The sequence below is a fragment of the Nocardioides sp. GCM10028917 genome (genome assembly GCF_042666175.1).
In the GTDB taxonomy this organism is placed as follows: domain Bacteria; phylum Actinomycetota; class Actinomycetes; order Propionibacteriales; family Nocardioidaceae; genus Nocardioides.
The window spans coordinates 1-101,135 of sequence record NZ_JBHTFL010000002.1 but is presented as its reverse complement, the minus strand read 5'-3'; the positions used below and the strand labels follow the sequence as shown (position 1 = coordinate 101,135).

At 71.8% G+C, this 101,135-nt stretch carries 104 protein-coding genes and 1 pseudogene; 34 read left to right on the top strand and 71 right to left on the bottom strand.

The genetic code is table 11. From position 1 onward, the window contains the following. Window positions 1-449: 449 nt before the first annotated feature. From ACFQW6_RS03460 to ACFQW6_RS03450, 3 genes are all read right to left on the bottom strand, one after another. Window positions 450-1,196, bottom strand: coding sequence for a tyrosine-protein phosphatase (locus tag ACFQW6_RS03460; protein WP_378541315.1), 747 nt, complete (start codon window positions 1,194-1,196; stop codon window positions 450-452). Continuing rightward, window positions 1,193-2,203: a MerR family transcriptional regulator gene (locus tag ACFQW6_RS03455; protein ID WP_378541313.1), complete on the bottom strand. Its 1,011-nt coding sequence runs from the start codon at window positions 2,201-2,203 to the stop codon at window positions 1,193-1,195. Before ACFQW6_RS03455 ends, ACFQW6_RS03460 begins: the two co-directional genes overlap by 4 nt. Window positions 2,204-2,277: 74 nt before the next feature. Further along, entirely contained in the window at window positions 2,278-2,877 is a 600-nt protein-coding gene (locus tag ACFQW6_RS03450; RefSeq protein ID WP_378541311.1) for a hypothetical protein, read from the bottom strand. Between the two features lie 9 nt (window positions 2,878-2,886). Between ACFQW6_RS03450 and ACFQW6_RS03445 the strand changes: the two genes are divergently transcribed. Then, window positions 2,887-3,066, top strand: a complete 180-nt coding sequence (locus tag ACFQW6_RS03445) for a hypothetical protein (protein WP_378541309.1) — start codon at window positions 2,887-2,889, stop codon at window positions 3,064-3,066. 66 nt (window positions 3,067-3,132) lie between these two features. Then, window positions 3,133-4,428, top strand: coding sequence for an alpha/beta hydrolase fold domain-containing protein (locus tag ACFQW6_RS03440; RefSeq protein ID WP_378541307.1), 1,296 nt, complete (start codon window positions 3,133-3,135; stop codon window positions 4,426-4,428). On the opposite strand, the gene ACFQW6_RS03435 is transcribed toward ACFQW6_RS03440, so the two are convergent. Further along, window positions 4,425-4,763, bottom strand: coding sequence for a VOC family protein (locus ACFQW6_RS03435; RefSeq protein WP_378541305.1), 339 nt, complete (start codon window positions 4,761-4,763; stop codon window positions 4,425-4,427). The two genes, ACFQW6_RS03440 and ACFQW6_RS03435, sit on opposite strands and share 4 nt — an antisense overlap. Window positions 4,764-4,871: 108 nt before the next feature. Here ACFQW6_RS03435 and ACFQW6_RS03430 point away from each other — a divergent pair, with 108 nt between their 5' ends. Further along, on the top strand, window positions 4,872-5,519 hold the full coding sequence (locus ACFQW6_RS03430) for a class I SAM-dependent methyltransferase (protein ID WP_378541323.1): 648 nt from the start codon (window positions 4,872-4,874) through the stop codon (window positions 5,517-5,519). On the opposite strand, the gene ACFQW6_RS03425 is transcribed toward ACFQW6_RS03430, so the two are convergent. The 6 genes from ACFQW6_RS03425 to ACFQW6_RS03400 form a co-directional block, all read right to left on the bottom strand. Next, window positions 5,478-6,599, bottom strand: a complete 1,122-nt coding sequence (locus ACFQW6_RS03425) for a prenyltransferase (RefSeq protein WP_378541303.1) — start codon at window positions 6,597-6,599, stop codon at window positions 5,478-5,480. The two genes, ACFQW6_RS03430 and ACFQW6_RS03425, sit on opposite strands and share 42 nt — an antisense overlap. Further along, entirely contained in the window at window positions 6,596-7,345 is a 750-nt protein-coding gene (locus ACFQW6_RS03420; RefSeq protein WP_378541301.1) for a class I SAM-dependent methyltransferase, read from the bottom strand. Before ACFQW6_RS03420 ends, ACFQW6_RS03425 begins: the two co-directional genes overlap by 4 nt. Next, entirely contained in the window at window positions 7,332-8,609 is a 1,278-nt protein-coding gene (locus tag ACFQW6_RS03415; protein ID WP_378541299.1) for a glycosyltransferase family 4 protein, read from the bottom strand. The genes ACFQW6_RS03420 and ACFQW6_RS03415 overlap by 14 nt, the downstream gene beginning before the upstream one ends. A 50-nt stretch (window positions 8,610-8,659) precedes the next feature. Beyond that, on the bottom strand, window positions 8,660-9,631 hold the full coding sequence (locus ACFQW6_RS03410; RefSeq protein ID WP_378541297.1) for an NAD(P)/FAD-dependent oxidoreductase: 972 nt from the start codon (window positions 9,629-9,631) through the stop codon (window positions 8,660-8,662). Window positions 9,632-9,705: 74 nt separating this feature from the next. After that, window positions 9,706-10,245, bottom strand: coding sequence for a hypothetical protein (locus ACFQW6_RS03405; protein ID WP_378541295.1), 540 nt, complete (start codon window positions 10,243-10,245; stop codon window positions 9,706-9,708). Beyond that, window positions 10,242-10,736, bottom strand: a complete 495-nt coding sequence (locus ACFQW6_RS03400) for a hypothetical protein (RefSeq protein ID WP_378541293.1) — start codon at window positions 10,734-10,736, stop codon at window positions 10,242-10,244. The genes ACFQW6_RS03405 and ACFQW6_RS03400 overlap by 4 nt, the downstream gene beginning before the upstream one ends. A 67-nt stretch (window positions 10,737-10,803) precedes the next feature. On the opposite strand from ACFQW6_RS03400, the gene ACFQW6_RS03395 reads away from it, so the two are divergent. Then, the gene (locus tag ACFQW6_RS03395; RefSeq protein WP_378541291.1) at window positions 10,804-11,463 is read left to right on the top strand and encodes an ion channel; all 660 of its coding nucleotides are present in this window, start codon (window positions 10,804-10,806) and stop codon (window positions 11,461-11,463) included. On the opposite strand, the gene ACFQW6_RS03390 is transcribed toward ACFQW6_RS03395, so the two are convergent. Further along, window positions 11,438-11,827: an MmcQ/YjbR family DNA-binding protein gene (locus ACFQW6_RS03390; RefSeq protein ID WP_378541289.1), complete on the bottom strand. Its 390-nt coding sequence runs from the start codon at window positions 11,825-11,827 to the stop codon at window positions 11,438-11,440. The genes ACFQW6_RS03395 and ACFQW6_RS03390 overlap by 26 nt on opposite strands. 13 nt (window positions 11,828-11,840) lie before the next feature. Then, a complete protein-coding gene (locus ACFQW6_RS03385; protein WP_378541287.1) occupies window positions 11,841-12,398 on the bottom strand; it encodes a hemerythrin domain-containing protein in 558 nt (185 codons plus the stop codon). A gap of 77 nt (window positions 12,399-12,475) precedes the next feature. Here ACFQW6_RS03385 and ACFQW6_RS03380 point away from each other — a divergent pair, with 77 nt between their 5' ends. Further along, window positions 12,476-13,021, top strand: coding sequence for a DUF1707 domain-containing protein (locus ACFQW6_RS03380; RefSeq protein ID WP_378541285.1), 546 nt, complete (start codon window positions 12,476-12,478; stop codon window positions 13,019-13,021). A 21-nt stretch (window positions 13,022-13,042) separates the two neighbouring features. On the opposite strand, the gene uvrB is transcribed toward ACFQW6_RS03380, so the two are convergent. Next, complete coding sequence (gene uvrB, locus ACFQW6_RS03375; RefSeq protein WP_378541283.1) at window positions 13,043-15,172, bottom strand: excinuclease ABC subunit UvrB; 2,130 nt, start codon at window positions 15,170-15,172, stop codon at window positions 13,043-13,045. Between the two features lie 171 nt (window positions 15,173-15,343). Here uvrB and ACFQW6_RS03370 point away from each other — a divergent pair, with 171 nt between their 5' ends. The 4 genes from ACFQW6_RS03370 (at window position 15,344) to ACFQW6_RS03355 (ending at window position 21,791) form a co-directional block, all read left to right on the top strand. Then, complete coding sequence (locus ACFQW6_RS03370) at window positions 15,344-16,150, top strand: hypothetical protein (RefSeq protein WP_378541281.1); 807 nt, start codon at window positions 15,344-15,346, stop codon at window positions 16,148-16,150. Between the two features lie 76 nt (window positions 16,151-16,226). Further along, a complete protein-coding gene (locus tag ACFQW6_RS03365; protein WP_378541321.1) occupies window positions 16,227-17,429 on the top strand; it encodes a phosphatidylserine/phosphatidylglycerophosphate/cardiolipin synthase family protein in 1,203 nt (400 codons plus the stop codon). A gap of 152 nt (window positions 17,430-17,581) precedes the next feature. Beyond that, window positions 17,582-21,019, top strand: a complete 3,438-nt coding sequence (locus ACFQW6_RS03360) for a VWA domain-containing protein (RefSeq protein ID WP_378541279.1) — start codon at window positions 17,582-17,584, stop codon at window positions 21,017-21,019. 7 nt (window positions 21,020-21,026) lie between these two features. After that, a complete protein-coding gene (locus ACFQW6_RS03355; protein WP_378541277.1) occupies window positions 21,027-21,791 on the top strand; it encodes a hypothetical protein in 765 nt (254 codons plus the stop codon). On the opposite strand, the gene ACFQW6_RS03350 is transcribed toward ACFQW6_RS03355, so the two are convergent. From ACFQW6_RS03350 to ACFQW6_RS03340, 3 genes are all read right to left on the bottom strand, one after another. Further along, window positions 21,777-22,628, bottom strand: a complete 852-nt coding sequence (locus ACFQW6_RS03350) for a hypothetical protein (protein WP_378541275.1) — start codon at window positions 22,626-22,628, stop codon at window positions 21,777-21,779. The genes ACFQW6_RS03355 and ACFQW6_RS03350 overlap by 15 nt on opposite strands. Next, a complete protein-coding gene (locus tag ACFQW6_RS03345; protein WP_378541273.1) occupies window positions 22,625-24,295 on the bottom strand; it encodes an FAD-dependent oxidoreductase in 1,671 nt (556 codons plus the stop codon). The genes ACFQW6_RS03350 and ACFQW6_RS03345 overlap by 4 nt, the downstream gene beginning before the upstream one ends. Window positions 24,296-24,399: 104 nt before the next feature. Further along, window positions 24,400-25,335 carry a DNA-3-methyladenine glycosylase family protein gene (locus ACFQW6_RS03340; RefSeq protein WP_378541272.1) on the bottom strand — a complete coding sequence of 312 codons (936 nt, stop codon included), beginning with the start codon at window positions 25,333-25,335 and terminating at the stop codon, window positions 24,400-24,402. Between the two features lie 41 nt (window positions 25,336-25,376). On the opposite strand from ACFQW6_RS03340, the gene kynA reads away from it, so the two are divergent. Next, window positions 25,377-26,243 carry a tryptophan 2,3-dioxygenase gene (gene kynA, locus ACFQW6_RS03335; protein ID WP_378541270.1) on the top strand — a complete coding sequence of 289 codons (867 nt, stop codon included), beginning with the start codon at window positions 25,377-25,379 and terminating at the stop codon, window positions 26,241-26,243. 477 nt (window positions 26,244-26,720) lie between these two features. On the opposite strand, the gene ACFQW6_RS03330 is transcribed toward kynA, so the two are convergent. The 3 genes from ACFQW6_RS03330 to ACFQW6_RS03320 form a co-directional block, all read right to left on the bottom strand. Beyond that, the gene (locus ACFQW6_RS03330) at window positions 26,721-27,530 is read right to left on the bottom strand and encodes a transglycosylase family protein (RefSeq protein ID WP_378541268.1); all 810 of its coding nucleotides are present in this window, start codon (window positions 27,528-27,530) and stop codon (window positions 26,721-26,723) included. Window positions 27,531-27,818: 288 nt separating this feature from the next. Continuing rightward, entirely contained in the window at window positions 27,819-28,265 is a 447-nt protein-coding gene (locus ACFQW6_RS03325; RefSeq protein ID WP_378541266.1) for a hypothetical protein, read from the bottom strand. Between the two features lie 160 nt (window positions 28,266-28,425). Beyond that, window positions 28,426-29,100 carry a hypothetical protein gene (locus tag ACFQW6_RS03320; RefSeq protein WP_378541264.1) on the bottom strand — a complete coding sequence of 225 codons (675 nt, stop codon included), beginning with the start codon at window positions 29,098-29,100 and terminating at the stop codon, window positions 28,426-28,428. 107 nt (window positions 29,101-29,207) lie between these two features. Between ACFQW6_RS03320 and ACFQW6_RS03315 the strand changes: the two genes are divergently transcribed. From ACFQW6_RS03315 to ACFQW6_RS03305, 3 genes are all read left to right on the top strand, one after another. Further along, the gene (locus ACFQW6_RS03315; protein ID WP_378541262.1) at window positions 29,208-31,241 is read left to right on the top strand and encodes a sensor histidine kinase; all 2,034 of its coding nucleotides are present in this window, start codon (window positions 29,208-29,210) and stop codon (window positions 31,239-31,241) included. 130 nt (window positions 31,242-31,371) lie between these two features. Then, window positions 31,372-31,875, top strand: a complete 504-nt coding sequence (locus tag ACFQW6_RS03310) for a DNA-binding response regulator (protein ID WP_378541260.1) — start codon at window positions 31,372-31,374, stop codon at window positions 31,873-31,875. Window positions 31,876-31,923: 48 nt separating this feature from the next. Further along, window positions 31,924-32,997, top strand: coding sequence for an App1 family protein (locus tag ACFQW6_RS03305; protein WP_378541258.1), 1,074 nt, complete (start codon window positions 31,924-31,926; stop codon window positions 32,995-32,997). A 29-nt stretch (window positions 32,998-33,026) separates the two neighbouring features. Here the strand turns inward: ACFQW6_RS03305 and ACFQW6_RS03300 are convergent, their stop codons facing one another. The 3 genes from ACFQW6_RS03300 to ACFQW6_RS03290 form a co-directional block, all read right to left on the bottom strand. Next, the gene (locus ACFQW6_RS03300; RefSeq protein WP_378541256.1) at window positions 33,027-34,175 is read right to left on the bottom strand and encodes a hypothetical protein; all 1,149 of its coding nucleotides are present in this window, start codon (window positions 34,173-34,175) and stop codon (window positions 33,027-33,029) included. A gap of 138 nt (window positions 34,176-34,313) precedes the next feature. Continuing rightward, window positions 34,314-34,925 carry a hypothetical protein gene (locus ACFQW6_RS03295; protein WP_378541254.1) on the bottom strand — a complete coding sequence of 204 codons (612 nt, stop codon included), beginning with the start codon at window positions 34,923-34,925 and terminating at the stop codon, window positions 34,314-34,316. Beyond that, on the bottom strand, window positions 34,922-35,548 hold the full coding sequence (locus ACFQW6_RS03290; protein ID WP_378541252.1) for an FMN-binding negative transcriptional regulator: 627 nt from the start codon (window positions 35,546-35,548) through the stop codon (window positions 34,922-34,924). The genes ACFQW6_RS03295 and ACFQW6_RS03290 overlap by 4 nt, the downstream gene beginning before the upstream one ends. Window positions 35,549-35,608: 60 nt before the next feature. Here ACFQW6_RS03290 and ACFQW6_RS03285 point away from each other — a divergent pair, with 60 nt between their 5' ends. Further along, complete coding sequence (locus ACFQW6_RS03285) at window positions 35,609-37,138, top strand: ATP-dependent DNA ligase (RefSeq protein WP_378541250.1); 1,530 nt, start codon at window positions 35,609-35,611, stop codon at window positions 37,136-37,138. Window positions 37,139-37,153: 15 nt separating this feature from the next. On the opposite strand, the gene ACFQW6_RS03280 is transcribed toward ACFQW6_RS03285, so the two are convergent. Beyond that, on the bottom strand, window positions 37,154-38,011 hold the full coding sequence (locus ACFQW6_RS03280; protein WP_378541248.1) for a serine protease: 858 nt from the start codon (window positions 38,009-38,011) through the stop codon (window positions 37,154-37,156). Window positions 38,012-38,065: 54 nt separating this feature from the next. Here ACFQW6_RS03280 and ACFQW6_RS03275 point away from each other — a divergent pair, with 54 nt between their 5' ends. Then, window positions 38,066-38,794, top strand: a complete 729-nt coding sequence (locus tag ACFQW6_RS03275) for a TetR/AcrR family transcriptional regulator (protein ID WP_378541246.1) — start codon at window positions 38,066-38,068, stop codon at window positions 38,792-38,794. On the opposite strand, the gene ACFQW6_RS03270 is transcribed toward ACFQW6_RS03275, so the two are convergent. From ACFQW6_RS03270 to ACFQW6_RS03255, 4 genes are all read right to left on the bottom strand, one after another. After that, window positions 38,791-39,603, bottom strand: a complete 813-nt coding sequence (locus tag ACFQW6_RS03270; RefSeq protein ID WP_378541244.1) for a DUF1206 domain-containing protein — start codon at window positions 39,601-39,603, stop codon at window positions 38,791-38,793. The two genes, ACFQW6_RS03275 and ACFQW6_RS03270, sit on opposite strands and share 4 nt — an antisense overlap. A 99-nt stretch (window positions 39,604-39,702) precedes the next feature. After that, the gene (nusB, locus tag ACFQW6_RS03265; RefSeq protein WP_378541242.1) at window positions 39,703-40,113 is read right to left on the bottom strand and encodes a transcription antitermination factor NusB; all 411 of its coding nucleotides are present in this window, start codon (window positions 40,111-40,113) and stop codon (window positions 39,703-39,705) included. Between the two features lie 6 nt (window positions 40,114-40,119). Then, on the bottom strand, window positions 40,120-40,683 hold the full coding sequence (efp, locus tag ACFQW6_RS03260; protein WP_191197287.1) for an elongation factor P: 564 nt from the start codon (window positions 40,681-40,683) through the stop codon (window positions 40,120-40,122). A 75-nt stretch (window positions 40,684-40,758) separates the two neighbouring features. After that, complete coding sequence (locus ACFQW6_RS03255; RefSeq protein WP_378541240.1) at window positions 40,759-41,574, bottom strand: aminoglycoside phosphotransferase family protein; 816 nt, start codon at window positions 41,572-41,574, stop codon at window positions 40,759-40,761. 34 nt (window positions 41,575-41,608) lie between these two features. Between ACFQW6_RS03255 and ACFQW6_RS03250 the strand changes: the two genes are divergently transcribed. The 7 genes and pseudogenes from ACFQW6_RS03250 to ACFQW6_RS03220 all read left to right on the top strand — a co-directional run bounded on the left by ACFQW6_RS03250 (window position 41,609) and on the right by ACFQW6_RS03220 (window position 48,981). Further along, window positions 41,609-42,259: an SDR family oxidoreductase gene (locus ACFQW6_RS03250; protein WP_378541237.1), complete on the top strand. Its 651-nt coding sequence runs from the start codon at window positions 41,609-41,611 to the stop codon at window positions 42,257-42,259. Between the two features lie 81 nt (window positions 42,260-42,340). Further along, a complete protein-coding gene (locus ACFQW6_RS03245; protein WP_378541234.1) occupies window positions 42,341-42,490 on the top strand; it encodes a gamma-glutamylcyclotransferase family protein in 150 nt (49 codons plus the stop codon). A gap of 70 nt (window positions 42,491-42,560) precedes the next feature. Beyond that, window positions 42,561-43,943 carry an HNH endonuclease signature motif containing protein gene (locus ACFQW6_RS03240; protein ID WP_378541231.1) on the top strand — a complete coding sequence of 461 codons (1,383 nt, stop codon included), beginning with the start codon at window positions 42,561-42,563 and terminating at the stop codon, window positions 43,941-43,943. A gap of 287 nt (window positions 43,944-44,230) precedes the next feature. Continuing rightward, window positions 44,231-44,350: pseudogene (locus ACFQW6_RS03235) on the top strand (hypothetical protein); the annotation flags it as partial. Between the two features lie 492 nt (window positions 44,351-44,842). Beyond that, the gene (locus ACFQW6_RS03230; protein ID WP_378541228.1) at window positions 44,843-45,646 is read left to right on the top strand and encodes a hypothetical protein; all 804 of its coding nucleotides are present in this window, start codon (window positions 44,843-44,845) and stop codon (window positions 45,644-45,646) included. Between the two features lie 51 nt (window positions 45,647-45,697). Beyond that, entirely contained in the window at window positions 45,698-47,452 is a 1,755-nt protein-coding gene (locus ACFQW6_RS03225; protein ID WP_378541225.1) for a SulP family inorganic anion transporter, read from the top strand. Beyond that, window positions 47,449-48,981, top strand: coding sequence for a Ppx/GppA family phosphatase (locus ACFQW6_RS03220; RefSeq protein ID WP_378541222.1), 1,533 nt, complete (start codon window positions 47,449-47,451; stop codon window positions 48,979-48,981). The genes ACFQW6_RS03225 and ACFQW6_RS03220 overlap by 4 nt, the downstream gene beginning before the upstream one ends. A gap of 21 nt (window positions 48,982-49,002) precedes the next feature. Here the strand turns inward: ACFQW6_RS03220 and ACFQW6_RS03215 are convergent, their stop codons facing one another. From ACFQW6_RS03215 to ACFQW6_RS03200, 4 genes are all read right to left on the bottom strand, one after another. Then, window positions 49,003-49,338 carry a hypothetical protein gene (locus tag ACFQW6_RS03215; protein ID WP_378541220.1) on the bottom strand — a complete coding sequence of 112 codons (336 nt, stop codon included), beginning with the start codon at window positions 49,336-49,338 and terminating at the stop codon, window positions 49,003-49,005. Then, a complete protein-coding gene (locus ACFQW6_RS03210; RefSeq protein WP_204811145.1) occupies window positions 49,335-49,523 on the bottom strand; it encodes a hypothetical protein in 189 nt (62 codons plus the stop codon). The genes ACFQW6_RS03215 and ACFQW6_RS03210 overlap by 4 nt, the downstream gene beginning before the upstream one ends. Window positions 49,524-49,644: 121 nt before the next feature. Then, on the bottom strand, window positions 49,645-50,517 hold the full coding sequence (locus ACFQW6_RS03205) for an NAD(P)H-hydrate dehydratase (protein ID WP_378541218.1): 873 nt from the start codon (window positions 50,515-50,517) through the stop codon (window positions 49,645-49,647). Next, window positions 50,510-51,319 carry a histidine phosphatase family protein gene (locus ACFQW6_RS03200; protein ID WP_378541216.1) on the bottom strand — a complete coding sequence of 270 codons (810 nt, stop codon included), beginning with the start codon at window positions 51,317-51,319 and terminating at the stop codon, window positions 50,510-50,512. Before ACFQW6_RS03200 ends, ACFQW6_RS03205 begins: the two co-directional genes overlap by 8 nt. Window positions 51,320-51,387: 68 nt before the next feature. Here ACFQW6_RS03200 and ACFQW6_RS03195 point away from each other — a divergent pair, with 68 nt between their 5' ends. Both ACFQW6_RS03195 and ACFQW6_RS03190 read left to right on the top strand, forming a co-directional pair. Further along, complete coding sequence (locus ACFQW6_RS03195) at window positions 51,388-52,959, top strand: DNA polymerase ligase N-terminal domain-containing protein (protein ID WP_378541213.1); 1,572 nt, start codon at window positions 51,388-51,390, stop codon at window positions 52,957-52,959. 39 nt (window positions 52,960-52,998) lie between these two features. Next, window positions 52,999-53,550, top strand: coding sequence for a GNAT family N-acetyltransferase (locus ACFQW6_RS03190; RefSeq protein ID WP_378541210.1), 552 nt, complete (start codon window positions 52,999-53,001; stop codon window positions 53,548-53,550). A 140-nt stretch (window positions 53,551-53,690) separates the two neighbouring features. Here ACFQW6_RS03190 and ACFQW6_RS03185 read toward each other — a convergent pair whose 3' ends face one another. Then, on the bottom strand, window positions 53,691-54,530 hold the full coding sequence (locus tag ACFQW6_RS03185) for a PhzF family phenazine biosynthesis protein (RefSeq protein WP_378541208.1): 840 nt from the start codon (window positions 54,528-54,530) through the stop codon (window positions 53,691-53,693). Window positions 54,531-54,567: 37 nt separating this feature from the next. Continuing rightward, complete coding sequence (locus ACFQW6_RS03180; RefSeq protein WP_378541205.1) at window positions 54,568-54,846, bottom strand: hypothetical protein; 279 nt, start codon at window positions 54,844-54,846, stop codon at window positions 54,568-54,570. Between the two features lie 83 nt (window positions 54,847-54,929). Here ACFQW6_RS03180 and ACFQW6_RS03175 point away from each other — a divergent pair, with 83 nt between their 5' ends. Together ACFQW6_RS03175 and ACFQW6_RS03170 are read left to right on the top strand one after the other, a co-directional pair. Beyond that, window positions 54,930-55,355, top strand: a complete 426-nt coding sequence (locus ACFQW6_RS03175) for a hypothetical protein (protein WP_378541202.1) — start codon at window positions 54,930-54,932, stop codon at window positions 55,353-55,355. 13 nt (window positions 55,356-55,368) lie between these two features. After that, window positions 55,369-56,148 carry a helix-turn-helix domain-containing protein gene (locus ACFQW6_RS03170; protein WP_378541200.1) on the top strand — a complete coding sequence of 260 codons (780 nt, stop codon included), beginning with the start codon at window positions 55,369-55,371 and terminating at the stop codon, window positions 56,146-56,148. Here the strand turns inward: ACFQW6_RS03170 and ACFQW6_RS03165 are convergent. The 24 genes from ACFQW6_RS03165 to ACFQW6_RS03050 all read right to left on the bottom strand — a co-directional run bounded on the left by ACFQW6_RS03165 (window position 56,103) and on the right by ACFQW6_RS03050 (window position 82,044). Beyond that, window positions 56,103-56,588, bottom strand: a complete 486-nt coding sequence (locus tag ACFQW6_RS03165) for a DUF3995 domain-containing protein (protein ID WP_378541198.1) — start codon at window positions 56,586-56,588, stop codon at window positions 56,103-56,105. The two genes, ACFQW6_RS03170 and ACFQW6_RS03165, sit on opposite strands and share 46 nt — an antisense overlap. Continuing rightward, window positions 56,585-57,022, bottom strand: a complete 438-nt coding sequence (locus tag ACFQW6_RS03160; RefSeq protein WP_378541195.1) for a type II 3-dehydroquinate dehydratase — start codon at window positions 57,020-57,022, stop codon at window positions 56,585-56,587. The genes ACFQW6_RS03165 and ACFQW6_RS03160 overlap by 4 nt, the downstream gene beginning before the upstream one ends. After that, complete coding sequence (locus ACFQW6_RS03155) at window positions 57,019-57,807, bottom strand: DUF402 domain-containing protein (RefSeq protein ID WP_378541192.1); 789 nt, start codon at window positions 57,805-57,807, stop codon at window positions 57,019-57,021. Before ACFQW6_RS03155 ends, ACFQW6_RS03160 begins: the two co-directional genes overlap by 4 nt. Continuing rightward, window positions 57,804-59,006, bottom strand: a complete 1,203-nt coding sequence (aroB, locus tag ACFQW6_RS03150; protein WP_378541190.1) for a 3-dehydroquinate synthase — start codon at window positions 59,004-59,006, stop codon at window positions 57,804-57,806. The genes ACFQW6_RS03155 and aroB overlap by 4 nt, the downstream gene beginning before the upstream one ends. Then, complete coding sequence (locus tag ACFQW6_RS03145) at window positions 59,003-59,503, bottom strand: shikimate kinase (RefSeq protein ID WP_378541187.1); 501 nt, start codon at window positions 59,501-59,503, stop codon at window positions 59,003-59,005. Before ACFQW6_RS03145 ends, aroB begins: the two co-directional genes overlap by 4 nt. A 7-nt stretch (window positions 59,504-59,510) precedes the next feature. Continuing rightward, window positions 59,511-60,689: a chorismate synthase gene (gene aroC, locus ACFQW6_RS03140; protein ID WP_378541185.1), complete on the bottom strand. Its 1,179-nt coding sequence runs from the start codon at window positions 60,687-60,689 to the stop codon at window positions 59,511-59,513. Window positions 60,690-60,701: 12 nt separating this feature from the next. Then, window positions 60,702-61,448, bottom strand: a complete 747-nt coding sequence (locus ACFQW6_RS03135; protein WP_378541183.1) for a prepilin peptidase — start codon at window positions 61,446-61,448, stop codon at window positions 60,702-60,704. An 8-nt stretch (window positions 61,449-61,456) separates the two neighbouring features. After that, a complete protein-coding gene (locus tag ACFQW6_RS03130) occupies window positions 61,457-62,287 on the bottom strand; it encodes a shikimate dehydrogenase (RefSeq protein ID WP_378541181.1) in 831 nt (276 codons plus the stop codon). A gap of 34 nt (window positions 62,288-62,321) precedes the next feature. Next, window positions 62,322-63,503, bottom strand: coding sequence for an endolytic transglycosylase MltG (mltG, locus tag ACFQW6_RS03125; protein WP_378541179.1), 1,182 nt, complete (start codon window positions 63,501-63,503; stop codon window positions 62,322-62,324). Then, a complete protein-coding gene (gene ruvX, locus ACFQW6_RS03120; RefSeq protein ID WP_378541176.1) occupies window positions 63,496-63,963 on the bottom strand; it encodes a Holliday junction resolvase RuvX in 468 nt (155 codons plus the stop codon). The genes mltG and ruvX overlap by 8 nt, the downstream gene beginning before the upstream one ends. Before the next feature lie 2 nt (window positions 63,964-63,965). Continuing rightward, window positions 63,966-66,665, bottom strand: a complete 2,700-nt coding sequence (gene alaS / locus ACFQW6_RS03115; protein ID WP_378541173.1) for an alanine--tRNA ligase — start codon at window positions 66,663-66,665, stop codon at window positions 63,966-63,968. Beyond that, window positions 66,665-66,937 (bottom strand): DUF6167 family protein, encoded by a 273-nt coding sequence (locus ACFQW6_RS03110; protein WP_378541170.1) that lies wholly within the window; start codon window positions 66,935-66,937, stop codon window positions 66,665-66,667. Before ACFQW6_RS03110 ends, alaS begins: the two co-directional genes overlap by 1 nt. After that, window positions 66,937-67,455: a hypothetical protein gene (locus ACFQW6_RS03105; protein WP_378541167.1), complete on the bottom strand. Its 519-nt coding sequence runs from the start codon at window positions 67,453-67,455 to the stop codon at window positions 66,937-66,939. Before ACFQW6_RS03105 ends, ACFQW6_RS03110 begins: the two co-directional genes overlap by 1 nt. Window positions 67,456-67,484: 29 nt before the next feature. Further along, window positions 67,485-69,155, bottom strand: a complete 1,671-nt coding sequence (locus tag ACFQW6_RS03100) for an alpha-amylase family protein (protein ID WP_378541165.1) — start codon at window positions 69,153-69,155, stop codon at window positions 67,485-67,487. Window positions 69,156-69,187: 32 nt separating this feature from the next. Continuing rightward, window positions 69,188-70,144, bottom strand: a complete 957-nt coding sequence (locus ACFQW6_RS03095; RefSeq protein ID WP_378541162.1) for a TIGR03885 family FMN-dependent LLM class oxidoreductase — start codon at window positions 70,142-70,144, stop codon at window positions 69,188-69,190. 18 nt (window positions 70,145-70,162) lie between these two features. Then, entirely contained in the window at window positions 70,163-71,542 is a 1,380-nt protein-coding gene (locus ACFQW6_RS03090) for a replication-associated recombination protein A (protein WP_378541159.1), read from the bottom strand. A gap of 35 nt (window positions 71,543-71,577) precedes the next feature. Further along, window positions 71,578-72,906 carry an ABC transporter ATP-binding protein gene (locus tag ACFQW6_RS03085; protein WP_378541156.1) on the bottom strand — a complete coding sequence of 443 codons (1,329 nt, stop codon included), beginning with the start codon at window positions 72,904-72,906 and terminating at the stop codon, window positions 71,578-71,580. Continuing rightward, window positions 72,903-73,994: an ABC transporter ATP-binding protein gene (locus ACFQW6_RS03080; protein WP_378541319.1), complete on the bottom strand. Its 1,092-nt coding sequence runs from the start codon at window positions 73,992-73,994 to the stop codon at window positions 72,903-72,905. Before ACFQW6_RS03080 ends, ACFQW6_RS03085 begins: the two co-directional genes overlap by 4 nt. A 2-nt stretch (window positions 73,995-73,996) precedes the next feature. Beyond that, window positions 73,997-75,007 (bottom strand): ABC transporter permease, encoded by a 1,011-nt coding sequence (locus tag ACFQW6_RS03075; protein WP_378541153.1) that lies wholly within the window; start codon window positions 75,005-75,007, stop codon window positions 73,997-73,999. Window positions 75,008-75,137: 130 nt separating this feature from the next. After that, window positions 75,138-76,916 (bottom strand): ABC transporter substrate-binding protein, encoded by a 1,779-nt coding sequence (locus ACFQW6_RS03070; protein ID WP_378541150.1) that lies wholly within the window; start codon window positions 76,914-76,916, stop codon window positions 75,138-75,140. A 68-nt stretch (window positions 76,917-76,984) separates the two neighbouring features. Continuing rightward, window positions 76,985-78,019, bottom strand: coding sequence for an ABC transporter permease (locus tag ACFQW6_RS03065; protein ID WP_378541147.1), 1,035 nt, complete (start codon window positions 78,017-78,019; stop codon window positions 76,985-76,987). A 169-nt stretch (window positions 78,020-78,188) separates the two neighbouring features. Continuing rightward, window positions 78,189-79,982, bottom strand: a complete 1,794-nt coding sequence (aspS, locus tag ACFQW6_RS03060) for an aspartate--tRNA ligase (RefSeq protein ID WP_378541145.1) — start codon at window positions 79,980-79,982, stop codon at window positions 78,189-78,191. Then, a complete protein-coding gene (gene hisS, locus ACFQW6_RS03055) occupies window positions 79,979-81,349 on the bottom strand; it encodes a histidine--tRNA ligase (RefSeq protein WP_378541142.1) in 1,371 nt (456 codons plus the stop codon). The genes aspS and hisS overlap by 4 nt, the downstream gene beginning before the upstream one ends. Then, complete coding sequence (locus tag ACFQW6_RS03050) at window positions 81,346-82,044, bottom strand: MBL fold metallo-hydrolase (protein WP_378541317.1); 699 nt, start codon at window positions 82,042-82,044, stop codon at window positions 81,346-81,348. Before ACFQW6_RS03050 ends, hisS begins: the two co-directional genes overlap by 4 nt. Window positions 82,045-82,148: 104 nt before the next feature. On the opposite strand from ACFQW6_RS03050, the gene ACFQW6_RS03045 reads away from it, so the two are divergent. Then, on the top strand, window positions 82,149-83,414 hold the full coding sequence (locus tag ACFQW6_RS03045; RefSeq protein ID WP_378541140.1) for a DUF349 domain-containing protein: 1,266 nt from the start codon (window positions 82,149-82,151) through the stop codon (window positions 83,412-83,414). 324 nt (window positions 83,415-83,738) lie between these two features. Here ACFQW6_RS03045 and ACFQW6_RS03040 read toward each other — a convergent pair whose 3' ends face one another. From ACFQW6_RS03040 to pdxT, 8 genes are all read right to left on the bottom strand, one after another. Continuing rightward, window positions 83,739-86,027: a RelA/SpoT family protein gene (locus ACFQW6_RS03040; protein ID WP_378541137.1), complete on the bottom strand. Its 2,289-nt coding sequence runs from the start codon at window positions 86,025-86,027 to the stop codon at window positions 83,739-83,741. 56 nt (window positions 86,028-86,083) lie between these two features. Continuing rightward, window positions 86,084-86,632 (bottom strand): adenine phosphoribosyltransferase, encoded by a 549-nt coding sequence (locus ACFQW6_RS03035; protein ID WP_378541135.1) that lies wholly within the window; start codon window positions 86,630-86,632, stop codon window positions 86,084-86,086. Then, a complete protein-coding gene (gene yajC / locus ACFQW6_RS03030; protein ID WP_378541132.1) occupies window positions 86,625-86,921 on the bottom strand; it encodes a preprotein translocase subunit YajC in 297 nt (98 codons plus the stop codon). Before yajC ends, ACFQW6_RS03035 begins: the two co-directional genes overlap by 8 nt. Before the next feature lie 67 nt (window positions 86,922-86,988). Next, on the bottom strand, window positions 86,989-88,086 hold the full coding sequence (ruvB, locus tag ACFQW6_RS03025; RefSeq protein ID WP_378541130.1) for a Holliday junction branch migration DNA helicase RuvB: 1,098 nt from the start codon (window positions 88,084-88,086) through the stop codon (window positions 86,989-86,991). Between the two features lie 16 nt (window positions 88,087-88,102). Beyond that, window positions 88,103-88,705: a Holliday junction branch migration protein RuvA gene (gene ruvA / locus ACFQW6_RS03020; protein ID WP_378541127.1), complete on the bottom strand. Its 603-nt coding sequence runs from the start codon at window positions 88,703-88,705 to the stop codon at window positions 88,103-88,105. Beyond that, window positions 88,702-89,259 carry a crossover junction endodeoxyribonuclease RuvC gene (ruvC, locus tag ACFQW6_RS03015; RefSeq protein WP_378541124.1) on the bottom strand — a complete coding sequence of 186 codons (558 nt, stop codon included), beginning with the start codon at window positions 89,257-89,259 and terminating at the stop codon, window positions 88,702-88,704. The genes ruvA and ruvC overlap by 4 nt, the downstream gene beginning before the upstream one ends. 103 nt (window positions 89,260-89,362) lie before the next feature. Then, window positions 89,363-90,148 carry a YebC/PmpR family DNA-binding transcriptional regulator gene (locus ACFQW6_RS03010; protein WP_378541123.1) on the bottom strand — a complete coding sequence of 262 codons (786 nt, stop codon included), beginning with the start codon at window positions 90,146-90,148 and terminating at the stop codon, window positions 89,363-89,365. A gap of 34 nt (window positions 90,149-90,182) precedes the next feature. Then, window positions 90,183-90,779, bottom strand: a complete 597-nt coding sequence (gene pdxT / locus ACFQW6_RS03005; protein ID WP_378541120.1) for a pyridoxal 5'-phosphate synthase glutaminase subunit PdxT — start codon at window positions 90,777-90,779, stop codon at window positions 90,183-90,185. 44 nt (window positions 90,780-90,823) lie between these two features. Here pdxT and ACFQW6_RS03000 point away from each other — a divergent pair, with 44 nt between their 5' ends. From ACFQW6_RS03000 to ACFQW6_RS02990, 3 genes are read left to right on the top strand one after another with little or no spacing between them, the layout of a single operon-like run. After that, on the top strand, window positions 90,824-92,002 hold the full coding sequence (locus tag ACFQW6_RS03000; protein ID WP_378541117.1) for a serine hydrolase domain-containing protein: 1,179 nt from the start codon (window positions 90,824-90,826) through the stop codon (window positions 92,000-92,002). 39 nt (window positions 92,003-92,041) lie between these two features. Further along, window positions 92,042-92,923, top strand: coding sequence for a helix-turn-helix domain-containing protein (locus ACFQW6_RS02995; protein WP_378541115.1), 882 nt, complete (start codon window positions 92,042-92,044; stop codon window positions 92,921-92,923). After that, window positions 92,920-93,318, top strand: a complete 399-nt coding sequence (locus tag ACFQW6_RS02990) for a VOC family protein (RefSeq protein ID WP_378541112.1) — start codon at window positions 92,920-92,922, stop codon at window positions 93,316-93,318. Before ACFQW6_RS02995 ends, ACFQW6_RS02990 begins: the two co-directional genes overlap by 4 nt. Window positions 93,319-93,336: 18 nt before the next feature. On the opposite strand, the gene pdxS is transcribed toward ACFQW6_RS02990, so the two are convergent. The 3 genes from pdxS to ACFQW6_RS02975 all read right to left on the bottom strand — a co-directional run bounded on the left by pdxS (window position 93,337) and on the right by ACFQW6_RS02975 (window position 95,731). After that, entirely contained in the window at window positions 93,337-94,257 is a 921-nt protein-coding gene (pdxS, locus tag ACFQW6_RS02985; RefSeq protein WP_378541109.1) for a pyridoxal 5'-phosphate synthase lyase subunit PdxS, read from the bottom strand. Window positions 94,258-94,321: 64 nt separating this feature from the next. Continuing rightward, window positions 94,322-94,945 (bottom strand): phosphatidylinositol phosphate synthase, encoded by a 624-nt coding sequence (gene pgsA, locus ACFQW6_RS02980; RefSeq protein ID WP_378541107.1) that lies wholly within the window; start codon window positions 94,943-94,945, stop codon window positions 94,322-94,324. A gap of 9 nt (window positions 94,946-94,954) precedes the next feature. After that, complete coding sequence (locus ACFQW6_RS02975) at window positions 94,955-95,731, bottom strand: inositol monophosphatase family protein (RefSeq protein ID WP_378541104.1); 777 nt, start codon at window positions 95,729-95,731, stop codon at window positions 94,955-94,957. Window positions 95,732-95,800: 69 nt separating this feature from the next. Between ACFQW6_RS02975 and ACFQW6_RS02970 the strand changes: the two genes are divergently transcribed. Beyond that, complete coding sequence (locus tag ACFQW6_RS02970) at window positions 95,801-95,935, top strand: hypothetical protein (protein WP_378541101.1); 135 nt, start codon at window positions 95,801-95,803, stop codon at window positions 95,933-95,935. Then, entirely contained in the window at window positions 95,932-97,074 is a 1,143-nt protein-coding gene (locus tag ACFQW6_RS02965) for a N(5)-(carboxyethyl)ornithine synthase (RefSeq protein WP_378541098.1), read from the top strand. The genes ACFQW6_RS02970 and ACFQW6_RS02965 overlap by 4 nt, the downstream gene beginning before the upstream one ends. On the opposite strand, the gene ACFQW6_RS02960 is transcribed toward ACFQW6_RS02965, so the two are convergent. Beyond that, entirely contained in the window at window positions 97,059-97,568 is a 510-nt protein-coding gene (locus ACFQW6_RS02960) for an HIT family protein (RefSeq protein WP_378541095.1), read from the bottom strand. The genes ACFQW6_RS02965 and ACFQW6_RS02960 overlap by 16 nt on opposite strands. Before the next feature lie 23 nt (window positions 97,569-97,591). Here ACFQW6_RS02960 and ACFQW6_RS02955 point away from each other — a divergent pair, with 23 nt between their 5' ends. Further along, window positions 97,592-98,086, top strand: a complete 495-nt coding sequence (locus ACFQW6_RS02955; RefSeq protein WP_378541093.1) for a GNAT family N-acetyltransferase — start codon at window positions 97,592-97,594, stop codon at window positions 98,084-98,086. Here ACFQW6_RS02955 and ACFQW6_RS02950 read toward each other — a convergent pair. Next, the gene (locus ACFQW6_RS02950; RefSeq protein ID WP_378541090.1) at window positions 98,064-99,416 is read right to left on the bottom strand and encodes a hypothetical protein; all 1,353 of its coding nucleotides are present in this window, start codon (window positions 99,414-99,416) and stop codon (window positions 98,064-98,066) included. The two genes, ACFQW6_RS02955 and ACFQW6_RS02950, sit on opposite strands and share 23 nt — an antisense overlap. Before the next feature lie 101 nt (window positions 99,417-99,517). Between ACFQW6_RS02950 and ACFQW6_RS02945 the strand changes: the two genes are divergently transcribed. Then, window positions 99,518-100,270, top strand: coding sequence for a class I SAM-dependent methyltransferase (locus ACFQW6_RS02945; protein WP_378541088.1), 753 nt, complete (start codon window positions 99,518-99,520; stop codon window positions 100,268-100,270). A 36-nt stretch (window positions 100,271-100,306) separates the two neighbouring features. Here the strand turns inward: ACFQW6_RS02945 and ACFQW6_RS02940 are convergent, their stop codons facing one another. Continuing rightward, window positions 100,307-100,819: a Gmad2 immunoglobulin-like domain-containing protein gene (locus ACFQW6_RS02940; protein WP_378541085.1), complete on the bottom strand. Its 513-nt coding sequence runs from the start codon at window positions 100,817-100,819 to the stop codon at window positions 100,307-100,309. Window positions 100,820-101,135: the final 316 nt, after the last annotated feature.

Here is a 101,135-nt window from a genome sequence, read left to right as displayed (position 1 = left end):
AGGAGATACTGTCCCAGACCACGAACACATCCGGTGTTGCGTGACTACCTAGATTCCGCCGCACGTGCGTGTTTCCGTGGTGCGCCCGACCGGCCCGGGGTAGCGACGTCGACCACGTCATCCCGTACGACCCGGATGCCGAAGCCGAAGGCAGACCACAACCCGGCCCCACCCGGACCGACAACCTCGCCGCCCTGTGCCGGTTCCACCACCGCCTCAAGACCCACACCGCCTGGCGCTACCACGTCACCGGACGAGGGTGCTTCGAGTGGACCTCGCCTCACGGCCACCGCTACCGACGAGATCCATCAGGGACCAGCCGGATCGAGCCACCCGACCGACCATGACCCCGTCCCACACCCCGCCGGCCACCATCAGGCGGGGCCACAGGCGTGCGTTGGCGACACGTTCGGTGGCGTTTGCCGGGCTCACCCGGCGCAAGGCCGGGCTCACCCGACGAGCAGCACCTCGAGCCGACGCCTCGTGTCCGCGTCGACGCCGGCTGCGATGAGGTAGCCCTGTGCGTCGAAGGTGTGGACCCAGTCGAGCAGGACCGGACGGCGATCGTCCAACGCGGCGTCGAGCTCGTCCCCGGTCCACCCTTCGTCGGCGGCCGGCACCCAGCGGCCGGTGACCTGGTCGAAGGACAGCCCGTGGCCCCGGTGCTCTGCAGCGCCACGGAAGCCTGCCTCGTAGTTCGCGACGATCGCCTCGGGAGTGGCGCCGGCAAGCAGGAGCAGGAGCGAGCCGATCATGCCCGTGCGGTCGCGTCCCCCGGCACAGTGGATGAGGACGGGGGAGGCCGCCAGCGCGACCGCCTCGAGCACACGCACGATCTTCTGCGGGTACATCTGCATGTTGATGGTCCAGGAGCACGGATGGTCGAGCCACGGCCCGCACCGCCGCAAGAAGTCGGCGTCGCTCGGGTCCTCCGTGGGGGCATGGACGAAGGTGATTCCGGCCGTGGCATCGGCGTCCAGACCCGGGTGGGCACCGGTCCGCCCGTGTTCCATCTCGTTTCGCAGGTCCACCACGGTCGCGACCCCGGCCTTGCGCGCGTCGTCCCATCCGCGTGCTGTCATCCACTCCCGGGCGGCCGACCGGTAGACCCTCCCAGGCCTGGTCTCGCCGCCGCCGACGAGCGCCGACCCACCCAGGTCGGCCAGGTTGCGCGCTCCGTCCCACGTCGCCCTCACGTCAGGTCGACCACGACGATCGTGTGGTTGTCGGGCTCGCCTGAGGCCGCCACCACGTCCCCGACCTCATCGGCGACCTGCTGCGCCGGCACCGGCGACACCAGCAACGACGCCAGGTCCTCGACGTGCGAGTGGACGCCGTCGGTGGTGAGGACCAGGCGGTCCCCGGGCTGGAGGCGCACCTCGAGGTCGTCGGTGACGACGCCCGGCACGAGGGCCCGGTTGAGCAGGCTGCGGTGCGGGTGCGAACGGGCCTCGTCCGCCGTGAGCTGGCCGCACTCGAGGAGGGCCGCCACGACCGTGTGATCGTGGGTGACCTGACGGACCTCGTGGCCGCGCACCAGCCAGAGGCGTCCGTCGCCCACATGCGTCACCGACGCCGTGGCGCCCGCGATCGTCACGGCGGTCAATGTCGTGCCCGACGTCGGCGCCTCCGGGAGCGAGTCGGCGATCTCCGCCGCCACCTCCGCGACGGCGGCCTCGATCCCGCCTGACTCGAACGCTGCCAGCACGGCGGTGGCAAGGTCTGCACGCTCGCCGAACCCGTCGGCGACAGCCACGAGCCCGGGCGTGGCGATCAGGGCATCCTGCTGCTGGGCCCTGCCGCCCGTCCGGTGACTGGTGCCGATCTCTGCACGAAACGTGTCGGTGGATGTGGTCATGGATGGTTCCTCGCTCTCCAGCTCTTCGACGAGGACGGCGACGATGTCGCGACGGCTGGATGTGTCGTGCTCCACCTGGAGCCAGTAGGCCTCGACCAGCCGCGCCGCCACCGCGGGAGGCGCGTCGAGGACCTCCTCGATCCGAGCGAGCGGCATCCCGACCAGTCGGAGCGTCGCGACCAAGCGTGCCTGGCCGAGCTGCTCGGGCGCGTAGCGGCGGTAGCCCGAGCTCGGGTCGACCTCGGCCGGCCGCAGCAGCCCGAGGTCGTCGTACAGCCGCAACGCCTTCGGCGTCAGGCCCGACGCTCGCGCGAAGTCGCCGATCGTCAGGAGCTCCGTGGTCATCGTCCCCATCCTCCCCGGTGTCCGTCACCGGTGCGACGACCCTGCGGCTTCCTGTGGGGGCAAGGTCAAGCCAGTCACCGGGCAGCACGCCGGAACAGCTCCACGAGCAGGTTGGCGTAGCCGACGGTGTCGTCGATCGCGCGGTGCGTGTGCTCCACGCCGCCGAACCACGCGCTCGGGAGGGTGTCGACGTCCACGAGCCCGACGGACTCGCCCGTCACCGCCGCCGCATAGCTCCGCAGGCACAGGCCACCGCCGACGAACAGCCGGTCCTCCTCGTGGTGGCCCTGCCTGATTCCGTACGGGGTGAAGCGGCGCAGGTAGTGGTCCATCCAGATGCCGTCGAGCGCCAGGGGGAAGGCCGCGAACATGCGCGGCCAGGGCAGGTCCTGCAGCCACGAGACGTAGCGCTCCATCACCTGGACGACGGGTTCGGGGTCGCGGGTCGCCGCCTCCCACGCGCCCGGCTGGGTGTCGAACCACGCCATCGTGGCGCCGTCCGGAGTAGTGCCGGGCACTGGCTCCAGGACCGCCTCGAACCGACCGTGCTCGACGCCGTCGGCCGTCACGGCGACCGACGCGAACGAGCGCATCGAGTTGGTGCCCGGCCACGGGCCGTCGAGCTCGACGTCCGTCACGACGTAGGTCCAGGGGTCCGCAGCGGGAGAGTCCACCCCGCGATCATGCCGGGGACCATCCGGTGGGGAATCGCAGACGCGCAGGTGGGTACGGCGACGTCGTCCGTCCGGCGCCACTGGAGGTACCCGTTGTTCTTCTTCTTCAGCAACCGTCTGGGCTGCATGGGGTCCTTGCTGATCTCACTGGTCGCGACGGCGATCCTGATCGCGATCTTCGTCCTCTGACCCCGGCTCACGACCACCCGCGTCCCGCACGGGCGGGCGGCCCGGCCGGTGGTACCGGTGAGTAACATGGTGTCCGTGAGCTTCCTGTCCCGTCAGTCAGTGATCGCCGCCCTCACCGCCAACTCCTTGCGCCCCCCGCGCGGGCAGCGTGCCGGCGTGCCGTCCTTCGCCGCCGGCTGGCTCTTCGGCGAGACCGCGCCGCAGATGCTCGCCCTGACCGCCCTCGACGCCGCCGCCCACCTCACGAAGGGCCGCCGGTCCGGCCTGCGCGCCAAGGCGGGCCTCGCCCTCGCCGGGGCCAACGCACTCGGCCTGGCCCACATGGTGCGACAGAGCCGCCGCGCCGTCGGGGTCCTCGACGACGCCCTCGTGGAGGGGCTCGGCGTCGACTACGTCGAGCAGCTCGACGCGGCTCCCGACCCGGCCGACCTGGCGACGCCGTGGCGCAGCCTGGCCCGGCCGTTCGACTTCCGGGACGACGCGGTCCGGGTGATCCGCAACCTGCCGTACTCCGAGGCCGGACGCCGCGGTCACCTCGACATCTACCTGCCGGCCGGCGACGACGCCATCAAGGACGCCCCCGTGCTCCTCCAGGTGCACGGCGGCGCCTGGAGCCTCGGCGCCAAGGAGCACCAGGGCCGGCCCCTGATGAACCGGATGGCCGCCAAGGGGTGGGTCTGCGTGGCGATCAACTACCGCCTCGCACCCCGCAATCCGTGGCCCGCGCACATCGTCGACGTCAAGCGCGCCATCGCCTGGGTCAGGGAGAACATCGCCGACCACGGCGGTGACCCCGACTACCTCGTGATCACCGGCGGGTCGGCCGGGGGCCACCTCGCCGCACTGGCGGCGCTGACCCCCGGCGACCCGCAGTTCCAGCCGGGCTTCGAGGACGCCGACACCTCCGTGCAGGCGGCGGTGCCGTTCTACGGGGTCTACGACTTCGCAGGGTCGACCGGCCTCGCCAACGCCATCGGCATGCGCGACGCCTTCCTCGGCCCCCGGGTCATCCAGACGACCTGGACGGACGCGCCCGACGTGTACGAGGCCGCCTCCCCCATCCTGCGCATCACGCCCGACGCACCGGACTTCTTCGTCATCCACGGCGAGCTCGACAGCCTCGTGGCCGTCGACCAGGCGCGGCTGTTCGTCGCCGAGCTGCGACGCACGTCGGAGAAGTCGGTGGTGTACGCCGAGCTGCCGGGCACCCAGCACGCCTTCGACGTCTTCCACTCCATCCGCAGCGCCCACGCGGTGCGGGCCGTCGACCGCTACCTGACGTGGCACTGGAACACCTGGCGCCACGGCCTCGAGGCCGACAGCGGCGTCGACCCCACAGAGGTCGACGGCGCCGCCAGCTAGCCCTGGGTGATGAAGCCGACCTGGTTCCCGGCCGGGTCGGTCAGCAGCGCCAGCGACGTCCCGCCGCCGACCTCAGTCACGGGACGTACGACGGTCCCGCCCGCCGCCTCGACCTCGGCCACCTTGGCGGCGAGGTCGTCGGTGGCCCAGTAGACGACCGGACCTGTCATCTGGTCCCGCTCGCCGTGGGGGTTCAGCCCGATCTCCTGCCCGTCGAGGTTGAACCCGACGTAGTAGGGGGTCTCGGTGTGCGGCTCGACGCCCCATGCCGTGCGGTAGAACGCCGTCGCGGTCTCGAGGTCGGCGGCGGGGATGACGATCGTGTGGTTGCTCATGTCTGCTCCTGGTGAGATGGATGGTGAGATGGATGGCGAGATGCATGCCTTCACCCACCTGACGCGTGCCAGGACGCAGGTGTGACCGCACTAGGGTCGTCTCCCGTGATGCCCGCCGACCTGCTCGCCCATGCCCGCGCCGCGAAGGGCTTCATGCCCGAGGACGAGGGGGCGCTGCTGCACCGCTGGGCCCGCGAGCGACTCCCGCTCGGTACGGCCCTCGAGGTCGGCACCTACTGCGGCAAGTCGGCCGTCTGGCTGGGTGGCGCCGCCCGCGAGGTCGGCGGCACCGTCGTCACCGTCGACCACCACCGCGGCTCCGAGGAGAACCAGGCGGGCTGGGAGCACCACGACGACAGCCTCGTCGACCACGACCTCGGCCTCATGGACACGCTCCCGACCTTCCGCCGCACCATCGCGGCCGCAGGCCTCGAGGAGCAGGTGGTGGCGGTCGTCGGCCGCTCGGAGACGGTCGGCGCGTGGTGGCGCACCCCCCTCTCGCTGCTCTTCATCGACGGCGGCCACGGGGTCGAGCCCGCCCGCACCGACTTCCGCACCTGGCCGCGATGGGTGATGGCGGGCGGCGTGCTCGTCATCCACGACGTCTTCCCCGACCCCGCGGACGGCGGTCGCCCGCCCTACGAGGACATCTACCTCCCCGCGCTGGCGAGCGGCGCCTTCACCGAGGTCGAGGCGGTCGGGTCGATGCGGGTGCTATGCCGTACGTCGGGCGACGCCGGCGACCCGCTCGGCTGACGCGTCGGACGACGGGCACCCGCACTCCAGCCCGATCTCCGCGAAGTCCGGCGCCAGCGTCGTGCCGCGCATGATGTCGGCGCCGGGAGTCCCGTCGCTGAGCGCGTCCACGGCCAGGACCACGGCCGCTGCCGTGTAGGTCGTCTGCTCGGCGGGCCAGTTCACGTCGTCGGGGAACACATAACCGGTCCAGTAGGACCCTTCCGCGGTGCGCAGGTGCTGCATGTCGGCGAGCAGCTGGAGCGCCCGGGTACGGTCGCCGACGGCGTCGAGGGCGAGCACGAGCTCGCAGGTCTCCGCGCCCGTCACCCACGGGTTCTCGGCGACGCACCGGATCCCCAGGCCCGGCTCGACGAAGGTGTCCCACCGCTCCGCGAGCAGCGCGTGCGCCTCGGGCCCGCGCACCGCTCCGCCGAGCACCGGGTAGTACCAGTCCATCGAGAACGTCGACTTGTCCAGGAAGAGGTCGCGGTGCTCGCGCAGGGCGTGGCCGAGGCGGCCGCCCGCGAGCTCCCACTCGACCTGCGGCTCGCCCACCAGCTCCGCGAGCGCCACGCCCGCGCGCAGCGAGTGGTAGATGCTCGACGACCCGGCGAGCAGGGCGTCCTCGTTGACCGGACCCGGCCGGCCGTCGTGCCACTCCTGCGACCACGCGATGCCGCCGAACGGCAGCTGCATCGAGACCACGAAGTCGAGCGCGCGCCGCACCGTCGGCCACATCAGGCGGACGAACGCCTCGTCACGCTCCACCAGCCAGTGGTGCCACGCAGCGACGGCGACGTACGCCGACATGTTGGTCTCGCCGGAGTGGTCCTCCACCTCGCCGACCACGATCTTCATCGGCCAGGAGCCGTCGGCCCGCTGCGTGTCGCGCGCCCAGGCGAAGCCTCGCTCGGCCGCCTCCCGCTGGTCGCCGACGACCAGCGCCATCGCCGCCTCGAGGTGGTTCCAGACGTCGGTGTGCTCGCCGGGCGTCCACGGGATCGCACCGGACGGCTCCTGCATCGCCGCGATGGTGGCAGCCGTCTGCTCGACCTGCGCGCGGGTGAGGATCGTCTCGACGGCGGGGAGTCCGCTCACGCCGCCTCCGGCTTGCGGAAGTAGAGGACCATGCTCTTCCCGATGAGCGGGTCGAGCACCTTTCCGGCGTACTGCAGCGCCTTGGGGTTCTTCACGATCTCCCACACCAGCAGCTTGTGGTACGCCTTGGCGAGCGGGTGGTCGTCGTTGGTGACGCCGACGGCGCACTTGATCCACCAGTAGGGCGTGTGCAGGCCGTGGGCGTGGTCGCGACCGGTGAAGACCATCGCGTCGCCGGGCGTGCCGTCGTTGGCCCGTCCGGCCTTGGTGACCTTGTCGACGAGCTCCTGGGCCGTGTAGATCCGGATGTGGCCGCCCTCGGCGTTGTGGTAGTCCTCGGACAGCTTCCAGTTGACGACCTCGGGCAGCCAGCGCGGCACGGAGATCGCCAGCGTGCCGCCCGGGCGCAGGACCCGCACGAGCTCCTTGATCGCGTCGACGTCGGCGTGGATGTGCTCCAGCACCTCGGCGGCCACGACCCGGTCGAACTCCCCGTCGGCGAACGGGAGGGCGAGGGCGTCGCCCTCCTTCACGTCGGCCTCGGCACCCGCCGGCACCTCGCCGGCCTCGCGCATCGCGGCGAACCACTCGCGCACGGTGGCGAGCTCGTCGGCGTCCTGGTCGAACGCGATGACGTCGGCACCGCGCTTGTACATCTCGAACGCATGACGTCCCGCACCGCAGCCCATGTCGAGCACGCGGTCACCCGGGCGCAGGCCCAGCCGGTCGAAGTCAACGGTCAGCACGGTGGCTCTCCTCCTGCTCACGCCGGCCCTGCTCGGTCCGGAAGTCGGCGATGGTCTCCTCGTAGGCGGCGGCGGTGGCTTCGGCGACCGCGCGCCAGCTGAACAGCTCCTCGACGCGGGCCCGGCCGGCCGCGCCCATCGCCGTACGACGCTCCGGGTCGTCGAGCAGCGCCGCGATGGCCTGCTCGAGCTCGCCCACGTCGCCGGGGGTGACCAGGTCGGCGCAGACGCCGTCCGGTCCGACGACCTCCGGGATGGCCCCGGCTCGCGACACCACCAACGGGGTCGCGCAGGCCATCAGCTCCGCGGTCGGGAGCGAGAAGCCCTCGTAGAGCGAGGGCACGCAGGCGAGCTCGGCGGAGCCCATCACCTCGACGAGCTCGGCGTCGCTGACGCCGTTGACGAAGGTCACCTTGTCGGCGATCCCGAGCTGGTCGACGAGCTGCTCGGTGCGCCCGCCGGGCTCCGGCCGGGTCACGAGCACGAGTGACACGTCGCGCTCGACGGCGAGCTTGGCGAAGGCCTCGAGCAGCGTGGCGATGCCCTTCATCGGGGCGTCGGCGCTGGCCATGGCCAGGATCCGGCCGGGGACACGGGGGCTGGTCGGCGGGACGAAGACGTCGTCGACCCCGAGCAGGACGGTCTTCATCCGTGCCGGGTCGACCCCGAAGTCCCGCGCCACGTCGCGGCGCGAGGACTCCGATGGCACGAGCACCGTGCGGTAGCGCCTGGCCACCTTCGTCTGCATCCGCAGGAAGCCGTACCAGCGACGCAGGGTGAGCCGCTTGCGCCACGTCGGCGCGGTCTGGAGGTCGATCCGGCGGTCCATCGTGATGGGGTGGTGGATCGTCGCGACCACCGGGAGGCCGTACGACTCCAGCTCCATGATCCCGGTGCCGAGCACCTGGTTGTCGTGGGCGATGTCGAAGTCGCCGGCGCGCTCCTTCATCAGTCGATCGATGCGCGAGCTGAAGGTCTTCGGCTCGGGGAACCCGGCCGTGCACATGGTGAGGAACTCCTCGACGTCGATCCGGTCGCGGAACTCGCGCAGCCGCGGCACGCGGAACGGGTCGGGCTCGCGGTAGAGGTCGAGGCTCGGCACCTTGGTGAGCACGACGCCTTCGTCGAGGTCGGGGTAGGGCTGGCCCGAGAACACCTCCACCTCGTGGCCGAGACGGACCAGCTCGCGGGTCAGGTGGCGGATGTAGACGCCCTGTCCCCCGCAGTGGGGCTTGCTCCGGTAGGACAGCATGGCGATGCGCACCGGGCCATTATGCCTACCGACGGGTAGCCCACCCGCAGCCGGATGGGCGCTCATGCCTCGCTGGAGTGACCGGGGAAGACGTGGGCCGAGGGGTCAAGCACCACTGCCACGTTGTTCACGGCGGTGGCCGCCTCCCCGAAGCCGACGGCGATGAGCCGGACCTTGCCGGGGTAGTCGGTGATGTCGCCCGCGGCGAAGACCCGCGCGAGATTCGTACGCATCGAGGAGTCCACGACGACGTGGCGCTTCTGCGTCTCGAGACCCCACTGCTGGATCGCACCGAGGTCCGCGATGAAGCCGAGGGCAGCGACGAGCGCCTGTGCCTTCAAGGTCTGCGGCTCCTCGCCGTCGACGCTCACCACGACCTCCTCGAGGTGGGCGTCGCCGCGCAGCTCGGTCACCTGGGCGTTGGTGATGATCTCGACGCTGGAGTCCTTGACCGCGGCGACGGTGCGCTCGTGGGCGCGGAACGCGTCGCGGCGGTGGACGAGCGTGACCGAGGCGGCGATCGGCTCGAGGTGCTGGGCCCAGTCGAACGCGCTGTCGCCTCCCCCGACGATGACCACGTCCTTGCCTGCGTACGGCGCGAAGCTGGGCACGAAGAACTCCATCCCCCGCCCGACCCACCCCTCGCCGGCCGGCAGCGGCCGCGGGCTGAACTTCCCGATGCCCGAGGTGATGAGGACGCCGCCGGCCGTGACGCGGGTGCCGTCGTCGAGGGTCACGACGACCTGGTCGTCGCCGTGCTCGAGCGTGGTGGCCGTCCGGTCCAGCAGGTACGTCGGATCGGCGGTGGCGGCCTGCGCCACCAGCCCCTCCACGAGGTCGCGGCCCTTCACGCTGGGGAAGCCCGCCACGTCGAGGATCGCCTTCTCGGGGTACATCGCGGTGATCTGGCCGCCGAGCTCGGGCAGGGAGTCGACCACCGCGACGCTCAGGCCCCGGAAGCCGGCGTAGTAGGCGGAGAACAATCCCGTCGGCCCCGCGCCGATGATCAGCAGGTCGGTCGTCACGTCGTCCACGTCGCGGATCCTTCCGTCGGGGCGTCCCTGCCACAAGGGCCGGTCCGCGGCTGTCCTTCCGTGCGGGGTCGTGGTCAGAGGGCGTCGAGCTCGCTGACCTTCCAGCCGCCGTCCACTCGCTGCACCGTCACCAGGACGCGGTCCAGGTCGATCGTAGGACGGTCGAGGTCGTCACCCGACGTGCGCCGGTTGACGAACACCAGCACCCGCGCGGACGTCGGCGACGCCGTCACCAGTGCCGTGTCCACGACCTGGGCGCTGACGACCCTGCGGTCGCCGCGGCTCGACGTCGAGACGCCGGCCATCGTGCGGTCGTAGCGGTCGCGCATCGCCGGGGTCATCAGCCTGCGGGCGGCGGCCTTGTCGTAGGTCAGCGACCTCCAGGAGTAGCTGTAGGCCGCGCGTGCGCCCTCCGCGGCACCCACTCGCGCTGACTCCTTCACCACGGACGACGCCACCACGGCGTCCGCCGAGTCCGCACTGCTGACGTCGACGCCGGAGTCGTCACCGGCGTCACGCACCACCCACACCAGCGCAACGGCAGCCACGACGACCAGCGCTGCGAGCGCCACGATCCACCGCTGCGTGGTCATCCCACCGGTCACGTTCGTCACCTCACGAACTGAAGGTCGCTCGTGAGCCAGCGGTCGTCCTCGCGGACGAGCCGCAGGCGCAGCCGGTAGTAGCGGACCTGACCGTCGTCGCCCGTGCTCGCGTTGGTCACCGTGCTGTTGGCCGCGACCAGGACCGTGGCCGAGTCGTCGTCCTGGTCGCCCACCCCGAGCGCGACGACCTCGGGCGTCGAGGTCGCCTCCGTGCGGACCGCCTCGCTGGTCAGCGTCCTGCGCTGGGAGGCGTACTGCTTCGCGAAGCCGCCCGTCGCTCCGCTGAGCACCGCGTCGATCAGCGGGTCCATGCCGCGGTGGTCGACCGTGAGGAAGGCCAGCGCCTCCGCCCGCGCCGCGCCGGCGACGTCCCGCTGGGCGGCCGTGAGGCCGGCGTCGACGTCGTCCTGCCCGGTGACGACCACCCCGATCGCGACCAGCAGCGCGACGAGCACGACGGCGAGGCCACCGGCCACCCATCGCACCGCTCGCTCGCCCACGGGGCGAACCTAGCCCAGCCGAAGGGTTGCAGCGCCTGTGACCCGCGCGTACCTAGACTGCGTCGTCGTGAGCACACGACTCGACCAGGTGACGACGCACCCGTCAGCGATGCTGCTCGGCGCCCAGCTGCTGCAGGTGCTTGCCTGGCCGTTCCTCGGCGGCTCGAAGCTCGGCGGCGCGTTCCTCGGCATCATCGGGATGCTGGCGGTCGGGTCCGCGGTGCTCGCGGTCCGGCGTACGCCCCACGTGAGCCGCGTGGTGTTCTTCCTCGGCGCCCCGACGATCGTCTTCACGCTGCTCGAGGCGATCTTCCCCACCACCGACCCGATCGTGCTGGTCTCCGGCCTGCTGCACGCGCCGTTCTACTTCTACGTCTCCTACGCGATGCTGCGGTACCTGTTCCACGACGACGAAGTCACCACCGACGAGTACTTCGCGACCGGCGCGGCCTTCACCGTCGTCGCCTGGGGGTTCGCCTACGTCTTCGTGGTCGTGCAGATCGTGTGGCCGGACTCGTTCATCAACGCCGAGGGCTACGGACGCCCGTGGTTCGAGCTGCTCTACCTGTCGTTCTCCACACTCACCAGCGTCGGGCTGTCCGACATCGTGGCGGTCGGCGAGCAGGCCCGGTCGGTCGTGATGGTCGAGATGATGGTCGGGGTGTTCTACATCGCGATGGTCGTGGCCCGCATGGTCGGGCTCACGATGATGCGCCACCGCCGCTGACGGCCTCCCAGCCGTCGGGCCGGTCGCGCTTCGGCAGCCGCGAGACGACCAGCCGGTACGACTCCTCCACCGCCTCCACCAGCTCCTCGTCCGGGATCGCGCCGGCCAGGGCGAGGTCGTTCCACCCCGACCTGCCGATGTACGCCATCACGCTGGCGTCGTCGGGGTAGCGATCGAGCCACTCGTCGGCGACCTCGCGCGTCGTGCCGGCCTTGACCCCGACGGTCGTCGCGCCGAGGAACGCGAAGATCTTGCCGCGCTCCCCCGGCCCGACCTTGTAGACCGGGTGCTCGTGGTCCCAGGGGTTGTCCGGCCACGCCCCGGGAAGCCCGGCACACAGCGCCCCCACCTGCGTCACGTCCACGCGGGCACCTTCGTCAGTCGTCGTCCTCGTCGTCGTCGAGGAGGCCTTCCTTCTCGGCCTCCTGCACGATCCGGCGGACGTTGTCGATCCTGCCGCAGTCGGCGTCGAGCTGCGCGTTGCGCTCGGTCGCGAAGGCCTCGCCCAGCTCGACGCGCACCTTCTCGCTGACCTCCTCGCGCGCCGGGTTGAGGATCGTCAGCTCCTCCTCGGTGAGGTGGTGGTTGAGCGCGGTCGCCAGCTCCTCAACGGCGTCGTCGAAGGCCTGCGTGTCCGTGCTCTTGAGCTCGAGCACCTTGAGCATCGCCTCGTGCCCCTCGGCGTGCTCCTCCTCGCCGTGCTCGGCCTCGTGCTCGGTGATCGCATTCTTGTTGTGGAGCTTGGGGTAGACGTGCTTCTCCTCCGCCTCCGCGTGCGCGACGTGGAGGGCAGAGAGCGCCTTGCGGACGGCGTCGCGGTCCGACGTGCTGTCGCGGAGCTGTCGCATGAGGCCCTCGAAGCGGCGGTGGTCCTCGAGGATCAGATCGATGACGTCACCGGAGACGGGGCGGCCGAGGTCGATGGGAGTGCTCATGACGCGAACCTAGCGAGCGCCGCCCGACCGGACCAGCGCCCACCTCCGGACGGGTGGGTCGTGCCTATGCTGGCGCCATGTCCGCCGGCACCTGGGAGCGTTTCGAGCACGACCCCCGCTCCGCACAGGCAGCCCGCCTCCGCGCGTCCGACCGAGACCGCGAGCTGGCGATCGAGGTGCTGGGACAGGCGTACGCCGACGGTCGGCTCGACCACGCCGAGTACGACGCTCGCTCCACTGCGGCCACGACCGCCAAGGTGCTCGCCGACCTCGTCCCGCAGCTCGAGGACCTCGTCCCCGACACGCCGTGCGCGTCCCTGGAGCCCGGCACCAGCGGCTTCGTGGCTCGGCCGGACCTTCACGGGCAGGCGGTGCGGATGTGGGCCAAGGACCGCCGCGAGGCCCTGACCGGGCTGGTCGGGATCACGGTCATCACCTGCACCATCTGGGCCGTGACGATGTGGGGCGGCTTCCCGTGGCCGCTGTTCCCCATGCTCGCGGCCGCGGTCAACTTGCTGCGCATCCAGATGCAGGAGCAGGACATCGTCGAGAGCCACGAGCGCCACCTGCTCAAGCGGGAGAAGAAGGCGATCGAGAAGCGGCGCAAGGACGCCGGCGACTAGCCCGACCGCGCACGCCGCTCATCACTTCGTCGCTTCCATCATCTGGCGGAGCTCCTTCTTGAGGTCGCCGATCTCGTCGCGGAGGCGGGCCGCCACCTCGAACTGCAGGTCGGCGGCCGCCTGCTTCATCTGGTCCGTGAGGGCCTGGATGAGCTCGGCCAGGTCGGTGGACGGGATCCCGGCGGTGTCGGGCGCCTCGGCGTGGATCTTCGACAGCGCGGGAGTCGGCGACTTGCCGGCCTTCACCCCACCGGCGCGCCCCTTCTGGCCGACGTCGGCCCACGTCTTGAGGAGCGCTTCGGTGTTCTCGTCCTCGCGGGCGAGCATCTCGGTGATGTCGGCGATCTTCTTCCGCAGCGGCTGCGGGTCGATCCCACGCTCGGTGTTGTAGGCGACCTGGATCGCCCGGCGACGGTTGGTCTCCTCGATGGCGTTCTCCATGGAGGGCGTGATCTTGTCGGCGTACATGTGGACCTGGCCGGACACGTTGCGGGCCGCTCGGCCGATGGTCTGGATGAGCGACTTGTCGGAGCGCAGGAAGCCCTCCTTGTCGGCGTCGAGGATCGCCACCAGCGACACCTCCGGCAGGTCGAGGCCCTCGCGGAGCAGGTTGATGCCGACGAGGACGTCGTACTCGCCCATGCGCAGCTCCCGCAGCAGCTCGATGCGCCGGAGCGTGTCGACCTCGGAGTGGAGGTAGCGGGTGCGGATGTTGGCGTCGAGGAGGTAGTCGGTGAGGTCCTCGGACATCTTCTTGGTCAACGTGGTGACCAGGACGCGCTCGTTCTTGTCGGCACGGGTGCGGATCTCGTGGATCAGGTCGTCGATCTGGCCCTTGGTCGGCTTGACCACGACCTCGGGGTCGACGAGTCCGGTCGGGCGGATGATCTGCTGCACCGTGTTGTCGACGCCGCCGACCCGATCCAGCTCGTAGTTGCCCGGGGTGGCCGAGAGGTAGACCGTCTGGCCGATCCGGTCGACGAACTCGTCCCAGCGCAGCGGACGGTTGTCCATGGCGCTCGGCAGCCGGAACCCGTGGTCGACGAGGTTGCGCTTGCGCGACATGTCGCCCTCGTACATGCCGCCGATCTGCGGGACCGCGACGTGGGACTCGTCGACGACGAGCACGAAGTCCTCGGGGAAGTAGTCGAGCAGGGTGTTGGGCGCGCTGCCGGGCCTGCGGCCGTCCATGTGCATCGAGTAGTTCTCGATGCCGGAGCACGAGCCGACCTGGCGCATCATCTCGACGTCGTAGGTCGTGCGCATCCGCAGCCGCTGCGCCTCGAGCAGCTTGCCCTGCTTCTCGAAGGTGGCGAGCTGGTCGTCGAGCTCGAGCTCGATGCCCTTGATCGCCCGCTCCATCCGCTCCGGCCCGGCGACGTAGTGGGTGGCCGGGAAGACGTGGAGCTCGGTGTCCTCGGAGATCACCTCGCCGGTGATCGGGTGGAGCGTCATCAGCCGCTCGACCTCGTCGCCGAAGAACTCGATGCGGATCGCGAGCTCCTCGTAGACCGGGAAGATCTCGAGGGTGTCCCCGCGCACGCGGAACGTGCCACGGGTGAAGGACATGTCGTTGCGGGTGTACTGGATCTCCACGAGCCGCCGCAGGACCGAGTCGCGGTCGTGCTCCTCGCCGACCTTGAGCCGCAGCATCCGGTCGACGTACTCCTGCGGGGTGCCGAGGCCGTAGATGCACGACACCGTCGAGACCACGATCGTGTCGCGGCGGGTGAGCAGGCTGTTGGTCGCGCTGTGGCGGAGCCGCTCGACCTCCTCGTTGATCGAGGAGTCCTTCTCGATGTAGGTGTCGGTCTGGGGGACGTAGGCCTCGGGCTGGTAGTAGTCGTAGTAGGAGACGAAGTACTCCACCGCGTTGTCCGGGAAGAGCTGGCGCAGCTCGTTGGCGAACTGCGCGGCGAGGGTCTTGTTGGGCTGGAGCACGAGGACGGGACGCTGCAGCTGCTCGGCCACCCACGCCACGGTGGCCGTCTTGCCGGTGCCGGTCGCGCCGAGGAGCACGACGTCCTTCTCACCGCCCTGGATGCGGCCGACGATCTCCTTGATCGCGGCCGGTTGGTCGCCTGAGGGCTCGTAGTCTGACACCACCTTGAAGGGGGCCACCCGGCGCTGGAGATCGGTGACTGGACGCATGCGTCGAGCGTACGCGGAGCCACCGACAGTGGCCCCGGGCCCGCTGGTCGTGACCCACCAGCGAGCGGCGCGTCGGACGACCACAACGCGTGAACACGGTTGGGCGACCCGCTCGGACGAGGCAGCGGCGCCGACTTCTGGTCGTCCGACGCGCCGTCCTACGCTCGCACCGTGCCCCACCCGTCACAGCCGCCGGACCGCGTGCTCGACCTGTTCGCCGCCGAGGGCGTCCTGGAGCCCCTCCCGGGCGGCCGCGGCACGAGCTGGCGAGCCGGTGACCTCGTCCTCTCCCCGGGACACGCCTCCTCCGAGGCCTGGCTGGCGCCGATCCAGGCGCGGCTGGCGGTGCGGCTCGACGAGCGGTCGCCGCGCGCGGTCCGGCTGGCGCTGCCGGTGCCCGCCCGCGACGGCGAGGTCGTCGTTGACGGCTGGGCGGCCACCCGCTTCGAGCCGGGGACGACACAGTGCCGGGACCTCGCGACCTTGAGGGCGACCGGCCACCTCCTGCACGCCCACCTCGCCACCGCCGTGCCCGAGCGACCCGCCGGTCTCGACGCGCGCACCGACCGCTGGGCCGCGGCCGAGCGCCAGGCGTACGACGCCGACGCGGCCGTCGCGGCGGCAGCGGAGCGCCCCGAGCCGGGCCTGGCTGCACTCGTCGACGGGCTCGTGTCCGGGCTGGACGACAGTGACCTGGGCCGCGAGCACCTGGTGCACGCCGACCTCGCTGGCAACGTGCTGCTCGACGCCGCCGGCACCCCGTTCGTCATCGACCTCTCCCCCGCCTGGCGCTCGCCGCTGTGGGCCGAGGCGGTCTGCGTCCTCGACGCGGTGCTGTGGCTCGGCGCACCGAGCACCGCACTGGACGGCTGGCGCACCGGGGTCGAGCGACAGGCGATGCTCCGGGCCGCGTTGTTCCGGGTGCTGTCCGACGAGCCGTGCGACGTCGCCCGCTACGCGGCCCTCGACCTGACCTGAGCCCCGTGCTGGGATCCCTCGCTAGATTGACCCCGTGACCGTCGCCCGCACGCTGACCGCCGTCCGGCGCGCCCTGATGGGACTCGTCGGTCTTCAGCTCACGGTCGCCGTGGCGCTCTCGCTCGTCGACTCCTACCGCCGGCGCGGCAAGCGGCCCAAGCCGTTCCCGGTGACCGGTCCGGGCACCGTGCCGGTGGGCGACGGCGAGATCACCACGTACACCTTCGGCCGCGACCTCTACGACGACATGCTCGCCGCCATCGACGGCGCGAAGAAGCAGATCCTCTTCGAGACCTACATCTGGAAGGGCGACGAGATCGGGTGGAAGTTCAAGACCGCCCTCGCCGCCGCCGCCGACCGCGGGGTCGACGTGCACTGCATCTACGACGGCTTCGCCAACATGGTCGTCTCCCCGGCGTTCAAGCGCTTCCCGCCGTCGCTGAAGGTGCTGCGCTACCCCGTCTGGACGGCGGGCTTCCGCGTCTGGGACCTGCGCCGCTACGGCCGCAACCACCGCAAGATGCTCGTCGTGGACGAGGAGGTCGCGTTCCTCGGCGGCTACAACATCGGCTCGGCCTACGCCACCGAGTGGCGCGACACCCACGTCCGGATCACCGGGCCCGGCGTGTGGGACATGAAGCGTGCCTTCGCCGACTTCTGGAACCTCAACCGCCACCACCGGCTGCGGCGCAACGACCGGCCGCTGCTGATCGAGACGGCGTCCGAGTGGGACCCCCAGATCCGGGTCCACAAGAACATCCCGCGGCAGTGGAACTTCCCCATCCGCAGCATGTACCTCGAGGCGATCGCCCGCGCGACCCGCAACATCTGGCTGACCACGGCCTACTTCCTGCCCGACCAGGACTTCGTGGACGCGCTCGCCGAAGCAGCGCGGCGCGGCGTCGACGTACGCATCCTGCTGCCGCTGAAGTCGAACCACATCGTGGCCGACTGGATCTCGCGCGGCTACTACGGCCAGCTGCTCACCGCCGGCGCGCGGATCCTGCGGTTCAAGGACGCGATGGTGCACGCCAAGACCGCCACCATCGACGGCAGCTGGTCGACCGTCGGCACCGCCAACATCGACCGCCTCAGCCTGCAGGGCAACTACGAGATCAACCTCGAGGTCATCGACCCGGCCTTCGCCGCGGTGATGGAGGAGGTCTTCACCAACGACCAGTCCAATTGCCTCGAGCTGACGTTGTCGGAGTGGGAGGCGCGCGACCTCAACCGGAAGTTCACCGAGAGCTTCCTCGCCCCCCTGCGCCCGCTGCTCTGAGGCCGGTCCGGTGCGTCGGGCACGCTGAGGTCTAGACAGCAGAGGCGATCTTCCGGGAGAGCCTTGTGCGCCCGACGGCGCCGAACCTACGTTTCCCGCACCGTAGGGGGCCGACGGGGGACTCCTGCACCTGTGCAGTTCGGAGTCCGCCCATGGCTCAGACGTTGCTTGCCTCGCGTCGCTCGTCCACCCTCTCGAGCATCCTGGCGATGCTCGTCTCCATGGCCGTGGTGCTGGCCGGCACCGGCTCGGTCACCGCGTCCGCCGCGCCGGCGACGCCCACGGAGCCCACGTACGTCACGGAGCTGAGCCCCGGCTCCGGGGTGCAGGCCAGGTTCGCCGCCCTCGAGGAGTTCTCCCGGGTCCAGGCCCGGCTCACGACGGGTGGCGTGGTGCAGAGCCTCGAGAAGGCCGACAGCCACCTCCAACGAGCGTTGCCGCACCAGAGCGGGGACAGGGGGCTCGACGTCCGCCTGTTCGACGCCGACTCGGCCATGATCGGCCAGCTCAACGTCCTGTCCTCCGCGCAGGCGCAGTCACGTGACGCCATCGGCGCCGGGATCGCCGAGGCGGACCGCATCGCGGCCGTCACCGAGCTCGACACGTTCCTCGCGCTGCCGGTGTCGGCCGTCGGCGGCGAGGGCGCGCGCAACGCGGTCGTCGCTGCGTTCGACAAGGAGTACCGCCAGGTGCTCGAGCACGTGCGCAACAAGAGCTACGCGCAGGCGAGCACGAAGGCTGGGCGGGCTTGGCAGGTGGCCTACACCGCGGTCACCGACTACTGGGCGCAGTCCGACCCGGACGGCGACCTGATCCCCCGCGACCGGGAGATCTCCGCCGGCACCGATCCCGACAAGGCCGACACCGACGGCGACGGGCTCACCGACGCCGTCGAGCTGCTCAACACGTTCACGGACCCCACCCGCCCGTCCACCTACGACGGCATCGCCGACCAGGACGTGGACGTCGACGACGACGGCCTCACCAGCGCCCAGGAGCAGCGGGCCGGCACCGACCCGATCGAGCCCGACACCGACGGTGACGGCCTGCTCGACGGCCGCGAGCTCCAGGACGGCTTCAGCGACCCCTCGGACGAGGACACCGACGACGACGAGCTGCTCGACGACAGCGAGCTGCGGCTCGGGACCGACCCGCGCAAGCCCGACACCGACGGCGACGGCGTCACTGACGGCAAAGAGGTCTACACCTCGACCGTCGAGCGACCGGGCGCGGGGCTGTCGGTCCACCTCACGGGCGTCGGTGACGTGGCCCGGACCGCCGTGACCACCGTCGAGACGTCGCAACCGCTCTACGCCGACATGCCGGGCCGCCTGTCTGCCGCCGTCGACGTGTCCGCCACTGGCGACTTCGAGACCGCCGCCGTGAGCTTCTCCTTCGACCCGGCCGCGGTGCCAGGCGGCAACGTGGACGGCCTGGCCGTGGGCTACTACGACGACGAGGCCGGCTCGATCGTCCCGCTGCCGACCACGGTCAGCAACGGGGTGGCGACCGCGACCACCGACCACTTCACGACGTTCGTGCTCTTCTACGTCCCCAACTGGAACAGCGTCTTCGAGCTCTGGGACCCCACCGACCCGGGCACCGGCGAGCCGGGCGGCGCCGAGTTCGTGGACGTGATGCTCACCCTGGACTCGTCGGGGTCCATGTCGTGGAACGACCCCGAGGGCCTGCGCCGGGAGGCCGGGAAGCGCTTCGTGGACGGCCTGATCGAGGGCGACCGGGTCGGCGTCGTCGACTTCGACTCCTGGGCGACGCTGGCCCAGCCCCTGACCCGCGACTTCGCGACCGCGAAGGGAGCGATCGACGCGATCGACGACAGCGGCGGCACGGACATCGGTGCTGGCGTGTCGGTGGCCAACCGCGAGCTGATCGACAACGGCGACCCCGACCACCTCAAGGCGCAGATCCTGCTGACCGACGGCGAAGGACCGTACTCCCCCAGCCTGACCCAGCAGGCGGTCGACAACGACATCGCGATCTACACGATCGGGCTCGGGCAGTCGGTCGACGACTCGTTGCTGCGGCAGATCGCCGAGGCGACCGGAGGCCAGTACTTCGCCGTCGCAGACGCGGAGGACCTGCCCGAGGTCTTCGACCGCATCGGCGGCGACATCGACGAGGGCGCGGACACCGACGGCGACGGCCTGCTGGACGGCGACGAGGTCCGCGGCGTCGTCACCGGCACCGGCCTCACCGTCATGACCGACCCGTTCGACGAGGACACGGACGACGACGGGCTGTGGGACGGCGACGAGCTGACCTTCGAGCGCGACTGGGGAATCCCCTATCCGGCGTTCTTCTACCGGATGGTGAGCGACCCCCATCAAGGTGACTCCGACGGCGACGGCCTCTCGGACGCCGAGGAGGTCGACGCCGGGGGCGACGCGATGCGCAGCGACGTCGACGGTGATGGTGTCGACGACGGCGAGGAGTACGTCCGCGGATGGGACCTCCTCGCGAGCAACGGGGACGGCGACCGCTTCGACGACTCCGAGGAGCTCGAGGGCGACACTGATCCCTTCACCTACGACCCCTCGCTCGGCGACCGGACGCGGGCCTTCGTCGCCGGCGCGCTCCTCGGCGAGATCGGCTACTGGATCGCGGACCGCGGCCTGACGCCGACCATCAAGGTGCTCGACCCGCCGGGACCCATCCCGCCGACCCTGGTGCCCGGCATCAACGCGGTCGACCCGTGCAACATCCCGTTCGCCGACTGCCAGGACCTGATCGCGTTCGAGCCGTTCCTCGCCGACCAGCCGGAGTACCTCGCCGGCATGATCACGCTGGGCCTCATTCCCTTCGTGGACATCGTCGTCGCGGTGCGCGACACGATCGGCGCGGCGATGCGCGGCGAGTGGGGCTGGGCCATCTTCGAGGTCGCTGCCGGCGCCCTGGGCTTCTTCGTCCCCGTGGCGGGCGACATCCCGGGCATCGTGAAGGACGCAGGCAAGTGGGTGGCGCGCACGGCGAAGGCGGACGAGCTCATCGTGTGGCTCGCCAAGGCGTCGAAGGACAGCAAGGCGTTCGAGGTCCTCTTCATCCCGGTCCTGCGGGTCCTGAAGCCGGGCACCTATTCGAGCCTCAGCGGGAAGATGTCCGACAGCTCGATCCGGCGGCTCGCGCGCGGTGGCCAGAACCTCGACCACATCAAGGCGCTCATCGACGACGCCGCCGTGGAGATCGCGTCGACCGGTGGCAAGTGGTTCGACGAGACCGCCACGCGTGGCTACTGGGGCCGCGAGGCCGAGGACTTCGTGCGCGGTGCGAGCGGAGGCAAGGCCAAGCGGTTCACTGCGCCGGTCAACGGTGGGAAGTTCCGCATCGTCGACGACTTCGTCGACGATGCCGGCACCGTCCGGGTGAACGAGGTGAAGACCGGCGACGGGCGGCTCGACTCGCGAGCGCAGACGCAGATCGACAAGGACGCCTACCTGGTCAACAACGGCGACGTGGACGACTACACGTGGAACTTCTTCCCCAGCGGTCGGTCCGACCGGGTCGGCCCCGACGCCGACCTGCTGGCGGAGCTGAAGGCGAAGGGGATCGCGGTGAAGGTGTGGCTGCCATGATGACGCCATGCTGATCGGGGACCCGGCGTCGCCGGAGCGGGCGCGGGACTTCTGCACCCGGTGGCCGGGCCTCCTCAGGGACCGCTTGGCGTGGTTCGTGTCGGAGGTCGGCGCCGGTGCGCCGGGACCCGACGCCCTCGACGGCCTCGTCGTCACGGTCGTCGACCGGATCGGCGAGCAGAGGACGGTCGATCCCGTCCCCGAGTGGTACGACGCGTCGCTGGCGTCGGCCGGGTGGTCGGCGTACGGCGCCGCCCTCGCCGAGGGCCTGATGGCGTACGTCGGGGAGATCTACGCCATGCGCCTCGGCCGACCGCTCCCCTGGGTGCTGGACGAGGACCCGAAGAGCGCCTACCACCTCAAGCCGGTGGTGGACGTCGAGGGAATCGCTCCCCCGTGGCGGCAGGTGATCGGCACGGTGCGGCAGGTGCAGTCGGGCACCGACCCGGCTCGGCTGCGCAGCGTCGTGGAGCACAGCCTGGCCCAGGTCCCCGTCCCGGGACCGACGCGTCCCGAGCAGGCGGTGGACCTCGTCGAGGTCACCGCAGTCGACGGTGGGCGCTGGCAGGTGTCCTTCCCCGAGGACATCGACGCCCGTCTCGGCCTCGCTGCGTACGCCGACCTCGAGGACGCGCTCGCCCGCGTCGACGGCGTGACCGGTGCCGTCATGGAGGACCGCGACCGCGCCCTGCTCAGCACGGGCGAGGGCGTCGACCGGGCCGACCTCGAGCGCCGGCTGACCCGGGCGGTCAACGCGCTACTCGACGGGTAGCCGGGGACTCCGGAGGGCGAGGATCCAGGCCGACACGACCGCGATCCACGCCAGGCCGGCGACGTACGCCGCCGCCTGCCAGCCCGACCAGTCGAGCGCGTCGCCGTACCGGAGCAGTGCGATGGCCTCGAGCACGACGAACGCCGCCCCGGTGAGCCCCACGGGCCGCACCGACTCCCGGTCGTCGACCAGCCGGGCGTGGGCCGAGGCCCAGCCGAGCCCGACCAGCCACGCACCGATGGCGCGGGCGGTGAGCGGCGTCAGGGGCCACGCCCACGCGTCGGCGGCCCACTCGGGCGCCAGCAGCAGCGCGACACCCGTGGCGAGCAGCAGCGCAGCGAGGCCGACCAGCAGCCACCGCAGGCCCGCCGGCAGGCGTACGACGTCCACGACCATCGTGCCGCCGGCGCGCGCCTGCAGCACCAGGCCGACGACCATCGCGACCGGCACCCCGGCGTAGATCGCCAGCCAGCCCCAGGTGATCGCCCGAGCGCTCGCGGCGTGCTCGGCGCCGAGGTGGAACTTGTCGAGGTGGATGAGCGTGACGACCAGCGTGAGGACCGTGAAGACCAGCACGGTCCACACGGTGAGGCGGGCGCGGCCCCACGTGCGTGAGCGCGCGCCCGCGACCTCCAGGACGGCGCTGGACCAGTACGCCGCGCCGAGGAACACCGCCGTCATCGGCACGTCGATGGTCCACGAGAACCACTCCGCGGTCCGGGTCGGGAAGACCGTCAGCTGGAAGCCGGCGAGGAATACGAGCACCGCCGCGACGACCAGGAGCACCCGCATGCCGCGGGTGACCGGCGCGCCGGTCCCGGCTCGGTGCCGGCTCATGCGGTCGGTGTCGTCTGCGGGTGCGCCGCGAGGTAGCCGTGCAGCGTGGCGATGACCGTCGCGCCGTCCCCGACGGCTGTCGCGACCCGCTTGATCGACCCGGCGCGCACGTCGCCGACGGCGAAGACGCCGGACAGGCTCGTCTCGAGCGGCAGGCGCCCCTCCCCGCCGGTCACGACGAACCCGGCCGCGTCGCGCTCGATCTCCGCGGGCAGCCACTGCGTGCGGGGCACCGAGCCGATGAGCACGAAGAGGCCGCCGGCCGGGACCTCCTCGCCCCCACCGGGACCACCGTGCTGCTCACCCAGGGTGAGCGCGGCCAGGCACCCGTCCTCCTCGCGCCCGTCCAGCACCGCCGTGCCGTAGCGGATGCCGACGTTGCGCGTGGCGTCGAGCTGCGCGATGAGGTACTCCGACATGCTCGCCGCGAGCGACGCACCCCGCACCAGCAGCGTCACGTGGCGGGCGTAGCGCGCCAGGTGGAGAGCCGCCTGGCCGGCCGAGTTGCCGCCGCCGATCACGTAGACCTCCGTCCCGGCCATCGACGGCGCCTCGGCGACGGCCGCGCCGTAGAAGACCCCTCGTCCGACGAGGCCCTCGAGCGCGGGCACCCCGAGGCGGCGGTAGTCGACGCCGGTGGCGATGACGACGCTGCGGCTGCGGATGACGCTGCCGTCGGACATCGACACCGTCCGCAGGTCGCCGTCCGTCCCGAGCTCCTGCACCTCGCGCAGGAACGAGTAATCGCTGCCGAAGGACCACGCCTGCTGGAACGACCGGTAGGCCAGGTGCGCGCCGCTGACGCCGCGCGAGAAGCCGGGATAGTTGCGGATGAGCGAGGACGTGCCGGCCTGCCCGCCCACCGCGGCCTGCTCGACCACCATCGTCGAGAGCCCCTCGGAGGAGGCGTACACCGCCGCCGCCAGGCCGCTCGGGCCCGCGCCCACCACGACGACGTCGTAGACGTGGTCCGGCGACAGGGGGCTCATCAGCCCGAACGCATCGGCGATCTCGAGGTCGGTGGGAGCGACGAGCGTCGTGGGCGGGTTGGTGAAGGCGAGCTGGAGCACGGGAAGCTCGGGGTCGGTGAGGCCGAGCCCGGCCAGCAGGCGGTTGGCGGACTCGGTGCCGACCTGGTGGAAGCCGACGGGGATGTGGTTGCGTCCGAACTGGTCGCGCAGCGCATGGGTGCGCTCGTCGCGCTGCTCGCCGATCATCCGCACCGCCTCGAAGCCGATGCCCTGGGCGAGGTGCCAGTCGTCCAGCGTGTCGGTGATCGCGCCGTGGAACTCCTCGTCGCGCCGGCGCTCGGGTCGCAGGAGGACCAGCTCGGCGTGCCCGTGGGCGACCGCGGCGAAGACGTCTCCGGTGCTGGCGAAGTCGCCCCAGATGGCGGCGACCGCCCGCTTGGCCGACGGGTGCAGCGAGTAGGCGCGGCGCAGGAAGTCGAGGCCGCCGCGGTCGTCGGGGCCGTAGCAGGCGATCACGAGCGCCACCTGCCGTCCCCACCGGCGGAGCCCTTCGAGCACCGCGCGGGCGTGCTCGTAGCTCGCGCAGACGACCACCTCGTAGTCGCCTCCGTACCTGCGCCGCAGCTCCGACCCCAGCACGTCCCTCGACGTATCGTCGGTGGTTGCGAGCAGCAGGACGGGATCGACGTCGCCCATGGCGGCCCTCCCTCAAGCCTTCACATCGGCCTCGACGCTACTCCGGGCCCACCGCGGGCGGCGACACCATTTCTGGGGGTCTGGACCGGGACGCCCGCGGACGGTCAGCGGGTCGGGAGGTGCGTCGGGACGCTCATCCGTGGGCCGCGCCGTGGCCGGGACCGACCACCGGCCATGGCCATGGCGGCGGCGCGACCGCGCTGCGGGCGGTAGGGCTCGAGCAGCTCACCCATCTCCGCGTCGGTGATGTCGTGGCCGACGAGCGCCCAGCCGACCCAGTTGGCGAGGTGGTAGTCGCCGAAGCTGACTGCGTCGGGGTCGCCCAGCGCCCGCTGGCGCACCTCGGCGCTCGTCCACACGCCGATGCCCCGGACCGACCGGAGCCGGCGGTCGGCCTCGTCGGCGGACACCTCGGCCGCCCGCTCGAGGGACGACGCCAGCTGGCAGGCAGTGACCATCGTGCGCGACTGGGCGGGCTGTACGCCGAGGCGCAGCCACTCCCACGACGGGATCGCGGCGATCGTCTCGGGGGTCGGCTGCAGCATCAGCCGCAGCGGCGCGACGGGGCCGGGCGCGGGCTCGCCGTGGCGTCGTACGAGCTCGCGGAACGAGCCGAACGCCTGCTTGCCGGTGACCTTCTGCTCGAGGATCGAGGGCACGAGCGACTCCATCACCAGCCCGGTGCGCCCGATGCGCCAGTGCCGGTGGGTGCGCCAACCGGCCGCGACCTCGGGGTGGTGGTGCGGCTCGAAGCCGGACGGGTCGTCATCGGCGCCCAGCAGCGCCGGCATCCGGTCGAGCGCCCACTCCGCTCCGGGCCCCCAGGCTCGGCCGAGGACCTCACCGGCCGACGCCCGCGGCTCCACGCACAACGACGCCGGCCCCTCCGGCGTGCGCATGGCGCGCCAGGTCCGGCCGGACTCCTCGTGGCGCTGCGTCGGGTCGCCCGCCCCCCGGCGCTGCGGGCGGAGCACCTGCGCCGGCGCGCACGGCCAGTCGGGCGCCCAGGTGCGGGTGCGCTCGGCAGTCGTGGGGGCCATGGGTGCGACGGTAGACGAGGACACCGACTACCTTGCACCTCATGGCACAGGGAGCGGGCGACACACCGAACCGGCGCGACCTCGAGGAGGGCATCCAGCGCGACTTCTCGCAGTCGATGTCCTACGGCGACTACCTGCGACTCGACGTGCTCCTGTCGGCCCAGCAGCCGCTGTCCGACCCGCAGCAGCACGACGAGCTGCTCTTCATCATCCAGCACCAGACGAGCGAGCTCTGGCTCAAGCTGTTGATCCACGAGCTGCGCTCCGCGCGCGCGCTGCTGCGGACCGACGACCTCTCGCCCGCGCTCAAGCGACTGGCACGGGTCAAGCACATCCAGCACACGCTCACCGACCAGTGGTCGGTGCTCGCCACGCTGACGCCCTCGGAGTACGCCGAGATCCGACCGTTCCTCGCGACCAGCTCGGGCTTCCAGTCCGCGCAGTACCGCGAGGTCGAGTTCCTGCTCGGCAACAAGAACGCCGACATGGTGAAGGTCTTCTCCCACGACGACGCCGCCCGCACCGCGCTGGACGAGCTGCTGCACGAGCCGTCGCTGTACGACGAGTTCCTGGCCTACCTCGCACGTCAGGGGTACGCCGTCCCGCAGCGGCTGCTCGACCGCGACTGGACGCAGCCGCACACCACCGACGCCGAGCTCGTCGACCTCTTCGCGTCCGTGTACTCCGCCCCCGCCGAGCACTGGGGCGTCTACGAGACCTGCGAGGAGCTCGTCGACGTCGAGGACGCCTTCCAGCAGTGGCGCTTCCGCCACCTCCAGGTCGTGCAGCGGGTCATCGGTCACAAGACCGGCACGGGCGGGTCGTCGGGCGTCGACTTCCTGCGCCGCGCGCTCGACCTGACGTTCTTCCCCGAGCTGTACCAGGTGCGCACCCGCATCGGGGAGTAGACGCCTCGTCGGCGGACGTGGCTCGCCCGGGTGCGCGACCACAGTTTCCTTGATCTGCTGCCGCCCGGGTGCGGCTGCGACATTCGCTCGTCGGGCCACTGCCTCGCCCTCGGGCGAGTACAAGGGAGCCCTCCACATCTTCTGGAAGGAGTCGATTTGCGACGTCCGTGCGACCTTGGCAGACGCCGGAGTGGAGGGCCGCTTACGAATCCCTCGTCACTCCGGTGCATCGACGTGCCGTGAAGACCTGATCAGCCTGTTGGGGAACCAGTTGCATTCACATCTGCGGGATCGAGGTGGATTCCGTTCCCCAGCGCACACCCCTGCAGCGGGCTTTCACTCACCTGGGCCGACGTCCTGTAGGGAGTAGGCGCGGGTGGGGAACGATCGGGCTGCCGATCAACTCGATCGACAGCCCGACGGTTCCCCAGCTGAATCGACGTCAGCTCAGGTGGCGTTACTCACCCGGTGTCAAGCTCAGAGCAGGCGCCCGCAGTTCGGCCACGGCGAGCGGCCGCGCTGCTTGTAGAGCAGCTTCGCGCGATAGGTCTGCTCACCGGCGGAGGCGTTCGTGGGGATGCCGGAGCCGCCCACGCTGCGCCACGTGCCCAGGTCGAACTGGTAGAGCCCGTAGTAGCCGGCCGGGTTGACCGCGCGCGGGTTGCCGCCGGACTCGCAGTTGGCGAGCGCGCCCCAGTTGAGGCCGTCGGCCCCGGTGACGGCGTAGGGCTGGCGACCGACGAGCACGCGGCGCGGGCGCGGGTCCTTGACGACCTTGCGCTTGACCACGCGGTACTTCACCGGCTCGCCGTTGTGGAGGGTCTTCACGGCGACGACCTTCCGGACGCCGGGGCGACCCTCGCGCACGACCTTGCGGCGGCCGGGCTCGAGCTTGGTCGTCGGGACCTCGACGGTGCCGGCACGCACGCGCTCACGCTTGGACTTGCGCTCCTTGACGACATCGGTCAGGCGTACGACGTCGCCCTGGCGCAGGCGCTTGCGGGGACCGCTGACCTCGCGGCCGTCGCGGACGACGTCGACGAGGTCGTTGCCGTCGACGGGGACGCCCTGCGTCTCGAGGAGCTCACCGGGCCACGCGCGCGGAACGGTCGCCACGTCGACGGGCGGCTGGTCGGCCACCTTGAGGCGTACGGCGACGGCGTCGCGGCTCGTCTCCTGCGCGACGGCGCTGCTGGGCACCAGGGTCAGGGCGAGGGCGGCTGCGGCGGCGCCGGCGGCGGCACCTCGCAGGCGGGCGGACAGGGCGGGTGTGGTGGTGGCACGCACGTGCTTCGGACCTCACGGGTTGTGCGCCTCCGGGGGCGCTCGGACGCGACACCGTCGAGTCAGGCGTCGAGGCCGCGGCGGGCAACACCTCGCGATGGGAGGCGCCCCGTTCGCGACGGGGACCCTGGCCTGCGGCTCTTCCACCAGAACACGATTGCCCGGTCATGTCGAATCCCGGGCAGGGCGGGGCCCGCGCCCGCACGCCTGCCCTGAGCGTGCCGGGACGCCAGGATCCGACCGGTCCGCGTGAGGCAACTCACGGGGCCGGCCGGGTCGTGGCGTACGTCCTCAGGGGTCGTCCGCGCGTGCGTAGTCGTCCAGGGACGAGGCCCACATCCGGGCGACGAGACGTCCCATCGGCCCCCGGTGCATCAGCGTCAGCAGCAGCTTCTGCCACGAGCGGGCTCCTGGGTTCTGCCACTCGACCTCCAGCCGACTCCCCCCGTCCGCCGTGGGCGCGATCCGCACGGTGCCGTCGCCCGTGCCGCCGTAGCTGCTCTCCTCGACCCTCGTCCGGATGACGGCCGGATCGGACCAGTCGTAGCGGGCGACCACCCAGAACGGGGACCGGGGCGTGGCCTCCCGCGCGACCGCCCAGTCCTCGCCGAGCTCGCGCACCTCGAACCTCTTGGGGTCGAGCGTGCGGTGCCAGATCTCCAGACGACGCTCGGTGAAGTCGGTGAAGGCGGCCCGCACCTGCTCCGGGGACGCCTGCGTGATCACCTCGAACCTCATCACTCACACACCCGCCACCCGCACCCCGTGCCGACTCGTGACCGACCGGAACGCCTCGATCGACTCCTCGACAAGTCGGTCGGGCGGCACCGAGCCCGCGAAGTCGGCGAAGAACCGTCCTGCGCCCAGTCGTCTCCTCCTCGTGCAGTTCTGTCGGTGCTCATGACATGGCTCCTTCCGGTGCGCGACGGACGAGGCCGACGAGCCCGGCCGCGACCAACCAGACACCGGCGAGCCCGGCGACTGGGAACAGTGGGTCGAAGGTGTCGACGAAGGCGATGGTGGCGGTGGCCAGCGCGAACGCGAGGCCGCCGAGCACCCCGAACGGCATGACGATCTTGTTGCCGAGGGCTCGGGTACGGCCGCCGACGACCGCCAGCGCCGCGATCATCAGTCCCCAGGCGGGGTTCACGATCGTCTCCACACCCATGAACGCGGCGACGAGCGGCGTCGTGTGGCCGTGCTCGACGTCGGCGGCCTGGGTGGCGGCGAACAGGTGGACCACGGCCCCGAGCGTCGCGACGACCGCGACGACGGCACCGATCGACAGGGTCCTGCCGAGGCGGTCGTGCACGGCCGGGTCCCGCCGGAGCGCGAGGAGACCGGCGGCGACGCACGCGAAGCCCAGCAGGGCCACGAGGTGGGCCGGGTACCAGGCCGAGTCGACGAGCATCGAGTGCAGCTGCTCTGTCTTGTCCCCCTCGTCGCTGCCCTGCGGGTGCAGGGGGCCGCCGGCGAAGAACGCGACGCCACCGACGACCAGGAACAGGAAGCCGGTGCGGGCGACGCGCGGCGTGGTGGTGGCAGTGGGGCGGGTGCGGCTCGCGGTGGTCATGCCTTCACGGTCCACCGTGTCGCGGTGCCGCACATCCGGGCGCACCCGGGAGCGTTTCGAGGGTCAACCCTGGTACGCCGACGCGCGAGCCGTGCCAACATCGATGGATGAGCCCGGCCCTCGCTGCCGACCAGGTGGGGTACGACGACCCGCGCTCGCTCGCGGGCGAGGTCGTCGTCGGCAGCCTGGGCCTGCTCGTCCTCGGCCTCGTCGCCTACGGCGCGACCCTCGACTTCCACGTCGGCAACCGCCACAACGCGCTCCTCGCCCTCACCTTCGCCGGCGTCGGGCTCTACGTGCTCTGGGCGCGGCCCGGGCAACGCATGGGTCTCCTCTTCGTCCTGCTCGGGGTCGCGGACGCCGCCATGTACTTCGGCCGCCAGGCCGGGCTGCACAGCCCGGCCCTCCCGGGAGGAGCGTGGCTCGCCTGGGTGTCGATCTGGCTCGTGCCGCTGGTCATGGCGGCCGCCGGCGTCGGCATCATGGTCTTCCCGACGGGCGAGCACCTGTCGTGGCGGTGGCGCGCCGCGTCGCGCACGATGGTCGGGGTCGCGTCCCTGATCGCGCTTGCGTCGGCACTGTGGCCGATCGAGGACGACTGGAGCCACAGCCGCCTCGTGTTCCCCTTCGACCTCGGCGGCGATGACGTCGCCCGGGCGGTCGTCTGGCCGGTGATGCTCAGCTCCTACCTCGGCTTCCAGGTCCTGTGGGCTGCGGCGGTCGTCACCCGGCTGCGCCGGGCCGACAGGGTCGAGGTACGCCAGCTGCGGTGGTTCGTGTTCGCCGTGGCCGTCTCCGCGCTGCTCATGCTCACCGGGCAGCTTGTCTGGGACACGCCGCTCCTCGGGCTGCTCAGCCTCCCGCTCGTGCCTCTGGCGGCGGGCGTGGCGATCGTGCGGTACCGCCTCTTCGACATCGACCCGATCATCAACAAGGCGCTGGTCGGTGGTGCGATGGTCCTGCTGGTCTCCGGCGGCTACGTCGCGCTGGTCGTCGGGGTGGGCGCCCTGATCCCCGTGTCGGACCGAGTGCTGGCCCTCGCCGCGACAGCCGCCGTGGCGGTGGTCTTCGAGCCGGTGAGACGACGTGCCCAAGGCTTGGCCGATCGGCTCGTCTACGGCCGGCGCGCGACGCCGTACGAGACGCTGTCGCGCCTGTCCGCCCAGCTGTCCCGCAACGACGAGGGACTGCTGGAGGGACTGGCGGCGACGATCGCCGGGGGCGTCGGCGCGTGCGAGGTGGTGGTCTGGCTCGGCGGCGCGGAGCACATGACGGCCGTCGCCGCGTGGCCGACCCCAGCCCCCGCGGGCGCCAGCTCGCTCGCCGAGCTGGGCGGCCGGCGGGAGCTGGTGCGGCCGGTGTCGCGCGACGGCGTCGTGCAGGGAGCGCTGGCGCTGACGATGGCGCCCGGCGAGGCGATGTCCCCGGCCAAGGACCAGCTCCTCGAAGACCTGGTGGCCCAGACCGGTCTGGTCATCGACCACCGTGCCCGCCTCGAGGAGGTGGCCCGGCAGGCGGCCGAGCTGCAGGCAGCCGCCCGACGGATCGTCGCGGCCGAGGACTCCGCACGACGCCGGATCGAGCGAGACCTCCACGACGGCGCGCAGCAGCGGCTGGTGTCCCTGGGAATGGAGCTCGGGGCGCTCGTCGAGCGCGCTGCGGCGTCGGGCGACCCTGACCTGGTGCTCCGCGCGGAGCACGCCCGCACCCAGCTGCTCGAGGCGACCGCGGAGCTGCGCGAGATGGCGCGCGGGGTGCACCCGGCGGTGCTCACCCAGGACGGCCTCGAGGCCGCGCTGGCCAACCTCGCCGACCGCTCGTCCCTGCCCGTCCGGTTGCACCTGACCCTCGACCGGAGGCCGCCGGCGGAGGTCGAGGCGACGACGTACTTCCTCGTCAGCGAGGCGCTCACCAACGCCGCGCGTCACGCGGGTGCCCACGTCGTCGACGTCGGCGTGTCGCTCGACCGGGATCGCCTCACCGTCGAGGTGCGCGACGACGGCACCGGTGGTGCGAGGCTCGCCCCCGACCGGGGCCTGCAGGGCCTCGCCGACCGGCTCTCGGCGCTGGACGCTCGCCTGGAGGTGGTCAGCCCGCCGGGCGGAGGAACCACGGTCAGGGCGGTGCTGCCGTGCGAGTGATCCTCGCCGACGACTCCGTGCTCCTGCGCGAGGGGTTGGCGAGGATCCTCACCGACTCGGGCTTCGAGGTCGTCGGACAGGCGGGTGACGCGCCGTCGCTCGTGACCTGGTCCGGCAGCAGCCGCCGGACGTGGTCGTGGTGGACCTGCGGATGCCGCCCGGGTTCGCGAGCGAGGGCATCGACGCCGCCACGGAGATCCGCGCGTTCGCCCCGTCCGTCGGGCTGGTGCTGCTCTCGCAGCACGTGGAGGTCCACCACGCGATGCGCCTGATGACCGACTTCGACGGAGGCGTGGGCTACCTGCTCAAGGACCGGGTCTTCGACCTCGCGGCATTCGCCGGCGACGTACGCCGGGTCGCGGGTGGCGACGTGGTCCTCGACTCCGAGCTGGTGACCCGGCTGGTGGCGCGACGTCGCCACGACGACCCGCTCGACCGCCTCACCGCACGTGAGCGCGACGTGCTCGCGCTGATGGCCCGGGGCCTCACCAACGCAGCGCTGTGCTCCGAGCTGCACCTGAGCCCCAAGACCGTCGAGGGCCACGTGCGGAGCATCTTCACCAAGCTCGACCTCGGCCCCGACGAGCGGTCGCACAGGAGGGTCCTTGCGGTGCTGAGATTCCTGCGCGCGTGAGGCGTGGGAGCGCGGGGCGGACACCTCCGGTCCACATACGGTGGCTGCGTGAACCTCCATCGCCTGGTCGTCGCCCTGGAGCGCGCGTGGGACGGCGCCCGGCTCCTGAACCTCCATCGCCTGGTCGTCGCCCTGGAGCGTGCGTGGGACGGCGTCCGGCTCCGGCGCCGTGGAGCGGGGACACCCGAGCACTTCCGGATCGAGCCCTACGTCGGCCACGGCGGGCCAGCGGGCGTCGTCGTACGAGGACGCGTCCTGGACAACCCCATGGCCACCGAGGCAGTGGACGGCGAGGGGATCAGGGCTGCTGTGCGCCGAACCGTGCGGCACTTCCTGACCGATGAGCTCCCCGGCGTCCCCCTCAGGATCACGGTCGGCGGTGCGAGCGTCGACACAGCCACCGACGGCGACGGCTACTTCCTGGTCAGGATCGCACCGACGGACGCCCTCGAGAGCCCGTGGACACCGGGAACGGTCGAGCTCCGCGGCGACTACCGCGGCGTGCGCGGCGAGCGTGCTGCGGCGGTCGACGTACGCGTCCCGTCCGCCGATGCCCGATTCGGGATCGTCTCAGACGTCGACGACACGATCCTCCAAACCGGCGTCCAGCGGGTGGTGCGGATGATCGTCCAGACCTTCACCGGCTCCTCGCTCACCCGCACAGCGTTCCCCGGGGCGGTCGAGCTCTACCGCGACCTCGCCGCCGACGTGAACCCGGTCTTCTACGTCTCGTCGAGCCCGTGGAACCTGCACTCGTTCCTGATCGGCTTCCTCCGTCATCGAGGCTTCCCGCTCGGTCCCGTCCTGCTGCGCGACCTGCTCGGCACCTGGCGGGGCCGCGAGCAGAAGCACGACCGCATCCGGGAGGTCCTCGACATCCACCCGGACCTCTCCTTCGTCCTCCTCGGCGACTCCGGCGAGCACGACCCCGAGATCTACGCCGACATCGTGCGCGAGCACCCGGGGCGGATCCTGGCGGTCTACATCCGCGAGGTGCGGCTGGACCCGGGCGACGGACGCGTGGAGAAGGTCTCCGACGTCTGGGGGCCGGACGTGCCGTTCGTGCTGGCCGCGGACACCGAGGCCGTACGCCGCCACGCGCAGGGCCTCGGGCTGCTCTGAGAGCAGCCCGAGGCCCCGGGTGACGTGCGTCAGCGGCGGACGCTCCTCGTCGTGCGCGTCGTCACGACGAGCGGGGTGCGCTGCGGCGCAGAGGCCACGACCCGCACCGAGAGCCGCTTGCCGGCGAGCTTCGCGGTGACCCGGAGGCGGGCCTTCGTGGCCCCCTTGATGCGCTTGCCGTTGGCGAGCCACTGGATCTTGCGCGACACCGTGGTCGGGTTCCAGGTGCCGCGGGTCACCCGGACGACCTGGGTGACCTTGGCGAGACCCCTGATCCGCGGTCGCTTCACCATCACGACCTTCGCGGTCGTCGTCGTCGCCGGCGTCGTCGCGACCGGAGCAGGCGCTGCCGGGGTGGCAGGAGCCGTGGTGCTCGAGGTCGGGTCGGCCGTGGGCGTCGGGCTGGGCTCCGTGCTGGGCTCCGTGGTCGGCTCCGGGCTGGGCACCGGGGTCGGGTCCGGGGTCGGCAGGGGCGTGGCGAGCGTGGCGTCCAAGCCGCTGGTCGATCCGGCGTTCTGGACGGTCAGGGTGTCGGCGTCAGCCAGCGACGCGTTGTCGTTCCAGTACTCCCCGACTCCGGTGGCGGGGTCGTGGAAGCCGAGCTTGTACGCCCCGCCCGGAAGAAGACCGAGGTCCCAGCGCCCGTTCTCGACGGTCTCGATGGTGGTGAGCGGGTTCCAGGCGCCGCCCTCCTCGACGTACGCCGTGACCTCCGCTCCCACGATGCCGGCTCCCGTGCTGCCGGTGACCAGGCCGGACAGGTGGGCCGCGCCTCCCAGGACGACCGGCGCCATGTCGAACTTCCCGCTGCGCAGCTCGACGACGGTGGCGTCCGCGGGACGGAACGCGTCGTTGTAGAACTCGGTGGAGTAGCTGCCCGAGGGGTCGTCGTAGCGCACCTTGTAGCTGCCGTCGGGCAGCTTGCCGACGTTGTAGCTGCCGTCCGCCCCGGTCGTCGCCGTGTCGATCTCGACCCACTGGGCGACGCCGTCCACGGTCCTCTCGCCCAGCGCCGTGACATGGATCCCGGACAGCCCGGTGCCCCCCGCAGCGGTCACGACGCCGTGGATCCTGATGGGCGGTGCCGCCCCGGCCGGGTTCGAGAAGACCGTGGCCGACGTGAGTCCCACGGTGGCGGCGAGCAGGGTCCCCACGACCCGCTTGTCCAGTGTGCGCATGACGCTCCCAGTGCTGGTGGGCGTCGCCTCCCGACGCCCTATCTGCGCAACGTAGATCTGTCAAATCCGCACCTACCCTCATTTGGGTATGCCGTGTCCTTCTCGTGGCCGCGCGTTGGCCTGCTGTGGCGAGGCGGTCTAGGCAGGCCGCTCGATCGTGGTCACGACGCTGGTCACCGACGGACGCTTGGGCGTGCTGGAGAAGCCGAACCGGCACGGCGGGTCCACGGGCGTGAGCGCCCCCAGGTCCGCACCGCGCCAGCGACCGGAGATCGCCGTGACCGCCACGACCGACGTCGCGCCGTACCACTCCCGTCGGTCGTTGCCGGCCGTCCCGCGGGTGCGCACGCCGCGCAGCACGACACGAGCGACGGGGTCGACGACGAAGCACCAGGCGGGCGACGTCGCGAGGCCGCTCGGCACCGCGGTGAGCAGGGCTCCCAGCGGCGTACGACCACCGGTCACCAGCCGCAGCGAGAGCGACGGTGTCGACACCAGCCAGCCGTCGGCGGAGTCCTCGACCGTGACCGGCTCGATGACGTGCTCGTCGAAGGAGTAGGTGGCCGCCACGAAGTCGCGCACCCGCTCCGACGGCGCCAGCAGCACCCGGTGGCCACTGGCGTCCTCGACCATGACGTCGGCGAACGAGCCCCAGGGCGATTCGTCCCAGCGGCCGACGACGATGCGTACGCCGCTGGCGCTGCCGACACCGGCGATGCGGCCGGTGAAGCGTTCGCGGACGCGGGTCACGGCGCGACGAGCCCGTCCGGCTCGCGTCCGTCCGCGGCCAGGCCGCGGACGACACCGGCGCGGTCCTCGTCGGACCGGTTCTGGCTCAGCTTGGCCTTGGCCTCCACCGAGGAGAGGAGGAGCTCGACGCCCACGATGGGGCGGAGGTTCTTCTCGACGTAGTCGGCCGGAGCGTCGGTGACCGCCCACGGCTCGGGGCGCGGCTGCTCGTGGCGGTCGGTCAGCCGCGTGACAAGCTCGCGCACCCACGAGCCGTCGTCGTGCACCGCGACCGGGCCGCGGAGGTGGACGACCGAGTAGTTCCACGTCGGGACGACCTTGCGGTGCTCGGCCTTCGAGGCGTACCAGGACGGCGAGACGTACGCGTCGGGGCCGGTCACGATCGCCAGTGCCGGGGAGCCGTCGACGATCCGCCGCCAGTGCCCGTTGGCGCGCGCGAGGTGACCCACCAGGCGGTCGCCCTCCCACAGCACCGGCAGGAACGTCGCGTCCGGCACGCCGTCCTCGCCGACGGTGACGAGCTGCGCCGTGGCGACCGCGTCGACGAACGGGCGGACCTCGTCGGGGTCCATCACGTTGAACCGCGGCACGTAGAGCGAGGCAGCGGAGGGGGTGGTGCTCATGGCCACCATCCTGCCCGTTCGGGTGGCACCGCTGTCGGTGGCGGGCGGCAGGATGGGTCCATGCTGCTCGCCGAGCTCGTCGCCACCTCCGCCGCCGTGGCCACCACCCGCTCCCGCAAGGCCAAGGTGGCCGCGCTCGCGGAGCTGCTCGGTCGCGTCGAGCCGGAGGAGCTCGAGGTGGTCGTCTCCTACCTCGGCGGCGCGCTGCGCCAGCGGCGCACGGGCCTGGGCTGGCGCGGCGTCAGCGACCTTCCCGCCCCGGCCGACGAGCCCTCGCTGACGGTGCTCGAGGTCCACGACGCCTTCGAGGCGATGTCGCGCCTGTCCGGCTCCGGGTCGCAGGTCGCGCGCAAGGAGGCGGTGGCCCGGCTGTTCGGCCGCGCGACCGCTGCCGAGCAGGCGTGGCTGCGTGCGATCGTCACCGGCAACGTCCGGCAGGGTGCGCTCGACGCGGTCACGCAGGAGGCGGTGGCCCAGGTGGCCGACGTGCCCCTCGCTGCCGTGCGGCGTGCCGCGATGCTGGCCGGCTCGACGGTGGCGGCCGCCGGGGCGGCGTTCGCGGGCGAGGAGGCGCTGGACGGGATCGGGCTCGAGGTGGGCCGACCGGTCATGCCGATGCTCGCCTCCAGCGCACCCGACGTCGCCGCCGCGATGGCGGGCCTCTCCCCCGACGGCGACACCCTGGTCGCCATCGACGCCAAGCTCGACGGCATCCGCATCCAGGTGCACCGTGACGGCGACGAGGTGCTCGTCGTCACCCGCAGCCTCGACGACATCACCGGACGGCTCCCCGAGGTGGTCGAGGTCGCCCGCTCCCTCCCCGCCGAGCGCTTCGTCCTCGACGGCGAGGCGCTCGCCCTCTCCGACGACGGGCGCCCGATGGCCTTCCAGGACACCGCCAGCCGCACTGCCCAGGACTCCGGCGTCGCCGTCACGCCTCACTTCTTCGACCTGCTGCACGTCGACGGGCGCGACCTGCTCGACTCCCCCGGCCACGAGCGCCTCGAGGCGCTCGACGCGCTCGTCCCGGAGCAGCACCGCGTGCGCCGCCTCGTGACTGCCGACCCGCAGGCCGCCGACGCGTTCGCCACCGAGACCGTCGCCGCCGGCCACGAAGGCGTCGTGCTCAAGGACCTGTCGGCGCCCTACGCCGCCGGCCGTCGCGGCTCGGCATGGGTCAAGGTCAAGCCCCGGCACACCCTCGACCTGGTCGTCCTCGCGGTTGAGTGGGGGTCGGGGCGGCGTGAGGGATGGCTGTCCAACATCCACCTCGGCGCGCGCGACGAGTCGTCCGAGACCGGCTTCGTCATGCTCGGCAAGACGTTCAAGGGCATGACCGACGAGATGCTCGCGTGGCAGACCGAGCGGTTCACCGAGCTCGCCGTCTCCCCCGCGACCCTCCGCGACAGCTACGTCGTGGAGCTGCGGCCGCTCCAGGTCGTGGAGATCGCCTTCGACGGGCTCCAGCGCTCCACCCGCTACCCCGGTGGCGTCGCGCTCCGCTTCGCCCGGGTGCTGCGCTACCGCGACGACAAGGGCCCGCACGAGGCCGACACGATCGAGACGGTGCGCTCGCACCTCACCGCCTGAGCGGCCCGAGTCCGCTCAGCCGCGCGGCGTCGGCAACCGGCAGCCGGTCACGTCGAGGTCGAACGTCCGGCCGGCGTCGAGGCAGCCGAGCAGCCAGGACGTCTGCTGGCCGTAGTTCATGTGCCTGCGCATGACGACCCGGCCGCTGCGGTTCTCCTCGCAGGCGGAGTCGATGCAGCGGCGGCCGCCCACGTAGCCGGTGTTGGCAACCCCGACCACCAGCCCCGTCTTCCGCGACACGATCGGCGAGCCGGAGTAGCCGCCGCGGATCGCGCAGCCGTCGCGGGCCGGCAGCCGGATCGAGCGCCACCAGTCCCACTCGCGCTCGTGCAGGCGGTACGCCGTCCCGCTGGTCGTGCAGGCACGCTGCTCGGTCCAGTAGCCCGACGGGATCCGGATCCGGTCGCCGCGCGACGGTCCCTCGGCCGCCAGGGACAGCGGCGTCACACCGCGGCCAGCCAGGTCGGCGTACGTCTCACGCAGCCGCAGCAGGGCGACGTCGGTGCGGTACATCGAGGCGTACTGCAGCCGCACCGCCCGCGCCACGAGCGCGACACGCCCCCGGCCGTCGAGGAGCTCGACCCGCGTCCAGCGCTTCTCGCCGACCACCACCTCGCGGGCGCCGAGGAACGGCTGGCGCACGCAGTGGCCGTTGGTGAGGACGACGGCGCGGTCGGTGTCGAGCGCGGCGGGCCACCGCACGACCGCCCCCGAGCAACCGGGCAGCCGCGCCGTGCCGGCGAAGCGTCCCTCGGCCGTGACGGCCGAGGCACCGACGGGCGCGAGCAGAGCACCGAGGACCGCCCCGATGACCGCGGCGACGAGCGCCGCGCCCGGCACGGCAACGGCACGACGGACGGCAGCGACCAACACCCCGGCATCGAACCACAACGGGGCCCGGACGACGACCTACCTAGACTGACCGCCATGAGCACCGAGCCGACGTCCGCGAACGCGCCCGCACGGGGTGGCACCGCGGCGACCCGGCGGCGGCGGCGCGAGGCCGAGATCATCTCCGCGACGCGCCGGCTCTTCGACGAGCGCGGCGTCCGGGACGCCCAGATCGAGGACATCGCCCGGGCCGTCGGCATCAACCGCGCGATCATCTACCGCCACTTCACCGGCAAGGAGGAGCTGTTCAGCCTCACGCTGGTGCAGTACCTCGACGAGCTGCGGGTGGCGCTGGAGCAGGCGGCCGCCGTCACCGACGAGCCCCGCGACCAGCTCGTACGCCTGGTGGAGGCGTTCGTGGACTACGGCCTGGCCCATCCCGCGTTCGTCGACTGCGCGCAGGCGATCATGCGACGCCCCGGCGGCGACCTGCTCGAGGAGGTCAGCGAAAGCGCGATGTACCGCCTCGGGCAGGCCATCAGCGGGTGCCTGTCGGTGCTGACCCGCACGATCACCGCGGGCGTGGACAGCGGCGACTTCCACGTCGACGACCCGGGCCTGCTCGCCAACATGCTCTACGCCAGCGGGCTCGGCACCCTGCAGCTCGGTCGGGTCGCGATGCGGGTCTCCGAGGACGAGCCGGGCGTGCCACGGATCAGCCGCGTCACCGCGGAGCAGGTGCGCGACCACATGGTCGCCTCCGCCCTGGCGGTCGCGGCCGGGGCTCCCGCGAGCACCGGGAGCCGGACCGCCGTGCGCCGCTAGCGCGACAGGTGCTTGGCCCGCGCGAAGCAGAACACGCCGTAGGCGGCGATGCCGATCGCGATCGCCGTCAGCAGCGCCTGTCCGAACGGCTGCTCCAGCACCGTCTGCAGCGCCTGGTCGAGACCGCCCGACTTCTTCGGGTCGTGGGTGATCGCGGCGTAGCAGAACAGCCCACCCACGATCGCGATCGCGACGCCCTTGGCGATGTAGCCGATCTTGCCCATCAGGACGTAGGCCGAGCCGTCCTGGCCGGACTGGCCCTGGGCGTCGAGGTGCTCGCGGAACTTCTCGGTCCAGCCGCGCACGACGAGCGAGACGCCGTAGCCGATGATCGCGAGTCCGACGGCACCGACGATCAGCTGACCGCCGGGGAGGTCCATGAGCTTGGCGGTGGTGGAGTCGGTGCCGCCCCCGCCGCCGCCGGAGCCGGTCGCGACCCGCACCGCGCTCCACCCGATCGCCCCGTAGATGACCGCCTTGAACAGCGACGTCGCCCTCTTGCGCCAGCGCTTCTTGTCGTCGGACTCGTCGCGGAAGCCGAAGCCGAACTCCAGCAGCCGCCACACGACGAGGAAGAACATGCCGATCGCGATCATCCACACCAGGAAACCGCCGAGGGGCTGCTGGGCGAGGTAGTGGAGCGCGCCGGAGTTGGAGGCGCTGTCCTCCTTCTCACCGAAGGCGAGCTGCAGGGCGAGCCACCCGACGAGCAGGTGGACGACACCGTAGGCCACGAGACCGGCGCGGATCGCGTGGTCCATCCAGTCGCTGTTGTGGGCCTGCTCGGCGCTGTGCGTGGTGGCGTTCATGGCGCCAACCTAGGACCTCGCGCACCGGCGCCGCGACTCTGCTGACCCCTGCGGGTGAGGGCGGTCTGCACCACCCGCCGCAACGGTCCCGGGCGTCCCTCAGACCAGGCTGGCGCGGTCGCGCTGGATCGAGCCGAGCAGCCCGTTGACGAAGGCCGGCGAGTCGTCGGTGGACAGGTCCTGCACCAGGTGCAGCGCCTCGCTGACGGCCACGCTGTCGGGCACGTCGTCCTCGCCCCACAGCAGCTCGTACACGCCGATGCGGAGCACGTTGCGGTCGACCGCGGGCATCCGGCCGAGCGTCCAGCCCTTGCTGTAGGTCGTCAGCACCTCGTCGATGCGCTCACGGTGCTCGACCACGCCCCGCACCAGCGTCGTGGTGTAGTCGTTGGTCGGGCCCTCGCCGGCCTCGATGGCGCGCTCGAGCGCGACCACGGGGTCCTCCGAGCGGAGCTCGGAGGCGAACAGGATGTCCAGCGCACGCTTGCGCGCCTTCGAACGGGCAGCCACGTGGTGTCAGGCCTTGACGCGGCCGAGGTACGACGAGTCGCGGGTGTCGACCTTGACCTTCTCGCCGGTGGTGATGAAGAGCGGCACCGCGATGGTGTGGCCGGTCTCGAGCGTGGCCGGCTTCGTGCCGCCGGTCGAGCGGTCGCCCTGCAGGCCCGGCTCGGTCTCGGCGATGAGCAGCTCGACGGACGCCGGCAGCTCGATGAACAGCACGCGGCCCTCGTTGGTGGCGACGATGGCCTCCTGGTTCTCCAGCATGAAGTTCTTCGCGTCGCCCACGACCTCCGGGGTGACCTCGAGCTGCTCGTAGGTGCTGGTGTCCATGAAGACGTAGGACGAGCCGTCGTTGTAGAGGTACTGCATGGTCCGCTTGTCGACGTTGGCCGTCTCGACCTTGGTGCCCGCGTTGAAGGTCTTGTCGACGTTCTTGCCCGACTCGACGTTGCGGAGCTTCGTGCGCACGAAGGCCGGGCCCTTCCCGGGCTTCACGTGCTGGAACTCGACGACGGCCCAGAGCTGACCCTCGATCTTGAGGACCATGCCGTTCTTGAGGTCGTTGGTGGTTGCCATGTTGGTGATGTCCGCCTTCGTCGAGTTGTCAAGGAGTCCGTGGGCGGGCCACGGGCCCGGCGCCGACCGACAAGTCTAGTGGTGGCCCGCGAGAGCCATGAAATGCACGGCCTGCGCCTCGGTGGTGCCGCGCGGGTTGCGTCGCCAGCCCCCGTTGCCCGGCAGGAGCATCGCCAGCCAGAACGCCGCCCACAGGGGCCGGTACTCCGCCGTCCGGGCGCGGTCCCCGGCGTCCAGCCCGACGGCCGCCGCCAGCGCGTCGACGTCGTACACGCCGGGCAGGCGGCTGCCGAGGTGCTCGACGTGGTCCGCGAGCTCGTACGCCGGGTCGCTGAGGCCTCCGTCCTCGAAGTCCACGAGCCGCACCTCCCCGTCGTGCAGGAGCACGTTGGCCGGGTTGAGGTCGGCGATCCCGAGGGCCGTGAGCCGCGGCTCGGGCAGCGGCGGAGCGGCGACGTACGCCCGCGCGAGGGCCAGCGCGTCCGCCATCAGCGCCGGGTCGCGGCACTGCTCGAGGTCGTGGTCCTCGGCGAGCCACTCGACGAGCACCCCCGCCAGGGCGTCCGCGCCGTATCTCCGCGGCCCGATCCCCGCGGCGGTCACCGCCTCGACCGGTACGTCGTACATCCGGCGCAGCGCCACTCCCAGCGCAGCGGTCTCAACGGTCGTCAACGGTCGCGGTGCCACTGGCGCCCCCGGGACCCGCGACATCACGACCACCGGTCGTTGGCCGTCCTCACGGCGCAGGGGCCGCGGCGCGAGGCCCGGCGCGTGCTCGGCGAGGAGCGTCAGGCACGCCCACTCCCGCTCCGCCCGTGCCTCGTGGCCGGCGACGAACTGCTTGCGGACCTCCCCCGCGCCGATGGTCACGTCGTGGGTCGAGGTCTGCACCCGCGCCAACCTAGCCGTGTGTAGCGTCGACGCCATGCGAGTCACCATCATCGGCGGACACGGCAAGATCGCGCTCATCCTGGCCCCGTTGCTCGTGGAAGCGGGGCACGAGGTCACCTCGGTGATCCGCAACCCCGACCACGCGGCCGACGTCGAGGCGACCGGCGCGACCGCCCTGGTCTCCTCGGTGGAGGACGCCGACACCAATGCCCTGGCAGACCTGCTGTCCGGGCAGGACGCCGTGGTCTGGTCGGCGGGCGCCGGTGGCGGCGACCCCGAGCGCACCTTCGCGGTCGACCGCGACGCCGCGATCCGGTCGATGGACGCGGCGCAGACCGCGGGCGTCGGGCGCTACGTGATGGTGTCCTTCTCCGGCGCCGACCGCGACTCCCTCGTCCCGGAGGACAACCCGTTCCGGACCTACCAGGACGCCAAGATCGCAGCCGACGAGCACCTCCGCGCGTCCGGCCTCGACTGGACCGTCCTCGGACCCGGGAGCCTGACCCTCGAGCCGGGCCGAGGTGCGGTCAACCCGCACGCCCGCTCCGGCGAGGGCGACACGACCTCCCGCGAGCTCGTCGCCCAGGTCGCGCTCGCCGTCCTGGACGACCCGCGGGCGCACCGCAAGACCCTCGTCTTCGGCGACGGCGACGTCCCGATCGACGACTGGCTCGCCTCGCTCTGATGCAACGGCTGTTCGTCTACGGCACGCTGGCGCCGGGGCGACCCAACCAGCACGGGCTCGCCGACGAGGTGGCGGGGGTTCGTGCTCAGCTCGACCGCTCTCGACTCCGAGTGGGCACGCCTCGACGCCTTCGAGGGTGACGGCTACCAGCGCGTCCTGGCGCCCGTTGAGCTGTCCTCAGGCGAGGTCGTGGACGCGTGGTTGTACGTCGACTCTGCGCTCACGCATTGAGCCAGAACCCTGTCCACAGGCGGCTTCTCGGTCCGGGCCCACTGTCGGTGGGCTCTGGTTGAGTAGGTCCATGGAGAGCACCGACACGCACGCGAGGGACCGGGTCACCGACCTGGCGGACCTCGCTGCCGGGGCCCTGCTGTCCGAGGCATCCGATGTCGAGGCGCTGCTGCGTGTGGCCGAGGTCCACAAGCTGCGCGTCGCCTACCAGTGGGCGATCGCCCACCCGGCTCTCTACGCGTGCGAGACGCCCTCCGGGCCGACGCTCCCCTCCGTGCTGACTGCGCCCGAGACCCTGGGCGGGGCGGGCACGCCCACCGTCGCCGCGTTCACTCCCGAGCCGCTCGCGGTGGCGCTCGGATGCTCACCCGCAGCGGCCTCGACGTTGATCGCCGACGCGCTCGACCTGCACCACCGGCTCCCGCTGCTGTGGGACCAGACCTGCGCCCAGCTCGTGCCGGCGTGGAAGGCGCGACGCGTCGCCGCCCGCACCCGACACCTGTCCGTGGAAGCGGCACGCTGGGTCGACCGCCAGGTCGCGGGTCGTGTCTCCTCGCTGAGCCTCCCTGCACTCGACCGGGTCGTCGCCGACGCAGCCGCCCGCTGCGACGGGGAGGAGCAGGCTCATCGGGAGGCGGCGGCGCGGCTGTCGTGGGACGTGGTGCTGACCCACGCCGATCCCCATCACTACGCCGGCACGTCCGAGCTGCACGCCAGCGGCGACACGCTCGACCTGATCCGGTTCCACGACGTCGTCTGCGCCGAGGCCGAAGCACTCGGCGCGCTCGGCGACACCGACGACCTCGGCGTCCGCAAGGCCAAGGCCCTCGGCGTGATCGCCGACGCGCAAGCGCGCCTCGACCTGGCGAGCCTCCTGGCGACAGGCGACCCGGCGAGCCATCAGGCGGCGCGTCAGGCGGCGCGTCAGGCGGCGCTCGGCCGCCGTGACGCGAAGGTTCGGCTCTACCTCCACGCCTCGCTCGCCGGCGTCGTCGCGGGTGACGCGTGCGCGACCGATTCAGTGGAAGGCATCGGCCCGGTGACCCTCGATCTGGTCCGCGACTGGGCCGGACGAGCCCGAGTCACAGTGCAGCCCGTGCTCCACGTCGCGGCCGACGACCGCTGGTCGGTGGACCGCCACGACCCGCCGCCGCGGATGGCCGACGAGGTGCGGCTCCGGGACGAGTCATGCGTCTTCCCGTGGTGCGGTCGTCCCGCACGCCAGTGCGACCTCGACCACCGCGTGCCCTTCGAGGACCCGGGCGACGGCGGGCCGCCGGGTCAGACGTCGCCCGAGTCGCTGGCCCCCCTGTGCCGGCGGCACCACCGGGCGAAGACCGCTGGGTCGTGGTCCTACGAGCGTGTCGGTTCCGGCACCTACCTGTGGGGCGGTCCGGCAGGACTGTCCGTTCTCGTCACGCCGCGCGGCACGGTCGCCTTGCCGCGAGGCTGACGAGGCTGACGCGGCCTCGCGGAGACCCAGCTGGTCCTGCTTCTTCGTTGACCACCGTGCCGTGCCTACTTGGGGAGCGCGTCCGAGCGCGCCGAGATCGACCACCGGATCGACCGCGCCACCGCGCGACCATTCGGGCGGCGGTGCCACCTGCGCGGGCGGGATCGGGCCACCGCTGAGCCGCCCGGTCCGCACGATGGGGCTCAAGCCGCCGAGATCATCGCGGAGCGGCCGGCGCTGGCCGTGCCCCGCGCAACGACGGCCGGCGGACCCCGTACCGCAACCACCCGGTCTTGGAGACGCAGCATGCCACCGTGACCTGCTGCCGCAGCTGCCGGAGACGTGGCACGGCATCGCGAAGGGGCATCTGCTCGACCGACGCGAGCGGGCCTACGTGGTCGCGGTGATCGGGCGCTGGATCGACTGCGAGCTGGCGGCCTCCATCGAAGGTCGAGACTCCGGGAGCTCCCCCACGTCAATCGTGAGAGGTGGCGCGCGTCGGCGCCGCCGGGCGAAGCTAGGCGCCGCCGACGGCTTCCTCCCCCTGCCCGACGGTGGGTAGCGGTTGCTCATGACCACCTGGTGGGTGTACTTGCCGCAGCGTCCGCATTCCTGCCAGCGAGCGCCGGCGTTCACACGTCACCAGCGTGTGAAGACCGAGCCGGCAGCGGAGGGACTTGCGACGCTCGCCCTGATCCATTGCACTTCCTTCTCGGTCCGCTCCTGCAGCGACTCCATCCATCCAACACCGTTCGGCGCCTCGACGACGAGCATTGATCTCGCGTCGGGTTCCGCCTGCACGTCACACGCTCCGGGTGATGCCGAGCGCCGCTCGGCGCTGGACAGTGTTCGGGGCGGTGTCGTGTCGACGCGACCTCCCACAGCGAAGGGAGCGAGGAATGTCAGTCACGTCCGACTCACCAGCCCGACTCACTGATGCCCAGGTCGGCGAGGTGCTGGCGCTGGCGAAGGACGCCGACAGCGTCGAGCTCAAGCTGACGGTGCCGGACTCCTACCGACGGCAGGCGGCAGCGGCCCTGGACGTCGACCCGCTAGACGCGCAGATCCGTCAGGTGTACTTCTTCGACACCCCTGACCTGGCCCTGAACGACGTCGGAGTGGTCGCTCGGGCTCGACGGGTCCAGGGCCGAGGGGACGACTCCGTGGTCAAGCTGAGGCCTGTGGTTCCCGCGGACGTCCAGGAGGAGCGGACGTCGGACAACCTGGTGGTCGAGGTCGACGCCATGCCGGGTGGCTTCGTGTGCTCGGCGTCCATGAAGGGCGCGCTCGGGCCGAAGGCCGTCAAGGAGGTCGCCGCCGGACGCAAGGGCGTCCGCACCCTCTTCTCCAAGGAGCAGCGACAGTTCTACAAGGCGCACGCACCGGACGGCGTCACCCTCGACGACCTGTCGATCCTGGGACCGATCACCGTCTTCAAGCTCAAGCTCCGCCCACCAGAGCTCAGCATGCGCATCGTTGCGGAGCTCTGGTTCTACCCCGACGGGTCCAGGATCCTCGAGCTCTCCGCCAAGGCGGCGCCTTCCGAGGCCTTCCAGGCCGCGGCGGAGCTGCGCGCCTTCCTGGCCGCCAAGGGCCTGGACGTCTCGGGCGAGCAGCAGACGAAGACCAAGACCGCGCTCGAGTTCTTCGCTGCCGAGCTCTCCGGGGAGCCGGGCGCGGAGCCGGCCGTCGGGCCGGGGTGACCCGGGCCCGGTCGAGTTCCCATGAGCACGGCTGCGCCCCCCGACAGCGCCATGGCTTCCCCACGGAGGTCGGCGCTCCGCTTCCTGCCGATCCTCGACCAGCTGCGCCACTACCAGGGAGGCTGGCTGCGCGGTGACCTCGTCGCCGGGGTCGTGGTGGCGGCGCTGATCATTCCCAAGAACCTCGGCTACGCCGAGATCGCAGGTGTGCCACTCGAGAGCGGGCTCTATGCCGCCGCCGCCGGGACGATCCTCTACGCCCTGTTCGGCACCTGCCGCCAGATCTCGATGGGTCCCAGCTCAGGTCTCGCGGCCGTCGCCGGTGGCGCGGTGCTGGCGGCCAGCGTGACCGACCCCGCCGACGCGGCCACGTTGGTGGCCGGCATCACGCTGACGAGTGGCCTGTTCTTCCTCGCGCTGGCGGTGTTCCGCATGGGGTGGCTGTCCCAGTTCCTGTCCCGGGCTGTCGTCACCGGCTTCCTCTTCGGTGCAGCCATCGACGTCGTCATCGGGGAGCTGCCCAAGCTGACCGGCACCGACAGCGAGGGCAGCAGCTCGTTCCAGGAGCTCTGGTCGTGGCTGTCCACGCTGGGCCAGGCGCACCTTGCAACCGTGGTGGTCGGCGTCGTGGCCCTCGCCGTCGTCTTCGGCCTCCGGTGGGTCGCCCCGCAGGTTCCCGGCGCACTCGTGCTGCTCGTCGGCGGACTCGTGGCGGCGCGCGTGCTGGACCTCGCGGACCGGGGGGTGGCCCTCGTCGGGGACATCCCGAGAGGGCTGCCGTCGTTCGAGGTGCCTGATCCCGGCCTGCTGGTGGACCACGCCGGCACGGTCCTCGTGGCCGCCTTCGCACTGGTGATGATCGGTTTCTCCCAGACCGCCGGGGACGCGCGCGCCATGGCAGCCAGACACCACTACCGGGTGGACATCGACCAGGAGTCCGTCGCCCAGTCAGCGGCCAACATCGGCGCGGGCCTCCTCCATGGGATGCCGGTCTCCACGAGCCTCTCCGCCACCTCCCTGAACGACCGGTCGGGCGCCCGCACCGGTCTCGCGTCCCTGACCTCGGGAGTCACCGTCCTCCTGGCGCTCCTCTTCCTCGCCCCGCTCTTCTCCTCGCTGCCCAAGCCCGTCCTCGCAGCCCTCATCATCGAGGCCGTCGTCATGGGGATGATGGACGTCGGTGAGATGCGGCGCCTGCGGAGGGTGTCGAGAGCCGACTTCTGGGTGGCTGCGGCAGCGATCCTCGGGACCCTCGTCCTCGGCATCCTCGCCGGCGTGGTCATCGGCATCGCCCTGTCGCTGGTGTGGCTCGTGTACGTCGTCACGCACCCGCTCGTGTCGACGCTCGGCCGTGAGCCCGGCACCCAGGTGTTCCGCGACCTCGACACCCATCCCGAGGACGAGACGACCCCTGGCACCGTGGTGCTGCGGATGGACGGCGGAGTCTTCTTCGCCACTGCGGATGCCTTGGTCGACCAGGTGCGTGTCGCCGTGCTCGACCCCGACGTGCACGGCGTGGTGCTGCACTTCGCAGGGGTCAACTTCATCGACTCCCAAGGGGCGGCGACGGTGTCGGAGATCATCCGGATGGCGGACGCGTCAGGTGTGGAGCTGCGGCTGGCGGCCGTCCGGCCGGCGGTGCGACGCGTGCTCGAGCGGCAGGGTGCGGTGGAGCTCCTGGGGGCCGACCACATCCACGGCAACGTGCACCGAGCCGTAGCCGCGTTGGGAGCGACCCGCGCCATGCCCGTTCGCCCGGTTCGGGAGTCCGGGGTCGCCGAGGAAGATGAGGGACAAGTGACATGAGCGACCACCCGACCCACCCGTCAGCGCCGTCCGTCGTACCCCGGTGGGAGTGGCGCACCTTCGGCGACGACCTCGCCGACCTCGACGCTCTCGCACCGCTGCGGACCGAGGCGTCCGCCGAGAGTGACGAGATCTATGTCCTGTCGATGCACGGCGACGCCTCCGTCAAGGTCCGCGACGGCGTCCTGGACACCAAGGTGCTCCAGAAGGTGAGCGGCGTCGGGCTCCAGCTGTGGCTGCCGACGATGAAGGCGCCCTTCCCGCTCGACGTGCCAGCGGTCGCGGCCGCCTTCACGGCGCTCGGTGCGCCACCGCCGCAGGCACCGCGGACCGAGCTCAGCCTGGAGCAGCTGGTGGAGGACCTCGTCGCTCCGCGCGACGACCTGCGCGTCGTGGACATCCACAAGAGCCGCCGCAGGTCGCTCGTGGACGACTGCATGGTCGAGCTCACCGAGGTGAGCGCCGAGGGACGGACCATCCGGACCGTCGCGGTGGAGTCCCCGGACCCGGACCTCGTGCTGCGCACGATCGGCCGGCTGGGGCTCGACGGTCGACCCAACATCAGCGTGCCCCGGGCACTCAAGTCGATGCTCGGGTGGGGCCCGAAGCGGTTCGCCGTCATTGATGTCGGCACCAACTCGGTCAAGTTCGCAGTCGGCCACCTCGATGAGGAGGGCAGCCCGCAGATCGAGGTGGAGTCCGCCGTGGTCGCCAGGCTCGGCGAGGGGCTGGTGGCGGCGGGTGGGCTGACCGCCGCTTCGATGGACCGCACGGTCGACGCCATCGAGGACCTCGTCGAGGACGCCCGACGGGAGGGTCCGCTCGACATCGTCGCCGTGGGCACCGCGGGTCTACGGCAGGCATCGAACCGGGACGAGTTCCTGGCGGCCGTCCAGAGCCGGTGCGGGGTCACCGTGGAGGTCATCTCGGGTCGGGAGGAGGCGCGGCTCGCGTACATGGCCGCGGTGTCGACCCTGCCGCTGGCGGGCGACCGACTGCTGGTGTTCGACTCCGGCGGCGGCAGCAGCCAGTTCACCTTCGGGAGCGCCGACCGGATCGACGAGCAGTTCAGCGTCGACGTGGGAGCCGTGCGGTTCGCCGAGCGCTTCGGGCTCGCGGACGCCGTACCCCGCGAGACCGTCGACGCGGCTCTCGACGCCATCGCGACCGACCTCGCCGAGCTGGCGGACCGACCCCGACCGGACATGGTGATCGCCATGGGAGGCACCTCGACCAACCTGGCAGCCATCGCGCACGGCCTGGACCACTACGACCCGGACGCCGTCCACGCGACGGTCCTCGACGCGGACGAGGTGGACCGACAGATCGAGGTGTTCCGGACTCGCTCTGCGGAGGAGCGGCGCGAGATCGCCGGCCTGCAGCCGGCCCGGGCCGAGGTGATCCTCGCCGGGGCGTGCGTGGTCCGCACGATCCTCACGCTGACCGGCCAGGACTCCCTGACCGTCAGTGACCGCGGGTTGAGGCACGGCGTCATCGCCGAGAGGTTCGGCTCCCCGGACCCCCAGTAGGGCGGGCCGTGCCGGCGCCTACTAGACGCGCGCCCGCAGGTCGTCGGCGGCCAGGCGCAGGTCGCCCCAGTCGGTGACGGCGAGCCGCGACGCCGAGGCCAGCTGCCCGAGGTCGCCCGACGCGACCACCCAGACGTCCTCGACGACCTCGGTCGGTGGCGTCGGGTCGCCGTGGCTGTCGTGCCAGGCGAGCTCGAGGAGCTCCAGGAGGTCGAGCGCTGCGTCGGCCCGGTCGCCGAACTCCAGCGTCGCGCGGTCGCGCGCGCCCTCGCGCCGCTCGTCCCGGCTGCTGGCCGCGACCGAGTGGGGGACGCGTCCCCCGCTGCCGGCGCCGACAGCGCCGTCCCGGACCATCACCAGACGGGCCGTCGCGGTCGGACCGTGCTCATCGTGTGCAGCAGCGCGTCGCGGCGGACCGCTCGCACCTCTCCCAGCTTCACCTGGCACTCCCAGCACCGGTCGGTCGGGACGCAGCACATCGCGTCGCGGACCTCGGCTTCCAGCTGGTCTGCGTGGGCGCTCCTGCTCAGGACGCTTCCCATGGTCTTCCTCCCCTGTCGTAGCACGTCGAGTGTGACCGGGGCCGCGGCCCGACCGCATCAGCATTACTACGGATGTCTGGACCGGTGACCCGCGCAGGTCCGAGCGCAGCCCGCAGGGAGGTCATCCGCCCAGCTCTGCGAGCAGGCCAGGAAGCTCCCCGGGCAGTTCCCGGGCCAGGTAGCCGACCGGTCCCACCCGCTCGGCGAGGCGATCGCCGGCGGTGGCGTGCAGCCAGGCACCCCACACGGCCGCCTGTGCGGGCTGGGCACCGCGGGCCACCAGACCGGCCACGATCCCCGCCTGCACGTCGCCCGACCCGGCCGTCCCGAGCCCGGCGTTGCCGGCCTCGACGCGCCACACCTCGTCCCGGTGGGCGACGACTTTCACGGGGCCACCGCAGACGACGACCGCCCGCGTCCGCGCCGCGAGCCGTGACGTGTGGCCCTCCAGGTCCCGCGAGACCTCGTCGCCGGAGACGCCGAGGCAGTGCGCCAGCTCGCCGGGGTTGACCGTGAGCACGACGGTCGCGTCGAGCGCCGCCACCTCCGCGTGGTTGTCCGTGACGTACGCCGTCGCCAGCGCGTCGATCACGACCGTGGCGCCGAGCCTGGGCACCATCCGGCGCACGAGCTCGTCGGACACGTCGGGGTCGGTGAAGCCGGGGCCGAGCAGCACCGTGGCGCCGTCCGCCCGCTCGACCAGCTCGTCGGCCTCGTCGGGGTGCAGCGACCCTCCGCCGTCCTCGGCCACGCCGGTGACCATCAGCTCGGGCGCCGTGACGGCGAGGGCGGGCGCGCACGACCGTGCGGTCGCCAGCTGGATCTTCCCGGCGCCGACGCGGAAGGCCCCCTCGGCCGCCAGCAGGCCGGCGCCGGGTGTCTCGCGACTGCCGGCCACGACCACAAGGCGACCGCGCTCCTCCTTGTCCGACCCGAGGTCGGGCAGGGGCCAGTCGCGCAGCAGTGCTGCGTCGACGAGCCGACCGTCAGGCATCGGGTGCCTCCCCCGCCTGGTCCTCCTCGTCCGTCTTCTCGGCCGGGCCCGGGTCGAGGTGCTCGTCGCTGGCGAACGTCTCCAGCACGAGGCCGTCGGGTCGCCTGCAGTAGCGGGTGACGGACGCGTTGGGGATCGGCGTGGTGCGGTCGATCTCCAGGAGCTCGGTCTCCTCGAGGCCCTCCAGGGCGTAGCGGAACGACATGATCACCGCCTGGTGCGTGAACAGCCACACCCGCTTGCCGTCGTACCCCTCACGCAGGTCGGCCAGCAGGCTGCGCGCCCGCAGCACCACGTCGGCCCAGCTCTCCCCGGAGGGCGGCTGGTAGTAGAACTTGCCGACGTGTGAGCGGCGCTCGGCCTCCTCGGGGTACCGCGCCCGGATGCCCTTGCCGGTCAGGCCGTCGAGCAGCCCGAGGTCGCGCTCGCGCAGGCGCTCGTCCATCAGCAGCTCGACGTCGAGGTCGGCCAGCGCGGCGCGGGCGGTGTCGGCGGCGCGTCGGTAGGGCGAGCAGACGACGAGGTCCGGTCGCTCCCCCTCCGCGAGGCCCGCCGCCCACCGGCCGAGGGTGCGCGCCTGCTCCTCGCCGTTGGCGGAGAGCTCGACGTCCGCGTCGCGTGCCGAGAGCTCCAGCCGCTCGGCATCCGCGTCACGGGCCTCGGTGTCGGCGATGTTGCCGGCACTCTCGCCGTGGCGCACCAGCACGAGCTCGTCGGGTCCACGCCTTGCCTGCAGCGCGCTCGTCAGGCCCACCGCGCCTCCTCGTCGTACGTCGTCGGTCGGGTCGTCCCTCGCCGACACCGTTACCCCGACACGACGACCTGGATGCGTGCGTCGCATGTGCGCCCCGGGCGGGGGAACCGTGGGACATGGCCGATCCGCTCGACACCTACCGCCGCATGCGGGACTTCGGCCGCACGCCGGAGCCCTCGGGCGAGGTCGCCGAGGCGGACGGTGCGCCGCGCTTCGTCGTGCAACGGCACCGGGCGAGTCGGCGGCACTACGACCTTCGCTTCGAGATCGACGGCGTGCTGGTGAGCTGGGCCGTCCCGAAGGGGCCGACGCTCGACCCCCGGGCGCGACGCCTGGCGATGCACGTCGAGGACCACCCGATCGAGTACCTCGACTTCGAGGGGGTCATCCCGGCCGGCGAGTACGGCGGAGGGGACGTGGTCGTGTGGGACATCGGCACCTGGGAGCCGGTCAGGACCGACGACCCCCGCGCCGCGGTCGAGGCTGGTGAGCTGCACGCCGAGGTCCGCGGCCGCAAGCTGCGGGGCAGGCTCGTACTGGTCCGGCGCGACGGACGCCCCGGCGAGGGTGGCGAGCCGTGGATGCTGCTGCACAAGCGCGACGAGCACGCCGTGGAGGGGTGGGACCCCGAGGACCACCCGCGGTCCGTGCTGAGCGGCCGTACGAACGAGGAGGTGCTCGCCGATCCGCACCGCCTGTGGCGCTCGGACCTGCCGGCCGAGGTCGCCGCGGTGTCGCTGGTCCCAGACCCGCTCCCCGACGAGGCGATCGACGAGCTCGCGGCGCTGCCCACCCAGGGCACCTGGGAGGTGTTCGGTCGCCGGCTCCGGGTGACCAACCTCGACAAGGTGCTCTTCCCCGGCGACCCGCCGGTCACCAAGCGCGAGCTGCTGGCGTACGCCGCCCGCATCGCGCCGGTCGCGCTGCCCTACCTCGAGGGCCGGGCCCTCAACATGCACCGCTACCCCGACGGGGCCGGTGAGCCGGGCTTCTGGCACAAGGAGCGGCCCGCGCACGCGCCGGAGTGGCTCGGGGCCTGGGACAACGAGGAGGCCGACGAGGGCGAGACGAGGACGTACGTCGTCGCGGACGAGCCCGCCGCGTTCGTGTGGGCGGCGAACTTCGGTGCGCTGGAGTGGCACCCGTGGACGTCCCGGACCGATGCGCCCCACGAGCCGACGTACGCCCTGGTGGACCTCGACCCCGGGACCTCGACGTCCTGGGAGGACCTGCTCGTGCTGGCCCGGCTGCACCGGACGGCCCTGCACCACCTCGGGGTCACCGCACGCGCCAAGGTCACCGGGCGTCGCGGCATCCAGGTCTGGGTGCCGGTGGTGCCCGGCTACACGTTCGAGGACACCCGGGTCTGGGTGGAACGGCTGTCGCGGACGGTCGGCAAGGTGGTGCCCGAGCTGGTGAGCTGGAAGTGGGAGGTCAAGGCTCGCAAGGGCCTGGCGCGCCTGGACTACACGCAGAACGCGATCAACAAGACCCTCGTCGCCCCCTGGTCACCACGGCCGGCGCACGGAGCACCGGTCTCGGTGCCGATCACGTGGGACGAGCTCGACGACCCGGACCTTCGTCCGGACCGGTGGACCATCCGGACGGTGCTCGACCGGCTGTCGGAGACGGGCGACCCGTTCCGCGTCCTGCTCGGGGCGGCACAGGAGCTCCCGGAGATCACCTGAGCCCGCCGCGGCGAGCCGTCGGGCAGATACCCTGCCGACGTGGCCGCGCCCGTGACCGTACGCCGTGCGAACGAGGCCGACGCAGAGGGCCTGTCCCGACTGGCGGCGCTCACCTTTCCCCTCGCCTGCACCCCGCAGACGCCGGCCGACTTCCTCGCGACCCACATCACCACCCGGCTCGACCCGGCGAGCTTCCGGCGCCACGTCGGCGACCCGGCCTGCACCGTGCTCGTCGCCGAGGACGACGCGGGTGGTGACCCGGTCGGCTACGCGATGCTGCTCCTCGAGGAGCCGACCGACCCGGACGTCGCGCGTGCGATCCGCCACCGACCCACCGTCGAGCTGGCGCGCTTCTACGTCCACCCGGAACACCACGGCTCGGGCACGGCCGGGCTCCTGATGGAGCACACCCTCGCAGCGGCCGACGCGACCGGGGCCCGAGGGGTCTGGCTGGGGGTCAGCGAGGAGAACGCCCGTGCCAACGCCTTCTACGCCCGTCACGGCTTCGAGCCGGTCGGGCGCAAGAGATTCCCCATCGGGGACGCCTGGGAGGACGACGTCGTGCGCGAGCGCGTGCTCCGCAGACCCTGATGCCGCACCTCTCCACAGGTCCATACCGGTCCACCCGTTCCGGGGACAGCGACCGGCGCCGTCGTCTACCCTCGTCCCGGACCCAGCCCTCGGTGCCCCTGGCCGACCGTCGGGCGAGTCCCGCCGCCCGGCCGCGTCGGTCAGAGGTCCACCTCGCCGACGATCCGGGTGACCGCGTCACCCGAGACCCACACGTCGTCGTCGACGGCCTCGAGCCGCACCCGCCCCTCGCGGCCGATGACGCTGCCCTGGCGCGAGGTGTACGACGACGGCAGCGCGCCGGTGCCGATGAGCCACTGGGCAAGCCCGGCGTTGGCACTCCCCGTCACCGGGTCCTCACCGAACTCCCGGCCGTCGGCGTAGAACGCGCGCACCTCGACGTCGGCCCCGAGCTCCGCGGCGGACGTCGCGTCCCAGCGACCGAGGACGGTCACCTTGAGGTCGGTGAAGGCACCGATGTCGGGCACGATGCCGAGGACCGCCTCCGCCGAGCCGAGGTCGACGCCGACCCACCCGGGGCCGTTGTCGATCCACGCCATGTCCCCCACGGCCGCGTCGGTGACACCGAGCGCGCGCACGATGCGGGCCCGCAGGTCCGCGTCGACCGCGCCGGAGCGGCGCAGGGGCGGGGCGGCGAACCCGAGCCGGGGCGAGCGTCGTACGTCGACGAGCCCGGCGCCGCACTCCTGCACCACCACGTCGCCGCGGGGCACTCCCCCGGCCTCCAGCCACGCGTGGGCGCTGCCGATGGTGGGGTGACCCGCGAAGGGCAGCTCGCCGGTCGTCGTCCAGATCCTCACCCGGTAGTCGGCGGCCGGGTCGATCGGCGCTGACAGGAACGTCGTCTCGGACAGGTTGGTCCACCGCGCGAAGCGCGCCATCTGCTCATCGGTGAGGCCATCGGCGTCGTGCACGACCGCGAGCGGGTTGCCGAGCCACGGCTCGGAGCTGAACACATCGACCTGGCGGAAGGGCAGCACCCCGCGATCCAAGCACAGCGCCGGACGGGGTGGGCGGTCAGGCGTGGGCCGCCCACCGGCGGGCCGCCTCGTCCGCGGCCGCCGAGACCAGGGCGGCCAGCTCGGGCCGGTCAGGCACCGGGAACGAGACGTACGCACCCCGTCCCCCGGCGACCGGTCGCCCGTAGGCCTTCGCCGCGAGCGTGCCGTCCGGCAGCATCCTGATCGTCAGCGACTGGAGCTCGAACTCCTCGTCGCGGCGTTTGTCGCGCCAGCGCAGCTCCTCGGGGACCACGACGTTGATGGCGAGGGCACTGAGGTCCACCGGTGCGTCCATGGCGCGATCGTGCCACCCCGCACGGCAGCGTCATGACCTCGGACGTCATGGCCCTGCGGCCCGACCGCGACCAGCCTGAGGTCATGACCACCACTCAGCAGACCCGGACCACGACCACCACGACACGAGACGGACGCGGGATCACCATCCCCGTCGTCGGACCCTTCCTCCTCGTCGACGCCGTCACGACCGCCGTCAACGGCCTCGCGTACGCCCTCGCCGGCGGCTGGCTCGCCGACTGGTTCGGCGCGCCCGAGGAGCTCGTCCGCTCCCTCGGCGTATTCCTCGTCCTCGTCGCCGCGGGCGTGACCGTCCTCGCCACCCGACGACCGGTCCCGCGACGCGGGGTCGCCGCGCTGGCGGCGCTCAACGTCGTCTGGGTCGTTGCCAGCCTCGGCTACGCCGTGCTCGGCGGGCTCACCACGCTCGGCGTCGCCTGGACCGTGGTGCAGGCCGTCGTCGTCGGCGCCTTCGCCGCAGGACAGGTGTGGCTGGCGCGGAAGGGCTGACACAGTGACCACCATGACCCTCGACGTCCCCCTCGACGCGCCCGCGCCGACCGACGTGGGCTCCCTCGTGCGGCACTGGCGCCAGCGACGGCGCCTGTCCCAGCAGGCGCTGTCCGACCAGTGCGGCGTGTCCACCCGACACCTGTCCTACATCGAGACGGGCAGGGCGCGCCCGAGCGCGACGATGGTCGGGCAGCTCAGCGAGGCCCTGGCCGTCCCGCTGCGCGAGCGCCGCCGGCTCTTCACCGCGGCGGGCTTCGTCCCTGACACCTCCGAGCTGCCCCTCGGCGCGCCCGCCCTGGCGGACGTCAACGAGGCCCTGGAGCAGATCCTCGCCGGGCACGAGCCCTACCCGGCGCTCGTCATCGACGGGGGCTGGGACCTCGTCACCGCCAACGATGCCGCCTACCGCCTGCTCGCGGACGTGCCGGCCGAGCTGCTGGAGCCGCCGGTCAACGTCGTACGGCTGAGCCTGGACCCGCGCGGGCTCGCGCCCCGCATCGCCAACCTCGACGAGTGGCGGGCGGCCATCCTGTCGCGGATCCGGCACGAGCACGACACCACCGGCGACCCCCGGCTCGCGGCACTGCTCGCCGAGTTCCCGGTCCGGGGTCCGCAGCCCCCGCCGGGGATCGTGCTCACGCTGCGGCTTCGCGCCGGAGACCACGCGCTGTCGTTCCTCACGACCACGACGATCTTCGGCACGCCCGGTGACGTGACGGTCGCCGAGCTGGCGATCGAGGCGCTCTACCCCGCCGACGCGGCCACCCGCGCGCTCCTGGCGCGCGACTGAGCCAGCCCGACGGCGAGGGCGAGGCCCCAGGCCAGGAACAGCGGGTCCCAGAGGAACGCGTGGCCGACCATTCCGGGTCGGTCGTAGCCGCCGTCCGGGACGATCACGCCGGCCAGCACCAGGTTGCCGACGACCGTGTTGAGCCCGCCCCAGACCAGCAGCACCGCGGCGCCGAGCCAGCACACGCCCCGGGACAGCCGCCGTGCCGGCCACCCGGCGCGGGCAGCCGCGAGCGGGACCCACGCCGCGACGAGCTTCACCGCGCCGATCGGGAGCAGCAGCCACTCCCACCCGGCGAACGCGTCGACCATCCGACGGCCGAGCGTCTCGACGAGCCACTCGCCGTCCACGCCCCAGTAGAGGCTGAACGCGGCGTGGACGCTGCCGAGCAGGCCCGCGAGGACGAGGGCGCTGCGTCCCCGACCGGCGTACGACGTCACGAGGTGGCGTCGGCCAGCACCTCGAGCGCCTGCCGGTAGCCGTCGATCCCCTGGCCGGCGATCGTCGCCACCGCGTGCGGCTCGACGACGGACGTGTGGCGGAACTCCTCAGCACGCTGCTTGGGGTCGGAGATGTGCACCTCGACCAGCGGGGCCGTGAGCTGGGCGCACGCGTCCCAGAGCGCGAGGGAGTAGTGGGTCCACGCGCCGGCGTTGAGCACCACGCGGAGCCCGTCGTCGGCGGCGGTGTTGAGCCAGTCGAGGAGCTCGCCCTCGTGATTGGTCTGGCGGACCTCCACCTCGAGACCCAGGCCGCGACCCCACTCGACGCACTGGTGGGCGAGCTCGGCATGGGTGGTCGAGCCGTAGATCTCCGGCTGCCGGCGGCCGAGCCGGCCCAGGTTGGGGCCGTTGAGGACGAGGACCTTCGTCATGACGGCAGCGTAGTGGCGCGGGCCCGTCGGACCTCGTCAGTGTCGGGAAGCGACGGGACGGTCCAGTCGGCGGGCGGCTGCCACGTCGTCCACCCCTCGTCGAGCGGCCAGCTCCGGCGCTCGACCAGCTCGGCCCGCGCCCACTCCGCCACCGCCCGGATCTCGGCAGCAGTCTCGACTGAGTAGCGGTCGCAGGCGACGGCAGCCTCGACCTCGTCGGCGTCCTTCAGCCAGAGGACCCCATCCGGCTCGAGCCACAGGTCGAGGGTCAGGTCGCGGGTCGCAGTCTCGCCAGCGGATCGCCGGTGAGGCAGCTCCAGATTGATGTAGTGGCCGGCGAATGCCCCGTCGTCCTCCCAGAAGAGCCACACCGACCAAGGTCGTCCGGTCGGCGCGATTCGGAGCACACCGCCACCCGACCAGCGCGAGATCACCGGAGCGAGCGCGACGGTGAAGCGTTCGGCCAGTGGCACCTCGCGAGTCGCTCGGCCGTCGGCCGGTCGCCAGTCGACACCCTCGGTGCCCTCTGCCAGCCACGCCACCAGCCCTCGCTCGTCGTCTCGGACGACGCGCACCGGGGCGATGCTCCGGCCGTAGTGCCAGAGCACGACGTCACCGGGTGCCTGGTGGGGCGCAGTCCCGGCTTCGCGCCAGTCCATGCCGACGTTGCGTTCTCCCTCGAGCAAGGACAGGTCAACGTGCCGCGGAGTGGCGGCTCCGACGAGTCGGACCATGGACCCGCCGGAATCGCTGACTACGTTCTCCTCCCCGGCGGTCCCCGTCACGCAGGGGAGGCTATCGCGGCGTAGGCGGCGCGCAGGTCGTCCTCGCTGGGCCCGGCGAGGATCCGTGGCGTGGTCAGGTCGTCGAGCACGACGAAGCGCAGCTGCGAGCCGCGTGCCTTCTTGTCGACCTTCATCGCGGCGTGGAGGTCGTCGAAGGAGGCGGCGTCGTACGTCGTCGGCAGCCCCACCCGGGCGAACGCGGCGCGGTGCCGCTCGACGACGGCGGGGTCGAGGCTTCCCGCCCGCGCGGCGAGCTCGGCGACGTAGACGCACCCGATCGCGACGGCCTCACCGTGGCGGACGGCGTAGTCGCTGGTGCGCTCGATCGCGTGGGCCAGGGTGTGGCCGTAGTTGAGCACCTCGCGACCGGGGTGGCCGTCGGCGCCGCCGGTCTCCTTGAGGTCCTCGACGACGACCTCCACCTTGACCCGGATCGCCCGCTCGACGAGCTCGCGCAGCTCGGCGGAGTCCCAGGTCAGCTCCCCCGGGTCGGTGCCCTCGACGACGTCGAGGATGGCGGGGTCGGCGATGAAGCCGCACTTCACGACCTCGCCCAGCCCGGCGACGAGCTCCTCGTGCGGCAGCGTCTCCAGCAGCGCCAGGTCGCACAGCACCCCGGCGGGCTCGTGAAACGACCCGACGAGGTTCTTGCCGGAGCCGGTGTTGATGCCGGTCTTGCCGCCGACCGCAGCATCGACCATGGCCAGCAGGGTCGTGGGCACGTGGACGACGCGCACGCCGCGGAGCCACGTCGCGGCGACGAACCCGCCGAGGTCGGTGGTCGCTCCCCCGCCGATGGTCACGACCGCGTCGGACCTGGTGAAGCCGGCCTCGCCGAGCGCCTCCCAGCAGTCGGACGCGACGGGCGCGGTCTTGGCGCGCTCACCGTCGGGGAGCCCGAGCGCGAGGACGTCGTAGTGCTCGACCAGGGCGTCGACCACCGGGTCGGCCAGCTCGCCCAGCGTGCCGGCGTAGAGCACCGCCACCCGCTGAACCGACTCACCCAGCAGCGCGGGCAACCGCTCGGACAGTCCGTGGCCGACGACCACGTCGTAGGGGGCGGCACCGCCGACGTGCAGCACGGTGTCGCCGGACGACTCCCGCACCGGTGGCGCGGACTGGTGGGTCCGCTGCTGGGTCCGCTGCTGGGTGCGGTGCTGGGACCGCTGCTGCTGCTTCCTGGTCTGGCGCTTGGTCATCCGAGCAGCCTCCGGACCTCGGCCGCCACCTCGTCGGCGGTGCGGCCGTCGGTGTCGACGGTGTGGGCCGACACGGACTCGTAGACGGGGGTGCGCTCGTCGAGCAGCGCCTTGATGCGCGCGCGCACGTTGCCGAGCAGCAGCGGGCGTCCGACCCCGAGGCCGACCCGCTTCACGGCGTCGGAGAGGCCGACCCGCAGGAAGACCACCGGCAGCCCGGCCAGCAGCTCACGCGTCTCCGGACGCAGGACCGCACCACCGCCGAGCGCCAGAACGCCGTCGTGCTCCGCGAGAGCAGCAGCGACGGCGGCGGCCTCGAGGTCGCGGAAGTGGTCCTCGCCCGACTCGACGAAGATGTCGGAGATCTCGCGGCCCGTGGTGGTCTCGATGTCGGCGTCGGTGTCGCGCACGGGCAGGTCCCAGGCGTCGCCCAGCAGGCTGGCGACCGTCGTCTTGCCGGCCCCCATGGGGCCGACCAGCACCACGCGAGGGCTCATCCGGGCGTCACCTGAAGCGGAGGGTGTCGAGGTAGGACTCGGCGTTGCGCCGCGTCTCCTGCACCGAGTCGCCGCCGAACTTCTCCACCACGGCGTCGGCCAGCACGAGCGCGACCATCGCCTCGGCGACGATGCCGGCCGCGGGCACGGCACAGACGTCGGAGCGTTGGTGGTGGGCGACGGTCGCCTCGCCGGTGGCCACGTCGACGGTGCGCAGCGCCTTGGGCACGGTGGCGATGGGTTTCATCGCGGCACGCACCCGGAGCACCTCGCCGGTGGACATGCCGCCCTCGGTGCCGCCGGAGCGGCCGGAGGTGCGGCGGAGGCCGTCGTCGGTCGTGACGATCTCGTCGTGCGCGAGCGAGCCGGGGGTGTCGGCGAGCTCGAAGCCGTCACCCACCTCGACGCCCTTGATCGCCTGGATGCCCATCAGAGCGCCGGCGAGGCGCGCGTCGAGGCGGCGGTCCCAGTGCACGTGCGAGCCGAGGCCCGGCGGGAGGCCGTGGACCACGACCTCGACGACGCCACCGAGGGTGTCGCCGTCCTTGTGGGCCTGGTCGATCCGGGCGACCATCGCGGCGCTGGCCTCGGGGTCGAGGCAGCGGACCTCGTCGGCGTCGAGCCGCTCGACGTCCTCGGGAGCGGGTACGAGGCCCGCCGGCGCCGTGACACCACCGAGGGAGACGACGTGGGAGACGACCCGTGCGCCGACGGCCTGCTCGAGGAAGTTGGACGCCACCCGGCCGAGCGCGACGCGGGCCGCGGTCTCGCGGGCGGACGCGCGCTCGAGGATGGGACGAGCCTCGTCGAAGTCGTACTTCTGCATGCCGACGAGGTCGGCGTGGCCGGGCCGCGGACGGGTCAGCTTGGCGTTGCGGGCGAGGGCCTCGAGCTCCACGGGGTCGACGGGGTCGGCCGACATGACCTTCTCCCACTTCGGCCACTCGGTGTTGCCGACCTCGATGGCCACCGGGCCGCCCTGGGTCTCACCGTGGCGCACCCCGCCGAGCACGCGGACCTGGTCCTGCTCGAACTTCATCCGGGCTCCGCGGCCGTAGCCGAGCCGGCGCCGGGCCAGCGAGTCGGCGAGGTCGTCGGTCGTGACGCGGACGTGGGCGGGCAGCCCCTCGAGGATCGCCACCAGCGAGGGACCGTGGGACTCGCCTGCTGTGAGCCATCGGAGCATGGGGGAAGTCTCTCAGCCCCACATGCGCGCAGCGAGCGCAGTCCCCCAGACGAGACCCACCAGCGCGCCTCCGACCATGAAGGGACCGAAGGGGAACGACCTCTTGAGCAGGCTGCGGTCGCGCCGCGCCACCAGCACGACGAGCGCCGGGACGACGAACAGCATGAAGCTCGCCCAGAGCCCGATGGCGAGCGCGCCCCACCCGGTCCAGCCGAGCACGAGCCCGACCGGCGCGGCCAGCCTCACGTCGCCGAAGCCCATGCCCGCCGACCGCACGAACCACAGCACCCAGAAGAACGACCGGGCGAGCACCATCGCGACGAGTGCGCGCACGAGGGCCTCGCGCTCTCCCGTCGCGAGGCCCACCGCCGTCACCACCACGACCGCGGCGAGCGTGACGGGTACGACGACGACGCGGGGCAGCAGGCGGGTGTGCCAGTCGATCACCGACAGGGCCACCGCCACCGGGGTCAGCGGCACCAGCCACAGCAGCGGCCAGTCGAACCCGGTGGCCGCACCGAGCAGCGCCCCCGCCACGGCCGCCAGCAGCGCGCTGCGCCACGCGAGCCCCGGCCGGGCCGCGATGTCGGCGTAGAGCATCTTGGGCGGCTCGTCGGCGGGTGGCGCGTCGTCCACTGCCTCCTTCGGCGCGGGCTCGGGCACGCGTGCGATCAGCCGCGGCACCAGCAGGCCGGCCATCCCGGCGAGCACTGCCGCGAGGAGCGCGGCCAGCCCAGGGTCGGTCAGGGTGTCGGTCACGGGGTCATTCAACCGGCATGGCGCGCGGCAAGGGCGCGTTCGCCAGCATCTCGCAGCACGTCGACCGCGACAGTCCGTCCGGTGAACAGCTCGACCTGCAGCACGGCCTGGTGCACGAGGAGGTCCAAGCCGCCGACGACCGTCCGCTCCGCAGCCGCGGTCACGAGCGGCGTGGGCCACGGGTCGTACAGGACGTCGAAGACGACCGGCGTCTCCGCACAGCGCGCGACCAGCTCGGGCGTCTGCGCCGCCGCCGGGATGGTCGAGACCACGACGTCGGTGCCGGAGGGTCCGGCGCCCAGCGTCGACACCACGACCTCGGGTGCGGCCGGGTGCGCCCGCAGGGCGGCGAGCGTCTCGGCCGCCCGGGCCTCGTCCCGCACCGCCAGGACGATCGTGCTCACGCCGAGGTCCGTCAGCGCGAGCCCGACCGAGGTGGCGGTCGCGCCGCCACCGAGGATCGTCGCCGTCGCCAGCGGGATCGACGTGCGCTCGCGGATGGCGGCGACCGCCCCGGGGAGGTCGGTGTTGTCGCCGACCCGGGTGCCGTCGTCCTCGAGCACGAGCGTGTTGACGGCACCGGCCAGGCGCGCCCGGTCGGTGAGCCGGTCGACCAGCGGCAGCGCCTCGCGCTTGAGGGGCATCGTCAGCGACAGCCCGCGCCACGCGGCGTCGATCCCGGAGAGGAACGCGCCCAGGTCGCCAGAGGCGACCCGGTGCGCGTCGTAGGTCCAGTCCAGCCCCAGCTCGGCGTACGCCGCCCGGTGCAGCGCCGGCGACAGCGAGTGGGCGATCGGGTCGCCCAGCACCCCGCAGCGCCGGCCCGCCCCGGCGCTCACGTCAGCGGGGTCGGGGTCGGACTCGGGGTCGGGCTCAGCATCGGTCGGAGGTCTCGCAGTAGGCCTTGTACTCGTCGCGACCCTCGAGGAAGCCGTCGTAGTCCTCGTAGAACTTGGTCTCGCCCGTGGAGAGGTCGACCGTGACGTAGTAGTACCAGTCGCCGTCGGCCGGGTTGGCCGCAGCCGCGATGGCGTCGTCACCCGGCGACTCGATCGGGGTCGGCGGGAGACCGGCGTTGATGCGCGTGTTGTAGGGCGTGTCCTCAGCCAGCTGCTCGGGTGTCAGCTCGGTGGAGCCGGGCGAGAGGCCGAGACCGTAGGCGATCGAGGCGTCGATGCCGAGCGTGCCGTTGGTGCCGCCCTTGTCGCCAGGCCCGTCGAGGCGGTTGTAGATCACGCGGGAGATCTTCGGCATGTCGTCGCCGCGACCCTCGGCCTCGATGAGCGAGGCGATGATCATCAGCTCGCCGGGGGTCTTGCCGAGCTCGGCGGCCTTCTCCTCGAGACCAGCGGCATCGGCGGCCTCGCGCCAGCGGTCGACCATCATCTTGAGGATGCGGGGCGGCTTCATGCCCGGCTTGATCTCGTAGGTGGCCGGGAAGAGGTAGCCCTCGGCGTTGCCCTCGGCGTAGTCGGGCAGGCCGAGGCGGTCAGGCTGCTGCAGCGCCCGGTTCCAGGCCTGCTCGGGGTAGTCGGTGTTCGCGGCGAGCGTCGACACGATCTCGGTGAGCCGGAGGCCTTCGGGGATCGTGACGGTCGGGAACCCGATGAGGTTGTCCGGGTCGATGAGGACCTCGAGCGCGTCGGCTGCCTTCATCTCCTTCTGGAGCTCGTAGGCACCGACCTGGATGCCGGCCGCGGCAGGCTCGCCGGCGGCCGCGTCGATGAAGGCCTGGACCGACTTGGTGACGCCGTCGGCCTTGAGGTTGCGACCGATCTGGGCGGTCGAGTCGCCCTCGTTGACGGTGAACTCGACCGATCCCCTGCCCGGGCCCGGGTAGTCCTCAGGGCCCTGGAACTGGTCGGCGACCCACGAGACACCCTGGGTCAGCGCGACGTAGAACCCGCCGACGAGCACCACGAGCGCGACCAGCACCGCGACGCAGCCCTTGAGGCCGCGTCCCTTGCGACGCTTGCCGCCGGGGACGTAGTCGTCCTCCAGCTCCTCGCGCTCGTCCGCGCGCACGTCGTCCGGACGGGTCTCGTGCTCACTCATCTGTCTCCGTCACCTCGACGATCTCTCCCGGTGCGTGTCCACTCGACCGCTCCGTGTCCAGTGCAGTCTGCAGGATCAGCACCGCCGCTGCCTGATCGACGACGGCGCGTCGCTTGGCCCCGCGGCGGCCCTGCTCGCGCAGGATCGACTCGGCGGACACCGTGGTCAGTCGCTCATCACACAGCCTGACGGGCACGGGGGCAACTCGGCGAGCCAGCCGGCCGGCGAGCGCGCGCGCCTTCTGCGCCGCCGGACCCTCGGTCCCGTTGAGCGAGCGCGGCAGCCCGACCACGACCTCGACCGCCTCCATCTCGGCGACGAGCTGCGCGAGGCGGCGTACGTCGCCCCTGCCGCTGCGCACGGTCTCCACGGGGGTCGCGAGGAAGCCGGAGGGGTCGCTGCTCGCGACGCCGATCCGGGCGTCGCCCGGGTCGACGCCGAGCCGCACGCCGGTCCGCACCCTCAGCCCTGCACCTTCTCCGCGACCTCGCGCGTCACCAGCGCGAGCGCCTCGTCGATGCGCGAGGCGTCGGTGCCGCCGCCCTGGGCGACGTCGTCCTTGCCGCCCCCCTTGCCGCCGAGGAGGGGCCCGACGGTGCGGACCAGCTCGCCGGCGGACAGCCCGCGGGCACGCGCCTCGTCGTTGGTGGCGGCCACGACCGACACCTTGCCGTCGGCCTGGCCGATGATGACCACGACCCCGGGCTCGCCCTGAGGCAGCCGGCCGCGCACGTCCATCGCCAGGTTGCGTACGTCGCCGCCGGCGGCGCCGTCGGCACGGTGGGCCACGACCTTGACCGGGCCGACCTGCGTCGCGCCGGCCGCCAGCTCGGCGCTGGCGCCGAGGAGCTGGGCGAGCCGCGCCTTCTCCAGCTCCTTCTCGGCCGCCCTGAGGCGCTCGGTGAGGCCCTGCACCCGACCGACCAGGTCGTCCGGCTGCGTCTTGAGCAGGCCGGTGAGCTGGGCGACGACGTCGCGCTCGCGGGCGAGGTAGCCGAAGCCCTCGACGCCGGTGAGCGCCTCGATGCGCCGGTTCCCCGAGCCGACGCTGGTCTCGCCGGTCACCACGACGGTGCCGATCTGGGAGGCGTGGGAGACGTGGGTGCCGCCGCAGAGCTCGCGCGACCAGGGCCCGCCGATCTCGACGACCCGGACCTTCGTGTTGTCGGACGTCTCGCCGAAGAGCGCGATCGCGCCCCACTCCTTGGCCTGCTCGAGGGTCATGTAGTCCCACGACACCGGGAGGTCGGCGCGCAGCGCCTGTTGCGAGACGAGCTCGATGTCACGGACCTGCTCGGGGCTCAGCGCCTGCGTCCAGCCGAAGTCGAGGCGGAGGTAGCCGGGCCGGTTGTAGGAGCCCGACTGCAGAGCGGTGGGGCCGAGCACCTCGCGCAGGGCGGCGTGCACGACGTGGGTGCCGGAGTGCGCCTGGCGCGCGCCGGTGCGCCACTCCGGGTCGACCCGGGCGTGGACCTCGCGCCCGGGGTCGAGCTCGCCCTCCAGCACACGCACCTGGTGGACGACCAGGCCCTTGATCGGGCGCTGGACGTCGAGCACCTCGAGGCGGCCGCCGTCGAAGACGATCGTGCCGGCGTCCGCGACCTGGCCGCCGGACTCGGCGTAGAAGGGGGTGCGGTCGAGGACCAGCTCGCCGACCTCGCCCTCCCCGAGGCGCGACACCGGGGAGCCGCCGCTGAGCAGGGCGAGCGGGCGCGACTCCGTCTCGAGCGTCTCGTAGGCGAGCCACTCGGTGGGGCCGGACTCGTCGAAGATCGCGCGGTAGGCGGCCGTGTCGCCGTGGGCGCCCTTCTTGGCGCGAGCATCGGCCTTGGCGCGCTCACGCTGCTCGGCCATCAGTCCCCGGAACCCCACCTCGTCGACGGCGAGGCCCTGCTCGGCCGCCATCTCGAGGGTGAGGTCGATCGGGAAGCCGTAGGTGTCGTGCAGCGCGAAGGCGCGCTCGCCGGACAGCGTCGTGCCGCCCGACGTCTTCACCTCGGACGCAGCGGAGTCGAAGATCTGGGTGCCCGCCTGCAGCGTCTTGCGGAACGCGTCCTCCTCGGCGTAGGCGACCTGCGAGATGCGCGGCCAGTCAATGACGAGGTTGTCGTAGGTCTCGCCCATCTTGTCGCGCGAGATCGGCATCAGCTCGGGCAGCACGCGGTCCTCGCACCCGAGCAGGCGCATCGAGCGCACGGCGCGACGCAGCAGCCGGCGCAGGACGTAGCCCCGGCCGTCGTTGCCCGGCGTGACACCGTCGCCGATGAGCATCATCGACGACCGGACGTGGTCGGCGACCACGCGGAAGCGGACGTCGTCGTCGTGGTCGGCGCCGTAGGTCTTGCCGGTCAGCTGCTCCGCCTTGGCGATGACGGGGTAGACCACGTCGATCTCGTACATGTTGGCCTTGCCCTGCAGCAGCAGGGCGACGCGGTCCAGACCCATGCCGGTGTCGATGTTCTTCTTCGGCAGTGAGCCGGAGATGTCGAAGTCGGACTTGGAGCGCACGGCGCTGAGCTCGTCCTGCATGAAGACGAGGTTCCAGATCTCGAGCAGCCGGTCCTCGAGCTTGACGGGCATGTCGGGACCGAGGGTGGCGGGGTCGAAGTCCGGGCCCCACTCGGGCCCGCGGTCGTAGAGGATCTCGGAGCACGGGCCCCCGGGTCCGGGCACGCCCATCGACCAGTAGTTCTCCTTGGGGCCGAGCTGGACGATGCGCTCGCGGGGAAGGCCGGTGACCTCCATCCAGTGCCCGATCGCCTCCTCGTCGCCCACCAGGACCGAGGGGTACAGACGGTCCGCCTCGAGACCGTAGCCACCGTCGGCCACGGGCTTGGTGATCAGGTCCCAGGCGAGCTCGATGGCGCCCCGCTTGAAGTAGTCGCCGAAGGAGAAGTTGCCGCACATCTCGAAGAACGTGCCGTGGCGGGTGGTCTTGCCGACGTCCTCGATGTCGGGGGTCCGCACGCACTTCTGGATGCTCGTGGCGCGGTCGTAGGGCGGCGTCTCCTGCCCCAGGAAGTAGGGCTTGAACGGCACCATCCCGGCGTTGACGAACAGCAGGTTGGGGTCGTCGGCCAGCAGCGAGGCGGAGGGCACCACGGCGTGTCCGGCGGCCTCGAAGTGCGCGAGGAAGCGGCGGCGGATCTCGGCGGTGTCCATCAGTTCTCGTTCTCCTGGGTGGTGCTGGTGGTCAGTTCGGGTGGTCCGGCCTGGTGAGAAGCGGGCGGCAGGCCGAGCTGCTCACGCAGCTCGGTCTCGCGCTCGGCACGGCCCTGCTGGACCTCCTCGGCGAAGAGCCGGGCGCCGGCCTGCCAGCCGCGGACGCGGTCGCGCAGTCCGTCGGCGGTGAGGGACTCGGCGGCGCGGCGGGCGCGGGCAGCGGCGTAGACCCCGACCCCCGCCCCGGCGACGAACCAGAGAGGGCGTCCCATCAGGCGACGTCCTCCCCGAGCGATCCCGGTGCCTCGTCGCGCGTGGCCGCCCGCTCACGCGCCCGGAACTCGCGCAGTGCTTGCTTCATCTCGGCGCGGCGTCCTCGAGCGGCACGCCGGGTCTCCTGCCGCACCTCGAAGCGGATCCGGTTGCGGGTCTCGGGCGACAGGGCCCGGCGCAGGCCGTGGGTCCAGCCCGCCGCCCTGACCACGGTCTCGCGGGCGACGATGTCGGTGAAGAGGCGGCCGTCGATCGGGCGGGGAAGCGGCACGGATCCGGCCGACGTCGCGTCGCCCTGGTGGGGGCCGCCCACCTGGGTGATCACGAAGGCAGCCGCGTCGCTCTCGGCGACCGGGGGCGCCTGCGCCGCTGGTGCCGAGGGCACGGCGACCCCCTCGGAGAGGGAGGCGGCGAGGGTCTCGGCCCGGCGGGCCCGACGGTGCGCGAGCAGGGCGACGACGAGCGCGACGAGCGCCACTGCGCCCGCTGCACCCAGCCCCACCTGCTCCGCCGTCACGGCGCCGAGCCTACAAGCCTCGCCGGGGCTCAGGGGATGGCGAGGTCGCCCGCGGGGCGTACCCGCAGCCAGCGGAACCCGTAACCCTCCAGCGCGACGCGGGTCGTCGGCCCACCCGTGACCACCTCCTCGGCCATCAGGTCCACCGCCTCGAGACCCTCGTCGCGCGGATCGATCGGTACGTCGACGGTGACGGGATCGGCACCGAGGTTGTGCACCGTCACGACCGCGGTGCCGTCGAGCTGGCACCGCTGCACCAGCACGCTCCGCTCCGGCTGGTCCACCACGCTCCACGTCCCCCACCCGAGCTCGGGGCACGTACGACGGATGCTGATGAGCTTGCGCATGAAGCTCCACAGCGAGTCCGGGTCGTGCATCTGCGCGACGACGTTGACGTGCTCGGGGCCGCACGCGTCGCTCACGACGGGCTGGATCAGCTTCCCCGGGGCGGCGGTGGAGAAGCCTCCGTTGCGGCCCGCGCTCCACTGCATCGGGGTGCGGACCGCCATCCGGCCGTCGACTGCCAGGTCCTCCCCCATGCCGATCTCCTCGCCGTAGTAGAGCGTCGGCGTGCCGGGCTGCGAGAACATCAGGCTGTAGGCCATCCGGATCCGCCGCGGGTCGCCTCCCATCATGCCGGGGACGCGGCGCTTGAGGCCGCGGTCGAACACCTGCATCTCCGGGTCCGGACCGAAGGCGGCGAACACCTCCTCGCGCTCGGTGTCGCTCAGCTTGTCGAGCGTGAGCTCGTCGTGGTTGCGCAGGAACGTCGCCCACTGGCAGGTCTCGTCGATCTGCGGGCGCTGCTTCAGCGCCTTGACGAGCGGACGCGCGTCCTCGCGGGCGAGGGAGAGGTAGGTGGCCTGCATGCCGATGAAGTCGAACTGCATCTGCAGCTCGTTCGCGGCCTTGCCGCCGAAGAACGCGCGCTGCTGCGCATGCGGCAGGTTGACCTCGCCGAGCATCATCGACCGGCCCGTGCGCCGGTTGAGGAACGCACGGATGGTCCGCATCAGCTCGTGCGGGTCGACTGTGCCTGCCGCGTCGCCCGCGTTCTTGGCGTGCTGCTCCAGGAACGGGATGCCGTCGACCCGGAAGCCGTCGAAGCCGAGCTCGAGCCAGAAGCCGATCACCCGCAGGATCTCGTCCACCACGGCCGGGTTGGACAGGTTGAGGTCGGGCTGGTGCTTGTAGAAGTTGTGGAGGTACCACTCACCCGTGCGGCCGTCGCGCTCCCAGATGGAGTCCTCCTGGTCGGGAAAGACCACCAGCTTCGAGGTGTCCGGCGGCTCGGTGTCGCGCCACACGTAGTGGTCGCGGTAGCGGTTCGACGTGCTGCGCCGCGACGCCTGGAACCACGGGTGCCGGTCGGAGGTGTGGTTGACCACGAGGTCGGCGATGACGTTGATGCCGCGGTCGTGCGCGGTGCGGATCACCTCGACCAGCTCGCCGTGATTGCCCAGGCGCGGGTCCACCCCGTAGAAGTCAGTGATGTCGTAGCCGTCGTCGCGGTCGGGGCTCGGGTAGAACGGCATCAGCCACAGGCAGGTGATGCCGAGCTCGGCGAGGTAGTCGACGCGTTCGGCCAGACCGCCGAGATCACCCACCCCGTCGCCGTCGGCGTCGTAGAAGGTCTCGATGTCGAGGCAGTAGATGACCGCGCTCTTCCACCACAGGTCGCTCGTGTCGGTGACTCTCACCCAGCCACACAACCAGATGCGGCGCCGGGGCGTCAGCCCCGCAGGGCGGGAAGCACCTCGGCGCCGAAGGCGTCGAGGAAGGCCGTCTGCTCCTGCCCGACGTGGTGCAGGTAGAGGTCGTCGAACCCGACGGCCGCAAGCTCGGCGAGCCGGTCGCGGTGCCACGACAGGTCGTGCGACACCTCCACCGCGCCGCGGACGGCCTCGAGGTCGACGTGCTCGGCCATCACGTCGAAGCCCTGCTGGGTCTCGGTGTCCCAGTTGACCGGCTCGGTGAAGACGTTGCTGCGCCACTGGTCGAAGGCGAGGGCGTCCGCCTCCTCGGCCGTCGGTGCCCACGACAGGTGCACCTGCAACGACAGCGGCCCGCGACCGCCCGAGTCGCGGTAGGCCGACACGATGTCGCGGAGCACCTCGATCGGCTGGTTGATCGTGACCAGCCCGTCCGCCCAGGCCGCGACCCGGGCGGCGGACGCCACGGACACCGCCGGACCGATCAGGCGGGGCGGGACGGACGGCCGCTCCCACAGCCTCGCCCGGTCCACGGTCACCAGCCCGTCGTGGCTGACCTCTTCGCCGTCGAGAAGCCGGCGGATCACCGACACGCACTCCTCGAGGCGTCGGGTCCGCACCTCCTTGCGTGGCCAGCGCTCGCCGGTGATGTGCTCGTTGCTGGCCTCACCGCTGCCGAGGGCGACCCAGAACCGGCCGGGGAACATCTCGCCGAGGGTGGCGATCTTCTGCGCCATCACGGCCGGGTGGTAGCGCTGGCCGGGGGCGCTGACGCACCCGAGCTCGAGGCTGGTGCGGGCCAGGGCCGCGCCGAGCCACGCCCAGGCGTACCCGGAATGTCCCTGCCGCGCGCTCCACGGCCCGAAGTGGTCCGAGCACATCGCCATCTCGAACCCGGCCCGTTCGGCGTGCTGCACGTCGTTCAGCAGGCGGGACGGGGCGATCTGCTCGTGGGAGGCGTGGAACCCGAGGCGCATGCCGTCACCGTAGCGGGGTCACCCGCCCCGGACGATGCGTCGTACGCGCTCCCAGCGCTCCTTGACCCCGGCCTCCGCGCCCAGGGCCGTCGGCTTGTAGTAGCTGACGTCGCTGAGCACGTCGGGGAGGTACTGCTGCTCGGCGACGCCGTAGGGCTCGTCGTGCGGGTAGGCGTAGCCCTTGCCGTGGCCGAGGTCCTTGGCACCGCCGTAGTGGGCGTCGCGCAGGTGGGCGGGCACCTGCCCGATCTTGCCGGCCTTCACGTCGGAGATCGCTGCGTCGATCGCGCTGATGACGGCGTTGGACTTGGGTGCCACCGCCAGGTGGATGGTGGCCTGGGCGAGGTTGATCCGCGCCTCGGGCATCCCGATGAGCTGCACGGCCTGCGCCGCCGCCACGGCCGCCTGCAGCGCTGTGGGGTCGGCCAGGCCGATGTCCTCGCTCGCGTGCACGACCAGCCGACGGGCGATGAAGCGGGGATCCTCCCCAGCCTCGATCATCCGCGCGAGGTAGTGGAGCGCGGCGTCGGGGTCCGAGCCGCGGATGGACTTGATGAAGGCGGAGATGACGTCGTAGTGCTGGTCGCCCTGGCGGTCGTAGCGGACCGCGGCCTGGTCGACGGCGGTCTCGGCCGTGGCCAGGTCGATCGTCGCGAGCCCGTTGCTGGCCGCGGCACCGGCGGCGGCCTCGAGGTAGGTCAGGGCGCGTCGCGCGTCACCGCCGGCAAGGCGTACGAGGTGGCTGCGGGCGTCCTCGTCCAGCGCGGTGCTGCCGGCCAGGCCGCGCTCGTCGGTCAGCGCCTGGTCGATGACCTCGGCGACGTCGTCGTCGGTGAGCGACTGCAGGCGCAGCAGCAGGCTGCGCGACAGCAGCGGGCTGATCACGGAGAAGAACGGGTTCTCCGTGGTGGCGGCGATCAGGGTGACCCAGCGGTTCTCCACCCCGGGGAGCAGCGCGTCCTGCTGGGCCTTGGTGAAGCGGTGCACCTCGTCGACGAACAGGACGGTCTCCTGTCCACCACGGGCGAGCTCGGCCCTGGCCCCGTCGATGGCGGCACGGACCTCCTTGACGCCCGCCGCAACTGCCGACACCTCGACGAACCGGCGTCGCGTCTGCTGGCTGACGATCGCCGCGATGGTCGTCTTGCCGGTGCCCGGGGGTCCCCAGAGGAGCAACGACATCGACTGGTCGCCCTCGATCAGCCGCCGCAGGGGCGAGCCGGCGGCCCGCAGCTGCTGCTGCCCGACGAGCTCGTCGATCGTGCGCGGACGCATCCGCACGGCCAGGGGCGCCGAGGCGTGCGTGTTGGCGCCGAGGGACCCGGCGCTCGGCACCTGTCCGGACACGGATCCGGGCGCGGGTTGCCCCGCGCCCGGTATCTCGAACAAGCCGTCCACGCCGGTGAGTATCCCCGACGCCGTCGCTGCGCTCCTCAGACCCCCGTCGTCTGCTTCGACGTGAGGTCGTACCAGGTCTTCTCGTAGCCCGGGATGGTGAGCTGCTCGTTGGTCGGGGTGGCACCGGGTACCGGGGTGCCCTGGTCGTCGACGGCGAGCAGGTCGGTGGTCACGGGCCGGACCGGGTGGGCACCCAGCTCGCCGGCGAAGTGGCAGGCCACCTTGTGGCGCTTGCCGATCTGCAGCAGCGGCGGCTCCACCTTCGCGCAGATCTCCTGGGCGAACTGGCAGCGGGTGCGGAACCGGCAGCCCGACGGCGGGTTGATCGGGCTCGGCACGTCGCCCTCGAGCCGGATCCGCTCCCGACGCCCGCCGATCGCCGCCTGCTTCACGTCGGGCACCGCCGAGAGCAGCGCCTGGGTGTACGGGTGGTGGGCGTGGCCGTAGATGGTCTCCCGGTCGCCGATCTCCACGATCTTGCCGAGGTACATCACCGCGACCTCGGGGCAGAAGTGGCGCACCACCGCGAGGTCGTGGGCAATGAAGAGGAAGGCGATGTCGAACTCGCGCTGCAGGTCCTGGAGCAGGTTGACCACCTGCGCCTGGATCGACACGTCGAGGGCCGAGACCGGCTCGTCGGCGACCAGGAGCTTGGGGTTGAGCGTGAGCGCCCGGGCGATGCCGATGCGCTGGCGCTGGCCGCCGGAGAACTCGTTGGGGTAGCGGTTGTAGTGCTCGGGGTTGAGACCCACGACCTCGAGCAGCTCCTGGACCCGCGGCAGGATCTTGTCCTTCGGCACGACGTTGTGCACCGCGAGCGGCGCCCCCACGATCGACCCGACGGTGTGGCGCGGGTTGAGCGAGGTGTAGGGGTCCTGGAAGATCATCTGCACGTCGCGGCGCAGCGGCCGCATCTGCGAGTTCGAGAGCTTGGCCAGGTCTTGGCCCTCGAACATCATCGACCCGCCGGTCGGCTTGTAGAGGCGGGTGATCAGCCGGCCGGTGGTGGACTTTCCGCACCCGGACTCACCGACCAGGCCGAGCGAGCCGCCGCGCGGCACCTGGAACGACACCCCGTCCACGGCCTGCACGTGGCCGACCGTCCTCCGCACCAGCCCCGAGGACTTCACGGGGAAGTACATCTTCAGGTTGTCGACCGAGATGATCGGCTCGGCGTCGAGGTCGAGCGGGGTGGCGACGTGCCCGTGCTCCGCGAGCTGGTGGAAGTCCGGCGGCTCGTGGAAGGCCTCGTGGTCGTCCACGACGTCGACATGGTGCGAGAGGTCCCGCTCACCCGTCTCCGCCGCGTTGGCGCCGACCTCGCTGGCGTCGATCCCCACCTTGGCGTTGGGGTCCTGGGTCATCGGGTCTCCTCGACGAGGTCGGGGGCGATCTCCGGGAGGACTTCTGTCCGGTAGATCTCCTCGGGGTTGGGCAGGTGGCACCGCTTGAGGTGGCCGGCACGGTTGCTGGCCGGCGTCAGGGCGGGCAGCTCGGTGACGCACAGGTCGCCGGGCACCTTGTCGCGGTGCGCGCAGCGGGGGTGGAACGAGCAGCCGGTCGGCGGCTTCAGCAGGCTGGGCGGGTTGCCCGGGATCGGGATGAGCCGCGCGTCCGTGGAGGCACCGACCTCGGGGATGCTGGACAGCAGACCCCACGAGTAGGGCATCTCGGGCTTGGTGAGGATCTCCTTGGTCGTCCCGAACTCGACGCAGCGGCCGGCGTACATCACCAGCACGTCGTCGGCCATCTCGGCGATGACGCCGAGGTCGTGGGTGATGATGATGACCGCCGAGTTGAACTCGCGCTGCAGGTCCTGGAGCAGGTCGAGGATCTGCGCCTGCACCGTCACGTCGAGCGCGGTGGTGGGCTCGTCGGCGATCAGCAGCGACGGGTCGTTGATGAGGCCCATCGCGATCATCGCGCGCTGCCGCATGCCGCCGGAGAACTGGTGGGGGAAGTCGTCGACGCGGCGGTCGGGCTGCGGGATGCCGACCCGGTCGAGCATCTCGATCGCCTTGCGACGCGCATCCCGCTTGGACGCCTTCGGGTGGTGCATCGAATAGGCCTCGGCCAGCTGCTCGCCCACGCGGTAGAAGGGGTGCAACGCAGCCAGGGCGTCCTGGAAGATCATCGCCATCGCGTTGCCGCGCAGCTTGCGCATGCGGTTCTCGGCGAGCCCGACGACCTCGGTGCCGCCCACGCGGATGGAGCCGGTGATCTCGCTCGACTTCGCGTCGTGGAGACCCATCACGGCCATGCTCGAGACCGACTTGCCGGAACCGGACTCGCCGACGATGCCGAGCGTCTTGCCGAGCTCGACGGAGTAGCTCAGCCCCTTCACGGCCTGGACGGGCCCGTCCTGGGTCGGGAACGAGACCGTGAGGTCCTCCACCTGGAGGAAGGGCCCGTCGACGTCGGTGGACGACGACGCGGAGGAGGGGGACGTGATGGTCAAGAGAGCCTCACTCGGGGATCGAGAACGCTGTAGATGACGTCGACGACGATGTTGGAGATGATCAGGACGGCGGCGCCGAACAGGGCGGTGGCCGCCACCACGGGCAGGTCACGCTGAGCGACCGCCTGGAGGCTCCACAGCCCGATGCCGTCGATGTCGAAGATCTTCTCGGTGAAGATCGTACCCGCGAGCAGGGTGCCGAAGTCGATTCCGAAGATCGTGATGACGGGCACCAGCGCGGACCGCAGGGCGTGCTTGTAGACCACGGTGTTGTCCCGCAGACCCTTGGACTTCGCGGTGCGGATGTAGTCCTCGTTGAGCACCTCGACCATCGACCCGCGGGAGTAGCGGGTGTAGGAGGTGCATCCCCAGGCGCCGAGCGCCAGCCACGCGAGCAGCATCCCGCTGAACCACTTGGCCGGGTTCTCGGTGATCGGGAAGTAGCCGGTGTCGGAGAACAGGGGTATCTCCCAGCTGATGGTCAGGAACAGCCACGTCAGCAGGGCGAACAGGTAGTAGGGGACGGACGAGACGACCAGGAAGGTCGACACCAGCGCCTTGTCTGCCACTGTGCCGCGTCTTCGGGCCGCGGCGACGCCCATCGGGATGCCGAGGGTCAGGTAGAGGAAGGCGCCGCCGATGGCCACGGAGAACGTGGCCGGCATCCGCTCCTTCATCTCCTCGAACACCGGGGCCTTGGTCCGGTAGGAGTAGCCCAGGCACGGGGCCGGGCACTCGAACACGGTGGTGCTGCCGAACTGGATCTCGCGCCCGGCCACGACACCCTCCATGAACTTGCCGTACTCCTCGTACCACGGGTTGTTGAACCCGAGGTTCTCGCGGAACACCTCGAGCCGCGCGGGTGTGCAGCGGTTGCTGGTGTCGTTGTCGCAGATCGTCTGGGCGGGCTCGGAGGGTCCGTACCAGAAGAGCAGGAAGACGCTCATCGAGATGAGGAACAGGACGACCACGCCCGAGAGCAGGCGCTTGACGACATAGGCGAACACGAGGATTTCCCTCCGAGGTTGTGAGCAGCTGCCGGCATGGCCGACACACGGTGGTGTGGGGGCCCCGGTTCACGGGGCCCCCACACCGAAGGTGGAGCAGGATCGACCGTTCAGTCAGTCGACCCCAGGATCACTGAGCGACGTAGAGATCCTTGTAGTTGGGTGCACCGAGGGCACCGTCACCGGTCGGGTTCCCGATCTTCTCGCCGAAGGCGAAGAGGTCGTTGCGGAACGCGGTCGGGATGATCGGGTAGTACTCGGTCGCGATCTCCTCGTCCAGGGCACCCCAGGCGTCGGGCTGCTCCTCGATCGGCATGGTGCCGATCTCGTCCATCTTCGCGTCCATGGACTCCTCGGAGAAGAACGCCGTGTTGTAGGTGGCGCCCGTGCGGAGCAGGGCCGGGATCATCGTGGCGCCGGACGGCCAGTCCGAGCACCAGTTGACACCGCGCAGGTTGAGCTTCTTGTTGATCTTGTTGTCCGGGTCGGTCCAGATCGTGTAGAGCGAGGTCTCGATCGGCACGGGGTAGGACGTGACCTTGAAGCCGGAGTCGGTGAGACCCTTCTCGATCTGCTTCTGAGCAGCCTCGGTGGTCGGCGAGCCGGTGTTGTAGGCCATGTGGATCTCGTAGCCCTCTTCGCCGGCCTCGGCCAGGAGCTCCTTCGCCTTCTCGGGCTGGTAGGTGATCTGCTCGCCGTCGACCTGGTAGTCGGACTTGCCCGCCATGCCGGGAGGCATGACCGAGTTCGCCGGGACGCGGGTCACGCCGGGGACCTCACCGGAGGCCTGCCACACGCTCTCGTACGGGTAGGCGTACGCCAGGGCCTTGCGGATCTCCGGCGTGGTCTTCTCGTAGTCGGGCGCCCAGAAGCTGGTGCACTGCGCTGACTGCTGGACGAGACGCTCGCCGAGGTCCTGGTTGAACTTGGCGTAGTTCTCGGCGGTGATGCTGGCCGAGAGGGCCGTCTGCGACTCGGTGTTGCCGCTGAGCATCAGCTCGTCGGTCTGGGTCGGGTCAGCAGCGAACTTGAAGATCCACTTGTCGGCGTACTGGTGGCGGGCCGGGTCGGACTCGGCCACCCAGGCGTCGTTCTTGACGAGCACGAGCTCCTCGCTCGGGCGGAACGACTCGACCTTGTAGGGGCCGGTCGACAGGGGGCTGCGACCGTACTCCGGCGGGTCGGAGACCTTGCCGAGCGGGGTCGGGCCCATCGCCATGAAGGCGCCCCAGTAGTCCATGTCCGGGAACGGCTGGGACATCTTGATGGTCACCGTGCGGGCGTCCTCGTCGAAGGAGATGCCCTTCCACTCCTTGCCCTTGTCGGTGTAGGGACCGGCGTACTTGTCGGCGTCCAGGAAGTACGTCTTCGAGTACTCGGTGCCGGGACCCGACGGGAAGGCGTCGGAGTCGAGCGAGCGCTCGATGCCCCAGGCGACCTCCTCGGCGGTGATCGGCTTGCCGTCCTCCCACGTCGCGTCGTCGCGGATGGTGAACGTCCACTCGGTGAAGTCCTCGTTGGGCTGACCCAGGTCGGTCGCGAGGTCCGGGACGAGGATCATCTCGCCGGACTCGTTGTCGCGGGCGTACTGGGTCAGCGCGCGGTGCGTGAGCGCCTGCTGGATCGAGTTGCCCGTCACTGACCAGCCGTTGGTCGGGTCGAGGTCCTCGGGGCCCGGGTCGTCCGGAAGGTACACCGTGATGGTGCCGCCGGCCGAAGCGCCCTCGACCTCAGCCGCGGGGCCCTGACGCTCCGGGTCCTTGGCGATGGTCTCCGAAGCATCCTGGAAGCCCTCGCCGCTACTGCCGCTGCCGGTCTCGTCGTCGTTCCCGCCGCCGCCACCACAGGCAGCGAGGGTCACGAGCGCGGCACTGGTGGCGAGTGCTGCCGCCGCCTTGGTCCGTCTCATTGTCCAGCCTTTCGTTGTTGTTCGCACACCGGAAACGCCCGGGGTGACGTCTGTTGAGGATCTCCGCCTCAGCGGCGGGTCTTCGGGTCGAACGCGTCGCGAACCGCGTCGCCCAGGAGGTTCAGCGCGAGCACCAGGGCGACGACGCCGATCAGGGGCTCCCACAGGTAGAGGGGGTAGTTGCTCCAGTAGGGCACCGCGTTGGCGATGGTCTGGCCCCACGAGGCGCTGCCGGTGACGCCGATGCCGAGGAACGCCAGGCCGGCCTCTGCCGCCACGAACGCAGGCAGCATCAGCGAGATGCTGATGACGATCGGCGCCGTGAGGTTGGGCAGCAGCTCGCGGAACAGGATGCGCCGGGTGGGCATCCCCAGCACCCGGGCGGCGTGGATGAACTCACGCTCGCGCAGGGAGAGCACCTCGCCGCGGATCAGGCGCGCCACCGTCATCCAGCCGAACATCGACAGGATCAGGATGAGCGAGCCGATCTGGATGGTCTCGTAGCTGTCGCTGGTGCCGAAGCGGTCGATGATGATCGGGGCGATCGTGAGCGCCGCGAGCAGGAAGGGGATCGTGAGGAAGAAGTCGGTGATGAACGACAGGATCTTGTCCACGACCCCACCGGCGAAGCCCGCCACCAGGCCGACCACGATGCCGACCACCGAGGCGATCAGCGTCGACACGCCGGCGATCAGCAGCGAGGTGCGGCACCCGTAGATCCAGTGGGCCAGGTTGTCCGCACCCGTGCGCGGTGCGATGCCGAAGGGGTGCTCGGGGTCGAAGGGGTAGAACGGCGGGCCGGTCTTGGGGTAGCCGACACCCGGCTCGGCGAAGTTGCACTCCAGGACCTCGCACGCGGTGACCGTGTCGAGGCTCACCCCGAACGCCTTCGCGATCAGGTCCGCGAACACGGCGACCAGCAGGAAGAAGATCACGATGATCGCGCACGCGATGGCGATCTTGTCGCGCCGCAGCCGGCCGAGCGCGATCTGCATCGGCGACTTGCCGGAGATCTCCTTGGCCTGCGAGCTGTTCGGGTCGTTGATCTCCGGTTCGTCGCTGAGCGAGCCCAGGGTCTCAGGCCCCGTCGCTTGTGCCGACATTCTCTCCCCATCGAGTTCGGGTCCGGTGGTGTCTGCGGTCCCTCCGGGGACCGCGCCGAACGGGACTCTATGTGACCTGCGACGCGCGAACGATCACTGACGGGTAACGATCCCGTTACGACGCGTTGTGCCCGTGGTCACCGGGATGAGCGGTCAAACCTGCGGGGGATCACTCCCCCGGCGGGACGTCCTTCGCGGGCGTCGCGTCGACACCGGCTTCCTTCCGCTGCTCCGGAGTGATGGGCGCCGGCGCCGCTGTGAGCGGGTCGTAGCCACCCCCGGACTTCGGGAAGGCGATGACGTCGCGGATGGAGTCGGTGCCCGCGAGCAGCGCCACGATGCGGTCCATGCCGACGGCGATGCCGCCGTGCGGGGGCGCACCGAACTTGAAGGCGTCGAGCAGGAAGCCGAACTTCTCCTGCGCCTCCTCCTCGGACAGGCCCATGACCGCGAACACGCGCCTCTGGATGTCACCGCGGTGGATACGGATGGAACCGCCGCCGAGCTCGTTGCCGTTGCAGACGATGTCGTAGGCATAGGCCAGGGCACTGCCGGGGTCGGTGTCGAAGGTGTCGAGGAACTCGGGCTTGGGACTGGTGAAGGCGTGGTGCACCGCCGTCCAGGCGCCCGCGCCGACGGCGACGTCGCCGCTGGCGACCGCGTCGGAGCTCGGCTCGAACAGCGGGGCGTCGACGACCCAGGTGAAGGCGAAGGTCGAGTCGTCGAGCATGCCACCGCGGCGACCGATCTCGAGGCGGGCGGCACCGAGCAGCGCACGGCTGCTCTTGGCGGGTCCGGCGGCGAAGAAGATGCAGTCGCCCGGCTCGGCCCCGACGTGGGCGGCGAGGCCCTCGCGCTCGGCGTCGGTGAGGTTCTTCGCGACCGGGCCCCCGAGCTCGCCGTCCTCGGCGATGGTGACGTACGCCAGGCCCTTGGCGCCGCGCTGCTTGGCCCAGTCCTGCCAGGCGTCGAACTGGCGGCGCGGCTGGCTCCCGCCGCCCGGCATCACGACCGCGCCGACGTAGTCGGCCTGGAACACCCGGAACGTGGTGTCCTTGAAGTAGTCGGTGCACTCGACGAGCTCGAGCCCCATCCGGAGGTCGGGCTTGTCGGATCCGTACCTCGCCATCGCGTCGGCGTACGTCATCCGCGGCAGCGGGCGCTGGATGGTGTGGCCGGCCTGGGCCCACATGGCCTCCAGGACGTCCTCCATCAGCGTGATGACGTCCTCCTGGTCCACGAAGCTCATCTCGATGTCGAGCTGGGTGAACTCCGGCTGCCGGTCGGCGCGGAAGTCCTCGTCGCGGTAGCACCGCGCGATCTGGTAGTAGCGCTCCATGCCGCCGACCATGAGCAGCTGCTTGAACAGCTGCGGGCTCTGCGGCAGGGCGTACCAGCTGCCCGGGGCCAGACGTGCCGGCACCAGGAAGTCGCGGGCGCCCTCGGGCGTGGAACGGGTCAGCGTGGGCGTCTCGACCTCGACGAAGTCGCGGGCGTCGAGCACGTCGCGAGCGGCCTTGTTGATCTTGCTGCGCAGGCGGAGCGCGGCGTTGGGGCCGGAGCGGCGCAGGTCGAGGTAGCGGTGCTTGAGGCGGGCCTCCTCACCGACCTCGCCACCCTTGTGGCCGGACGCGTCGTCGACGGGGAACGGGAGCGGGTCGGAGGCCGAGAGCACCTCGACCTCGGTCGCGACGACCTCGATCTCGCCGGTGGCGAGGTTGGGGTTCTCGTTGCCCTCCTTGCGCGCGACGACCTCGCCGACGACCTTGAGGCAGTACTCGCTGCGGAGGCTGTGGGCGACGGCCTCGTCACGCACGACGACCTGCACCACGCCGCTGCGCTCGCGAAGGTCCAGGAACGCGACCCCGCCGTGATCGCGCCGACGCGCCACCCACCCGGCGAGCGTGACGGTCTGGCCGACGTTCTCGGCGCGCAGGGCGCCGGCGTCATGGGTGCGGATCACTGGTTCTCCTCTGGATCATTGGTGGTGCTGCTGGGGGTGGCGGTGCTGATGATCGTGGGCCGCAGGTCAGCCTCGGGCGGGGTCCACGACCCCGGGTCCGCCTCGACCTGCTCGCCGGTCCGGATGTCCTTGACCTGGTGGGTGCCGTCGCCCTGGACGAACCACACGTAGGGGACGCCTCGCCGCTCGGCGAAGCGGATCTGCTTGCCGAACTTCGCCGGTGACGGGGCCACCTCGCACGCGACGTCCCTCGCCCGCAGGGCGGCGGCGACGCCGGTGCTGGCGGCGCGGTCGTCCTCGGTGTTGAGGGCGACGAGGACGACGCTGGGCACGGGGCGGCTGCCGGACAGGACACCGTCGGAGATGAGCGGGACGAGGGTGCGGGAGACGCCGAACGACACCCCGACGCCGGGGTACGTCGTACGCCCGTCGCTGGCGAGCGCGTCGTAGCGCCCTCCCCCGCCGACGGACTTGAGCCGCTCGTAGCCCTCCATGAAGATCTCGACGACGGTGCCGGTGTAGTAGTCGAGCCCGCGCGCGATGCGCAGGTTGGCCTCGACGCCCACGCGGTCGCCGGCGACGGCGCGGCAGCCCTCCACCACGGCTGCGAGCTCCTCGAGCCCCTGGTCGAGCAGCTCGTCGCTGACCCCCAGGGCACGGACCCTGTCCACGAACGAGGTGTCCTCGACGCGGATGGTGGCGAGCTCGAGGCAGCGCTGGGCCTGCTCGGGCGTGGTGCCGACGCGGTCGACCAGCAGCCGGGCGACCTCGTCGGCCGGGAGCTTGTCGAGCTTGTCGATGACCCGGATCGCGTCGGTGACGTCGTCGATGCCCAGCCCGCGGTAGAAGCCCTGGATGAGCTTGCGGTTGTTGAACTGGAACGACACCCGCGGGATCGGCAGCCGGCCGAGGGCGTCGACCATCACCGCCATCACCTCGACGTCGTGGTGGAAGGGCAGCTCGTCGCGGCCCACGATGTCGACGTCGGCCTGCGTGAACTGCCGGTAGCGGCCCTCCTGCGGCCGCTCCCCGCGCCACGCGGGCTGGACCTGGAAGCGCCGGAAGGGGAACTCCAGGTGGCCGGCGTGCTCGAGGACGTAGCGCGCGAAGGGCACCGTGAGGTCGAAGTGGAGGCCGAGCTCGGCCTTCGCGTCGGGCTCGGCGGCGATGCGCTGGAGGACGTAGATCTCCTTGTCCACCTCACCGCCCTTGGCCAGCCGGTCGATCGGCTCGACGACCCGGGTCTCGATGTTGGTGAACCCGTGCAGCTCGAACGTGCGCGAGACCGAGGCGATCACCTCGCGCTCGACGGCGCGCTGCGCAGGCAGCAGCTCGGGGAACCCGCTCAGCGGGGCGATCTTGCTCATCGTCGGTCCTGGGGAAGGTCGTGGGAAAGGTCTTGGAGGAAGGGGTTGGTGGCGCGCTCGCGGCCGATGGAGGTCTGCTCCCCGTGACCCGGCAGCACCACGATGTCGTCGGCGAGCGGCAGGACCTTGTCGGCCAGGCTGCGCAGCATCGTGGCGTGGTCGCCGCCGGGCAGGTCGGTGCGGCCGATGGACCCGGCGAAGAGGAGGTCGCCGGAGAACATCAGCTCCGAGACGTCCTGCTCGGCGTACGGCGTCCGGAAGGTCACCGAGCCCTCGGTGTGGCCCGGCGTGTGGTCGACCACGAACCGCAGACCCGCGAGCTCGAGCTCGGCGAGGTCGGACAGCTCGCGTACGTCGTCGGGCTCGGCCCACGAGTAGTCGCCACCGAGCAGCATCTGCGTGGTCTCCGGGCTCATCCCGGCCATCGGGTCGGAGAGCAGGTGCCGGTCGGACGCGTGGATCCACGCGGTGGCGTCGTAGGTGCCGGCCACCGGGGCGACGCACCACATGTGGTCGACGTGTCCGTGCGTGACGAGCACGCTGACCGGCTTGAGCCGGTGCTCCCGGACGACCTGGTCGACACCGGCGGCGGAGTCCTTGCCGGGATCGATGACCACGCACTCCGACCCGGGACCCGTCGCCACGACGTAGCAGTTGGTCCCCCAGGGTCCGGCGGGGAAGCCGGCGATGAACACGGGCGTCAGTCCTTGCTGGTCGTCGACCGGCGTCCGGCCAGTCGTCTGCTTGTGGGTGGGAAGCCTACCGAGGGCGGTCCGGGCCATGACTACGATGGGCGACCATGAGCTCCGACAAGCAGTCCCCAGACGACTCGGCACAGGGCGACCAGCCCTGGGGCCGGGTGGCCGAGGACGGCACCGTCTATGTCCGAACCGCCGATGGCGAGCGTTCCGTGGGGTCCTACGAGGCCGGCACGCCCGAGGAGGCGCTGGAGTTCTTCACCAAGCGCTTCGAGGAGCTCGAGGGCAAGGTCCACCTGCTCGAGCAGCGCGTCGCCTCCGGGCGGCTGGCGCCCGAGGAGGCCACCTCGTCGGTGAAGGCGCTGCGCGAGCAGGTCGGCGACGCCCACGCGGTCGGTGACCTCGTGTCCCTCGCGGCCCGCCTCGACGCGCTGGCCCCGGTGATCGCCGTCCAGCGCTCGGCGCGCAAGGAGGAGCGGGCGCAGAAGAGCGCCGAGTCCAAGGCGGCGAAGGAGAAGCTCGTCGCCGAGGCCGAGCGGCTCGCCGACAGCACCGACTGGCGCAACGGCGCCAACCGGCTCCGCGAGCTGCTCGCGACGTGGAAGGAGCTCCCCCGGCTCGACCGCGCCACCGACGACGCCCTGTGGCGCCGGTTCTCCACCGCACGCACGACGTACACCCGCCACCGCAAGGCACACTTCGCCGAGGAGCACGAGCGCCGCGACTCCGCGCGCGTCGTCAAGGAGCGGCTGGCCAAGGAGGCCGAGGCGCTCTCGTCCTCGACCGAGTGGGGGCCGACCGCTGGCAGGTACCGCGACCTGATGCGGGAGTGGAAGGCCGCCGGCCCCGCGCCGCGCGAGGTCGACGACCAGCTCTGGCAGCGCTTCCGCGGCGCCCAGGACACCTTCTTCGGCGCACGCGACGCGGCCAACGCCGCGCTCGACGAGGAGTTCGCCGCCAACGCCGAGGTCAAGGACGCCATCATCGTCGAGGCCGAGGCGCTGGTCCCCGTGACCGACCTCGAGGCCGCCAAGAAGACCTTCCGCGAGCTCGCGGACCGCTGGGACGCCGCCGGCAAGGTCCCCCGTGACCGGATGAAGGAGCTCGAGGGCCGGATGCGGAAGGTCGAGCAGGCCATCCGCTCGGTCGAGGACGAGCAGTGGAGCCGCAGCGACCCCGAGAAGTCCGCGCGCGCCGACGACATGATCGGCAAGCTCGAGTCCGGCATCGCCGAGACGCAGGCCAAGCTCGACAAGGCGTCCGCCGCCGGCGACGACCGGCGCGTGAAGGACCTCGAGTCCGAGCTCGCCAACAAGCAGGCGTTCCTCGACATGGCGAGGAAGGCAGCCGCGGAGTTCGGTGCTTGATTGGCTCGCTCCGCTCGCCGTGCTCGGCGCGCTGGAGGACCGCGTCTTCCCTCCTCGACTCGCTCGCTGCGCTCGCATCGCTCGTCAGTCCAGACGCCGTAGCGCGCCGAGCCCCACGATGACCTGACCTCGGGCTCGCCACGCTCGTTGCGTCTCGGAAGTACGCCCGGTCAAGGAGCGCGTCAGCACACGCGCTCGGCGCCCGGCGTCGTCTGGACTGACGAGCGAGCAAGCGTGACGAGCGCAGCGAGGCAGCGCCGTCGAGCGAGGAGGGAAGACGACGTCTTCAGGGGCGCCGAGCACGGCGAGCGCAGCGAGCCCAAACTAGCTAGTGACGCGGTAGGCGTCGAACACACCCGGGACGGCGCGTACGGCGCGGAGCACGCCGTCGAGGTGGGCGGCGTCGGCCATCTCGAAGGAGAAGCGGCTCTTGGCCACGCGGTCGCGGGTCGTGGAGAGCGTCGCGCTGAGGATGTTCACGTGGGCGTCGGAGAGCGCCATCGTGATGTCGGAGAGCAGGCGGGCGCGGTCGAGCGCCTCGACCTGGATGTTGACCAGGAACGTCGACTGCGACGTCGGCGCCCACTCCACCTCCAGCACCCGCTCGGGCTGGCCGAGCAGGCTGGAGGCGTTGGTGCAGTCCTTGCGGTGCACCGACACTCCCCCGCCCTTGGTGACGAACCCGAGGATCGGGTCGGGTGGCACCGGGGTGCAGCACTTGGCGAGCTTGACCCACAGGTCGTCCACGCCCTTGACGATCACGCCGGAGTCGGTGGGGCCACGCTTGGTGGCGGTCCGGGTGCGGCCGGTGATGGTGACGCCCTCGGCGAGGTCCTCCTGGGCGCCGTCGTCGCCGCCGTGCAGGTCGATGACGCGTCGTACGACGGCCTGCGCGCTGAGGTTGCCCTCGCCGACCGCGGCGTAGAGGGCCGAGACGTCGGCGTGGTGGAAGTGCTCGGCGACCAGCGCGAGCACGTCGTGGGTCATCAGCCGGGTGAGGGGCAGTCCCTCCTTGCGCATGAGCTTGGCGATCTGGTCCTTGCCGCGCTCGATCGCCTCCTCGCGGCGCTCCTTGGTGAACCACTGGCGGATCTTCGAGCGGGCGCGCGGGGACTGGACGAAGTTGAGCCAGTCGCGAGACGGGCCCGACGTCGGCGACTTGGAGGTGAAGACCTCCACGACGTCACCGTTGTCGAGCGTCGACTCCAGCGGCACGAGGCGGCCGTTGACCCGGGAGCCGATCGTGTGGTGCCCCACCTCGGTGTGCACGGCGTAGGCGAAGTCGACCGGGGTCGCGCCCGAGGGCAGCGGGATCACGTCGCCCCGCGGCGTGAAGACGTAGACCTGCTGCTGGTTCATCTCGAAGCGCAGCGACTCCAGGAACTCGCCCGGGTCGTCGACCTCGCTCTGCCAGTCGAGCAGCTGGCGCAGCCAGGTGAGGTCGTCCTTGTCGCCGAGGCGGTCCGTGTCGACGCCGGCCTTGCTGTTCTCCTTGTACTTCCAGTGTGCGGCGACGCCGTACTCGGCGCGGCGGTGCTGGGCGAAGGTGCGGATCTGCACCTCGACCGGCTTGCCCTGCGGGCCGATCACCGTCGTGTGGAGCGACTGGTACATGTTGAACTTCGGCATCGCGACGTAGTCCTTGAACCGCCCCAGGACCGGGTTCCAGCGGGAGTGGATCACCCCGAGGGCGCTGTAGCAGTCGCGGTCCTCGTCGACGAGGATGCGGATGCCGACCAGGTCGTAGATGTCGGAGAAGTCGCGGCCGCCGACGATCATCTTCTGGTAGATCGAGTAGTAGTGCTTGGGCCGGCCGGTGACCTTGGCGTTGATCCGGGAGGTCTTGAGGTCCTGCTCGATCTCGGCCACGACCTCCGCGAGGAACTGGTCGCGCGACGGTGCGCGCTCGGCGACCATCCGCACGATCTCGTCGTAGATCTTGGGGTGCAGCGTCGCGAAGGCGAGGTCCTCGAGCTCCCACTTGAGGGTGTTCATGCCGAGCCGGTGGGCCAGCGGGGCGTAGATGTCGAGGGTCTCGCGGCTCGATCGCTCCTGGGAGGCGGCCGGGACGTAGCGCAGGGTGCGCATGTTGTGCAGCCGGTCGGCGAGCTTGATGACCAGCACCCGGATGTCGCGCGACATCGCCACGATCATCTTGCGGATCGTCTCGGCCTGGGCGGAGTCGCCGTACTGCACCTTGTCGAGCTTGGTGACCCCGTCGACGAGCAGCGCGACCTCGTCGCCGAAGTCGGCGCGCAGCGCGTCGAGGGTGTAGGGGGTGTCCTCGACCGTGTCATGGAGCAGCGCCGCGACCAGCGTGGGCTCGGTCATGCCGATGTCGGCGAGGATCGTCGTGACGGCGAGCGGGTGGGTGATGTAGGGATCACCGCTCTTGCGCATCTGGCCGGTGTGCCACTTGTCGGCGACCGCGTAGGCGCGCTCGAGGAGCGCGAGGTCGGCCTTCGCGTGGTTGGCCCGCACGGCCCGGAACAGGGGCTCGAGGACCGGGTTCGACGACGGCGGGCGGGTGCCGACCCGGGCGAGGCGGGCACGCATGCTGCGCGCGGTGAGAGGCGCCTTGGCGTCCTGCGCGGGTGCCTGCTCCTCTGCCATTGGCCCAGTCTAGTGAGCACGCGGGCAACCCCGCGCCTGGACGGGGGTGGATGTGGTCAGATCGTGAGCAGCGTGGCGATCGGGAGGTCGCCGGTCACCGACCGCGGGTCGAGGAACGACAGCTCCATGAGCACCGAGGCGCCGGTCGCGATGCCGCCGCAGGCCTCGATGAGCTGCCGCGTCGCGACGGCGGTTCCGCCGGTCGCCAGCACGTCGTCGACCATGAGGACGCGCTCGCCCGGGGCGATCGCGTCCTGGTGCATTTCGAGCGTCGCCTCGCCGTACTCCAGCGCGTACGACACCGCGTGGGCGGCGCGGGGCAGCTTGCCCGCCTTGCGCACCGGCACGAAGCCGATGCCGAGCGCCAGCGCGACGGGCGCGGCGAGGATGAACCCCCGCGCCTCCATGCCGACGACCTTGTCGACGACGACGGTGCCGTGGTCGTCACGACCGGCGGCGGCCAGCGCGGTGATGATCGCGGAGAACGCGTGGTGGTCGGCGAGGACGGGGGTGATGTCCTTGAACGTCACGCCCTCCTGCGGCCAGTCGGCGACGTCGACGGTCAGGCGCTTCAGCGCCTCCTGGGCCGTACGACGGTCAGGCATCGTCGCGCGCGTCGGGACCGGGCTGCTCCAGCGGCTCGTCGACCTTGGCGATCGCGGCACGGGCGATGTCGATCTGGGTGCCGGGTGCGATCTCGAGACGGGCACGGTCGTCGACGAGGGAGACCACGGTGCCGTAGATGCCCGACGACATCATCACGCGCTGGCCGACCTCGATGCTCTGCTGGAGGCGGACGACCTCCTTCTGCCGGCGCTGCTGGGGGCGGACCACCATGAACCAGAAGAGGGCCAGGATGGCCACCAGGGGCAGGAGTGCAGCAAGGTCGTTCACGGTCGGGGCTCTCCTCGAGGGGTCGGGTGCGGGAGCGCGTGGAGTCTACGCGGGTGACCGACCGGCCTCACACGTCGTCGAAGAGGGTCGAGTCGACGGTCGGGACCGGTGGCGGCGTCAGGCCGAGGTGGTGCCACGCCGCGGGCGTCGCCACCCGCCCGCGGGGCGTACGGGCGAGCATCCCCATCCGGACCAGGAACGGCTCGGCGACCTCCTCGACCGTCTCGCGCTCCTCCCCGACCGCGACAGCCAGGGTGGAGACGCCCACCGGTCCCCCGCCGAACCGTCGGCACAGCACGTCGAGCACCGCGCGGTCCAGGCGGTCGAGGCCGGACTCGTCGACCTCGAACAGGTCGAGCGCGGCCTGGGCCACCGGCAGGGTCAGCACGCCGTCGGCGCGCACCTGGGCGTAGTCGCGGACCCGGCGCAGCAGGCGGTTGGCGATGCGGGGGGTGCCGCGCGAGCGGGACGCGATCTCGCTGGAGCCCTCCGAGGTGAGGTGCACGCCGAGCAGCCCGGCGGAGCGGTGGACGATCTGGTCGAGCTCGTGGGGCTCGTAGAACTCGAGGTGGGCGGTGAAGCCGAACCGGTCGCGCAGCGGACCGGGAAGGAGCCCGGCCCGGGTGGTGGCGCCGACGAGGGTGAACGGCGGGATCTCCAGCGGGATGGCGGTCGCTCCCGGCCCCTTGCCGATGACGACGTCGACCCGGAAGTCCTCCATCGCCATGTAGAGCATCTCCTCGGCCGGCCGCGACATCCGGTGGATCTCGTCGACGAAGAGGACGTCGCCGTCGTTGAGGCCCGACAGGATCGCGGCGAGGTCACCGGCGTGGGTGATCGCCGGGCCGCTCGTGAGCCGCAGCGGCGTGCTCATCTCGGCGGCGATGATCATCGCGAGCGTGGTCTTGCCGAGCCCGGGCGGTCCGGAGAGGAGCACGTGGTCGGGCGCCCGGCCCCGGCGGCGCGCCGCCTCGAGGACCAGCCCCAGCTGGTCACGTACGCGCGCCTGCCCGACGACCTCGTCGAGCGTCTTGGGCCGCAGCGCCGCCTCGACCGCGCGGTCGTCGCCGTCGGCCTCGGCGTCGGTCAGCCGCTGCAGGTGGCCCAGCTCTGCGTCGGTCAGCTCGACGTCGTCGGTGTCCTCGTCGGTGTCGTCCCAGTTCATCGCCGTCCCGCTCCCCTCACGCCTTGCTCAGCGCGCGGAGGGCGGCGCGCAGCAGGGCGCCGACGTCGGGGGCGTCGCCGGCCTCGGGAGCGACGGCCTCGACCGCCTTCTCCGACTCCTTGGCCGACCAGCCCAGCCCGACGAGGCCCTGCTGCACCTGGTCGCGCCAGGCGTCGGTGGCGGGCACGGCTGCAGCGGCCGGGTGGTGCACGCCGACCGGCGGACCGATGCGGTCCTTGAGCTCGAGGATGATGCGCTGGGCGCCCTTCTGCCCGATCCCCGGGACGCGGGTCAGCGCCTTGACGTCCTCGGTCGTGATGGCACGGCGTACGTCGTCGGGGCTCATGACCGCGACGATCGCCTGGGCGACCTTGGGGCCGACCCCGGACGCGGTCTGGACGATCTCGAAGACCTGCTTCTCGTCCTCGTCGAGGAAGCCGAAGATCGTCAGGCTGTCCTCGCGCACGACCATGCTGGTGGGCAGCGTCGCGGGCCGGCCGACGCGGAGCGTGGCGAGGGTGCCGGGCGTGCACATCAGCTCGAGGCCGACCCCGCCGACCTCGAGGACGGCGCTGGACAGGGTGACGGCGGCGACCTCGCCGCGGACGAAGGCGATCATCGGGTCCTCATCGGGGTCTGCTTCTGGTGCGCCCGGGCCTGTGCCGCGGCCTGTGCCGCGGCGGCCTCGAGGCGGGTGTGCGCCGAGCCGCGCCAGACGTGGGTGATGGCCAGCGCGAGCGCGTCGGCGGCGTCAGCGGGCTTGGGGAGCTCGGACAGCCGCAGGATGCGGACGACCATCGCCCCCACCTGCGCCTTGTCGGCGCGCCCGTTGCCGGAGACCGCAGCCTTCACCTCGCTCGGGGTGTGCATGGCGATCGGCAGGCCGCGACGCGCCGCGACGACGAGCGCGATGCCGCTGGCCTGGGCGGTGCCCATGATGGTGCTGGAGTCGGAGCGGGCGAAGACGCGCTCCACCGCGACCGCGTCGGGCCGGTGCTCCTCGATCCAGGCGTCGAGGCCCTTCTCGATCGTGACCAGCCGCTCCGCGATCGGGAGCGTCGAGCTCGTGCGCACCACGCCGACGTCCACCATCGTCAGCGGCCGGCCGACGCTGCCGTCGACCACCCCGACGCCACACCGGGTCAGGCCGGGGTCGATGCCGAGCACGCGCACGCGCACACCCCTTCCGCCGTCGGTCTCGTCCGAACATGTGTTCGTGCGACCACGCTAACCCGCGCCGGCGGCGCGACGTCGTACGACACGCGGCGCAGGCGCCTCAGGCGTCGGCGGTCTCGAGCTCGGCCATCACGTCGGCGGGGATGTCGACGTTGGTGAAGACGTCCTGGACGTCGTCGAGGTCCTCGAGGGCGTCGACGAGGTGGAGCACCTTGCCGGCGCCGGCCGCGTCGACCGGGATCTCCATGCTGGGCACGAACTCGACGTCGGCGGAGTCGTAGTCGATGCCGGCGTCCTGCAGGGCGGTGCGGACCGCCACGACGTCGGTGGCCTCGCTCTGCACCTGGAACGCCTCGTGGAGGTCGTTGACCTCCTCGGCGCCCGCGTCGAGGGTCGCCTCGAGGACGTCGTCCTCGGTGACCTCACGGACCGTGCCGTCGTGGTCCTGCGACTTCGGCACGACCACGATGCCCTTGCGGGTGAACAGGCGCGAGACCGAGCCGGGGTCGGCCATGGTGCCGCCGTTGCGGGTGACCGCCGTGCGGACCTCCATCGCGGCGCGGTTGGTGTTGTCGGTGAGGCACTCGACGAGGATCGCGACGCCCTGCGGGCCGTAGACCTCGTAGGAGATCGCCTTGTAGTCGACGCCGCCCGACTCGGCACCCGAGCCCCGCTTGAGCGCGGAGTCGATGTTCTTGTTGGGGACCGAGCTCTTCTTCGCCTTCTGGATGGCGTCGTAGAGCGTCGGGTTGCCGGCCGGGTCGCCGCCGCCCTGCTTCGCCGCGACCTCGATGTTCTTGATCAGCTTGGCGAAGAGCTTGCCGCGCTTGGCGTCGATCGCGGCCTTCTTGTGCTTGGTCGTTGCCCACTTGGAGTGGCCTGACATGAGTCCCTCTATCCGTCGCTTCGTCTGTACGTCGTCAGGCCGAGCGCACCAGGTCCACGAACATGCCGTGGACCCGGCCGTCGCTGCCGACCTCGGGATGGAACGAGGTCGCCATCAGGGGGCCTTGACGGACCGCGACGATCCTACCCGCGGCGGGACCGTCCTCCACCCGGGCCAGCACCTCGACGTCGTCGTCGACGGCCTCGACCCACGGCGCGCGGATGAAGACCGCTCGCACCGGGTCGGCCAGCCCGTCGACGTGCAGGTCCTCCTCGAAGGAGTCGACCTGGCGGCCGAAGGCGTTCCGACGCACCGTGATGTGCAGGCCGCCGACGGTCTCCTGCCCGGCCGCGCCGTCCTCGATGTGGTCGGCGAGCAGGATCATCCCCGCGCACGTCCCGAAGGCGGGCAGCCCACCGCGTACGGCGTCGCGCAGCGGGTCGAGCAGGTCGAAGATCCTGGCCAGCTTGACCATCGTGGTGGACTCGCCGCCCGGGAGGACGAGGCCGTCGCAGGCGGCGAGCTCGGCGGGACGGCGTACGGAGATCGGGTCCGCGCCCAGCGACCGCAGGACGTCGAGGTGCTCGCGCACGTCGCCCTGCAGCGCGAGCACGCCGATGGTCGGATTCACGAACGCCGATCCTAGGCCGCCTTGTCGCCGTAGGCTCACGCCCCATGAGTCTCCCCCGTCCGGCCCTGCTGGGCGCCGCCCTGCTTGCCCTGTCGCTCGCCGCCGGCAGCGGCTCCGCGAGCACCGCCGGCGCTCTCGCCGGGTCGGCCGGGCCGGTCGGAGGGTCCGTCGACGCGGCCGCTGGTCGCCCGGCGCCGCGCGCCGGTGAGGTCGAGGGCTGGCCCGTCGCGACGCCCGCCCGGCTGGGCCTGCGCACGAGGGCCGTCCGGCGCGGCGCGGCCGAGGCCCGCCGGCTCGACTCCACCTGCTTCGCGGTCCTGCGCAAGGGCAGGCTGGTCGGTGAGTGGAACTGGCAGCTGCCCCGCGAGGAACCCCGCGAGGTCTTCTCGATCACGAAGTCGGTCACGAGCACGCTGGTCGGCATCGCCGTCCGCGACGGCGACCTGCGCCTCGACGATCCGGTCTCGACCTACGTGCCGCAGTGGCGCGGCATTGCCTCGGAGTCGGTGACGGTGCGCAACCTGCTCTCCAACGACAGCGGCCGCTTCTGGTCGCTCCAGTCCGACTACGCCGACCTGCTCGCGGCCCGGAGCCGCACCGACTACGCCGTCTCGCTCCCGCAGCAGTACGCCCCCGGCAGTGCGTGGGCCTACAACAACGCCGCGATCCAGGTCCTCGAGCCGGTGCTGGAGGAGGCGACCGGGATGCCGGTGGCGAGGTTCGCCCGGGAGCGCCTGTTCGAGCCGCTCGGCATGACCCGGTCGTCGTTCATCACCGACCCCGCGGACGACGCGGCGGTGTTCTACGGCCTCCGCACCACGTGCCTCGACATCGCCCGGCTCGGTCGGCTCTACCTCGACCGCGGGAAGGTCGGCGGCACGCGCATCCTCGACGCTGCCTACGTCAGACGCGCGGTCGGGCGGTCCTCGACGGTCCACAACGCGGCCTACGGCTACCTGTGGTGGCTCAACCGTCCCGGGGCCCTGCGCGGCGCGACCGACCCGGTTGACGCCCAGGGCCAGCCGCTGCGCCCGGTGACCGGACAGCTCGCGCCGTCGGCCCCCGTCGACGTCTTCGCCGCGCTCGGCTTCGGCGGGCAGGTGCTGCTCGTCGACCCGTCGACTCGCACGATGGTGGTCCGGCTCGGGCTGCCCGCCCAGTCGGGCGAGGAGGCGTACGGCTTCAGCCGTGCCGCGCGCGTGCTGACCCGCGCCCTTCGCTGACGCGTGACGCCGCGCCGCACGGTGCGGCACACTCGGTGGATGGTCGGGGCGTGGGAGCACCTGCCGGCGGCGCGGGTCCCGGCGCGGCTCGCCCCGCACGTGCTCGCGATGTACGGCTACTCCGCTGAGGGCCTCGTCCCCGGCGTCCACCGGGGACTGCCGTCCGCCGGGCTGACCCTGGTGCTGAGCCTGGAGCGTCCTCTGCGCACCGCACCCACAGCCGAGGCGTGGGACGCCGGCGTGCGCGACGCGCAGTGGGTAAGCCTGGGCGGGCTGCACACCCGCGCGGCGATGGTGGAGCAGCCCGGTCGGTGGACCGGGGTGCAGCTGACCCTCCACCCGGTCGGCGTACGGCGGCTGCTCGGCGTCCCGGCCTCCGACCTCCCGGTCGGCAGCTGGGACGCGCGCGACCTCGTCGGCGGCGACGAGGTCGACCGGGTGGTCGAGGAGCTGCACGCGGCCCTCGACTGGCCCGGGAGGTACGCCGCGGTGAGCAGGTTCCTGGTGCGCCTGGCCGACCGCACGGACCGCGCCGCCTCCCGCGGGGGGCCGTCGCCCGAGATCGAGGAGGCGTGGCGCCTGCTCACCGGCCCGAGCCCCCGTGCGGTCGGCGAGGTCGCGGACGCCGTGGGCTACAGCCGCCGGAGGCTGAACCAGCTGCTCACGGCCGAGACGGGCCACGGACCCAAGACCGTGCAGCGGCTGGCCCGCTTCGACACCGCGCGCCGCGAGGTGGTCGCCGCGGCGTCCGCGGGCGCGTCGCTGGCGCAGGTGGCCGCCCGCACGGGCTACTTCGACCAGTCGCACCTGGTGCGCGACTTCCGCGAGTTCGCCGGGCTCGCGCCGTCGGCATGGCTCGCCGCGGAGTTCCCAAATGTCCAAGGCGCGCCGGCGGGCGTCGCGGCAGCATCGGGCCCATGAGCGATCCCCACCGCACCACCGTCTGGCCCGCGCTGCAGGCGCACGACCCCGACCTCGTGATCCGCACGCTCGTCGCGCTCGGCTTCGAGGAGACGGCCGCCTACCGCGACGAGGCGGGCGTCGTCCAGCACGCCCAGCTCGACTGGCCCGAGGGCGGCGGGGTGATGCTCGGGTGTCACAAGCCCGACGGCCCGTTCACCCAGCAGCCCGGTACCACGGCGGCGTACGTCGTCGCCTCCGACGTCGACGAGGTGCACCGGCGCGCGGTCGACGCGGGCCTCGACCCGTCGCCGGTCGTCGAGCAGGACTACGGCAGCCGGGAGGTCCGCGTCACCGACCCGGAGGGCAACCAGTGGTCCTTCGGGACGTACGCCGGCGAGCCGCGGCGGGGCTGAGGCCGCCGCGGCGACGCGTCACCAGCCGCGCTCGGCCAGCCGGTGCGGCTGCGGGATCTCGTCGACGTTGATGCCGACCATGGCCTCGCCGAGGCCGCGCGAGACCTTGGCGACCACGTCGGGGTCGTCGTGGAAGGTGGTGGCCTTGACGATCGCCTCGGCGCGCTGGGCCGGGTTGCCGGACTTGAAGATGCCCGACCCGACGAAGACGCCCTCGGCGCCGAGCTGCATCATCATCGCGGCGTCGGCCGGGGTGGCGATGCCGCCAGCGGTGAAGAGGACGACCGGCAGCTTGCCCGCGGCCGCGACCTCCTTGACCAGCTCGTAGGGGGCCTGCAGCTCCTTGGCCGCGACGTAGAGCTCGTCCTCGGACATGCTGTGCAGCCGACGCAGCTCACCGCCGATGGTGCGCATGTGCATCACCGCGTTGGAGACGTCGCCGGTGCCGGCCTCGCCCTTGGAGCGGATCATCGCCGCGCCCTCGGTGATGCGGCGCAGCGCCTCGCCCAGGTTGGTCGCACCGCACACGAACGGGACCGTGAAGGCCCACTTGTCGATGTGGTTGGTGTAGTCGGCCGGGGTGAGGACCTCGGACTCGTCGATGTAGTCGACGCCGAGCGACTGGAGCACCTGCGCCTCGGCGAAGTGACCGATGCGGGCCTTGGCCATCACCGGGATCGAGACGGCCTCGATGATGGAGTCGATCATGTCGGGGTCGCTCATCCGGGACACGCCGCCCTGGGCACGGATGTCGGCCGGCACGCGCTCGAGCGCCATCACGGCGACGGCGCCGGCGTCCTCGGCGATCTTCGCCTGGTCGGCAGTGACGACGTCCATGATCACGCCGCCCTTGAGCATCTCGGCCATGCCGCGCTTGACGCGACTGGTGCCGTGCTCGATGGGGGTCTCGACAGACGTCTGGGGGGTGTGCTCAGCCATGTCTGGATCGTAGTGCGGGCTCATCCCAAAGGATGCATCGGGCCGCCAGCGGTCGCGCGCTCGGTCAGGCTTGCGAGGCCGCCCGCGCGAGCGCCTGTCGGCGGACGACCCAGATGCGCTGCGCGACCGTGACGGTGGCCGCGACCGCGAGTGCCCAGAGGGCGACCTCGAGGAGGATCCACAGGTCGAGGAGGTCGGCGAAGAAGGCCGGCACGAGCATCCCGACCAGGCGGTCGGGACGCTCGGCGATGCCGACCTTGGCGTCGTAGCCGAGGTGGTCGGCCTTGGCGCGGGCGTACGACGTCACGGCACCCATGACGAGGATGACGAGGCACAGGGAGAGGTAGAGGGGGCTCTCACGCTCCCAGGCGAAGAAGAGGACCAGCCCGCCGAACAGCGCGCCGTCGGCGACCCGGTCGAGCGTCGAGTCGAGGAAGGCGCCGAAGTCGTCCTTGCGCCCGACCTTGCGGGCCATCGCGCCGTCGATCAGGTCGCTGAAGACGAAGGCAGTGATGAACAGGACGCCCTCCCAGACCATGCCGAGGGGGAAGAAGAACAGTGCGCCGAAGCTCACCCCGAGGGTGCCGACCAGCGTCACCACGTCGGGGCTGATGCCCAGACGGATGAACAGGTTGATGAAGGGCGCGAGCATCACGCCCTGCCAGAACTGCTTGAACCGATCGAGCACGGCCGCAGGCTACCGGTCGAGCAGCGCCGCCTGGACGTCCGCGACCGCTGCGGGCGCCCCGGAGATCGTCCAGTCCACGCCCGCAGCGGGTACGACGACCGACTCGCCGCCCGCGCCGCGGATGATCGCGGCGCCCGGCAGCCGGTCCCAGTCGGCGACGGAGTGCTGGAAGAGCACGTCCCACTGACCCGACGCGATCGCCATCGTGTCCATCGTCCCGGAGCCGAACATCCGCAGCGTGCCGACCTGGCCGAGTGCGCGCGCGAAGGCCTCGCCGACCTCGCTGCCGTAGAACGGCGGGTGCAGGTAGGTCGCGGCGCAGCGGGCCTCGCTCGGGGTGTCCGGGAGCGGCGCGAGCGGCGTGCCGTCGCAGGTGCTCGGCAGGTCGGGCCCGCCCACCCAGGTGCGCAGGCTGGCGGCGTGGTGGACCGCGCCGAGCAGCACGTCGTCCTCGTCGTGCAGGGCGATCGCCGTGCACCACCAGTCGCTGCCGCGGGAGAAGTTGTAGGTGCCGTCCACGGGATCGATCACCCACGTCCGCCCCGAGGTGCCGGGCCTCGACGCGCCCTCCTCCCCCACGATCGCGTCGTCCGGCCGCTCGGCGGTGAGCTGCTGCACGATGAGCCGCTCGGCTGCGGTGTCGGCCTGCGTGACGATGTCGGAGCCGCTGGTCTTGCGCTCGACGTCCAGGCCCTCCTGCCGGATGCGGGCGGCCAGCAGGGCCGCCTCCCGGACCAGGTCGGCGGCGAGTGCTGCGTCGCGCTCGAGTCGCCCGTCGTCGTCCACGGGTGCCACGGTAGCCGGGGCGTACTGTGGCAGGACGGAGCCACCCAGGCTTCCTACCGAGGAGCCTCGATGAGCGACAAGTCGCCGCGACAGGGCATGTCCAAGAAGTCCGGGAAGTCCATCAAGGAGAAGCGCGCCGAGAAGCACGCGAAGGCGGCCGGGAAGGGCGACAAGGACGAGCCCTTCATGCCGAAGAAGAAGTGAGCCCCCTCAGCCTCGGCGTCATCGGCACGTCCGCCAAGGAGAACGAGCACCGCCTCCCGCTGCACCCCGACCACCTGTCGCGCCTGGACCCCGGGATCGCGGCACGGACGACCCTCGAGCACGGGTACGCCGACCACTTCGGCATCACCGACGACGAGCTGGCCCCGCACGTGGCCGGTTTCGCGTCCCGTGACGAGATCCTGCAGGACTCCGACGTCGTCGTGCTGCCCAAGCCGCAGCACGAGGACGTCGCGGCCATGCGCGCCGGTCAGGTCCTCTGGGGGTGGCCGCACTGCGTGCAGGACCGCGCGATGACGCAGCTCGCGATCGACCGTGAGCTCACGCTGATCGCCTTCGAGGCGATGAACCACTGGACGGCGGACGGGCACGTCGGCCTCCACGTCTTCCACAAGAACAACGAGCTCGCCGGCTACTGCTCGGTGCTCCAGGCCATGGAGCTCGTCGGGATCACCGGCGACTACGGCCGCCGGCTGAGCGCGGTCGTCATCGGGTTCGGTGCCACGGCCCGGGGCGCGGTCACCGCCCTGAAGGCGCACGGCGTCCACGAGGTCGTGGTGCTCACCACCCGCGGCGTCGCCGCTGTCGGCTCCCCCATCCACTCCGTACGGATCCGGCAGTTCGACCATCACCCCGGGGAGTCGACCGTCACCCATGTCATCACCGAGCGCGGACGGATGCCCCTGGCTCCCTACCTGGCCGAGGCGGACATCGTCGTCAACTGCACGCTGCAGGACACGGCGGCGCCGCTGACGTACCTGCAGACCGAGGACCTGGCGGACTTCAGGCTGGGCAGCCTCATCGTGGACGTGTCCTGCGACGAGGGCATGGGGTTCTCGTGGGCAGTGCCGACGACGTTCGACGACCCGATGTTCACCGTCGCGGACCGGGTCCACTACTACGCCGTGGACCACAGTCCGTCCTACCTGTGGAACTCGGCCACGTGGGAGAACAGCGAGGCTCTGCTGCCCTTCATGGGGACCGTGCTCAGCGGGCCCGAGGCATGGGACGCCGACGAGACGATCAAGCGCGCCATGGAGATCCGCGACGGCCGGATCTGCAATCCCGCGATCCTGGCGTTCCAGGGTCGGGCCGCCGAGCACCCCTACCTGGTGGTCTGAGCCGGGTCCCAGGCGGCGGCCAGCAGGTCACGGGTGTCCTCGAGCAGCTGCGGCAGGGTCTTGGTGCCGCCGACGACGGTGATGAAGTTGGCGTCGCCGGTCCACCGCGGCACCACGTGCTGGTGCAGGTGCTCGGACAGGGACCCGCCGGCAGACCGGCCGAGGTTGAGGCCGACGTTGAAGGAGTGCGGGCGGCTGATCTTGCGCACCGTTCGCAGCGCCTGCTGCGTCATCGCCATCAGCTCGGCCGCCTCCTCCGCCGTGAGGTCCGTCAGGTCGGCGACGTGGCGGTAGGGCAGCACCATCAGGTGGCCGGGGTTGTAGGGGTGCAGGTTGAGCACGACGTACGTCGACTCGCCGCGCGCGACGACCAGCGACTCCTCGTCGGGGTGCGACGGGATCGCGCAGAACGGGCAGCCCTCGTCGTCGACCGCCGTGCGGACGTAGGCCATCCGATGGGGCGTCCAGATCCGCTCGAGCGCGTCGTCACTCATGGCAGCGATCCTAGGGTGGCCCCATGACGTCGATCCGACCGGCAGACGACGCCGACATGGCCGCGGTCGCCGACCTGTGGCACGAGGGCTGGCACGACGGCCACGCCGGCCACGTGCCCGACGGGCTCACGGCTGCACGCACCCTGACGGCGTTCCACGAGCGCACGCCGTCCCGGGTGACCGACACCGCGGTAGCGGTCGCCGAGGACGGGTCGCTGCAGGGCTTCGTGATGGTGGTCGACGACGAGGTGGAGCAGGTCTTCGTCGCCCGGTCGGAGCGCGGGACGGCGCTGGCGTCCGACCTGCTGGTCGAGGCCGAGCGGCGGGTGGCCGCCGGCGGTCATGCCTCGGCCTGGCTGGCGGTCGTGGTGGGGAACGCGCGTGCCCGACGGTTCTACGAGCGCCAGGGGTGGGTCGACCGCGGCGACCTCCCGTACGAGGTCAGCGCCGGCGGGCAGACCTTCGTCTCGCCGTGCCGGAGGTACGTCAAGGACGTCAGCCTCCGGGGATCACGCTGAAGCGCGTCTCCGGTGCGGGGTAGAAGTCGGCGATCAGCCGACCGAGCGTGACGGCGGACGAGGTCTCGCTGCTGGTGACGGCGACCGACGCAGCGACCGGGTGCCACCAGGTCGCGTCCACCTGGTCGCGCACCCGGCCGTCGCTCCCGATGCGGAACGACGCGCCGGCGACCGACGCCTGGTCGGCCCCACGTCGGTGGCGGACCCAGGCGATGACGCCCCGGCCGTTCGCGCTGACGGCCAGGTCCATGGTGTCGCCGGAGACCGTCGCGTCGGTGAGGGTGGTGCTGCCCGGCAGCGCGTGCACCGACGGCCGAGCACGTCCCGGCGTCCACGTCGCGAACCGCGACCGGGCGGTGCGGCCGCGGCCGACCGCCTGCCACGAGGCCGCACCGACCCCGTCACCGGTGATCGCGGCCGTGGCGGTGACCACCCGGTGTCCCCACCGCGGAGAGGTCCACCGTCGCGGGTTGCCGGGCCTTCCCGTCAGCACCACGACCCGGCTGTCGCGACCGTCCAGCTTGCCGGTCGAGCGCGACTCGACCAGCGTGGCCGAGAAGCGCCCACCCGCGACGTCGATGCCCTTCGGGTCGATGCCGCCGTCCGGGTAGCTCCGGGTGGGGCGCCGCGTCCACGTCCGCGCGGCGTCGTCGTACGTCTCGACGCGGAGGCGACCGCCGATCCAGTAGCCGGGCTCGTCCTCCGAGCCGGCGCCGCGGATCGCCACGACGTCGCCGGAGTCGTCGATCGCCGCGACGATGTCGCCGATGGTCGGGCGGCCGCGCTCACGGCGGGTGAGGTCGCGCCAGCCGAGGTCGGCGTGGTAGCTCGTGACGTGGTGGGGTCGCCCGTACTCGCTGTCGGTGGCGAAGGCGGCGTACTGCCCGGCGGGCGAGTAGTCCACCGACCCCAGGACGGCCTCGCGCTCCACGCGCCACACCCAGCCGTCGTCGCCTGTCCACACCAGCTCGGCGAGCATCGAGGGCGGCTCCTCGTCGTCGGTCTTCAGCCGGCACTCCACGGCCACGGCGAGGTTGCCGATCGCTGTCGCGGCATCGACGGGCCGGCAGGCCTCGGCGCCCTCGACCGTCATCACCTCGGTCGCGACCCCGACGGTGCCGTCGGCCGCACGACGCTGGTCGACGATCGTCGCCTCGTCCGAGCCCGCCACGCTGATGAGGGCCGTCGACCCGCCGTCAAGGGCGACGGCCAGCGTGCTGCCGGTGGCCTCCTGCAGCGGGCTCCACACCTCGGCCGAGGCCGGACCGGTCGCGGTGAGCGTCGATCCCGTGATGGCCAGTACGGCGGTCAGGGTGACGAGCAGGTGCACGAGGACCTCCGAGACAGGTGAGTTCCTCGACCGTACCCGCCGCAGCAGTCGGTGGACCGGCACCTCCCCCCGTCGAGAAGAAAACCAGGAGGATGCGGCTCATGAGCGAGCAGTTCTACTCGGATCCGAAGCTGTACGACCGGCTGTTCCCCGGGGGCGAGCAAGCCGTCAGCTTCTACCGGGCCGAGGCCGATCGGCATGGCGGCTCTGTCCTCGAGCTGGGGAGCGGCACCGGGCACAAGCTGATCCCGCTCGCGTCGGACGGGCATCCCTGCGTGGGCGTGGAGCTGTCGCCGGCCATGCTGGCGGAGGCTCGGCGCAAGGCTGGCGAGCGCGGCGTGGTGGTGGACTGGGTGCAGGGCGACATGCGCGAGCTCGACCTGGGACGGACGTTCGACCTCGTGCTCATCGCCGCCAACTCGTTGCTCCACCTGCACGAGGCTAACGACCTGGTGGACTGCTTCCGGTCGGTGCGACGGCACCTGGCACCCGGAGGGCGGCTCGTCTTCGACGTGTTCAACCCGAGCGTGCGCATGCTTGCGCGGGCCGACGGCGTACGACGCAGGCGCGACGCGTTGTCGTTCGTCGATACCGATCGCGGCGTCGTGCATGTCGACGTCGCCGAGACCTACGACGCGGCCGCGCAGGTGACCCGCGGGAGCTGGTACTTCTCGACCGAGTCCGAGGCCGACTTCATGGTCGCGCCGCTGGACATCAGGAGCATCTTCCCGCAGGAGCTGCCGCTCCTGGTCGGGCTCGGCGGTCTCCGGGTCGTCGAGCGCTACGGCGACTGGTCACGGGCGCCATTCACCGCAGAGGCGGCGCTCCAGCTCTGCATCTGTGAACCGGACTGAACGACAAGCGAGCCCCGGGACAGCTGTCCCCACCGGTCAGCCCTTGACCGGTATCCGCAGCCGCTGACCGACGCGGATCCTGTCCGGGTCACTGATCTTCGGGTTGGCTGCCACGACCTGGGCGACCGTCGTACGCGTGTAGTCGCGCACCTTCCGCACGATCGAGGTCAGCGTGTCCCCACGCTCGACCCGGTAGAGCAGCCAGCCCTGCAGGTCGGGGAACATGATGACCTCGACCTCACGCAGGTTGAACCCTGGGCTGGGCCCCTCGTCGGGCAGACCGGGGTTGTCGCCGAAGACCTGCACCGTGAGCCGAGTGCCGTCGCGCGGCGGGCTGCTGACCGTGACACTGGTGGAGAACTCCCCCACTGCGGCCATCCCGCCGGTCGACTGCGCGGAGCCCTCGGCGAGGACGCGGCCGCGGCCGTCGAGCACGCGGATGCCGATCGTCCCCTCGAACCCGTTGCCGACCCCGGCGACGAGGAACTGCCGCCCTACGAGGTCGTCCTTGGCGGGCTGGCGCACCCGCACGTCTGTGATCACTCCCATGTGTCCCCTCCGAGGTCGGGTGGTGACCCACGGTAGGGACTGGCGCCGATCCTGTCACCAGGCTCGTCATCGCCGGCCGGGCGGTGCGCCAACGCACGCCTGTGGCCCCGCCTGATGGTGGCCGGCGGGGTGTGGGACGGGGTCATGGTCGGTCGGTTGGCTCGATCCGGCTGGTCCCTGATGGATCTCGTCGGTAGCGGTGGCCGTGAGGCGAGGTCCACTCGAAGCACCCTCGTCCGGTGACGCGGTAGCGCCAGGCGGTGTGGGTCTTGAGCCGGTGGTGGAAGCGGCACAGGGCCGCGAGGTTGTCGGTCCG

Coding starts and splice junctions, on each gene's coding strand:
- ACFQW6_RS03210 (WP_204811145.1), bottom strand. CDS start 49,523: ATGGGAAGCGTCCTGAGCAGGAGCGCCCACGCAGACCAGCTGGAAGCC.
- uvrB (WP_378541283.1), bottom strand. CDS start 15,172: ATGCGTCCAGTCACCGATCTCCAGCGCCGGGTGGCCCCCTTCAAGGTG.
- ACFQW6_RS02995 (WP_378541115.1), top strand. CDS start 92,042: ATGGTCGGGGCGTGGGAGCACCTGCCGGCGGCGCGGGTCCCGGCGCGG.
- ACFQW6_RS02960 (WP_378541095.1), bottom strand. CDS start 97,568: ATGAGTGACGACGCGCTCGAGCGGATCTGGACGCCCCATCGGATGGCC.
- ACFQW6_RS03365 (WP_378541321.1), top strand. CDS start 16,227: ATGGGACTCGTCGGTCTTCAGCTCACGGTCGCCGTGGCGCTCTCGCTC.
- alaS (WP_378541173.1), bottom strand. CDS start 66,665: ATGGACACCGCCGAGATCCGCCGCCGCTTCCTCGCGCACTTCGAGGCC.
- ACFQW6_RS02970 (WP_378541101.1), top strand. CDS start 95,801: ATGAGCGACAAGTCGCCGCGACAGGGCATGTCCAAGAAGTCCGGGAAG.
- ACFQW6_RS03380 (WP_378541285.1), top strand. CDS start 12,476: ATGTCCGCCGGCACCTGGGAGCGTTTCGAGCACGACCCCCGCTCCGCA.
- ACFQW6_RS02955 (WP_378541093.1), top strand. CDS start 97,592: ATGACGTCGATCCGACCGGCAGACGACGCCGACATGGCCGCGGTCGCC.
- ACFQW6_RS03385 (WP_378541287.1), bottom strand. CDS start 12,398: ATGAGCACTCCCATCGACCTCGGCCGCCCCGTCTCCGGTGACGTCATC.
- ACFQW6_RS03320 (WP_378541264.1), bottom strand. CDS start 29,100: ATGACCACCGCGAGCCGCACCCGCCCCACTGCCACCACCACGCCGCGC.
- ACFQW6_RS03070 (WP_378541150.1), bottom strand. CDS start 76,916: ATGAGACGGACCAAGGCGGCGGCAGCACTCGCCACCAGTGCCGCGCTC.
- ACFQW6_RS03285 (WP_378541250.1), top strand. CDS start 35,609: ATGCTGCTCGCCGAGCTCGTCGCCACCTCCGCCGCCGTGGCCACCACC.
- mltG (WP_378541179.1), bottom strand. CDS start 63,503: ATGAGTGAGCACGAGACCCGTCCGGACGACGTGCGCGCGGACGAGCGC.
- ACFQW6_RS03275 (WP_378541246.1), top strand. CDS start 38,066: ATGAGCACCGAGCCGACGTCCGCGAACGCGCCCGCACGGGGTGGCACC.
- ACFQW6_RS03300 (WP_378541256.1), bottom strand. CDS start 34,175: ATGCGCACACTGGACAAGCGGGTCGTGGGGACCCTGCTCGCCGCCACC.
- ACFQW6_RS03170 (WP_378541200.1), top strand. CDS start 55,369: ATGACCCTCGACGTCCCCCTCGACGCGCCCGCGCCGACCGACGTGGGC.
- ACFQW6_RS03145 (WP_378541187.1), bottom strand. CDS start 59,503: ATGAGCCCTCGCGTGGTGCTGGTCGGCCCCATGGGGGCCGGCAAGACG.
- aroB (WP_378541190.1), bottom strand. CDS start 59,006: ATGACCAAGCGCCAGACCAGGAAGCAGCAGCAGCGGTCCCAGCACCGC.
- pdxS (WP_378541109.1), bottom strand. CDS start 94,257: ATGGCTGAGCACACCCCCCAGACGTCTGTCGAGACCCCCATCGAGCAC.
- ACFQW6_RS03035 (WP_378541135.1), bottom strand. CDS start 86,632: ATGCCTGACCGTCGTACGGCCCAGGAGGCGCTGAAGCGCCTGACCGTC.
- ACFQW6_RS03195 (WP_378541213.1), top strand. CDS start 51,388: ATGGCCGATCCGCTCGACACCTACCGCCGCATGCGGGACTTCGGCCGC.
- ACFQW6_RS03045 (WP_378541140.1), top strand. CDS start 82,149: ATGAGCTCCGACAAGCAGTCCCCAGACGACTCGGCACAGGGCGACCAG.
- ACFQW6_RS03160 (WP_378541195.1), bottom strand. CDS start 57,022: ATGACGAAGGTCCTCGTCCTCAACGGCCCCAACCTGGGCCGGCTCGGC.
- ACFQW6_RS03270 (WP_378541244.1), bottom strand. CDS start 39,603: ATGAACGCCACCACGCACAGCGCCGAGCAGGCCCACAACAGCGACTGG.
- ACFQW6_RS03175 (WP_378541202.1), top strand. CDS start 54,930: ATGACCACCACTCAGCAGACCCGGACCACGACCACCACGACACGAGAC.
- ACFQW6_RS03000 (WP_378541117.1), top strand. CDS start 90,824: ATGAGTCTCCCCCGTCCGGCCCTGCTGGGCGCCGCCCTGCTTGCCCTG.
- ACFQW6_RS03040 (WP_378541137.1), bottom strand. CDS start 86,027: ATGGCAGAGGAGCAGGCACCCGCGCAGGACGCCAAGGCGCCTCTCACC.
- ACFQW6_RS03065 (WP_378541147.1), bottom strand. CDS start 78,019: ATGTCGGCACAAGCGACGGGGCCTGAGACCCTGGGCTCGCTCAGCGAC.
- ruvA (WP_378541127.1), bottom strand. CDS start 88,705: ATGATCGCCTTCGTCCGCGGCGAGGTCGCCGCCGTCACCCTGTCCAGC.
- ACFQW6_RS03325 (WP_378541266.1), bottom strand. CDS start 28,265: ATGAGGTTCGAGGTGATCACGCAGGCGTCCCCGGAGCAGGTGCGGGCC.
- ACFQW6_RS03435 (WP_378541305.1), bottom strand. CDS start 4,763: ATGAGCAACCACACGATCGTCATCCCCGCCGCCGACCTCGAGACCGCG.
- ACFQW6_RS03345 (WP_378541273.1), bottom strand. CDS start 24,295: ATGGGCGACGTCGATCCCGTCCTGCTGCTCGCAACCACCGACGATACG.
- ACFQW6_RS03225 (WP_378541225.1), top strand. CDS start 45,698: ATGGCTTCCCCACGGAGGTCGGCGCTCCGCTTCCTGCCGATCCTCGAC.
- ACFQW6_RS03010 (WP_378541123.1), bottom strand. CDS start 90,148: ATGTCAGGCCACTCCAAGTGGGCAACGACCAAGCACAAGAAGGCCGCG.
- ACFQW6_RS03350 (WP_378541275.1), bottom strand. CDS start 22,628: ATGAGCCGGCACCGAGCCGGGACCGGCGCGCCGGTCACCCGCGGCATG.
- ACFQW6_RS03445 (WP_378541309.1), top strand. CDS start 2,887: ATGCCGGGGACCATCCGGTGGGGAATCGCAGACGCGCAGGTGGGTACG.
- ACFQW6_RS03230 (WP_378541228.1), top strand. CDS start 44,843: ATGTCAGTCACGTCCGACTCACCAGCCCGACTCACTGATGCCCAGGTC.
- ruvB (WP_378541130.1), bottom strand. CDS start 88,086: ATGAACTGGGACGACACCGACGAGGACACCGACGACGTCGAGCTGACC.
- ACFQW6_RS03290 (WP_378541252.1), bottom strand. CDS start 35,548: ATGAGCACCACCCCCTCCGCTGCCTCGCTCTACGTGCCGCGGTTCAAC.
- ACFQW6_RS03095 (WP_378541162.1), bottom strand. CDS start 70,144: ATGCGCCTCGGGTTCCACGCCTCCCACGAGCAGATCGCCCCGTCCCGC.
- ACFQW6_RS03430 (WP_378541323.1), top strand. CDS start 4,872: ATGCCCGCCGACCTGCTCGCCCATGCCCGCGCCGCGAAGGGCTTCATG.
- ACFQW6_RS02990 (WP_378541112.1), top strand. CDS start 92,920: ATGAGCGATCCCCACCGCACCACCGTCTGGCCCGCGCTGCAGGCGCAC.
- ACFQW6_RS03180 (WP_378541205.1), bottom strand. CDS start 54,846: ATGGACGCACCGGTGGACCTCAGTGCCCTCGCCATCAACGTCGTGGTC.
- ACFQW6_RS03455 (WP_378541313.1), bottom strand. CDS start 2,203: ATGACCACGGAGCTCCTGACGATCGGCGACTTCGCGCGAGCGTCGGGC.
- ACFQW6_RS03205 (WP_378541218.1), bottom strand. CDS start 50,517: ATGCCTGACGGTCGGCTCGTCGACGCAGCACTGCTGCGCGACTGGCCC.
- kynA (WP_378541270.1), top strand. CDS start 25,377: ATGGCACAGGGAGCGGGCGACACACCGAACCGGCGCGACCTCGAGGAG.
- ACFQW6_RS03240 (WP_378541231.1), top strand. CDS start 42,561: ATGGAGAGCACCGACACGCACGCGAGGGACCGGGTCACCGACCTGGCG.
- ACFQW6_RS03315 (WP_378541262.1), top strand. CDS start 29,208: ATGAGCCCGGCCCTCGCTGCCGACCAGGTGGGGTACGACGACCCGCGC.
- ACFQW6_RS02940 (WP_378541085.1), bottom strand. CDS start 100,819: ATGGGAGTGATCACAGACGTGCGGGTGCGCCAGCCCGCCAAGGACGAC.
- ACFQW6_RS03085 (WP_378541156.1), bottom strand. CDS start 72,906: ATGACCCAGGACCCCAACGCCAAGGTGGGGATCGACGCCAGCGAGGTC.
- ACFQW6_RS02945 (WP_378541088.1), top strand. CDS start 99,518: ATGAGCGAGCAGTTCTACTCGGATCCGAAGCTGTACGACCGGCTGTTC.
- ACFQW6_RS03220 (WP_378541222.1), top strand. CDS start 47,449: ATGAGCGACCACCCGACCCACCCGTCAGCGCCGTCCGTCGTACCCCGG.
- ACFQW6_RS03440 (WP_378541307.1), top strand. CDS start 3,133: ATGGTGTCCGTGAGCTTCCTGTCCCGTCAGTCAGTGATCGCCGCCCTC.
- ACFQW6_RS03340 (WP_378541272.1), bottom strand. CDS start 25,335: ATGGCCCCCACGACTGCCGAGCGCACCCGCACCTGGGCGCCCGACTGG.
- hisS (WP_378541142.1), bottom strand. CDS start 81,349: ATGAGCAAGATCGCCCCGCTGAGCGGGTTCCCCGAGCTGCTGCCTGCG.
- ACFQW6_RS03355 (WP_378541277.1), top strand. CDS start 21,027: ATGCTGATCGGGGACCCGGCGTCGCCGGAGCGGGCGCGGGACTTCTGC.
- ACFQW6_RS03110 (WP_378541170.1), bottom strand. CDS start 66,937: ATGGGACGCCCTCTCTGGTTCGTCGCCGGGGCGGGGGTCGGGGTCTAC.
- ACFQW6_RS03360 (WP_378541279.1), top strand. CDS start 17,582: ATGGCTCAGACGTTGCTTGCCTCGCGTCGCTCGTCCACCCTCTCGAGC.
- efp (WP_191197287.1), bottom strand. CDS start 40,683: ATGGCAACCACCAACGACCTCAAGAACGGCATGGTCCTCAAGATCGAG.
- aroC (WP_378541185.1), bottom strand. CDS start 60,689: ATGCTCCGATGGCTCACAGCAGGCGAGTCCCACGGTCCCTCGCTGGTG.
- ACFQW6_RS03250 (WP_378541237.1), top strand. CDS start 41,609: ATGCGAGTCACCATCATCGGCGGACACGGCAAGATCGCGCTCATCCTG.